Below are 115,343 nucleotides of genomic sequence, written 5' to 3' on the forward strand. Positions count from 1 at the left end.
GTAAACTCCCCGAAACGCAAAAGCAGCATATCGGCATAATCAATACTATTGGCACTGCCTTTAGCAGATTCTTGATTCATCACACTCATTAGTTAGTTCATACCTCCTTCAGCAATCTTTAAAGCTCGTACCGCAGTAATTAGTGCTTTCTCAAGCGCCGCGACATCATCTTCAGTGTGACTATCACCGAAACTGATGCGGATGCCACCTGAAGCTACAGAGATATCTTTCCCCATAGACAATAGAACACGACTAGGTTCTGCCAGCCGGGAGGAGCAAGCCGATCGAGTAGAAACAGCCATCCCTAGTTCCTCCAGCTTACGGGCGAACACTTCCCCTTTCATGCCAGGGTATGAGAAATGCACAATATGAGGGGCTCCATCCCCTCTGCTGTTTATAACAAATTCAGGAACGCTGTGCAAGAAGCGTAACAGCCGATCCCGAAGTGGGAGCAATCGGGCATAGAAGGTTTCGCGCTGCTCAGCACCCATCCGCACGGCTTTGGAAGAAGCAACAATTGCAGGTACATTCTCAGTTCCAGCACGTAGTCCCTCTTCATGAGAACCACCTGAAAGTAAGGGGAACAGCTGGATTCCTTCTTTAATATAGAGAAGCCCCGCTCCGCGAGGACCTCGAATTTTGTGAGGAGACAAGCTGTAAAGATCCGCTTTCCATCCTTTGAGGTCAACAGCAAGCTTACCATATCCCTGAACGCCATCCACATGAAATAAGGTTCGTGGATTTACGGATTTAATCAGCCTGCCAATCTCCATCAGCGGCTGTACTGTTCCAATTTCATTATTTACATGCATCACACTTACGAGTACGGTATCACGCCGTACTGCAGCAGCCACTCGCTCTGGATCAATCATTCCAGTGCTTTCAGGCGCTACAAAAGTAATCTCCCAGCCATTTTGCTTCAGCTGCAGACAACTTTCATACACAGAGGGATGCTCTATTTCTGTAGTTATCAGATGACGTCCTCTTGATTGATATTGCAAAGCAGCACCTTTAATGGCTAAATTGTTACTCTCCGTAGCCCCAGATGTAAATAGGATCTCCTTTGCTTGTACAGATAACGCAGCTGCACATACTTCTCGTGAACGCCTGATCAGCTTTGCCGCTTCACTACCGGCACGGTGTAAGGAGGACGGGTTAGCATAATGCAGCTTCATAATTTGTTCCATCGTCTTCACCACGTCTTCATAGGGTGGTGTGGCGGCGGCATAATCCCAGTAAAGCATATATCGATTGTCTCCTTTACTTCTTTAAAGTACAGAATCATTCTTTATTAAATTTCGAAAAAGGATCAAACGGTGATCCCAAATACCAGCATGTGGTTTAAGGGAAATACCTGTTTGATCCTTTTTATTATACAGCGTATTCCGCGCGAGCGCGTTCTATTTTAGTGAGATAAGACTGCGTCTCTTTAGGGAGCAGTGTAAGTTTCTCCAATAATTCCTGATCATTGCTTACTCCAAGGTTAATTACCCTTGCAGGCCCTGCATTGTAAGCCGCTAATGCCATCTTTTCCTGTCCGTCAAAGCGTTTCAATTGATAAGACAGATAGCGTACACCACCATCAATATTTTGAGCAGGATTGAATGAATCAGAAACCCCTAAACCACGCGCTGTTCCATCCATTAATTGCATTAATCCTTTAGCACCAGCCGAAGAGACAACGTTTGGATTAAAGGAAGATTCTGTATCAATCACAGCTTTTATCAAATCGACTGGCACCCCGTACTTAGCACTCGCCGTTTGAATCAGATCATCATAGCTTGTTGGTTTAGTATCCGTTATTTCCCCGGAAATTACACTATCGATGCTTTCAGCTGTTCCGATCTGTTGCCATAACAAGCTACTAACTGATGAAGCATCCGGAAGTGACGTCAAGTAGTTTGTATCCCCGCCATTAGACGAGTTAGAAGATAAAGCTTGAAGCATTGCTGCAAATTGAGAGGCTGACGCGCCCGATCTTTTAGTTTCATTTGCTGAGCTACTCTTGTCGGTTGCACTCTTTAAGCTTACCCATTTAAGCTGCCCTAACCCATTGGTTACAGCGGGATTAATCTCCATACCGGCGCACTCCTTTGATCCTGTTGAATCATATCTATTGGTCTAACCTTAGATTTCGATGAATTACGGCTTAATATTACATTTTATCCGAGATTATTGCTATATGCTGGAATGAAAAACAGACTTCAGACCCTGATATTTAGGTCTAAAGCCTGTTATAATTCAAACTTACCAGTTCATTTTTAGCGAGCAAAGGGTATCATCACAAAGTAACTAAGTGTGGATACAATCCCTAACCCCATCGCCCATGCCCCAAGCGTTTTTTGCTCCTTGGCATATGCATAATAACCAATCACAACTGAAATGGGCCCAAGTATGATGGACCAGAGAAACAAGGAGGCAATACCCATAGCTAGCCCAGTATAACCTATCGCTTTGCTTCCACTATATTCCTCTTCATGCTCCTTAGCTTCACTCGCCACACGTGGTGTTGTATCCCGGATCGGCATCGAAACCGGATTCACCTCTGCGGCATATTCCTCTTGATGTTCTCTGTCCCGGCGTGGATAGTCTACTCTGCGCGGACGCAAAATAACTTTTCTCGGACCGGATTGTTCATTTGATGAACCTGATTCATGTTCCTTTTCTCTGTCCATTAGGGCGGCCTCCTAGGAGTTCGGCTTAAATGTTAAACAGCATGTTGCAGACGATGTTGCGACTTGATCGTGGTGACCTTCATTCGTCATTTCTTCAGCATATTCTTCTTTAAATCCACTGCCAGCGTGCTTGTCGATCTCAATAATAATTTCTTCTGCCCGGCATAAATTATGCTCGCCCCAATAATGACAATTGCTTACACTGCATTTGACTAATGGCTTTACACTCGACATATTTATCACCTCGGCTTCATTATGTCCGCACGATTTATCCCCTATTCGACAGGATGGTTTCCAGTTGATGTAACGATGCCCACGCAAAATATCCCCACAAAGTGGGGGGGGTTGCTTCGATGCGTACTCAGGTACTTTGTGCGGGCCCCAAATATATAAATTCTAATACGTCAAAAAAGGATCAGCCCTCGTCATTATGACGAAGTGCTGATCCTTTACACGAACTAGTGAACTGTTAAACCTGATTTTGCATACGTTTCTCAGTCAAATAGTCGTTCTCATAATAAGTAAGGTCATCGCGTAGCTCTTCATAGGTCTTGGTAATTTCTAGAATGATATCACGCGCCGGACGAACTGGCTTTTTACGGAAACGGATAGCATCCTGTCCAGTATAAGCATAACGTCCATCTTCAGAATAGCTTTCGTTCTTTGGATAGAAGAAGTTATTCACGCCATAGTGATATACATTATAAAGCGCTTTCTGCGCAAAAGATTCATCGAATGTAGCACGACGCAGCGCAACTCCCAGCTTCTCATAAGACATTTCCGAGAACACTAACAGATGACGGACATCGGACAGAAATCCTTGATAAAATTGTACAGTTTCTTCATCATCTTCTGTTACAAGCTGAGGCAATGCATGCTCGTTCAGAAAAATTTCCATTTTATCAATCACATCTTTAAGTTTGTCTCTCGTCGATTCACATAATTTCTGCACATTGGCTGCTGACATGGCGGTTGCTCCCCCTTATTATTCCCTGCTCTTGTAGTCAATAAAGTTAATCTTATGAAGAAATAGTCTTTAGACATATCTCTTTATTCTTGCAATATCAGGATGCAAACACAGAGAAGTCTAACCTTCTGAAAATTAAAAGAACATCTATGGACGTATCTCCTGCAATATCAGGATGCGAACTCAAGATGCTTATTCTCTCTGATATTATCATAAAAAACGTTAGGAAGGTATCCTTTTCTAAGATGCATAAAACATACGCTCTCTTCTAAACCTATAGGCATTACAATGCGTAGAGGAGCGGAAATCATGTCACGTAAAAATCTAACGGTTGCAGGTTTGGTAACAGCTGCGTTCACAGTTGTATTACTTACCTTTGCGCTACGTCCTGCCACTAATGGGACGACGACCAGAGAAGTCGCTAATGTTGCTGTACCAAATCCTGCTCCAACTTCAGCCCTACATTCAGCACCAAACCCTTCACAGGAAAAATCATTGAAGAAAAGCTCCTTATCTCAAGATGTTGATGCGACGGATCATCTGAATAGAGTGGATGTCAGCAGACATTTGACTAAGCTCCTCTCTGAAACGGATGGAATGACTTCGCTTCATGATAAATCAGTGTATGCAAAACGTTTGCAGCAGAACCACGGATTTATCACTATGCTTATGTGGATTGATTTTCGCAAGCAAAAAACGGAAACCTTTAAGTCCTCTTCATTTCCTCAAGGAACCGAACAGGAGAATCAGCAGCTGCAAAAATATCTTAAGACGGCGAAATCAGCGATCCATGGTCATCAATCCTATGAATCTCCAACGTTTACAATCGGTAAGGAGAAATATTACTTTATCGCTCAGCGGAACAAAGAAAAAAATGTAGGCATCATTGCACTTATTAACCAAAAGGTGCTTGGTCGTGTGGCAGACCATCAGCTGAAGAACCTGCGTCTCATTCCTTATCCGAAGGAAGGTAAGTACCGTGTAGAATCCGTTCATACCGATAATTTAAAAGATATCACCGTTAAGACCGGTCATGATAACGAAAACGCCAGCCATTTTTATGAGAATGAAATTGTCGTACGTTTCCGCAACAACTCACCTACTCCGGGGCAGCTTCAAACGATAACCGCTGATATCAACGGCAAGAAGCCACGTAAGCTTGGGTATGCCTATATTTTCCGTTCGGAGAAGATGACTTATTATGAGCTCAAAGACTATTTCACCAATAAATGGCACCCCGAATATACGGAGCCTCACTATATGTATTTAACCAATGATACGATATCTAAAAACGCAGAGGGAACAGTTACTCCAAATGACATGTTATTCTCCACCTATCAATGGAATCTGCCAGCGATCGAAACGGAGCTGGGCTGGAATCTTTCTAAGGGAAGTAAAGAAGTGATCGTAGCCGTAGTGGATACCGGAGTCCAGATCAATCATCCGGATTTGAAGGGTAAGCTTTTGACAGGGTATAACGCGATCACCAATGGCTCCACTCCAGAAGATGATGTTGGACATGGCACACATGTATCTGGAATTATAGGCGCCCTGGTCAATAATGGAGAGGGAGTAGCTGGAATCAGCTGGTACAACAAGATCCTTCCGGTAAAAGCACTCGATAATTCAGGAGCAGGTACCACTTATTCTGTTGCAGAAGGAATCATTTGGGCAGCGGACAACGGTGCGAAAGTCATAAACTTGAGTTTAGGTAACTATGCGGATTCCCAGTTTCTTCATGACGCGATCAAATATGCCTACGACCGAGATATCGTCCTCGTATCTGCTGCAGGCAACGATAATACAGAACGACCAGGTTTTCCTGCTGCGTATCCCGAAGTGATTGCAGTAGCTGCAACAAATGCTTCAGGGGAAAAAGCTTCCTTCTCCAACTACGGCGATTATATTGATGTCGCAGCACCCGGAGAAAGCATAGCAAGCACTTACCCAGACAGCCAGTATGCCGCGTTATCCGGTACATCGATGGCCAGTCCTCATGTCGCTGCGCTGGCGGGTCTGGTGCGTTCACTAAATCCGAATCTAACGAATACGGAAGTTATGGATCTTATGACCAAAAATGCTGTTGATTTAGGCACTCCCGGGCATGACAAATATTTTGGCTGGGGTCAGGTCGATATCTATAAAACATTGCAAGCCGCTAGCGGCAATCAGGTTCCACTACAGCTATGGCCACAGCATGTACAAAAACAAATGAATCAATTGAAACAAAGATTAAGTAACTCTAAGTAACAACCTTAACCACCCATCTGCAAAAATCTACCAAGTAAACGGAGAAATAATCGTAAGCCTTCCTCCATATCCGTTTCATTCATTTGTGAATAACACAAACGGATATGCCGGGAAGGGGTCTCCGCAGAGTAACAAACATCACCCGGTAAAAAAGAAATGCTCTCCTGTTCGGCCAGCTCATGTAGCCTTCCGATATCAGGTGAAGCCGGCAACTCCAGCCAGAGATTAAGACCACCCTCTGGGAGAATGTATTTTACTCCAGGCGGCGCGTAAAGCTTCAGAAGCTTCGCCGCCTTTTCCATGCGACCACGGAGTGTAACTCGTAACTGAGCAGCATAGGTTTCATACTTGCCAGCTATGAATGGCAGTACCGCCCTTTGTGTAAGCAGCGGACTCCCTAAATCACTTGCGGACTTGGCGGCGATAAGCCGTGACAAAATATTCCCACTAGCGGCTACACAGGCAATTCTGCAGCCGGGTGCAATAACTTTACTGAAACTCTTCATATATACTACATGCCCTTCGGAATCCATCGATTTGATCGTAGGCGGCGGAGGCGCATGGAAGTATAAATCACTAAATGGATCATCCTCAACAATAAGGCAACGGTAACTGCGGGCTAATTCCAGCAGACGTTGTCTTCTTGCTATGCTCATGGTTACTCCACTTGGATTCTGAAAAGTAGGGATTGTATAAATTAGCTTAGGCGGTCTTTGATCACACATTCTTGTGAGAATATCCACCCGCATCCCTTCACCGTCCGTAGGTACAAAAATCATCTCTGCACCTCGTCCTGCAAAAACATCTATAGCTCCTGTATAACTAGGAGCCTCAAGATACACTGTGTCCCCAGGTCCGACAAACGTACGAGCAACCAGATCAATGCCTTGCTGAGTTCCGCTTGTGATCATTACATCAGAGGAAGTAAGTGCAATTCCACGTGTTTTTAAATGATCTCTCATAATTCCTCGCAGCTCCAGATCACCTTGGAAGTTCCCATAGGTTGCCATAAGCTCCGGCTGCTGCGTAACTAATGATGCGAAGGAGTCCCCAATATTTTTTAGAGGAAGTAACTCACTATGAATTGCAGCTATATGAAAGGGATACTTAACTTCAGAGTAATCAAAATTGCGCCAAAGCTGAGCTCGCGGCAAATAATCATCATATACATCCTGCCAGCGACCATCTTCCTGACATCTGGTGTGTTCAGGGTCGGCTACAAAGCAGCCTTTTCCTTGTCTGCAATAAATAAGTCCCCGCTTCTCAAGCACATCGTATGCCTTGCTTACTGTAACCTGGCTTACTCTCAAAGCTGTAGCCAAACTTCTTACGGAGGGCAGCCGGACACCTTGCTGGAGCAATCCTGATGAGATCCGCTGACTTAGGGTTTCACTGATTTGATGAGGCAGAGATTTACTGCTGGTTCGAATCAAATCGATATGCATGAACCCCTCACCTCCACTGTTATATTCAACGCTTTACTGTTATACAGTACTCCTATTATGATAGCACCAAATCGAAAGGTGGAGAACTCATTTATGGATATCAAATACTCGGCCGCAGCCAATCATCTAGGATCGTCAGCCGTTCGTGAGATTCTAAAGGTTACACAGGGCAATGACATTATTTCACTTGCAGGCGGGCTGCCTGGGGAGGATTTGTTTCCCTTGGAGGCAGTACGAGACGCTTATAACCGTGTACTCTCCAGCGATACCTCAGCGCTTCAATACGGACTAACCGAGGGCTTTACTCCACTACGTGACAAAATCGCTGAAAGACTTACTCGGCAAGGAATCCCTGTAACAGCGTCTGAGATGATTCTGACCACAGGTTCCCAGCAAGCCATAGATCTACTATGTAAAATACTACTTGATCCCGGTGATGCTGTACTTGTTGAAGCCCCCACTTATCTAGCAGCTTTACAGGTACTCGGCTCTTACCGAGCTGATATTCATACGATAAATAATGACGAGCAAGGCATTCTGCCAGATCACCTGGAAGATCAAATACAAAAATTACGGCCCAAACTCCTATATGCAGTTCCGACCTTCAACAATCCTTCAGGAGCAACCTGGAGTAAGGAACGCCGTGAAAAAGTGGTGGAAATTTGCCGCCGCTACAATGTTCTTATCTTGGAGGATAATCCCTACGGTGAAATAACCTTTGAGGAGAATAAAGATCTTTATCCACCCTCACTAGCGTCCATCGACAGAAGTTATGGTGGCGATTATTGTGTCGCTTACACTGGAACTTTTTCCAAAATCGTAGCCCCTGCCCTGCGTACCGGCTGGATTATCGGCAATTCCAATCTAATCAAGACCATCGCCAAAGCAAAGCAAGCAGCTGATCTGCATTCTAGCACCATTGACCAGCGCGCTTTAGATGAACTGCTGCTGCATTTCGATATTGAGCAGCATATCCGTGTCATCTCACGAGAATATTATTCTCGAATGAAGCTCTTATCGGCGGAACTCCGATCACAGAACTGGGAAAGAGCTCATTTTCTGGAGCCACGAGGCGGTATGTTCCTATGGCTAACGCTTTCCCAAGAGATCAACACGAAGGAATTACTTCCTCTAGCAGTAGAGAACGGTGTTGCTTTTGTTCCAGGTGAAGTGTTCTATTCATCACAGCCCCTTAAGAATAAGATGCGTCTGAATTTTACACATACGCCACCTGAGCTTGTACCCGTTGCTGTTCAGCGTCTGGAGAAGGCATTGGTACAATGGCGGGAGAGTCAACCCTCCGTTCAATCGTAATCATGCTAAAAAACCCGGCTTCTTCATCCTTTATGGGATGAGTAAGCCGGGTTTTTTTTATTTCTCAGCCATGCTTAGAGTAATTTATTTCTTAGATACTTCTATGCTATCTTTATTGAGCCTAAAATATCCATTTTCAACGAAAGACATGATTCGACTGACACTTACCCCTGTTTGAAGGGATATATTTAATACCATCGTGTCGGGTGAAGTCTCTACGATACGCCTGATTCTCTGATACATCTCATCACAACTATTGCACATCCTCTTATTGTTTCGTTCATATAAATGTCCGCAGAACCCGCAAATCTGATAATTACCCATGCTACACGTTTCCCACTTTCTACATATCTTCTTGCCACGAGCATAAACACCTTCGGCGTCTTTATAAGGATGGTAAGCGTTGCGAGAAATATAAGGATAATGTATAAAGTGAAACTTATACTTTCTTATATTTTAAAAAAGCGACGTGATCCGGTTTCCCGAGATACGCCGCCGCTTGTATAGTTGTTGTTGTTATCATAACGTTGCAGTTAGGAAAGTTTGCCGTAAGCCGGGTTCTGTGCTCGTCGTGGTTCAATCGGGAACTACCCTCCCACCATAAGCGACAATCATCTATCTAGGCCGTACATTACTGCACAGCTCCAGCGACCAACCTAGACGCGCCTCAGGCTAAGGCTGCCTATTCCAATAAAGGAATCTGCTGCGTCTCATTAGGTCTTGCTCCAGATGGGGTTTACCAGGAACGAAGTCACCAGCGTTCCTCGGGGTCTCTTACACCTCGGTTCCATCCTTGCCTGTGCCGCCCTAAGGCGGCCATCGGCGGTCCATTTCTGTGGCACTATCCTTCGACTCGCGCCGACTGGACGTTATCCAGCATCCTGCCTTATGGAGCCCGGACTTTCCTCCCGTGACGTCTTCACGTCACCGGCGATTGTCTGTCAAACTTTCCGAACAACATTATATATTATACAGACATCACATGTCTGGCACAAGCATTATTAAATGGCAATTTTATAGGAACTTAAATGGCTCCGTATTCACCTGCGAAGCATGTACAGCTGTATCGTACTTATGCTCCACCAGTTTCCCAGTCATCCATTCTGCTACTTTCTCTTTCATGATCTTCTCTGCATTATGTCCTGGATCAATCAGAGTGATCCCAGCGAGCACGGCATCCTGTGCTGTATGGTAATCAAGATCTCCCGTAACCAACACATCCGCACCGCGGAAAATAGCACTGTTATAATACTTTCCACCCGAACCGCCGAGAACAGCCGCTTTACGAATTGGACGATCCAAATCACCCACAACACGTACATGGTCAACTTTCAGACCTTTTTTTACCGTCTCAACGAATTGCCCAAGTGTGGTAGGCTCTTTGAGCTTTCCAACCCGCCCAAGCCCTAAACTGCGGCCTTTAAGATCCATCGTGTACAAATCATAGGCAACCTCTTCATAAGGATGAGCCTTGAGCATAGCCTGTACCACTTTATTGCGGATACTGTGTGGCACGATTGTCTCAATACGGATCTCCTCAGCACGCTCCAGCTTCCCTTTTTCCCCGATATAAGGATCTGTGCCTTCTCCCGGAATAAAAGTCCCGTATCCCTCGATATTGAAGCTACAATGACTATAGTTGCCGATTGCCCCTGCTCCTGCATTCAAAATGGCATCTAGTACCTTCTGATGATGATCCTTCGGCACAAACACAACCAGCTTTGACAATTGCTCTGAATGAATGTCTTTGATAGGCACTCCGTTTTCTATGCCAAGTGCTTCCGCCATCCAATCGTTCATTCCACCTTCGGTAACATCCAAATTAGTGTGACTGATGTAAACCGCGATGTCATTTTTAATCAATTTTTCATACATCCGGCCCATTGGAGTGTCTGTTTGAATCCCTTGCAGCGGACGAAAAATAATCGCATGGTGGGCAATGATTAGATTACAGCCGAGACGAATTGCCTCTTCGACGACTTCATCATTAACATCCAGTGCAACCAGCACATTGGTTATTTCTTTCTGTAAGGAACCTAGTTGCAGACCGACTTTGTCCCAATCTTCAGCTAAATGCTTTGGAGCCAGCTGCTCCATATATTGAATTACTGTTTGTCCTTTGGCAAGCATTGCAGCACCTCCGTTATCTCCTTGATCTGTTCTCGAATTAATTTCCGTTTATTCTCCGCAGATTCGAGTTCTGAACGTGACAATGATGTCAGGATGCCTTCCAATTTCTGAATCTCTCCCTGCCACTTGGCAAAAAACACTTCATTCGGTGCTTGGATCAGAAAAGGCCCCATCTGCAGCAAGGTATCCTGACCACGAACCATAGCAGAATTACCTAGCGTTACCTCACGATATACATTGGCATTCGTAATTCCAGCATTAGTATCCTCTGGAACAGCTGTTAATACTTCATATAACTTGCCGTCTTCTTCCAGAATACTTTCAGCGGTAAGAACCCATTCATTATTTAACAGCCAGCGGCGCAAAATATCCTCGCCCACATTCGGTTGAAGTACCAGTGTTGTAACATCCTTTAGCTTGCCTTGACTCTGACCACGGTCTAAAATCGAAGCAATTAAAGCCCCTCCCATGCCAGCGATCGTGATACAATTAACTTCACCAGGTTCCAGTACCTCAAGGCCATCTCCTCGACGCACCGAGATTACCTTCCCTAGTCCGGCCTCTGCAACGCCCTTACAAGCAGCATCAAAGGGACCCGGGTTTACCTCACCTGCTACTGCGAATACAGCCTTACCGCTTTCTACAGCAGCCACAGGAAGCAGAGCATGATCAGAGCCGATGTCTGCCAACCTGCTTCCTTGCGGAATTTGTTCCAGCAATTGCTGAAGTCGATCTGATAATTTCACATTGTTCATGTTGCCACCCACGTTATCCATTTTTTTCGAAACAAGAACAGCAGGGCCAAGCCTACCGCAATTTTTAAAATTAGCATAAACGAAATCCACTGTGGATAATCCTGCCTCAATAAAAGAGCATCGAGTTCCGGCATCATCCATAGTGATACTCCCACTGCAAAAAAAACACTGGCAACGCCTTTAACTTTGTGATGTAATAGCCAGCTCAGCCACACCATCATTACACAGAGTGGAAGCCATAAGAGCTCAAGCTCTAGCATCGAAGCCTCAGGGCGTTTTCCACCGAAGAATCCCGCATATAATAAGGCCCAAAAAGCATAACCGCAATACTGCAGCAAGCCTATACGGAGCACAAATCCCAGAATACACCATAACAAGCCGCAAGCCCCAATCAGAATCGGTCTCCAGAGCTGAGGATCAAGATCATGCAAAGCAATCAGCCATAGCCCAAAACCAAGCGATAACACACTGCCCAGCCCCGCCAGGATAAGACTAATAACATGATTTCGGGTCCTGTAAACCGCTGAGTATCCATAACAAATAATTAATACGGATAGTGCTGTTGCAAGTTGCAAAGGCCAGGGAAAAACGCTAAAATAAAGACTAATCAAGAAAATCAAGGAAATAATTCCAAAACCAAACAGCCAAATTTTGATGTTTCCCTGCTGTAGATTCTTCAGCGAAATCGGATTTCTATCCTTCGCCGCAGCTTCATCATCATACAGGTTGGTTAAGAAGTCGCAATATTGCTCTGGTAGCAATCTGTTGTTTCTCCAATATTGAATCTCTTTTATAATAATTTCGCGTTTTTCCAAATTCACTGGCTCATCCTTCTTTCCAGATACACAGGGTCAGCACTTTTAGGGTCGTAATTCAAATAAAAGAACCTCCTGCTACTGAGCAGCAGAAGGTCCAGTTCATGAAATACTATTCAAGGAAATCCTTAAGCCGTTTACTGCGGCTAGGGTGACGAAGCTTACGCAACGCTTTAGCTTCAATCTGGCGAATCCGTTCGCGGGTAACACCGAACACTTTGCCCACTTCTTCAAGTGTTCTCGTCCGGCCATCATCTAGGCCAAAACGCAGACGAAGTACATTCTCTTCACGCTCCGTGAGCGTGTCCAGTACATCCTCCAGCTGTTCCTTCAGCAGTTCATAAGCTGCTGCATCCGCAGGAGCCAAGGCTTCCTGATCCTCAATGAAATCTCCCAGATGAGAATCGTCTTCTTCACCGATCGGTGTTTCGAGCGATACTGGCTCTTGGGCAATCTTCATGATTTCTCTAACTTTCTCAACCGTCAGCTCCATCTCAGCCGCAATTTCCTCTGGCGAAGGTTCACGTCCCAGTTCTTGCAGTAATTGACGAGAGACACGAATCAGCTTGTTGATCGTCTCGACCATGTGTACAGGAATACGAATCGTACGTGCCTGATCTGCAATCGCGCGGGTAATAGCCTGACGAATCCACCAAGTTGCATACGTACTAAATTTGAACCCTTTGTTATGGTCAAATTTCTCTACCGCTTTGATCAGACCCATGTTACCTTCCTGAATCAGATCAAGGAACAGCATACCGCGTCCAACATAACGTTTAGCAATACTTACTACAAGACGTAGGTTCGCTTCAGCGAGACGACGTTTGGCTTCCTCGTCACCATTCTTAATCCGCATAGCAAGCTCTACTTCATCGTCAGCCGACAACAGCGGAACGCGTCCAATTTCTTTTAGATACATACGGACAGGGTCATTAATCTTAATCCCTGGCGGCAGTGACAAATCATCATCAAAGCTGAACTCATCGCCCTCTTTGTCTTCATTGTCCTCATTTGGCCGGAGGCTGTTAACCTCCTCATCGTTCTCGTTTACAACTTCAATCCCCAAATCACTGAGTTGTTCATAGAACTCCTCCATTTGCTCGGGGTCTTGATCAAACGGCGATAATTTCTCCATAATATCTTTGTATAGCAATGATGATCTTTTCTTGCCTTGCTCAATAAGCTGATCCTTAACCTGATCCAAAGTAAATTCTGCTTCCAATTCAGTATGCTGATCGTTCGCCATAATTCGACTCCCTCCTCCCTAGGTACATCCTGTCAACATTTCATTGTCTCTCTAGGGCTATAATCTCACTTGCTATTTGTGCCGCACGCAAAAAGTCACCTGACTTTTCCGCCTGAATCATCTCTTCACGCTTCTGATCCATCTTGCGCTGCAGTGGGTATTTCCGTACTTCACGGATACAATCATCCAGCACCTGCATATTCCAGTCTGGAGGTGTATCCATCATGGAAATTGATGTAGCAGTTTTCTCTAGACGATCATCCTGAAGCGATGATAGAAACCGACTAATGCCGGGTGGTTTGCCTTGCGCGTAATAGGCATATAGATAAGCGGCAATTGCCGCATGATCATCGATGTTGAAATCTTCTCCGAGGCGTTCGCCCACATACGTGGCGGCTTCCGGGTCCTGAATCATAAAGGACAGTAGACGCCGTTCCGCAACATGATAAGCGGGCAGCAAAGTTGGTGTCTGCACTTGCCCTTTTTTATGCCTACCATTATTCCACCTTTTGTCGTTATTATCCCCTTCAGGGATGTTTTTTTGCATCGATGCCCTAAGTAAATTACAATCCTGCTTCAAACTATCATATGAAAGTTCCAGCTCAGAAGCGATTTCCCTTAGGTAAACCTCTCTCTCTGTCGAGGAATGTAACGAAGCAATGACCTCCAAAGCTTCTTTGACGTAGGCAATTTTGCCATCTTCCTCTAGGAGTATATGGTTTTTTTTCAGATATATAAGCTTAAATTTTATGGATGAAACCGCTGAATCAATAACCTGATCCATAAACCTTTCTCCACCATGCATTGAGATGAATTCATCTGGATCGAGTCCGCTTGGCAGTAAGGCGATCTTTACACGCAAGCCACTGCCTTCAAGCATTGGAATGGACTTCATAGCAGCTGCTTGTCCTGCCCGGTCACCGTCATAAGACAGTACAATTTCATCGGCCAGACTCTTCATCAGTGCTACATGACTTTCAGTTAAAGATGTTCCCATTGTTGCTACACCGTTATGCACACCTGCTTCCCAGGCCGAAATGACATCTCCGTATCCTTCAAAGAGGACGATTTGCCGCGTTTTGCGGATGGATGCTTTGGACTGGTGCAAATTGTATAAAATCCGGCTTTTGTTAAACAATCTACTCTCTGGAGAATTAAGATACTTGGGTTGTCCTTCACCAAAAATTCTTCCGGCAAACGCAATCACCTTGCCTGTGCGGTTCGCAATCGGAAAAATAATCCGACCACGGAAACGGTCTATATAGCCTTTACCCTCACCTCGGGCAGACAAGAGTCCACCTTTCTCCATCTCAGCAAGGTCAAAATTCCGTTTCTCCAAAAATTGTAGCAAAGTATCCCAGCGGTCCGGAGCATATCCGATCTGAAACTGGTCAATCATTTTATCGCTGAAGTTCCGGGCTCTTAAATACTCCATTGCGGCTTTGCCGTGTTCCGTATTCTTCAGCAAGTAATGATAAAACTTTGCAGACCATTCATAAGCTTGAATCAACCGATCGCGTTCCGGATCAGGAGGAGACATTAGGCCTCCCTTACCTTCAGGAACGGGAATATCACTTTCTTCAGCCATTATTTTGACGGCTTCGGGGAAGGTTAATCCTTCGATTTCCATCCTAAATTTGATGGCATTTCCACCCATGCCGCAGCCAAAGCAATGAAATACTCCCCGGTCGGGGGTAACTGTAAAGGAAGGGGTTTTCTCCGAATGGAACGGGCAGAGGCCCCATAAATATTTCCCCTGCTTGGACAAATGGACTACCTTACCGACTGTATCGACAATATCATGACGTGCAAGCACGCTTTCGATAACTTCTTCCGGAATATTCCCGTGTCCGCTAGCCACTTCAACCACCTTCAATTCTTAACAAATAAATATAATTCGCTATTGCTCCACATTCTCCTGCAAAAGTATTAAAAGTTTTGTCATTTTATGTTGAAAATATATTTTTTCTTCTGCCGTTATAGGTTTTGGACCCTTAGAATAATGTCCCCGTCTTCGTTCCACGGCCCTGGCATGCCTGCCTTCCAACATAAAATCCATTTTGGAATCGTCATATTCCTGGCCACGAAAAGAAAGAACACTGCAACGTTTCCCGAGCGCAAGTGCTGCGAGACCATAGTCCCCAGTCAATACCACATCTCCAGCAGAAATATGATTGGCAATATATAGATCGGCGCTCTGATCTCCCCGGTCCACCTGCACAACCGTTACACCCTCTTCAGCTTTCAGTGCATGGTCATAAGAAGATACCATCAGTACCGGCACACCAAAGGCGCGGCCAACTTCAGCAATCTCTTTTTTGACCGGACAAGCATCCCCATCCACGACTATAGTTCTAGACCGGGACTTCTTCTCCATGATCATCACCAATTTCCTGTGTAATATATATACGCCCTTACCGCAAGAAATCCTTCTTTCTATGCATAAATACGGAACGGATGTCAAATGACGCATTGGCACCGTTCCGTATATTTATACCCCAAACCAACATTCTATACCATAAGACACAAACTTTTCTTATAGATGTTGTTCAAAAAGCTGTCCTTTAATCAAATGTCGAATCTTGAATTCAGCCGGGAACTTCGGTGCTAAGTCGTTTACCAAACGAGCTTGCCAAAATCAGCAAACGCCTTGGAGTCAGCATCAATACCAGCTAGCAAAGCTAAACGGTTAGCACGTACCTGCTCATCCTCTGCCATAACCATAACGGAATCGAAAAATGCTGTAACAGCATCTTTTAGACCCGAGAGAATACGGAGTGCTTCTTCGGCATTATTCGCGGACATCGCTTCAAGATACGGTGTGTGTAATTCCTGCCATGTATTGTACAGCTTCAGCTCAGCATCTTCTTTAAGTAAAGAAGGATCAATCACTTCACTGGTTGCTTTAGCTGCCAAATTACTGACACGAGTGAGTGAATCTACTGTAATTTTAAAGTCTGCTTGGTCTAACACAGTACCCATAAGCGCACGGCTTCTGCCCACAACATCTACCACGTTGTCAAAGCCAGCTGCTGTAACAGCGTCCACAACATCATAGCGTACATTGTCGGATAAAAGTCGTTTAACACGCAGACCGAAGAACTCGTACAGGTTTATACGTAGTTCATCGTCAGAATGTTTCGAATTCCCTGAATTTTTATGAATTTCAATCGCTGCTTCAAAAATCTCGCGCAGCGTAATCGGCAATTTATGCTCCAGCACGATTTGAACAATCCCTGCAGCCTGGCGACGCAGTGCGTAAGGATCCTGAGAGCCTGTTGGGATAATACCGATAGAGAAGCAACCTACAATCGTATCGATCTTGTCCGCAATGCTGACAACTGAACCGGCATCCGTCGATGGTACTGCATCACCCGCGAACCTTGGCTGATAATGCTCGAAGATTGCTTTTGCCACAGTTTCAGGTTCTCCTGCTTTGCGTGCATAATCTTCACCCATGGTGCCTTGAAGTTCTGGGAATTCATAAACCATTTGAGTCACAAGGTCGAATTTGCAAATATCAGCAGTCCGACTTACTTCAGAAAGGGTTATATCAGACAATCCCAACTTTACAGCAAGACAATCGGAGATTTGGCGAATACGACGCACTTTATCTCCAACACTGCCAAGCTCTTCATGGTAGACGATATTCTCCAATTTGGCTAGTGCATCATCAATCTTCATCTTTTGATCTTCTTGATAGAAGAATTTGGCATCTGATAGACGAGCACGGAGTACCTTCTCATTACCCTTAGCAATAACATCCAAAGATACTGCATTCCCGTTACGCACCGTTACGAAGAAAGGCAGAAGTTTGCCCGCTGCATCAAATACCGGGAAATACCGCTGATGCTCACGCATCGAAGTAATCAGCACATCCTGTGGAATGTTCAAGAAAGATGGGTCGAAGGTTCCGAACAACACGGTTGGTGTTTCAACTAGGAACAGTACTTCCTCCAAAAGATCCTCTTTGATCGCAATCGTCCAGCTTTTTTCTTCAGCCAATTGATTGATTTGTTTCAGGATCAATTCTTCCCGTTCCTTCACGTCTACAAGGACATGCTGCGCACGCATGCTCTCAACATATTGTGCAGGCTCCGAAATTACAGTCTCTGTACCCAGAAAACGATGTCCACGGCTCACATTACCCGCTTTTACATCCGTAATTTCCAAATCAATAATATCTTTCCCGAAAAGAGCAACTAACCAGCGAATCGGACGCACGAATTTAAAATCGTAAGCTCCCCAACGCATGTTTTTCGGAAAAGTCATCGCATTTACAATCCCTAAAAGCCCTTCTGAAAGAAGCGAAGCTGTCTCTACCCCAGCACTATTTCTAGTAGCATATATATACTCTACTCCAGCTAACTCTTTGAACGTAAATTGCTCCGGAGATACACCCTGACTACGGGCAAATCCTAAAGCAGCTTTGCTCCAGTCTCCGTTTGCATCCAGTGCGATTTTGCGTGATGGTCCTTTGACTTCTTCGCTGATATCCTCTTGCTTCTCAGCCGCATCCTTAACAAAAACAGCGAGACGACGTGGCGTTGCATAAGCAGTAACTCCAGCATGGGTAATCCGTGCAGAATCCAACCACTTGGATGTTCTATCTTGCAGCTGTTCCATCGCAGCGCGGATAAAACGTGCAGGAATTTCCTCCAGACCGATCTCAAACAGGATATCTTTAGACACGGTCAGCACCTTCTTTCTTCAGCAGCGGGAAGCCAAGCTTCTCGCGTTCCTCAAGATATGTTGCCGCTACAGAGCGGGCAAGATTACGCACTCGGGTAATAAATCCAGTCCGTTCAGTAACACTGATGGCTCCACGTGCATCCAGCAGATTAAAGCTATGTGAGCATTTCAACACGTAATCATAGGCAGGGAACACAAGATGCTGCTCCATCGCTCTACGCGCTTCTTCTTCGTACATGTTGAACAGTGAAAATAGCATTTTTACATCAGATACTTCAAAGGTGTAAGTAGAATGTTCAAACTCCGGTTGATGAAAAACATCACCATAAGTCATGCCGCTAACCCATTCAAGATCAAATACATTTTCTTTATCTTGAATGTAGGATGCTAGCCGCTCCATTCCGTAAGTAATTTCTACGGCAACTGGATTGGCCTCAATTCCACCGACCTGTTGGAAGTACGTAAACTGAGTGATTTCCATACCATCTAGCCATACTTCCCATCCTAGACCTGCACAACCCAGTGAAGGGTTCTCCCAGTTATCCTCAACAAAACGGATATCATGCAAGAGCGGATCAATGCCGAGTGCTTTCAAACTATCCAAGTAAATCTCTTGAATGTTATCAGGCGATGGTTTGATAATGACTTGAAATTGATGATGCTGATACAGACGGTTCGGATTCTCCCCATAACGTCCATCGGATGGGCGACGTGAAGGCTCTACGTACGCAACTCTCCATGGTTCAGGACCTAGTGAGCGTAAAAATGTCATAGGGTTCATCGTGCCGGCGCCTTTTTCAGTGTCATAAGGCTGTACGATAATACAGTTCTGTTCAGCCCAGAACTGCTGCAGCGTCAAAATCATCTGCTGAAAGTTCATAATACCGTCTCCTTCGCTTTACAAGTTTTTTAGTTCATCTTGCTTAAAACTTCTTACCATGGAGGCGGCATTTTTCGCTCCTGACAGCAACAAAAAACCCCCGCCCCCATGCCTGATTAACAGACATAGGGACGAGAGCTTAACTTATTCTCCCGCGGTTCCACCCTACTTGATTCCATTCCTTGATTCAGCAATATCACTTGCTAAAGACAAGAACGAAATCCACTTTCATTCGCCATATCCGTACTCCCGGGTGCCATGTTCATGAACATTGTCCCGCCAGGCTCTCACTACCCCCAGCTCGCTGAATCGCGACAATATCGCTCATTACTTTCCCGATCAATGCACGTTCTCCCGAAGTGGAGCAAAACGGCGATAATCTTATAATTAAACTGTTCCTATAGTAACGGAAAAATCAGATTTCGTCAAATCTTGTACTTGTCGAGCTGATCCAGGAAATTCTGTGATTTTAGCTTTAATCCAAGCTGCACATCCATAAAGGCACGCATAATTTTTTTTAGCTCATCACGGCTGCTTTCTTTGACATCCACATTCCCTAATCTAGTTAGATCAAGTCTGGCGAATAAGCGTAGTAATTTCAACGCACGAGCAGAGACCTCCATTGCTGGAGGATCATTATGTTTACAGCTGCGGCAGAGTGCTCCACCAAGGCGAGGGCTTATCAGCAGTTGTTCATCAGGCTTTTCTGCTCCACATATCACACAGGTGTCGAACTCTGGACCATAACCGGCTGCTTGCAAAATCTTCATTTCATAAACATTTATGATAACTCCAGGTTCCTTATCTTCTTCAAGTGCGTTCAAGCAGGCCGTAAGCTGGCGAAACCAGAAGCTCCCCGTCTCCTCATCATGCAGGACTTTATCAAGCAGTTCACAAGCGTATGATGCATATGCTGCTTTAATCAAATCCTCACGCAGAGGGTGGTGAGACTTCGTGATCTCGCCGGAATTCAGCGTTCCAAGACCTCCGTTATTTCTAAAAAAAACAAATTCCCCGACGGTGAACAGCTGGATCAGGGCAGCATGGCGGCTCTTAACCTTCTTAGCACCTCGTACCAGAATTCCTACTTTCCCGGCGTTCTCGGTGCAAAGCGTAATAATTGCGTTCCCCTCGCCGTAGTCCATGCTGCGGATGACGATCCCTTCCACCCTGTGTAGCATGCCTCTTCCCCCAACCATTCGGCAAGCAACCAGTCCTTATTGCGCTTCTTCATCACAGACCTTCTCTTCTTCCACTAGCTGTAATCCACTGTCTTCAAGTGGATAGCCAGCTTCCTTGTATAGCAGGTAAGCATCGACGTCTCCTGTCATTGCAAAATACTTCCACGAAAAGTTTCGCATTCGTATTCATCCTTTCTTGGGAAAGACGATGTCTCTTCAAGAATTAGGATGTGCGATGAGCCAGGTTCTATCCTTGCAATTCCTGCCAAACGAGGAATGACGGATAAAGATCTTAAAGGTCTTTATGGAAGCCCAAATCCCGCAGAACGCGGTCCTGATTACGCCAGTCTTTTTTCACTTTTACCCATAGCTCCAGAAAAATCTTCGAACCCAAAAGGTTCTCAATGTCAGTCCGAGCACGTCTGCCAACCTCTTTCAGCAGCGCACCTTGCTTACCGATAATGATCCCCTTCTGAGAATCACGTTCAACAAAAATAACGGCAGACACATGCACAACACCATTCGGCTCAACCCTCATATCTTCGATAGCCACAGCAATGGAATGCGGTACTTCTTCGCGCGTCAAATGCAGAATCTTCTCACGAATTAGTTCTGCGCACACAAATTGCTCAGGGTGATCCGTAATTTGATCTTCTGGGTAGTATTGCGGACCTTCTGGTAAATACTTAGCGACTTGCTCTAACAGCGTGTTAACATTGCTACCCATCTTGGCAGAAATTGGAATGATTTCAGCAAAGTTATGCAGCTTGTTATACTGAGCCATAAGTGGGAGCAATGCTTCCGGCTCTATTTTATCGATCTTGTTGAGTACAAGAATAACTGGCGTCTTAAGTCCGTTTAATTGCTCAGCAATGTATCGGTCTCCACCGCCCAAACCATCTGCAGCATCCACAAGGAACAGCACAGCCTCAACTTCACCCAGCGTGCTCATTGCAGTTTGGTTCATGTAGTCGCCTAGCTTGGACTGTCTTTTATGAATACCTGGTGTGTCCAGGAACACGATTTGCGAATTATTCGTTGTATAGACCCCATGGATTTTGTTTCTAGTGGTCTGTGGCTTATCCGACATGATTGCAATCTTCTGTCCAATAACCTGGTTCATGAGTGTCGATTTGCCTACGTTCGGTCTGCCGATAATTGCGACAAAGCCTGATTTGAATTTCATATTATCTTCCTTCCATACTTTCCTTCTAGTTCAATCTTTTTCAATCATTCAATCTTTTTTAAAGCTTTTTCGATTCCCCCTAAATCCCCCTTAGCCAAGGGGGACTCCAAGGGCCCTGGCCCTCTGGACACCCGGAAATAGGCGTACCTGCAACGTTCGGCGGGATTAGAAACGGTCGTGCATGAGCGCTTTCGTCCCCTATCGGGGACACGCTTCACTGTCGCTTATTCACACGGTTCGCATTAAGCTCACCATGGATAAAGATTACTGAGATGCAGCTTACAGGCAGGGTTTCAAGTTACGATGTGCAAAGAATCGCTAGCGGCTTCGCCGCGGCGCTCACCTCGTAATGTTACTCTAACAACACATAATTTGCATCATTCTAGCTTAATTGATGATGACTGCACAATTTTAATTGTACTTTGTACAACTAATTTGAGTTTGAATTTATGTTTTGGTGTTTTAGTTGTATTCTGTGCAATTAAATCCTGTCTTAAGAGCCAAATATAGACTATATCATAAATTTAATTACACTATCTGCAACTAAATTCATTTTTGTTCAAAAGAGTAGCATTTAACTGTACATTGTGCAATTAAAGTAGCAACCTTCGTCTAACTATACCTGATTCGCCTTTAAACAGGCATTAAATCAAACCCTCATTTTATTCTGGAGCTTGTCCTTGCTTCAGATCTACGGGACCAAAAGCGCCGGGAAGTAATTCTCCCACCGTGGTCTCAACAATATCGCCCTTCATGTTTCCAAGGATAACCTTCATGTCTGGTGAACACAACTCAATCAGAACTTGGCGGCATACACCACAAGGAGATACGGGGCCATCGGAATCGGCAACAACGGCAATTGCCTTGAAAGAACCGATAGCATGACCGTCGGCAACGGCACGGAATAACGCAGTCCGCTCTGCACAATTGGTTGGGCCAAAAGCAGCATTTTCTACATTACATCCGTAATGAATATGACCATCCTGATCAAGGAGGGCGGCTCCGACTCCAAATCGGGAGTAGGGAATATATGCCTTAGCACGTGCTTTAATCGCTTCTTGCATAAGAAGAGCGGAATCCATATTTGGGTCCTCCTAAAGTTTTGTTAGCATTACTTCACTGATTTGCTTCGTACAAAACTTGCTTCGAAAGCATCCACTTAGTTTTGTTAGCATTACTTCATTGAATTTTCTTCGTACAAAACTCGCATCCTAAACATCCAGTAACCAAAGAGGCGGAATCGCAAAACGCGGGTCCGCCTCTCCCCTGAATTGAATTGTAACCTGATTATGACATAAGTCCGGTAATCCAGTCCATCACCGGGTGGTAAAAAACATAGACCCCGACTAAGACAGCAAACACCGCCGTAAGAAGCACAGCTCCTGCGGCGGTATCTTTTGCCCTCTTAGCCAGTGGGTGAATCTCCGGCGAGATCAGGTCTACCGTCGCTTCAATTGCTGTATTGAGCAACTCGGCGGTTAAGACAAGCGTGATGGAGAAGAGCAGCAACATCCAACTGACCAGCGGAAGTCTGAACACGGCAGCGGCAACAAGTACAACCACAGCCAAACAGCAATGCACCTTCATGTTAAGCTCGGATTTGAATGCCGACACGATGCCTTGCGATGCAAACCGAAAAGAGTGCCAGAACTTCTTATGTCCTACCGCCGTGTTCTTCACCATTAGCGAGTCAACCCAACCTGAGCTAGTACTTCCTCTTGCTTAGACATCATTTCAGCCTCTGAAGCTTCATCCTGATGATCATATCCTAACAAATGCAGAAATCCGTGCACAAAGAGGAAACCAAGCTCACGCTCCAGCGAATGACCATATTCCTGCGCTTGCTCCTGAGCACGAGTTACGGAAATGATGATATCTCCCAGTACATCCGGAACATCTTCCAGCGCTTTGCCTTCTTCTACTTCGTATATAATGTCCAGCTCGTCCTCTCCGCTTTCATTCATCGCAAAAGAAAGTACGTCCGTCGGACGGTCAATTCCCCGATATTCTAAATTCAACTCATGTATACGAACATTATCGACAAAAGTAAGAGCTACCTCGCCCCGATCGATCCCTTCCGCTTCACCTGCTTTTTGCAAAATATTCTCCAGCAGCGTAATGAGATCGTCCTTTATCTCGTATTCTTCCTGCTCGTTATCCCAAACGATCTCCAAACTCATGGGTTAGCTGCCCCTTCCTCTTTTTTCGGCTTACGCACATCTTCTGGGTATTCGATCCGTGAATGGAAAATCCCCATGACCGTTTCTTTCAGCGTCCGTGCAATAATGTCCAATTCTTTAATCGTTAAATCACATTCATCAAACTGATGATCATCCAGTCGACTTTTAATAATCTTCTCAATCATCGTTTCCACCTGAAGGACGGTTGGTTTGCGCAAGGATCGCACCGCAGCTTCAACACTGTCGGCAATTCCTACAACAGCCGATTCCTTCGACTGGGCTTTAGGGCCAGGATAACGGAAATCTTCCTCGGTAAAATCAGGCTCTACACCTTTTTCTTCCGCTAGCTTCAGGGCTTTATGGTAAAAATAATGCAGGAACGTCGTCCCATGATGCTGCTCAGCTATATCACGAATCGGTTTGGGCAGCTTATATTCTCGTTGCATTTCCACCCCATCGCGGGCGTGAGCTACAATGATAGATTTACTAAGCTTCGGTTCAATAGAGTCATGTGGGTTTTCCATATTATTCTGATTTTCAATAAAATAAAACGGACGTTTTGTTTTACCAATATCATGATAATACGATCCTACCCGGCACAATAAGCCATCTGCTCCAATCGCTTCTGCGGCCGCTTCTGACAGGTTACCTACCATTACGCTATGGTGGTAGGTTCCTGGTGTTTCCGTAAGAAGCTTGCGCAATAAGGGATGGTTCGGATTAGACAACTCTACCAGCTTCAGGGCAGATAGAATGCCAAAGGTAGCTTCAAAGAAAGGCATCAGACCAATCACAAGCACTGCAGTCAAAAGCCCACTCGCAAAAGCAAAACCAACAGCATATAGCGTGCTTACATCTTTCCACTCACCACCAGCTAAGAGGGTCAGCATAAAGACGGTCACACAGCCAAAAAGGGATACCATAATCCCGCCTTTTAATAATGTGGAACGCTGGCCTGCACGATGAGTGGCAAAAATAGCTACATAACAAACAACAATTGAAAAGAAGCCAAAGGTAAAATCAAACACCGAATTCTGCTGAACATTCAAAATGATACTGGCGAGTATACTGATCAGAATTGAACAGAAATACGCTAATGTCATATCCAGAAGCATCGTGATCAGCATAGCGCCGATAGCTACCGGTGCCAGATACCCGAGATAGGAATGGACATCCGTCTGCAAAATTGCGGTCAATCGCATGGAGATGATCGTAATAACAAACACAAGCACCAGCATTAATAACTGGGAATTATTATACTTGAAGCCCGCAGTTCCGCCAGAGTAACGGATAAACACCATCAGACCTGCAGATAGCATGGTAGCAAGTAATAACAATCCAACTTGAGGCCAATAGTTGACCTCATTGCTTAGCAAGCCATTCTCATCCAAAAGGGCGTACAGCTCAGGGGTGATTTTTTGCCCTTTAGCGACAAGAACGTCCCCTTGTTCAATAAACACATCAGGTGTGTTCTCACGAGCCTGTACCTTCGCTTCCTTCGTTGCATCTTCGTCATAGAACTTATTGCTTGTAATAACGAGCCGGACTAACTCTTGCACAACCTCACGCGCCGTACGCTGACTCAGAGAGCTGATACTGACCTGCTCCGCCACTTTGGCGCGCGCAGTCTGGGCGTCCGTGATTTGATCGTTCATCAGCCTAGTCACAATATCACGAGCGACAGGCTTCATTTCGATAATGTCCTGAGAGGTCAGTCGCGGAATCTTAATGTAAGTTTCATCTGGAATGACATAGGTCTGCTCTTTTATGACAGATTGCATTTCTTCCAAAAGATGATCGGAATAAGTGCCTCCGCCCCGATTTGAGGCTATGAAATTCAAAATAAAATCACTGGCTCTCTGCGGGATTTCATCACGATAAATTTCAGTTTTATCACTTTGCGAAATCAGGTCATCCTGATTCAGGCGATCAATCCGGTCCAGCAGTGATGTCACAAGATTATCGGCCCGCATCGGGATAATTTTATACTTAGGAGATACACCTTCGGCTGCTTCTTCCGCTGCCTTTAGTGTTGCCTTCTTGTCCAAAATTTGCTTGGGCGCTGTTATCTCCTTCGCGCTGAGCGTATTCTCTTTAATATCGTACCGCTTAGGCAGTAGATCGGGCGACAGACTGAAGTAGAACACAAGTCCGAGTAACAGGAAAAGAGCATAGCGTGTCGCCGCGCTATACTTCCATCCGTTGTTCGTATATACAAATCCGCTTAATTTAGATGGTTGCTTTGAAGCCATGAAGACAATCCCCTTTATTGGAGGTTTTCGGCAGAGCGGTCATAGGCAACGATAATTTTCTGCACCAGGGAATGCCGTACTACATCCTGCTCCGCAAAATAAACAAAACCGAGTTCTTCTATGCCGGATAAAATCGCTTTAGCCTCAATCAAACCGGATTTCTTGCCGCGAGGCAGGTCAATCTGGGTAACGTCACCCGTAATCACCATTTTGGACCCGAAGCCGAGTCGAGTCAAAAACATTTTCATTTGCTCAGGCGTTGTATTCTGGGCTTCATCCAAAATAATAAATGAATCATCCAGCGTACGACCACGCATATAAGCGAGCGGAGCAATTTCAATCAACCCCCGTTCAAGTGCCTTAGCCACCTGATCGGGCCCCATAACGTCGTATAAGGCATCATATAACGGACGGAGGTATGGATCTACCTTTTCTTGCAAATCCCCTGGGAGGAACCCTAGACTCTCTCCTGCTTCTACTGCTGGGCGCGTAAGAATGATACGCTTAACAGAACCTTCTTTAAGTGCCGTAACTGCAAGCACTACCGCCAAGTAGGTCTTACCCGTTCCTGCAGGACCGATTCCGAATACAATATCACGCTTCTTGATCGTTGTCACATAATGCTTCTGGCCAATCGTTTTGACACGGATAGGCTTTCCACGAAAAGTTGTTGTAATTTCTCCCTTGAACAAATCGAGCAATTGATCGACTCGAAAGTCTTTCGCCAGCTCCACAGCGTACTGCACATCACGTTCAGTAAGTATGTAACCGCTCCGAATGAGGGACAGCAACACATTAAACAATTGTCCCAGCATGTCTACTTCCCGCTCCGCACCACGTATCGTTAACTCTGCTTCACGGGAATCAATAATAGCAGGAATTTCACTCTCGATGATTTTTAGGAATCCATCTTGCGGGCCGAACAGCGATTGCGCTTCTCCCGCATTTTGCAAAGTAATACGAATGCTTGCAGTCTGTTCTGACAAGTAGCCTCATTCTCCTCAATTGTTTACTATTGGCAGTTCTTCGGAAATTTTTTCTTCTACTTCAAAGATCACTTTCATATAAACTTTACCATTCTCTTTCTTCTCATGCAAAACTTTTTGACTTTTGATGACGCTATCAACGCCATAACGTGCCAAAATATCATTCTTCGCTCGCTCTATTCCCTTTTCAAATCCAGCCTCTGGAGTTAATGTCTCACTTGTTTCACTAATCTCCATTTCTTTCTCAGTCATTAGGCCCAGCGGCAGCTTAATGGACCGCCAGGACAGCGGATCATGCTCAGTAAGTGTTCGTGATTTCTCAAAAGGAGAATCGCCATAACCCCATAGCTGGATAGCCCATTTACCAAGCACCAGATAGGTTCGGTCCTTACGCTCCCCTGTATATGAGCTATTTGTTGTTGTAAGAGGCACCTCTATATTGTATTCATGCCACACTAAACCCTTAACCTCACCTTTAGCCACCACGTACTGTACATTCTCTTCGTCGCCTAAAGCACCCGAGATCAGGATATCCCCTTTTTTAACCCGTGAGTTACGCGCTACAACCGGTCTGCCCTGCTCCGCATATATTTCAGTTACCACCGCATCTGTTCTGCTAATCAAATGCCGCTGACTAAGCAGAGGTTTGATATCCGGCTGTTTAGATTCTACCACCTGAATTTTAATGCTCGTCCCCGTCCGCTGCACCCCTATCCATGAAACGCCGGGTAATTGGGCCAGGAGCCCCTTAGAGAGCTTGTCCGGCTCATCCAGACGCCATATCCATTGAAAAGGATACACCCCCTCCTGGCGAGCAGCTGCCAATATATCCTCGGAGGCAATTTTTTCATTCCCCTCGACTCTAATGCTCCATACCATCGTAGATAACATAAAGAGCATAATCCCGAATATCAATATTCCCATGCCAAAAAATTTACGTTTCCAAAGCCGCGCCATCAAAAAAGGCAGTCCGCTTCTTCCTGTAACGTGCATCCGACAGCCTGTCTTCTTTAAAATCGGACGGAGGACATAAAAATCATTCAGAAGCAGCTTAAGGGAAGCGCCGCCCTCAGCGGGCCTCACATCCCAAATCACTATACCTGCTTCAGAAATGACATTAATGAATCTCTCCACCTGAGGCCCCGTCACATGCAGTGTAACGAATCCCCGCAGTGATGAAAGAGGTGGTTCCTTCATGATTTCCCCTCGCTTTCTTTATATCTGATCTCTCCGATAATGCCTTCTACCGCCAGCTCCTGACCAAGAATATTGCGAATGACAAGATCCTCGCCTGTGATTTCAAGCGATCCTTTAGCTAACGCGAGCTTAAGCTGGCCTGAGGAAAAATGCAGCACGCCGCGATGATTCTCGATATACAGTTCCTTATTGCCGATCAGGGTGATCCGGGGCATTTCCTGTAGTAAGTCCTGTGGTAAATCCAACACCCCGTTTGTCCATCCCCGCAGCCTGCGGCCAATACGGGTCATAAGTAGACGCTCCCCCTTCCTGCCTTCTGTACACCTTATGCGGCAACGCTTTTGTTTATGAGAAGAACTCATAAAGGAGCACCTTTCAGGTATAAAAAACATAAAAAAGCCTCAGCTTTCCTATCGTTAAGATAAGAAAGCTAAGGCTTAATTGTTACTTGACCGAAAATTACGATCTTCGGGAGGAATGCGGCTGGCGAGCACGCGGAGGTCCTAGAATCTCCGCCCAAACCACACCATTACGCAGCTCATCCCTATTCCCTGTTCTATTTGACTGAACATCTGTATCAGGGGATGAACTCTTCGTCTTCTTCGATCTAGGATCTGCTCCCGCTATTCCATCAAAAGCAGATTGAAGACGCCGCACCTCTTCCTGCATTCTTTGTGTGCGTAACTCAACTCCGTCATCAGCATGCTCCAAAGACATACCTTCTCCAGTAGAATAATCTGGTGTCGGGATGTACGCAGGCTCTGGAAAGGCTGGTGATGCGTCATACTCACGGGAGGATGTAGTAACAGGAGCAGGAAACCCGCTACCAGACTGTTCTGGCTGATCTCTGTTCCCGTCTACATCCTTATTACGGTGGAGAGGATTCCCGTCTCCTCCACCGAAGGTCGGCATCCCTCCGCGTGTAGTACCTTTGGGTTTGTTCTTCGTAGCTTTGTTCACATTGGATACAATCGCGAAGATAATAACCGCAACAATATAGATCCAGCTCATGGAGATTCACATCCCCTTTTATTTATTATTGTTAGGACGGTTATTGTCGTCCTGATCATTCATTTTGCCGAGGGAACCGCGCATTTGGGTATCCGCCTCGATATTTTTGATGTTCATGTAGTCCATCACACCGATTTGACCATTTCTGAGTGCCTCAGCCATCGCCATAGGCACCTGAGATTCAGCTTCCACAACAAGCGCCTTCATCTCAACTACACGCGCTTTCATCTCTTGCTCATGAGCGACAGCCATTGCTCTGCGTTCTTCTGCCTTAGCTTGTGCAATACGTTTATCCGCTTCTGCTTGTTCGGTTTGAAGATACGCACCGATGTTCTTGCCTACATCGATATCCGCAATATCAATAGAGAGTATCTCAAAAGCAGTACCTGAATCCAGACCTTTCGACAATACCGTCCGAGAAATCAAATCCGGGTTTTCCAAGACATCTTTATGTGAATCACTTGAACCTACTGTCGTTACAATCCCTTCACCAACACGGGCAATGATTGTTTCTTCACCCGCACCACCCACGAGACGGTCGATATTAGCACGTACAGTTACACGTGCTTTTACCTTAACTTCAATCCCGTTTTTAGCGACAGCCGCAACAACTGGTGTTTCAATTACACGAGGGTTAACGCTCATTTGTACCGCCTGAAGCACATCGCGTCCTGCAAGATCAATAGCCGCTGCGCGTGTAAATTCCAAAGGAATATCTGCACGTTGTGCTGCAATAAGCGCATTAACCACCCGGTCTACGTTACCACCTGCGAGATAGTGGCTCTCCAGTTGATTAATATTCAGTCCAAGACCTGCCTTAGTCGCTTTAATCATTGGATTAACGATTCGACTTGGCGTTACACGACGCAGTCTCATCGCTACTAGGGTAATAATACTAATCCTAACCCCTGACGCCAATGCAGAAATCCAGAGCATGACCGGGAAGAAGCTTAAAAAGACACTCAACAAAATGACTACGACTACCGCAATCAACAAAAAAGTAATTAAAGATGCTTCCATAACTTTACAACCTCCAGTAAATTATTGTGGAGCTACTATTCGCCATACCTTTTATCTTTTACCTTATTCCTTAATTTCCTTCACTACAATCCGTCCGCCCTCAACTTTTACAACAGAGATCGGTGCATTAACGCTAATAAAGCTGCCTTCAGTAACGACATCTACTCGCTCGCCGCCAATCATAGCCGTTCCGGATGGACGAAGTGGAGTAACACTGTTTCCTATAGCTCCAACTAAGCTTAACTTCTCTTCAACAGGTACAAATCCCTGATCTTTAGAGAGCGTATCCTTTAAAATAAACCTATTCCAAATTCCACGTTCTTTAAATGCGACAGCCACAATCACAATGACTACTGTTGCAGCCGCGAATGCGATACCGAGACTAAACAATGCATGTGTGAAGCTGTATGCTGCGCGTACGACACCTGCCACAAGGCTCACGGAACCAAGTATCCCCAATATCCCAAAGCTCGGCACGAATAGCTCCAGCACAAGCATGACAAGTCCGATTATGAACAAAAGCCAAGTCTCTGATCCGGCAAACCCTGCTACAGAATTTCCGAAAAAATATAAAACAAAGGCTAATGTCCCAATAATCCCAGGTGCACCGAAGCCTGGAACGATCAACTCAATCACAATGCCTGTGATCCCGATGAATAGCAAAATCGTCATAATAATCGGATTCGTCAGAAATTGCGACATTTTCTCGGCACCCGTATGCTCCACACGAAAAATGTCATCTGTAGTATAACCTAACCAAGTAATCGCCTCTTCTGGAGTGGTTGTAATTTGATCAGCATAACCAGCTTTTAAAGCTTCGTCACTAGACAAGGCAATAATTTCACCCTGCGCTTTAGATACGCCAAGATCTGGCTTATCCACAACCAAATTACTATCGACCATTCCCGCAGCAATATCAGGATCACGCTCATTTAGAGCAGCGGCTCCAATCATTTTTGATTTCCAGTAGGAGACCATCTTCGCGTCATCTACTTTCTGGCCGCTACTATCTACTAGAGATGCAGAACCGATCATGCTGCCCGGCTTCATGATGATTGCACCTGCGTTAAGTGCTATGTAACTGCCTGCGGAAGCGGCATCACCTTTAATAAAAGCAGCCGTAGGTATGTCACTATCTCTTACCATCGTCCCAATCTGTTCTGCTGAACTCACCAGTCCACCCGGTGTATCCACCTCCAGTACAATTAGAACCGCTCCATAATTAGCAGCTTCGGCAAAGCCTCTTTCCAAAAAACTTTGCAGACCTCTTTCAATTTTCTGATCAACCGGAATAATAAACACAGGGCCTTTCTTCATCTCACCATTCGCAGCCTTTGGTGCTTTTGGTACCGTTACATCAGCGCTGACATTCGGGATAAACGGCGTTAAGAGCAATAGCAGTAAAACAACTGGAATGCTGGCTAACATAATTTTCCGTAATCTTTTCAATGTTTTTACCTCCTTTCTTCAACTTGACCCGGGACACATAAACTTTATTACGTTGTAAGCGTAATTACGTTTCAAAACAAAGAAAAGCACCCCTTTTACAAGGGGTGCTGGCGCTATATTATTGCAGAAATTGCTGAACCGCTTGGTTCACGAGTTTACCATCGGCGCGACCTTTGACCTTAGGCATCAGTGCGCTCATGACCTTACCCATTTCGCTTTTCGAAGAAGCACCGGTTTCCTGGATGGTCTGCTGTACAATTGCTTTAATTTCTTCTTCGGAAAGTTGCTCGGGAAGATACTTAATAATAATCTCGATTTCTGCCTTCGTACTCGCGGCAAGCTCGTCGCGACCCGCTGATTCAAATTCTTGGAGGGCATCTTTGCGCTGTTTGATTTCACGACTAAGGATATCAAGCACTTCGTTGTCGTCCAATGTTCTCTTCAAATCTATTTCAAGATACTTTATTGTAGAACGAACCATTCGAATCGTGGAGAGCGTGAACTTGTCCTTACTCTTCATCGCTTGCTTCATATCTTCGTTCAATCTCTCGCTAAGATTCATGCGTGGGTAATCCTCCTAAAACTTTCTCTTACGAGCAGCCTCAGACTTCAGCTTTTTCTTAACGCTTGGCTTTTCGTAATGTTTGCGTTTCTTCACCTCAGCCAAGACACCATCTTTTGCGATGGAACGTTTAAAGCGACGAAGTGCAGCATCAATTGTCTCGTTTTTGCGAACTTTCGTTTCAGACACAGTTTCCCCTCCCTCCGACCATACCGTCCAAGAGCATAACACGGTTTATCAAATTCCATTATAGGTCAAACGGAAATAGGGTGTCAACCTTCGTGTTATTCTTTTTTTCTGGCAAGTTCTTCAACATTTAATGATTGTACTATGCGTGAGAAGCTGAGTTTCCTGTGAGAGCTCCCAGCTTGGCCCCACCAAGCAAGTGATAATGAAGATGAGGCACAGCTTGTCCACTATCTGGACCACAATTATTGATCAAACGATAACCAGATTCGGCAATCCCAAGGTCGATAGCGATCTGTTGCGCTACACTGTGAATTTCTGCAATTAGCGGAAGATCCTCAGGTGTGACATCATTCATGGAAGCAATGAACTTCTTTGGAATGATCAACACATGTACCGGTGCAGCCGGCTCGATGTCGTAGAATGCAAGAATACGTTCGTTCTCAAATACTTTTTTGGAAGGAATAGTACCCTCAATAATTTTGCTAAACACGGTCTCCATAGAGTGCTTGCCTCCTAAAAATTGGTGAAATTTCACTTCATCATAAGATAATCATACAGGATAATCACCAATTACGAAAGACGCTAGAAGATTCAACATCCACACTCTAAAACTGTATCTATTACAGAATGAAATCCGTTTACAAATGAAGTTGAGCTATATATACACCCGTAGGGCCTAAAAAGGCAAAAAAAAGAGAAACACCCTTCACAGCTTATAAAGCTGATTCGGCGGCGGACGTATGAAAAGGAGTACATTCCCGGTCATACGTCCGCCGAGGTGTTTCTAAAGTAATGTCGGCTTAGCTGTATTATAACAGCGCGTTGATGCTGTATCTGTGATATCGATCACACAGTTTAGAATGCTTCACATTTTTTCCAAAAGGATACGAGATCCCCCTCCACCTTGTTCAGCAGGAACTACCACCAGCTTGCGCGGCAACCTTGCACGAAGCTCTGGAACGTGGCTGATAATACCGACAGACAGCTGGTCATTATGCAACCTTTCAAGTGAAGTAATCACTGTATCCAGCAGCTCTGGGTCGAGAGTACCAAACCCTTCATCCAGGAAGAAAAATTGCAACGGATATTGCCCACGCAGCTGGATCTGAGCTGAAAGAGCAAGTGCCAGCGAAAGGGATGTTAGGAAGGTCTCTCCGCCAGACAGGGTTGAGACAGGTCTTCTCACCCCGCCGTTCCCGTCATCACGGATCACAAAGCCGCCACCCGAATCAACCTCCAATGCATAACGCTGTTTACTCAGGAATCGAAGCCGCTGGGAAGCGGACTGACACACCTGCATCAATTGTTCCTCAGCAATGTACTCAACAAAGGCGTTCCCACGTAAGACCGTCTGTAGTTTGGAGAGTTGATCTTGCATAGATGCGTGCTCAATCCGCTTAGCTTCAAGCTCCATCCAGCGAATATGTCGATGCCGCAGGTCCTCCAGATCACGCTCTGCACGTGCTCTTGCCTGAAGAGATACTTCATCCTCAGCCTTGCTTTGTCTTAAGATCCCCTGACTTTCTTGCCATTCTTCTTCACTTAAGCTGGCTCCGTCAAGCTTCTCTTCAATATTACGCAGTTGCAACGAGACCTCAGCTTCTTCGGCACGATGAGCACGTACTCGGGAATAAGCCATTTCCCTTGCTTCGGATGTGAGCGCTGCTCCTTCAACCTCGGTGGCTGAACTAAACGGTGAAGAAGCCAAGCTTTGTTCCCAATGACTGGTAGCTGCTACGTAATGTTCACGCGCAGATTCCGCAGCCTGGCGAGTAATCGCTGCTTCCTTAACCTCATGCTGAGCCTTCTCCGCCGCTGCGAGATGTGACTGCTTGCTTGTCTCCATAGCAGTTAACAATTCCTGCAGACGTCCTTCACATTCCGCTAGAAGAGGAGCAGCAGCACGACCATTCGTCCACTCCAGTAGACGCTGTTCTTTTTCACGCTGCAATTCTTCCTTGCCTTCGATCTGTGTGATCCACTGAGCCAGCTCTTTATCCAGCCCCGTTATGGTTTCTTGAAGGTTCTGCACTGAAGCACTTTTCTCCTCCAGAAACTTGACACTGATATCAAGTCGAGATCTAATTTCTTCAGCTTGTGCATCCTTAGCTAACAGATCACGGTAAGCTTGTTCCACTTCTCCAGGTGCCATATCCGGGAACTGCTGTGTCCAGTTCTGCCGTAGAGCCGTTAGCTGGGCGCTGAGTTCCTCAGCTTTGGCAGCAATTCCTTCTACCCAGCTCCGTTCACCTGCGACAGCTGCCGCTTCTTTGAGGCACAGCTGCTGAACCTCCTGCATCGATTGCTGCCACTCTACCGCAGTTCGGCGTACTTCACCTGACTGTCCTTTTAATCCCAAATGTGCAGCTTCAAGTTCTGCCAAGGCTTTTTCATCTGGAATGATTAAATTGGTGGAAGTAACTGCACTACTTACTTCTGAACCTGCAGCTGCAGGGTGGTTTGCCGCTTCGATGACTTCATTTCCAAATACCTGCTCCAGCCATACTTGATCCTGTTCGTGAAGACCACGGAACAGATGACGAGCTTCCAAAGCCCGTCTAGACAATGTTCGAACTTGCTGAAGCTTCATTTCCAGTTCTTGTTGCTCTAAGCTATCCTGCAATAATGCAGGTGCAGGATGATGCTCGCTGCCGCATACAGGGCAGGGTTGTCCTTCTTCCAGCTCCTTAGCTAGTGCTAACGACAATCTGTGAAGCTCTTGATCCTTCATAGCCGTTTCCAAAGTGCTGACATGTTGCTCCAGGCGGTCCGCTGCAGTACGCGCAGCTTCTTCTGTCGCCAGCAGCTTCTCTTGATGTAGCGCCGCCTCGCGGATCAGTTGCCCGCGAGCAGCTTCCTGCAGCTCGCGACGGCCCTCGGCCTCCGCGAGTCGCGCCTGCGCAGCCGCGAGTGCAGCGTCACGCTCGCGGCGCTCCTTCTCCGCCGAATCCCACTGGGATTCGGCGGAGTGCAGCCCTTGCAGTCTCTGCATCGCTTCTTGCAGAGACTGCCGCTCCTGGGAGCGGACACCGAGCGGCTGCAAGCTCTGCTGCAGCTCTTGCTGGCGCTTTTGGCCCTTGGCCAAAAGCTCACGCTCCCGGGCCATGCCCTCCCGCAGCTCCGCTAGCTTGCGGGAGGCCTCTTCGCGGCGCTCGCGCAGAGCCGCGAGTTCGCGCCGCAGGCCGCCGAGCTCGGACTCGAGCTCGAGCGCGCGGCGGTAGGTGCCGGCCCCCTCCCGGAGGGCCGGCTCTTCCGCCGCAAGCGCGGCCTGCGCAGCAGCCGCGACGGCAGCGGCACGCGCCGCCTCCTGCTCGGCGGCGGCGGCCAGCACCTCTTGGCCCTCCGCGCGGGCCAGTCGGCTCTTAAAGGCTTCTTCCGCGCTGCGCCATGCTTTCAGCGCGGGAAGCCTTGCCTCGGCCTCGTCAGCTTGGCCGAGCTTCTGTTCAAGGAGGAGAATCTCCTCCTCCTTGGCGAGCAGCCCCTGCCGCTGCAACTCGCGGCGGGTCCGTTCCTCTTGGAGCTCGCGTATACGCGCGAAACGCTCCGAGACCTGCAGCGCCGCTTCCAGCTTGCGGCGGCATTCCGCAGCATAAAGGGTGGCCTGCTCGAGGCGCTCAGCTGCTGCCTCTACATCTCCTTTGCCTGCGCTGCCAAGACCCTGCTGCTCAGCGATAAGCGCGCGGAGCGCAGCCTCATTCTCCTTCACCCGGCGGCTAAGCTTGATCGCAAGCTGATCGCCATACTGTTCCAGGTGGAACAGGCGCTGCAGCATTTGCCGGCGATCTACGCCACGAAGCGATAAGAATTCGGCAAATTTCCCCTGCGGCAATACAACCGCTCGCGTGAAGTCATCCATTTTAAGACCAATATGCTCTTCCACGCAGCGCGTAACATCTGCGAGCTTATCCGCCATAACATTATCACCGTCAGGTGTGATTTCAATGAAACGGCTAATCGTGTTGCTGACAGTTTGTTCACCAGTCCGCTTGAACTTCCTTTCAACACGATAACGATGTGCCCCCGCGGAAGAAGTGAGCTCAAAGGTAAACGCCACGCTAAGTGTATCCTCAGAGTGATTCATAATCCCCTGTGTTCCGTTAACGGCACGTTCCACTTTCCCGTACATTGCCAAAGTAATAGCATCCAGCAAGCTAGACTTGCCGCTGCCCGTAGGTCCAAAAATCCCAAACAGACCCGTCTCACACAGACTTTCAAAATCTATTTCTTGCATTTCTCTATAACTCTGTAAACCTGCTACTTTTAATAGAATAGGCTTCACCTTAGTTCTCCTCTCCTTCCTCCGGCTGACGCCGTTCTTCTTCGGTTAGCTGTAAGAACAGCTCTATCAAGCTATCCTCCGGTTCTGCTCCACCTGTCTGACGCTGATAGAATTTACGGAACAATTCTTGCACCGGCATTCGTGAACGGGCAGTTTGTTCGAGCTCCATCTCCATTTGCGGGTAGATTGGACGAATATGAATGATCCCCTCGCGTGATTTGCGCAGGCGCTGAATATCATTCATCGACATGGCTTCACTAAGCCGAATCTCCAAATCTATAAAAGCAGAAGCATCTCTACCTTCATCCAGCCAGTTATATACCTCCTGCAATCCACCTGTGGAGCTCCATCTTACAAGCGGACGCCCACAGCGAAGATAGATTTCTTCAAAGGTTGGCTCACCACCCGGCGCAACATCAATCAGCGTCACCGATTTAGCCTGTCCTGCTTCAGAAAAACTGTATGCCAGCGGAGATCCGCTGTAACGGATCATTCCTTCCCCTTTGACACGTTGTGCGCGATGAAGATGACCTAGTGCAGTATATTGCGCTCCACAAGCCAAAGCAGAAGGATCAACGGTATACGCTCCGCCCACTTGAATTGGACGTTCCGAATCACTTTCCACACCACCAAGCACATAAATATGGCTCATCGCCAAATTTACAGTCTGCGGCGTGAATTCCCGTCCCAACAGCTGCATGAGCTTGCCTACCCGTGCGCTATAAGCCAGTCGAAGCTCCTCTTCTCCGCTATCTCCTGCAAGCAGTTCACCGAGACGCGCCTCGGAGGGATAAGGAAGAGCTGCGATTTTGGCGATCTCACCCGTGCGTGCAGCATGAACAGTCACTGGCTCTGAGGTAGGAAGCCCCACTAATGTAATCCCCTGCCTTAATACAAGCGGTGAAACTGAAGATACGCGCTCCGGTTGATCATGGTTTCCGGCAATCACAACAAGGGGCCTGCCCCCTGCAGTCAGCCTTGCGGCAGCCTCATAGAATAGTTGTTCTGAAGCCGCTGGTGGATTAACGGAATCGTACACATCTCCCGCCATCATTATCAAATCCACTTTATGAAAATCGGCGATCTCCACCAGTTCATCTATGAACTGCTCTTGCTCCTTCTGCCGGCTTCTTCCTTCCAGCGTTCGGCCGAGGTGCCAATCTCCCGTATGCAATATCCGCATCTTCGTCCTCTTTCCCCGCTCCTACGCGGTAATGAATAGATTTATAATTTCACAGCATGTCCGCCGTCAAAAAAGTACAGCCAAATCTCGCTGATCGGTTCTCCCAAAATATCATGTAATGCCTTGCTGTATAACTCTAGCTGAAAACGATATTTTTCCTTAAGCGCTACTAACCCACCCTGATGTTCTAAAACAGAGTCCGTCTTATAGTCTAACAGAATAATCCGGTCCTCTTCGCGGAACAGGCAGTCAATGACCCCTTGGATCAGCACTCCTTCACTAAAGCCTTCATTATTATTTCCATGGCTTAGCTCTGTGACGGCTTTATTCATATAATCGAGCCCTCCATAAGCCTCGCCTGCGGGAAGCATATAACTGAACGGCATTTCTCTAAGCTTCCAAGAAGAATCTATTAATCTACGACCAAGCTCATTCGTATAAAAAGTCTCTATCTGATCGGGGGATACCGCCTCCACCTGCTCAGCAGTTAGAATAGCTAATCTCTGCAAACGGGCTAATGTTTCTTCCACAACTTTAGGATCAACAGAACCCTCCAGCGGAATATGCTGCATAACCGTATGGTAGGCTGTCCCGCGCTCCGCTGGGGTTAGACTGCGCTTTTCCATAAATTTCGGACGCCGCAAATGCAGACTGTCTGCTCCTGCCACATCTGTACGTTTATTGTTTTCTGTTGAGGTGACAGGATAGCCACCTTCCTCTAGAAGATCATAAGAAGGCTGGTCCTGCATCGACAACAAAGATTTCAACTCTGTAACAGAGGTTTTGGCCGGAATACCAGAGGCAGCCGCAAACGGATAGGGCCATTCTAGTCTTCTAGCAATTTCATCGCTATTCACTGATCCATAGACACTTACAGATTCACCTTTTTGCAGCGCCTTGAGTACAGATTGACGTTCTTCTGCTTTGTCCTCTGAGTCATCCGAAGGAAGGAACGCCCCGGAATTCAGTTCGGAAGCATTCTGCACACTGATGCTCCAGTTCGAGACATCGCTGTGCAGCACTGTCGAGACTGTGCCTTCAGAGCCGCCTAGCTTCCGAAGAATAGCCGCCGCCGGATGCCGGATCAATGCCGGTCCAACCCAGTCCAGATAGCTGCGACCCCGGGCTAGTAAATGATCAGCAAGCAGTAGCTCATCCCGATTCTGCACACTGCTCCAGCTAGCAATTTTCCGTGGTAAATCTCTTACGGTACCGACTAGAATCATCTTATCTCTCGGACGAGTTAAAGCTACATATAATACCCGCATTTCCTCAGCCAATAATTCAAGTCGTGTACGACGATTAATAGCCAAATAAGGAAGCGTAGGGTAGCTGACCCGTGTTTCCCGCTCCACAAAACGTGGCCCAAAGCCAAGCTCCTTGTGCATCAGGAAAGGAGAATGCAAATCCTGCCGATTAAACTGCTTGGCCATACCCGCTATAAAAACAACAGGAAACTCTAAGCCTTTGGATTTATGGATAGTCATAATTCTGACCCCATTGCCCTCTTCGCCGCCACCACCAGCTACACCAAGATCTCCGCCATTCTCACGAAGCCGTGAAATGAACACCAGAAAACGGAACAACCCACGCGCCGCAGTATCATTCTCAAATTGAACAGCCCGATCATACAGAGCTTTAAGATTGTTCTGTCGCTGTGAGCCTCCAGGCAAGCCTCCAACCCATTCCAGATAGCCGCTCTCACCATAAATACGCCAGATCAGCTCACTGAGACTGCCTTGTCTAGCTGCATCTCTCCAGCTTTCAAGCCGTTCTAGAAAATTCTTAAGCTTTTGCTTCAGCTTTAGGCTGATTTGCGGTAAAGCTCCACTTCCAGATTCCACCTCATTAATGATTTCATCATTATTATCTGAGGTAACTTTCTCTTCCGCTGCACTTGCTGTTTCTATCACATGAGCCGAGAAAAGATCGTATTCTTCCTCAGCTTCGTTTGCATCTTGCATGTTCGCTGCCATTTGTACAGCACGATAGAAAGAACCATGGCTGTACATCCGAACTTTAGCCAGTTCCTCTTCAGTTAAACCAACAACAGGTGAACGAAGCACACCAGCGAGTGGAATATCCTGCTGAGGATTATCGACTATTTTTAAGAGTGAGAGTGCAATTTCTACTTCTGTAGCTTCAAAATAGCCTTTATTCAGATCTCCGTAAGCAGGGATTCCCTCCATCCGAAGCTCTTCAATAATTAAAGGGGTCCATATTCTCGCCGAACGAAGCAAAATCACGATATCACCATAAATCACTGGGCGCATAATCTTAAGCCCTTTATCATAAATCAGCAGCGGAGATCCGCCATTCAGGCCAGTCATCTGTGAAATGCGGCGAGCAATCGCCCGTGCTTCCAGTTGCGCAGTCTCACTTTCAATAGCTTCGCTTTCCTGAAGTGGAGTCTCACCGTCCTCAGTCTCTTCTACTTTACCTGCTGCCGCTCCGCGATCGATCAATAATAGCTCTGGTGCAAAAAAAGTATCTGGCCCCTTCTCTGCTGCACCCGGGAAATTCGCTCCATACACAAGCTCAGCGCGTTCGTCATAATTAATCTCCGCCACTGTCTCGTTCATAATCTGCCGAAAAATCATATTTACGGCATTTACAACCTCCATACGACTACGGAAATTACGGGCTAGATCGATAACCGAACCGCCGGACGATTCATTAGGCTTCTCAGATAACTCGCTTAACTCGGATTCGCCAACTGTATTACTGCCACCTCCGGCATTCTTAGAGCCAAAGCTACGGTATTTATCCAGGAACAGCCCCGGCTCTGCCAGACGGAACCGATAAATACTTTGCTTCATATCTCCGACCATAAATCGGTTACCAGGTGTTTCGCGGGAGATAAGCCGCACAATCTCTTCTTGCACACTATTCGTATCCTGATATTCATCTAACAGAACCTCATCGAATTGGGCACGGTACTCCATCGCTGCATCAGAAGGCAGGGAATGGCCTGGTAGAGAATCATGATGGCGCAAAATTTGCAGACAATAATGCTCCAAATCACTAAAGTCGACGAGACCCCGTCCTGCTTTTTCGATTCGATAACGTTCACCGAACGCTATCACCGTCTCAGCAAGCTCTGCCATAAGAGGAGCCGCTTCGTTCAGTTCTCTCAAAAAAACATCTGCAGGACGGCCAAACAATGCCTTCTGAAGATCTAAAATACTCTTCTTCACACTATCGCGCAGTTCTTTAACCATTTCCTGCAGTCCAGGATCTGTCGAATCCTTCTTACAAGCTTTCAATTTTCCAAAGTATACTTCCATGAAAATATCATATAATTCTGCCCATGGCCGTTCATTCACAGCCTCCTGCAATGCATTTACCATCTCAAGGTCAGTCGTCAAATTCTCGGCATAAGGCGCCGGGCCACCCGGCTGTAGCGCGATCTCCCGGCCTTGGATAAGCTGACTGGCTGCACCCGCAAGGGTCAGCTTCGCTTCTTCAAGAATACTTAGCACCCAAGGAGTTCGACCTAAGCTATCTGTGTCTGGTAATGAGAAATCAGCTGCGGTATCACGAAGCCACTGCTCTGGCCAAGGATGGCTGCGGGCATAATCATGCAGTCGCTGTATTAGCGCATGTACCGCATCATCGCTGCGTTCACCACTGAACCAGTCAGCAAGCTGTACAAATACACTATCCGCGCCATCTTCACCTACTTCACCGTATTTTTCCTCCAGCAGCTCTTGAAGCAGCTCCTGCCGCATCATCTCTGCTTCATGTTCGTTCAGGATACGGAAACCAGGATCTATAGGAATAATCTGATAATAACGCCGGATCACTTCCAGACAGAAGGAGTGTAGTGTTGTAATCGAGGCTTTCCCGAGCAACGACAGCTGACGGCGTAAATGGTCATTCTCTCCATTCTCCTCAAGCTCCCGATCTAGTGCTTCCCTAATCCGCTGGCGCATCTCGGCAGCAGCAGCTTTGGTAAACGTAGCTACTAGCAATCTATCTACGCTAAAGCCATTCTCTTCCTTGCTGATTTTGCGAATAATCCGTTCTACAAGTACCGCTGTCTTACCGGAACCTGCCGCCGCGGCAACGAGGATATCATCACCGCTCTCAGCGATGGCGCGCCACTGGTCATCACTCCATATGCTTCCTTCCGGTTTCGCTTCTATTTCAGACTTCATACTCACGGTGTAGTTCCTCCTTTGCGGGACAGCAGATCCCAAATAACGTCCTTCCCTGGCTTACCCAGATTGTTGTAGCCATTGCCTTCCACGGCTTCATCGAACTGGCAGACGGGTCTAAAGGAACAGAATGTGCAGGCTGTCTCTTGCCCAATCCGGTATGGCTCAATCGCCACATCACCTTCCGTAATGCGTGTCCCGATATCCGAGATCGTTCCCCGAACGGATGATAATAAGTGTCCCCACTGCTCTGGTGTAGCTACAGAGGCACTACTATAAAAACTGCCATCAGCTTTTACTGCTACAGGCACGATAGAAGAATACCCTTTGTCTAAAGTCGTATCCATCAGGGATACTACCTCGCGGTCTGCTGTAAGCAGTCCTTTCATCTTGAAGCGTTTCAGCAATTCTTGTTCTGCCTGTTCCTTGTTCATCCCGTTAGATGAGGTTAACAGTGGGTCATGTACGTGGAAATACAGTGTCCCTGCTGGAAGCGCCGGTTGCCCGAGCCATTGCTCCGAGTACGTAAGCAACACATCCAGATAGGTCAGCATCTGTAGCGATAATCCATAATACACCTCGTGCAGCTTGAGGTCTTTTTGACTCGATTTATAATCAATCACTCGCAGAAGAATTCCATTCTCTCCACGGGCCATGTCTACACGGTCAATCCGTCCAACAACCTCCATCACACAGCCATTCGGCAGCGTAATTCTTAAAGGAGGCAACTCCTTATCCGGTCCAAAATCCAGCTCCAGCCCTACCGGCTCAAAGCTGCCTCGGCGGGCATGCTCGCCCAGAATTACAGAAGCACGTCCAACAATATTTTTTAGCTTGCGTGAGATGTATCCGTAACGTTTAGAGCTCATCAGAATTTCACCCTGCAGCATCGGCGATAAACGTTCTACCGTCTCACTTGCCTCACGCCGACATTCTTCAGGAGACAAGCTTCCCCAGCCGCGGCCCTCTTCTTTCAGTCTTACCGCCATGTCACTTAACGCAGCATGGAACAGTTGTCCAATATCAGGTGCTTGCAGCTTATATAGCTGGCGTTCCTTCAGTCTAAGTCCGTAAGATGCAAAATGGGAGAAGGAGCAAGCAACAAACTTCTCCATCCGGGACACACTGCCTCGCAGTGTCGATCCACCGTACAATCTAAGGCTTGTTCCACGTTTTAGCTTCGTTCCCACGTTACGGTAGAACAATGAACTGAGCAGACGTTTCAATTCGAGACTACGAATATCATCAGCAGCGAACCAGTTATACACATCCCACCATAATTCAGGTATCTCCGTCCCCTGGCGCCACTGGCGTAGCTGCATAATCAATGCACGAAGACTCTGTTCTGGATGACCAATGTAACCGAGGTGAATGGAATCTCTGACTTCTTCTGGTAGTCCTGCAGGGGGAAGTGCTGCCAAGCTGTGCTCATGAACCCTTTGGAACATTCTATGCAAATGACGGATTACCTCAGAGGGAAGGAGCGCCTTACCCTCATCATCAGCAGTGGCGTAGCTAATCCAGAGCTTTCGACTTCCTGTCGTTAGCGCATTATAGATCAAAAACCGCTCGTCCAGCAGTTTACGAGAAGCACCAGGAGCAAGCTCCATACCGGCGTTCTCAAGTACAGAGCGTTCGCCTTCCGAGAGAATTCCATCCTCCTTAAACTGCGCAGGCACAACACCTTCATTAAATCCAAGCAAAAAAGCGTATTTAACTCCCGTTGGTCGAGTCCGATCCATGTTACCAACCAGTACTTGATCGAGCGCGGGAGGAACAAGTCCCATCTTAAGCTCAGCAAGTCCTGTCTCTAGGACTCCGGTGAACACATCAAATCCAAGTCTCTCGTTGCCCATCATCTCGACGATCTGATCTAGAAGATCAAGCACTGCACCCCACAGCTGACTATGTTCTCTAGCCTTCTCGGGTTGCCCCTTCTCCATAGCACCGACACTAAGTTTCTCCAGCTTTCGGGCAACATCCGTCTCATCAAGCAGCTTGTACACTGCGGTACATAGTTCAAGGCCGCTTCTACTCTTCTGTATCCGTTTCTCAAAAGCAAATAGAGGACCCGTTATACTAGCACGGCATCGCTCCATTGTAGCAAGCAGTTCTTCATCCATCTGTCTGCCGCCTTCCAGCGACAAGCTAGGAATCCCTTTCCATGAACGGCCATCCGTCCAGCGATACCCTTGAATCCCACAAGCCAGCACATAATTCTCTAAGGCGTCCATATCCTCACGCGTAATACTACCGTCCAGCGGTAGCAAAAGCTCTGTCTTTACACAGCGGAATACATCCTCGAAGCGCCAGCGTCGACGCACCACATCCAATGCGGAGCGTACAAACTCTACCAATGGATGGTGCAGCTCATTTACCTTCTGGTCCAGAAAAAAAGGTACTCCGTAATCTTGGAACAAAGGTTTAATCAGTTGCTCGTAATCTCCAATATTACGCATCAATACGGCCATTTCACCATATTTTGCACCTTCATCTCGCGCCAGTCTGATCATTTCACGCAGTGCTCCCTCAACCTCTGCTCTATGAGAAACTGCTGCGCCTATAGATATCGCTTCATTTGCCAGTTCATCTGCACCCATCCAGACCTTTCGGCGGTCATATCCCCTTTCGAGATGAGCAAGAACAGGACTTTCTTCAAAACGCGGAAGAACCGCTGGCTTCAGAAGCTCGTCCCACACATCAATGCCTAGCTCTTCAGCTATTCCACGCAGTTTAATGTAAGTAACCGCAGTTGGGTGAAACAATTCAAGCTCATTCAACTGATCTCCATAGGGATACGAACGATCAAGTGTAAGGGACACGGTCAGCTTCGATGCTTGCTGCATCAATTCTCGAAGCACTTCGAATTCCTGCGGGGTAAAGCCGTGGAACCCATCTACCCAAATCTCCGCCCCGCGAATGTAAGAGGAATCAGGAATATGCTCAGCTAGTTCCGCTAAACGATCCTCTTCGTCGATATAGAGGCGTGACATTTCCTTCTCTAAATCGCTGAATACCAGCTGTAAATCATCCAGCTTGCCTTCAAGAATAGGACTTCTTGCAATAGCGCCTCGCATTGCGGATAACTGCTCCTCTAAATCAGAGGAAGCCAAGCAGCAACGCTTCATCTCCGTATGCAGTTGATTCAACCGTTCCACAAAACCCGGTCTGTCGGCAGAGGCACCGAACAATTTCAGTTCCTCTTTACGGCGACTTATGATTTTGTAAATCAACATCTTTTTACCTTCTTCACTGATCGGCAGACTAGCGCTGCCTCCAGTTTCCTGTTTCACTCGATAGGCAAGCCGAGAAAAGCTCAGTGTCTGCGCCCGAATGCTTCCCTTCACATTCCCTACGGTCAAAAGCCCCCGTTCTGCTCCAAAGGAACCTTGTTCCGGTACAAGAATAATGATCGGCGCGCCAAGAGGCTCCTTCTCTAATGAAGAAGAAATAGACTCCCATATTTTTGTTGTCTTGCCACTACCAGAGCGGCCTAGTAAAAAGGTTACCGTCATAAATGATAGACTCCTTCCGTAGCGGAGAAAATGTATATGAAACAAGGTGAAATACTCACCGTTTGATAATGTTCAAATGAAAAAGTTCAGTCGTTCCTCGTCCCCTCAGTATAACATAGCTGCACAAATCAGAACATGCGTTTGCTAGTATTTTCTAATGATTTACAATAAAAAAGCTACGAAGTAAACAGCAACTAACGTATTTTGGTGACTTGCTGTTTAGTATTTCTAGTTTGTTAATACCTGGTGCGCAACGTTCGATGCTTTCTGTTTGGAGCGTTGAGTTAGGGTTCGAGATTCGGGTTCACTTATAGCGTTAATCTGCCAGTTAGCTTAATAGATAACATTGAACTATAGTTAAATATTTATCTAATCGATGAAGTATAACGTTCTTGTCCTAAGTCAGGGGCAAGAAACATGATTCCTTAATCAAAAAAAAGCCGCTAAATTAGCGACTTTCAATCAACATTTTTCTTTTCCTAAACCTTTTCCTTTGTATTTAATCTAACATGAGTGTTTCTTAATGAACAGTTGTATCTGATAATCCCACTGCAATATTCCAGTCACAATAATGTTATGAAGAACAAAATCTGGACACACATCGTATTCCGTCTTTGCCCTTTCAAGTAAATTTTGTAATACAGCATTCTTATTCTCTTCGGTACAAATTGCACACAGATAGTCCCCTTCTGGTAGCACAGTCAGCCCCTCTAAAGATGGATATTTCAAGCAAACAGCAAATAATCGTGTTATTCCTTCAGTCGTGAACATTCCTGCCATATCTTCAAACAGAAATTGTGAATGCAGAGACGTTTCAATTTGTTGATAGAAATGTCTGTGATAGTCCCATAAATTCTTAAGTGTGGGGCTTTCCATTTTATTCGAAAGCATAATTACCCTTTCCTCTATGTGTCTGACAAAGTAATTTTCACTTTGACTATAGCCGTCGTGGAACTTATTTTCATAATGTAGATAGGCACGTTTAATTTTCGATTTTGCATACTGCAGTCGAGCAATTTTATCGTCTGCTCTTTTTTCTGCTTGTTTTAGAAATGCAATTACTTTAGAGAGATCATTCTGCTGCAAAATATCTTTAATATCCATTAAAGTAAGATCCATTGCTTTGAGCAGTTCAATGGTTTGCAGCTTTACGAGCTCCTGCTCGGAATAATATCGATATCCCGACATTTCATCTTTATGGCATGGCTTGACTAATCCAATACGATCATAGTGCCGCAAGGTCTCAGTGGTCATCTCTACGATCTCTGCTGCTTGCTTAATTGTAAAATAGTTGTTCATATCTACCCTCTTGACCTTTTTGTAACACAAAAGTTTATGATGATTAAAACATATGCGACTGATAAACGCAACGAAATACAAAATGAATTTATTACCAGAGAGGAAGGAAAATATGAAGAACTAAATCATGTATCAAAGGATTATCCTTTGTTGCATATCGGAATTTGTCTGCATAGCAGCTTAAGATTGGCATTCGTAGGACTGGCAATATTTTAAAAGAAAAGTGATTTAACGAAGGAGCGTTTTATAATGAAAAGTACTGCAAAAAAATTACTAACTACTATAGGCATATTGGTGACACTATTGATATCATTAGCAGGATGTTCCTCCGACTCCACTTCCATGGAGGAAAAAAATTACACCATACCTGCCCAAAAGATTGATACCTTAACAATTGATGTAAAGGACAAAAAAATAAATATCCTCCAATCTAAAGATGAACAAATTCATATTGTTTACTATGAAAGTGAGAAAGATTTTTACAAGATTGATCTATCTGACGATAAAAAACTGTCAATGGTAAGTGACAGTAATAAGGAATGGAACGACTATATCGGAGGAAAAGGTTCGCAAGTAACCAGAACTATTCAGGTATCGATACCTGATGCAACTTTAAAAAATTTGACTTTAAAAACATCAAATGAAAGTATTGTATTACCAACAATCGTGTTTTTAGGGACAGTGGAAGTAAACATAAATAACGGAAATATCCAACTGGACAAATTGAATGTAGGGACGGCTATAACCCTTGAAACAAAAAACGGAAATATTAGCGGTTCAATTTCAGGGTCATATGATGATTTCGCGATCTTAAGCAAGGTAAAGAAAGGAGATAGCAATTTGCCTGCCAATAAAGAGAATGGTTCGAAAAAATTATCTGCTTATACAAATAACGGCGAAATTACCATACAATTTTCTGAGTAGCCAGTAGTTAAATATTGGATCGTATGAAGTCAGATACAATATTGAAAGGGATAACCCCTGTTTCACTTTTGAAACTTCTGGTCGTACCCTTTCGACTATTCTACCGGCCTATAACCGATAAAATATCCGTCTTGTAATGGAAAACAGCGGCTTATACTTTCTGGATTACATTCGGACTCAGGAGTCGCTATTCATGAATTTCGTGCTGTTTTGGCAACTTATCGGACTAAGCGGACATACCTTGTTAATCCCGAATCCTACTCTTCTTAGAACATAGCAAAAAATCCGTAAAAAGAGGCCTCGATCGAAGACTCCTTTTACGGATTAAAATCCATTGCCTATATATGAACAGCCAGCTTATTTCTTACTCCGCACTTCAAAAATCGCAAACTTCAGATAGTGTCCTTCGTTAACGCCTAGAATCTGCGGATGGTCTTTGCCTGCGGCACGCCATTCCACAAGTCTCAATACTTTACCTGCATCTTTAGCTGCGTCGGCAATCGTCTCAAGGAATAGATCCGGCTGCATGTGGTAAGAACAACTTGCAGTAACCAAATATCCGCCTTCGTTCACCAGCTTCATGCCGTGTAGATTGATATCCTTGTAACCACGGCAAGCACCTGCTACTGCACTTTTAGTTTTCGCAAACGCTGGAGGGTCTAGGATAACTACATCCCAAGTTTTACCTCCACCTGCTGTCATCGGCTTGGAGGTATCTGTTTTGGTTGTTTTGCCTCCGGATTTAGCATTTGTAGACGCTACTGTTGATTCCGTTCCGCTTGCAATCGTCGCCCGCTCCGAACGTTCCTCCAGACCTTTTACCTGATTGCGCAGGTAGGCAAAAGCATCATCCACTACAAATTCCACTCGATCACTAAAGCCATTCAGCTCCACATTGACCTTGGCACTCTCTATAGCATGAGCGGAAACGTCAAGGCAGGTTACTTTTTTCGCACCATACTTGCAAGCATGCAGAGTGAAGCTACCTGTGTGCGAGAAACATTCCAGCACTGTAGCACCATCCCAATAAGGGAAAGTTACGTGTTTACCACTCTTGTTTACCGGCAAAGTTTGTAACGAGCCATCTTCTGTTTCGATTTCTTGCAGCGTAATGCCACTTCGTCCACCCCAGCCCTTCATGAGTGGGGCAATGGATGCTCTATTCTCACGCTGATCAAAGAAGTAGCCTGTCTTTTGGCCCTCTTCGATATCTACTACCAGCTTAAGGCCATTCTCACTTACGGTAACATGACGTGGGCATTCCCCGTACAGCACACCTGTAGTCTGCTCCATCCCTTCCAGTTCGCGCACGCTAACATCACTGCGTTCATAAATACCACGCGGTGCCATAACCTGTACAAGTGCTTCAACAATCTCTGTACGGCGCTTGTCCATTCCGAGTGTAAGGAGTTGTACAACCAAAATATCTCCGAACCGATCCACAATAAGCCCTGGCAAAAAGTCCGCCTCACCATAAACCAAACGATATGCATCTGCCCCAGGGAGGAAACGTTCTCTATGTTGCAGACAATTCGTAAACCGTTCTACGAAAAAAGCTGTATCCATGATCGCCAGTGGTCCCTGCGATACAATTCTCACCCGGATTTGCGATGCTGGATTGTAATAGCCCACGGCCAAAAACCGGCCTTGATGATTTAGGACATCTACTAATCCCCCTGCTTCTGGGTTTCCTTCAACTGATGCAACTTCACCTGCGTAGACCCATGGATGGCCCTGTTCTAATCTTTTTTTGCGATTGCGTTCTAAAATAACCGATGCCAATGACTTCAACTCCCTGTTTCTCTAAAAATGATTTTATACATGTCCTACACGTTACTTTCATATATTGGTGTACAACCCTCGTCCAAAGGAGTATGCCCAATGTTCCGTGATCTGCTTTTCCCTATTATATATGGTCTTGTCATTTTTCTGGCTGGCATGAAGCTAATGGAAACAGCGTTGTCCAAGCTTGCAGGGCCACTGTTAACTACAAGCCTGAATAAGGCAACCTCTACACCTATCAAAGGCTTGATCGCAAGCAGTGTACTGTCAGCCCTGCTTCAGAGCAGCACGGCTGTAACTGTGCTAACGATCGGTATGGTGAATGCCGGCCTGCTCACCTATGCTCGTACACTTGGCATTATCCTAGGCAGCAACATCGGCACCACTTTGACCACAGAGTTAATCGGACTTCAGATCAATTCCATGGCATCGCCACTGCTGGCTGCCTCACTGAGTCTGTGGGCCGCAGCGGTTATAGCTGGCGAGTTACCGCATACATCACGGGCAGCAGCACTATGCCGGAAAATATCAGAGCCGATGCAATTCATCAGCCTGGCTGTATCAGGATTCGCCCTAGTCCTATGGGGAATCGCAGTCATGCAGTCCATTGGCGGGACGCTTCAGGAGAGTGGCCTATTCCTTTGGTTCCTGAATCATGCTACCACAAGTGCCCTATGGGGACTCGCCGCTGGTGCCTGCTTAACTGCCCTGTTACATAGCAGCGCAGCAGTTATCGCCATGGCCATGGGCATTGCTGCCTCGGGTGCCATGCCACCAGAGCTCGGCATAGCCATCGTGCTCGGTGCCAACGTCGGTACCTGCGTCACGGCAGTCATCGCTTCCATCGGCGGCTCGTCTTCCGGCGTCTTTGTCGCTTGGTCGCATGTTGTCCTCAATGTAAGCGGTGCGCTACTGTTCCTACCTCTTATTGGGCCCCTACAAGCAACTGCTGCATGGATTGGCGGAGGAGCCGCCTCACAAATCGCCCATGCACAGACTATTTTTAACGTAGTATGCTCGCTAATCGCACTGCCATTATGTTACCTGCCTGTATGGTCAAGACTGGAGAAACGTCTTCAATCGTAACAATATACTGTAACGCCTGATCCCAAACTTTCCACAACTGTACTATTATACTTCAATCGAAAATATTATAAAACCGCGATCCATCGTAAAAAGTGATTACCGTCGAAGATGTTGCGATCAGAGCGAATAAGATTAAAGCAATATAGTCATTTCTTGAGAACGGACGACTGCTGTACCAAGTCCGTTTTCTATTAGTTCCGAAGCCACGTAACTCCATAGCCGTACTAATATTCTCAATTCGCTCAATGCTAGTCAGAATCAAGGGCATTAGAATCGAAATGATATTTTTAAGCCGCTTAGGCAGCTTTTCTTTTCGAGAGATGTCTATTCCCCGTGCCTGAGCAGAGAATGATATATTCTCATAATCTCTTTGGATATCCGGAATGTACCGCAGCGCAAGCGATACAGAATATGCAATTTTATAATTCACACCAATCCGGTTTAAAGACGCTGCGAATTCACTAGGATTTGTCGTTAGAAGGAACAACAGTGCCATGGGAATGACTACTGCATACTTAAGGGCAATATTTAATTGGTAGAATAGCTGCTCATATGTAACGGTATACCGACCTACAAGATGAACAATATCATGACGTGAACCGTAAACCTTTACACCTTCCAAAGGAGAAAAAATAAAGATAGCTATATGATTAAGCACAAAGAAGATCAGGATAAAATATAATACGAAAGCATAATCCTGAAATTGAACTTTAGAGACTCTAAAGGCAATCAAACTAAATAATAACATCACTATTAGACATCTTGTATCATATGTAATCATCCCTGTCACAGACCACACTATAAATAAAATCAGCTTAGTAGCGCCTGTAAGACGGTGAATAGGTGAATCTTGCTTCGTAAAAGTTAACATTGTGGCCTTCATCCGCCCCGGCTCCTCCTGTCGTATGCAATAAATCTTCTTACGAACTCTTCTGGCTGATCCAATTGGACCCTCATAGCCAATGTAAATAGTGAGGTCTCTTTCAAATTAGCATTCCTCACTACTTCTATATTGGTTAATACTCGTTCAGGGCTATCATCAGCAAGCTTAACACCATCAGACAACACTACAGCTCTATCGGCATACTCCAACATAAGATGCATATCATGCGTAATCATAATGACCGTCATTCCCTGTTCCCGAAGCGTCAAAAGAAATTCCATCATTTCGTTGTAGTGCCTATAATCCTGTGCTGCAGTCGGCTCATCTAATATGATCACTTCCGGCTCCAGGATCATAATAGAAGCAATAGTCACACGTTTCTTCTGACCGTAGCTGAGCGCAGAGATGGGCCAGCTACGAAAAGCGTATAGACCGCATATTTTCAAAACATGATGCACTCGCTCACAAATAATCTCCTCGGACACCCCTCGTAATTTAAGGCCTAGCGCAACCTCATCATATAAAAGCGTCTTAGAAATCATATGATTAGGATTCTGCATCACGAAACCGATCCGCTCTGCCCGCTCCTTAATCGTATCCTTGGCAATATCCCTTCCGTTCATCAATATCGAACCGGAAGTGGGCTTATAAAAGCCACAGATAAGCTTAGATACCGTGGATTTCCCAGCACCATTTCTCCCAGCTATACAGACCATTTCTCCTTTATGAATAAGAAGGTTAAGTTTATGAAGTACTGGTCTGCTCTTCTCATAACCGAATGAAACATCATGTAACTCAAGGATAGGTAGACTCTCACGTTTATCCTGCTGCGAATTATTATTATCATACCAGTACTCAAGCTTGCTGGAGCAAGAGTCCAGCCGAATTTCATCTATATGCTGTGGATTCATATCTGATGCAATCGTACATCCTGCATACTTTAAAGCCGTTAAATAGAGAGGTTCCCGAATGCCTACTTCTGAAAGTAAGCGAGTGCTTAATAGCTCAGTTGCTGGCATATCCGCCGCAATGCGTCCGTCATGGATCACAATAATGCGGTCCACCGCACGGTGAAGTACTTCCTCGAGCCTGTGCTCGATAATAATAACCGTTTTACCGGTCTCTTTTTGCACTCGGTCAATAAGCTCAATCGCTTTTGTGCCGGTATATGGATCTAAGTTTGCCAAAGGCTCATCAAACAACAGGATGTCCACATTACCAACCAGAACACCAGCTAAGGTTGTTTTCTGCTTCTGACCACCTGACAATTCCTGAGGTGACGCTCCTAAATATTCGTGGATATCCACGGCTGTTGCCGCAGCCACTACCTTTTCTATCATTTCGGCCTGTTGAACCGCGTGATTCTCCAGACTGAAGGCGATATCCTCTCCAACTGTTAATCCAACAAATTGTCCATCCGGGTCTTGTAGTACAGTCCCTACCTGATCCGACAATGCTGCAATACTAAGTTCTTTCTGCTCCAGACCCATAATTCGCAATGACCCAGACATTTCACCTTTATAGGCAAAAGGGATGAGTCCGTTTATACAATGAGCCAGCGTACTTTTTCCAGAACCAGAGGGTCCCACAATAAGTACCTTCTCCCCTTCGGCAATCGTTAAGTTGATATCTATGAGTGTAGGCTCCTGCTGTGCTCGATATTGAAAACTAAAATCCTTAAATTCAATCACTGCTTTTTTCATCCTTGACCTTCCTCTTAGCTTCGTTTGAAGAATTTCACTTCCATTATATGTTTTACAGCCATAAAAAAGCCGGTGATCTCCACCGGCTTTTGGTTTGGATTATATGCTACTCAGGCTTCTCTGGTCAAGCTGCCTTGCTTCGTTCTTGTCTTTGCATATGCAATTGCGAGTAGTGAGCCAATCACTGCTACAGTGACTATATTGGATGCTCCGGCGATAAGTCCTTGTGTGAATACTTTATTCGCTGGTTCTGCATAGATTAGAATATCCAGTACAGGTGCTACTAAGAACCAGGCGATTGCGTTTGCTACAATCTGGGCCAGATTAAAACGAATCAGTTCCTTTCGTCCGAATTCCCCGTCATGAATCCCAATTCTAGCCACAAGCAGACCAACAACGAGCCCAACAATTCCAGAAGCGATCACCCAACTGAACCAAGGGGAACCATAAAAAATCGCATCCTTCAGTGTATGTCCGATCAGGCCAATGAGTAATCCGGCAAACGGACCGTACAACAGTGCAAACAATGCCAGTAAAGCGTATGTAGTCTCAATGTTAGTGTTTGGAATTCCGGATGGAATCGAACCGAACCTGCCCAAAATAACGAATAAAGCAGAACCGATACCAATCGCAACAATCGTCTTAATCGATAACACCTTTTGTTTTGCCATATTTTCATCTCCCCCAACGCTTCTCTTTTATTTTGTGTAATTATACATCGGAATAGTCGGAATTAATATAGATTAAAATAAAAAAATCTGCAAAGCAACATTAATGTTGGCTTTGCAGACCCAGACCACTTATAGAGTTATTATGTGATTTGCTTTATCTATTTCACAGTAACGGTTACCGTCACTGTCTTGGTGCCAATCTTTCCTTTAATGGATGCCGTTCCTTTGCTCACAGCTACAATCTGGCCGCTAGCAGATACTCTAGCTACAGAAGGCTTAGAGCTAGTCCACGCCGCACTTCCCGTAACAATAGCGGTCTTCCCCGTATCATACTGCGCAATCACAACTGCATTCTGAACAGCTCCCGGAGCCATCTTCAGTCTATTCTCGTTGACAGTCAACTTCATTAGCTTAGGAACTACATTAATTTTGACACTAGCAGCGAGCCCTTGGTAAGAACCTGATAACGTCGCAGTTCCTTCTGTTATGGCTTTAACAGATGTACTTTTAACCGTGGCAACTGCTTCATTCGAGGACTCCCAATTCATGCTGCTGGAGATATTCCCCGTCTTACCATTAGAGTAGTAAGCCGTTACCTTTATGGATTTAGAACCTTTAATATTCAATTCAATCGCATTCGGTTCTACAACAATTTTAGTAACCTTTTGTTCAATAGTAACCGGGATACTAATAGTCTTATTAGCGTAGGTTCCCTTTAAAGTGGCAGAACCCTTCACCAGCCCTTTGATTACCTTGCCGGAAGAGGTTGTCTTGATAATTGCATTCGTACCGGTAATCTCCCATTCCATAGTACCTGTAGCATCGAGTTCATTCCCATTTTCCATCACAGCTTTGACTTCAGGAACAGCCTTCTCTTCACCAGTAACAACCACAACGTTTTCCTCTGGTCCGAGCAGGATATGAACCTTATCTTTAACTGTAACACTTACTACAACACTTTTTTCCCGGATAGCCGCTTTGGAGGAGGTAGGATTCTCTGATTTTATTTTGCCGACAATATTAACAGTACCAGCCTTTTCAGCAACGAGCTTGCCATCTTTGATGGTGGCGATCTCATCGTTGGCAGAAGTCCACTCGATTTCTTGACTAAGATCCAGCTTCGTTCCATCTAGCTTGGTTCCGTTGACCTTTGGCAAACTAACGGAATCCTCTGTGTACATGTCCAGTTCCTTTTTATCAGCTTCCAACTCAGTAATCGTAGGGTATACCGTCAACTTAAAGCTTTTACTAATCCCTCTGTACTCTGCTTTAATAACCGATGTTCCCACTGCTTTTGCGGTGATCGCTGCAGCATCAGTACCCGCAGTAACCGTCGCCGCGAGTTGGTTGTCCGAACTCCATACTGCACTATTGGATACATTCGGAGTGGAATTCGCAGCATCTCTAACTTCTGCTTTAACGTTCAAGCTCTCACCCATAAACAAGAATTGATCGCCTGATGGAGTAAGCAATAACGCCTCGTAAGGAGCTCGTACATATACATCCACAGTTTGTGTAATCCCCAGATAAGATACTGTAATTACAGCTTTTCCTGCGGACAGTACTTTAATTTCTCCCTTGTCTACAGTAGCGACACTTGTATTAGAAGAAGACCATTCCGCTTTCTCTGAAATATCATTTGCGGTCGTCTTTGTAGTCTCTTTGGTAAAGGCAGCTACTTTCACCGGATTATCGCCAACGAGCATTTCAATTTCCTTAATTACGATGCCCTTATCATTTTTAAGCTCAATTTCAGAATAAGGCAATTTGACTACAGCTTTAAAGGTTGCTGTTAGATCCTTGTATTTGGCAGTAATGGTTGAAGTACCTTCACCCGCCAATGTGATTTTACCTTCTGCAATCGTCAATACGCTTGTATTGGAGCTGCTCCAAGTGGTATCAGCCGTTACATCCTTGGCAGAAGTCGCTGTTTCGCCACCAATCGCATTGGCTTTGACCAACAGTTTATCCTCTTCGTCACCCAATTTATAGTTCCCTTCGGAGCTATATTCGAGCTTCAATTCTTTGATCGGATGTGAAACCTCTACTTCTATAGTAGCGAGTGCATGATTATAAGTAGCTGTAATAATAGCCTTTCCGCTATCTATTGGAGTCAATAAGCCATTTACTACTTTTACAGCGTTAGTGTTAGAAGAATTCCATACCACTGCACCGGTCACATCTCTTTTGGAGGAGGACCCTTCCACATTCGCATATACCTTCAGTTGCTTTGGCGTTTGTCCAACCGTAAGCTGCACTTTGGCTGAGCTTTCAAACTCAATCGAGTTGATATCGCCGGCAGCTGCAAAGACACTTACCGGAAAAACCGCAGTAGCTAACAATATCATGATGAGGAGCATTTTCGTCATTTTCCTGTACACAGTCATTTGTTCTCTCCCTTAGGTTATAATGTCGTTTGGTGGTTTATCCCCACACTCTTTTACTTATATCGACAATTGTACACCAAGTGTTTACCCTATAACTCCATAAAGCCAAATTCAGGACTTTCAGACTAGATAATCAGGTGATAGGTTGATCAATATATTAGGAAGTAATATGCTAGCTACTACATTCTTTTTTTGAACCAAGGGGGCTATGATGAGTTTAGAGAACTTTCAACTAGAGACAATCCCTACTCCAAAAGAGGAGGATAGCTTCCTTAAAGGGGTAAAAGATTGCATTCCTACACTACTCGGTTATTTGAGCATTGGACTTGCAGCAGGTGTTGTTCAAAAGACCGCCGGGCTGAGCATTGCTGAGATTGCCTTGATCAGTCTGATGCTTTATGCCGGTTCAGCACAGTTTATAGCTGCTGGAATGATAGCTGTAAGCAGCTCGCCTGTTGCTATTATCGTTACGATATTTATCGTGAATCTTCGTCATATTTTGCTTAGTGCAGCTCTGTCACCTTATTTCCGGCATCTTACCCCACTGAGAAACATGCTGGTTGGAACCCTGCTGACAGATGAGACCTTTGGAGTTGCTATTAATCAAACGGTGAATAAGCAACAAATTAGTGAAAAATGGATGCATGGCCTTAATCTCACTGCCTATTTAAATTGGTTTATTGCGAATATAGCAGGAGCTTTTTTGGCACAGTGGATTTCTGATCCAGATCAATTCGGTCTACAGTTTGCTTTACCTGCCATGTTCATTGGCATCCTTGTTATTTCCATGATTGATCGTAATAAAATAAAACTTGATTTAGTTGTCGCAATCCTAGCAGTAATCATCGCTGTAGCTAGCTCCTTCGTATTCTCCGGTAGTGTGGGTGTCATTATTGCAACGGTCATTGCGTCAACAGTAGGGATGGTGCTTGAAAAATGGAAGTAAGATGGGATGTATTTTTGATTATTCTAGGGGCGGCTTTGGTAACCTTCATTCCAAGGGTGGCTCCATTAATGATTCTAAGCCGATTCGAATTGCCTGAATGGGGAATGCGCTGGTTAAATTATGTTCCTATCTCTGTTATGGCGGCACTAATAGGTCAGGAGATCCTCTTAAATGATGGAAAATTCCCACCTATAGCTAATAACGTTGAGCTTTTTGCGGCAATCCCTACTTTTTGGATCGCTATAAAGACCCGGAGTTTGCTAGGAACTGTACTGGTTGGGATTGTTTCGATCATGATCCTGCGGATGTTTTTTTGATCATGCAGGGGACCCCAAAAGCAATGAGTTACTGTGGCTGCTGGTCCCCCGTCTCTTATCTGACCACTTCTTGGCGCTACTCGTAAGAATTCATTATCAGGAATAGCTGCATTATTTCTACGTAACGATCAGGATTCATCAGGCCAGTTTCGTCCATAAAAGAGTTAAAAAGATGACATAGTACAAGTCATTTATAGTGATTGCAAGCGAGAGCTTCTCTTTCAGGCGCTCCGCACCACCTTCTCAGCGATATCGGGGGATTTATACCCCTCTTTTTCACTTTTCGCGCCTTTCGGGCGATATCTGGGGGATTTATACCCCTCTTTTTCACCTTTCGCGCCTTCCGGGCGATATCTGGGGGATTTATACCCCTCTTTCTCACCTTTCGCGCCTTTCGGGCGATATCTGGGGGATTTATACCCCTCTTTCTCACGTTTCGCGCCTTCTGGGCGATATGGGCGTTGTTTTGGGCTTCTTTACAAAATCACTGCTAATATATGTACCACTTTTCCAAGAATATTGTCCCTGGAGTCCGAAAGTATGCTGGTATCTCCATAGAAAACCGCAAGATTAGGAGAGAGCTATACCTCTCCCATGTAGCAGCTATTCCTCTGCTATGCGGTTGCATTTCTCAGCTAACGCCAAACACACAAAGGAGCAATTCTCCATTAACGGGAGATTTGCTCCTTTGCTGTCTTTTAACTAACGTCTATTCCTTAACGAACAGCCAGCTTAAGACCGCTCTGACTAACCCCGACCAATTCGCCTCGGCATTCGTTCACACCAGCTTCGGTGATCTTCACCTCACAAAGTTCTCCTTGAAGTGAATCCTCTCCATCAAAGAAGACCTGCAAATAGTTGTCGCTGAATCCATGCTGGATATTGCGGCCCGGAGCTCCTTTAGCGGATCTTTCCGGAATCACACTAAGCGTCTGTCCTACAAACTTACGGGCATATGCTAATTGCATTTCTTCGGATAGATCAATCAGCTCCTGCACGCGTACATTTTTGATCTCCTCATCGATCTGATTCTCCATCCGCGCTGCAGGAGTACCTGTCCGCTTGGAATACGGGAATACATGCATCTCCGAGTAATTTACAGCCTTCATGAAATCGTATCCGGAACGGAACATCTCATCGGTCTCACCCGGGAATCCAACGATAACGTCAGTGGTAATCCCGACATCTGGCATCGCCTGGCGGATCAATTGCATTTTGGCGTAATACTCTTCTGTCGTATATTTACGGCGCATCGCTTTCAGCACATCATTATGACCGGCTTGTAACGGAATATGCAGATGACGGCACATTTTGGAGGAACGATTCAGCACCTCAAGCAGCTTCTCATCAATCTGACTAGCTTCAATAGAACTGATACGCACCCGTTCCAGACCATCTACCTTATCTAGATCCCACAGTAAATCGGAAAGACGGTAATTATCAAGATCATCACCGTAACCTCCGGTATGAATACCCGTTAGTACAAACTCCTTATACCCTGCTCCTACCAATTGATGCGCTTGAGCTACGATGCTTTTGGGATCACGACTGCGAGAAAGTCCACGCGACCATGGAATGATGCAGAAGGTGCAGAAGTTGTTACAACCATCCTGAATCTTCATAAAAGCACGCGTCCGATCCGCAAAGCCTGGCACATCCATCTCTTCGAACTCACGTGTCTTCATAATATTACGCACAGCATTGACCGGCTGACGTGAGGCTTCAATATTCTTCACATGTGTCATGATCTGATCGCGGTCCTGGTTACCGATGACAAGGTCAACTCCAGGAATATCTAGAATCTCCCCAGGAGAGGTCTGTGCATAGCAGCCTGTTACGGCTACGATGGCCTCTGGATTACGGCGCACGGCGCGTCGGATCATTTGACGGCTTTTTTTGTCACCTGTGTTAGTTACTGTACAAGTATTAATCAGATATACATCGGCGGGACCCTCGAAATCAACCTGCTCGTAACCTTCATTTTTAAATAGCTGCCAAATGGCTTCGGTATCATAGAAATTCACTTTACAACCTAAAGTATAAAACGCTACGGATGGCATCTCTTAAGCTCCTCCCATTTCTCCAGATTCATATAATATACAAGCAGCGGCAACCATGCCCGCTGTCTCACAGCGCAGAATTCGCCGTCCTAGTCCTACGGATACTGCCCCGGCTTCTTCTGCCTTGAGGCATTCCTCCGGAGTAAAACCTCCTTCAGGACCTACCACAACCATAACTTTCCCGCCAGACTGCGGCGAAAGCGATGCTAACCATGGAGCGACGCTGCTTCGAAGCTGTAAGCCTTCCTCTTTTTCATAACAGAAATAAACAGCATCATACTCACTAAAAGTCTGCAAAAGCTGCTTCCAGGACAACGGTGACCCTACAGACGGAACGATGTTCCGATGAGCCTGTTCGGCAGCTTCCTTACAAATTTTACGCCAGCGATCCAGTCGTTTGCTTTCTTTACGCTCGTCGTATTGCACTATTGTGCGTTCTGACAGAAAAGGAACAAAGCCTACAGCACCAATCTCTGTACACTTCTGAATGACAGTTTCCATCTTATCGGCTTTAGGCAAGCTCTGAGCGACTGTAATTTTAATTCGAGGTTCATGCGTCATCTCCAGGGACTCCAAAATGTTCACAGTGACTTCCCCAATTTCAATCTGCGCAATCTCTACTAATGCCTCACGGGAAACACCATCGCTAACAATAAGCTTGTCCCCTGCCTTACCACGCATCACTTTAGCGATATGACGGGCGTCTTCCCCATCAATTCTCACGGTATCCGCACCAAACTGCTCCGGTGTAACGAAATATCGCTGCATCTCATCATCATCCTGTTCATAAATTCAGTAACAAATATAAACGCCTTCAGCGTCCTTATAAGGACGGTAAGCGTTTAATCGAAAAATATAAGTCATAAAGTATAGAGTGGTACTTATACTTTCTTATATTTGAAGAAACGGCTTAGTCGCCCTTATAAGGACATCACCCGTTTCTTCAAGAAATATAAGGTTCGGTCAGACGAAAATTAACTATCAAATTTTGATCAAATTACATAATACAATGTTTGACAAAGGTTGAACAGACTTCATCCCTTGCCTTAGCTGCCAAAAATTCTTAGAGACAACTGTACAAATGTTCTCGACATTTCACTAGCCCAGCCTGCGAGCGGATCAATCGTATACGTCCGTAGCCCAGGAATAAACAGAATCAATAAAAAGAGAAATACAGCCCATTGTTCAAATTGCTGTAATTTGCCGCGGATCGAACGTGGGGCGATATCTTCCACAATCCGATAGCCATCCAGTGGCGGCAGCGGAATAAGATTGAACAGAAACAGAAAGAAGTTCCATTGAATGAAGGTGCCAAAGAATAAGTATACAGCCTCGAGCATGCGATCATTCGAGATATTATCTAGAACTCCAGTTGCCGCAAGTGCACCGTATATTATAGCACCAATAATTCCTAAGAGCAGGTTACTGATTGGTCCCGCAGCCGACACGATGACTCCCATGAGACGAGGACGACTAAAGTTATCGCGGTTTACCGGAACCGGACGTGCCCAACCGAAGCCAGCAACTAGCAGCAGCAAAATACCAAAGAAATCGAAATGAACAGCAGGATTAAGCGTCATGCGGCCAAGTAATCTTGCTGTTGGGTCACCGAACTTATTCGCGAAATATGCATGACTGAATTCATGTACTGTAAAAGCAATTAAAATTGTAATGAGCAGGAAAGGAAGCTGATCTAAATCTACTCGAATTATATTTTGTAATATATCCATCTATACCTCTTTCCGGCTGTAAACGCCACCCAATCTTCCTCACGGGATATTTCAATAATCTCAAAACCAGACGCTTTTAGCGCGTTCGCTACAAGTCCTTCTTTATCTTTATATATACCTGAGGTAATGTAGAGGCCTCCAGGCTGAAGCGCGCGGTACACATCATCCGTAAACAATACGATGATTTCCGCCAAAATATTCGCAACTACAATTTGTACAGGCAATGTCACGCCAAGGCTGCCTTCTTGCTCTTGCTTAGCAGGAACGGCTCCTTCTAGTGAGTGACCAGGTCTAGCGGATGGCCACATCTCTCCAGCCGCTGTATCAGCTACGCCTTCCCCGCCCAGCAGCGATAGAAGATCGCTCTCTTTTACCGTTATGGATGATTCAAGCTTGTTAAGGGCTACATTCTCCCGTGCACTTTCCACAGCCACCGGATCTAAATCTAAGGCCAATACGGATTTTGCACCTAGCAGCATCGCACCTACAGCCAGAATTCCTGAACCGGTGCCGACATCGATAACTTCTTCACCGCCGCTAATATTCTTTTCAAGTGCACGGAGACACAAAGCTGTTGTAGGGTGAGTCCCAGTACCAAATGCCATGCCAGGGTCGATCTCAATGATGGCTTCATCTGGACTCTCAGGCGTATATTCCTCCCAGGTTGGTTTAATGGTAAGACGTTTGGATACGCGTAGCGGTTTGAAATATTGCTTCCAAGCATGCGCCCATTCGTCTTCATCCACAGTCTTCCAAGAAATCAACGCTTTGCCTGGATCAATCCCGTACTCATGCAATTCGGCTACCCGTGGAGTCAATTCTTCTATAACAGCATCCATATCTGTGGAATCGGCATAATACCCTTTTATGACCGCTTCCCCTTCAGGAATATCATTCAAAGGTTGGTCGTACAATTCACCGTAACGTGTATCCCGTTCTTTATTCAGTGTGCCGGATTCCTCGATAGAAACCCCACCCGCACCAGCTTCATATAAAAAATTCGAAATCATTTCCTGTGCTTCTTCTGTTGTATGTATCGTCACTTCATGCCATAACATCTTTATGTAATCCTCCTAAAAGTTTTGTGAGCATTTGCTTCATTGGTTTACTTCGTGCAAAACTCGCTTCGAAAGCATTCGCTTCATAGTATAACATTTCTTATTGGTGTAACGCCAAACTACAGCTCAACGACCTGCGACGTCCTCTTTACGCCTACAAAAGCAGTTGAGCGAATGATCATCCACCATCCCCGATGCCTGCATAAAAGCATAGCATATTGTAGTACCCACAAACTTCATGCCTTTCTTCTTTAATGCCTTACTCATCTCATCAGACTGAGCCGTCGAAGCAGGTACATCTGCACGAGTCTTCCAATGATTAATAGTTGGCACACCTCCGACAAAGCTCCAGAGATACTCTGCAAAGCTGCCATATTCCTCGCAAATTTGCAAATACACACCCGCATTACGAATGATAGCATCAATTTTCAATCGATTTCTAATAATCCCTGGATCACTCATTAGCTCTGCCATTTTGGCTTCATCATAATGGACAATCTTATTCGGATCAAATCCGTCAAATACCTCTCTGAAACGCGCCCGTTTTTTTAGTACCGTGTACCAGCTCAGCCCTGCCTGCATCCCTTCCAGCATAAGCAATTCAAACAGCTTTTGGTCACCATACAGAGGCTTTCCCCACTCTTCATCATGATAGGCAATATATAGAGGATCATCATTGACCCAAGCACAGCGAGTGACTTCCATCATTTCCTCCCCCTTTAATTATTCATAGCTAAACCTTTACAACGTCTACTCACTGTAAACGAAAAAAAGGGAAGAACACAAGGTTCATCCCCTAAAAAAGTTATTCTATTTCCTTTAATTATGCTTCTTCTAACTCTTATAACCGGATCTGCACTCTCGTTTCTTTATCCGGATCATCAGTTGTATAGTAGAACATATAGATAGTAGCTTCTGTACCTTTAAAATCCTTATACACATCAATGGCCTTGTTGTTTCCATCCCCCGCGAAATTGACGGTTAGCGGTTTACCTAGGATGCGCTCCTTACCCAACCCAATATGTGTCTGGTTAATTCCACCGAAGCGAGCATCTTCACTTCCAGTTTCTACATAAAGATCGGATCCTTGCATATAGTATGTCCACTTCACCGGATACCCGTTGAGTTGCTGGATAATCGTCTGTTTCTTTTGAGAAATGTTCGTTAAAAGAAGCGGTATTTTGTCATCATTATTTTTGGTAATTTTATAGCTGCCATGCTGAGTCACCTTATATTTAGCTACAAAGGTAATCGGAGTCTCTTTCGTAATTTCAAGATCGACTGGCCGTTCGAAACGAAGCACTGTCAGCTCCGGCTCACCCTCTGGAGATCTCCATAAATTCCCCTCAAGCGTCTTGCCTGCTACTTCAAGAGCATACTTTTTATAAGGGAAGCCATTGTCTATATCCTTACTTCTAACTGTGACTCGAATTTGAGTAGGCGACACAACCATATTCTCCAGCGTGTAATCAGTCTCACCTGCCTCGAGCGGCAGATTTAGACTGGTTTTTATCGTCCCGCTCTCCATCTGCTTTTTACTTAATTGAAGATCGAATGAAAGTGGTCCATTAACATCTTTTTCTTTCTTCATATATTGCAGCTTATAAGTCGTTTGACCACCGGAAACATCCTCCGCCTTAAAGTATTGCTGCGCTGTATACTCCCCTTTTTCTCCTGGTGTACCGAAAGTACCTCCAGGCAGCGAATTTATGAGCGTTCCATTTTTGTAACCGACAATATTTGGATAGGCCCATTCTTTTGCTTCTGGCTGATCAAAAATGATCGCTGAAGAGAATAACATTTTCTCTTGACCTTGGGTAAATGGCTTCACCTCTATGCTGCGCATCCCCTCCTGTCCAATAGGGAAGCTCTGTGTCTCCGTCGAGTGAATATCCAGCGGCAAATCTAACGATTGTTCACTAAAAGCCTGAATATCATTTGTAACTAGCTGAACATTCACGGTGTCCTTCTCTGGTGTCCATTCACTTTCGAAATAACCGTTATAAATTTGGTTCTTTTCGTCCCAGTTCAGATAATTATACTCTCCAGAACTTTTTCCCCCCTCAGTACCTTTCAGGGTCATCTCAGTCACACGCCAAGTTTCACTGTCCTGTCGTTGTCCAACATCCAATGTGAATAAGATGACCGTTCGATTCTCATCCACAATGGCGGTATGTAGCTTTAGCGTCACTCCGTCCTTTGTCACCGATTGATCCAGCTTTTGACCGAGGTTTTGTGCCAGTGCCGCCTGAATACCACCTTTTTCACGGAGCATTGTATCCCAATTATAATGAACTGCCGCATATACTGGCGCCGCCGCTAGAAGTAATGAAAACGATGAAACAAGTGCTATTTTGCTCCAGTTTCTCCCCTGTTTCTGGCTACCACTGCTCATCCGAGCGTGAAAAGATGTTGTATTTTTATGTTCAATTCTCTCCCACATGCTTTCAAAATCAGGATATGTTACACTTTGACCCTCATTTAACTGATGCTCCAGCATATTCTCCAACTTTTTCATAAGATTCGCCCTCTTTCCGTTCAATTTGAACCCCAGCCTCCAGCAAAATTCTCCGCAATACCTTTAGCCCTTTATGCAGCCTTGATTTGGTCGTCCCGAGCGGGATGGATAGCAGGTCTGATACTTCAGCCAAGCTGAAATCATGCATGTACCTAAGCGTAATCACCATCCGAAGTTTGACTGGCAACTGGCTCAAATATTTCGCCCATTCCATTGTCGTCTCCCGCTGCTCAATCAATCGTTCTACAGGGATTTCAGGAGACTTCTTAAATAAATAAAGATTGTCTGATATTTTTTGCTGTAAAGTACGCTTCCGTTTCAAATGATTCAGGCAATGGTTGACCGTTATTTTCATAATCCAAGCCTTCAAATGCTCTACGTTCTCACGATTCGTGTGAAATACGGTAATGAACACATCCTGCGTCAAGTCCTCCGCATCCGCCGCGTCATGCACCATATAGTAGCAGGTCCGATATACATCCTTGTTGTAGGCTTCGAATAATTCCCGATTAGTCTCCAAATCTTTCTCCCTCCTTTCTTATCCGTGATATCTATATGACAACCAATCTCTGGAAAAGGTTCGTTTTTCTGAGCATAAACTATAGATGCTAGTAATAACAGATGAAAGATAACAATTAAACTCGCAACACAAAAAGCCACTCCCCATAAATCTGAGAACTGGCTTTCCTTAATATTCACGCTAACAGCATACAGAAATTAAATGATATTCATAACCTCTCGTGCTTGTGTATCTAAATCCTGGGCTGAGGAAGAAATATTATTGAAATCATCTAAGGCTATTTGAATCTGCTGTTGACTAGCTTCTATATTTTCTTGCACCTGGTTTGTTCCTTTGGAGATCTTATTGATTTCCAGCGTAATGGCATCCACACTATCTTTCACTTGAATGATCGAATCCTGCACCATGGAAGATAGCTTCCTAACTTCTTTTGCAACCACGTCAAAACCACGCCCAAACTCCCCGGCATGTGCCGCTTCAATTGCTGCGTTAAGCGCTAACAGTTGCGTTTGCGAAGCAATGTTACGAATAGTTTGTACAATTCCCTGAATCGATACCGCTTGTGTCTCCAGATTAGCTAGAGTCTGTGTATTTTCAATGGATACTTCGGCTATTTTATCGATACTCAGCAATAGTTCTTGACTACGTTCTATGCCTTTCTCGGCTCTATGATTTAAGCTGTCCGACATCTCTTGCATCCGCTGTACCACAACACTCATGTTATTTTGTCGATCCGTGATATTAGTCGCTATCTTAGATACGCCAATGACCTGTTCATTATTTTCATCATAGACAGGCATATATGTAGCTTCCAGCCATACCGCATTTCCTTTTGCATCCATTCGTTCGATCTTATCCTGAACACTTTTTCCTGAAAAAAGATCCTGCCAGAACACCTCATAGCCCGGGCTATTTACAAAGTGAGGAAAGCAAAACTCTTTATGATGCATCCCATACATCTCTTCTTTGTTATACCCCATCGTACTAGCAAAAACGTCATTCACATAAGCCACTCGTCGATCAAGATCAAACCTTATAATCGCTAAATTTTTTTCTAAAGATCGGACAACAAGCTCATCGGTAACTCCCTGAGAGTGTACCATTCCCATATAATAATTCCTCCTGGATATCTATAAGTTACTCGTCGCGTCATCATGAAGTATATCTGAACAATTATACGCTCTTATTGCGCAGAGAGAAATACATGATTCTTATTAAATTTATTAAAATTCGTTGTTAAAAAAGGCCAATGGCGAGCGAGTATTGCTCTTTTCTAATAGATTGATCCCTGAAATACTTTTAAGTGATGATAATTAGGGAAAACCTCCCTATAAATACACGAATATCGAAGATTTATCTCTTTTTTAGGGAAATGCTCCCTTTAATCTTTTAAAATCAAGCCTTTTTCTATTTTTAAGAGTTATTTGTGGGAGATTCTCCCTAAAAGCTCACATTTTTAGGTGCCTGGAGAAAAATACAGGGAGTTTTTCCGTAATTATTTTTAACCACAAAAACCCCAGCCGTAATTCCAGCCAGGGTTCGAAGCAAGTTCCTATTAATACTAATTTGTCTCTTGCAAAATGCACATACCAAACGGTCCAGCAAACATAGCCTCTTATATGTACATTTCCTTATTTCTTGGATCCGTAATCTCCGATCTTAATTCCCCATACCGAATCCTTCTGATAGGATGCAGCCTCCTTTAAACTTGGAAGTCTTACATCCAGAGGACTGTGTCTTTCCAAATACATCACAAACGCCTGGCGAAGCCCAATCTCAGCATCCAGTTTATTAAGTTCGTTCGGGTGTTTCTCCATCTCGGCTAATTCTACTTCCCAACGATATAAATCGCTTGCCTCTGATCGTTCCAGCCGAACTTTTTCAGTCAGCTCCCGCAGCTCACGGTAGGCCTGTTTTACTTTTGAAGAGTACAGTTGCTTCTGATTCATAAAAGTTAAGAATGCGATAAGTAGTGCTAAACCTATCCATAAAATAACGTTGTCCATATTCTCCCTCCTGCTTGGGCTATTCTCCTAATTATACACACCAGAACGCAAAAATACCCCACAATGTGAGGTATCTGCCTTAGTTTTTAGCATCTATTCTTTTTTCATAATTTCATGCAGCTGACGTTTGTCTGCTTCTAAAGCCCGGGCCTGGGCTTCGATATCCTCCAGATCTGCCTCCGCTGCTGAAAACTCTACGTCCTCTGCCTTCGCCTCGTACAGCATTTTCATCTTCTCGGTCTTTGAGAATATTTGCGAGTTCTCTCTATCCATAGTATCGATCATCTCCCTTCTTATTAAGAAAATTATTATTCAAATCATCCCGCCTGCTTCTTCAATTAAGCGTAATGCTTGATCATGGGACTCCGAATTCAAGATCACCGTTAGTAAAATATCTCTACCCGTCGGTCCTCCATCTCCGCCATGACTCATCCCACTGGCGCTGGTATCAGCAGCAGCTAGTATACCTGTGTGTGCACGCTCAGCAGTCATGGAGTCCATTCTGGCAACATTGCCTGTCACTGGGTTTACCCCTGAGCTAAAGCTCGTGCCTCCATATCTACTGAAGCGATCAACGGAAATTTCAATGGCCCGAAGTGCACGGAGCTTACGAGCAACACCCTCCGCTTCCTCAGGACTTTTAAAATAAGCCAAAATAGATCTTTCCGACATCTTATCCCCGCTCTCGCTTGAAATTCAGATATCTGTTGCATTCCTTTATATTGTCTTCATTTCACTTCTTTTATGCCCTTTTTTTCTCATACTCCACTTATTTACTGGGAATTCGACATTTTCCTCGACGCTTCCCTGCAATATAGTGCTAAAGTTGTATATTCGATTTGAAGTTATAGCTGTAGAATAAATTTAATTTTCATAATTTTTTACATTTTACGCTGAGGAGGAGAACTACAGATACACCCGTCAATATAAAAATTCATTTGGGAGGATGAACTTATTTGAAACGTACCTTTAAACACTCTATTCAAAAATTTGGTATTGGGGCGGCGAGCTTCGGACTGGCTGTTTCTGTCCTTTTTCCATCCGCTGCATTTGCGAACTCATCCCTTGAAACATCAACTAACCTAGCTAATAATGTACAGTCTCAAAGTGTGACCCCTCATAACTACGCGGGTGTGCTCAAAGGTTCAGCACCAGTATCCGTGATCGTGGAATTAACTAATAAACCAGTCAGTGTGTATGAAAATGAGGCTAAAACTTCTTCTTTACGATCCTCAGTCTCCTTACAACGCAGTAAAATTATCTCAGAGCATAAAAGCTTTATTTCCTCAGCGCAGAAAATCGATGCCGACATCGGTTTTGAATACAGTGAGATTTTTAACGGATATTCCATTACTCTGCCAGCCAATCAAGTAAACAAGCTGTTAGAGCTTCCGGGCGTTGCAGCTGTTTATCCAAATGATGAAGTACATGCGTTAGCAGATAGTCTAGAGGTAGCGACTTTGCCTGTTACACGTTCTTATTCGGACAGTGGCAATCTTATAGGTGCGGATACACTACATGCATTAGGTTACACAGGAGAAGGGGTACAGGTAGCGGTTGTAGATACCGGCATCGATAAAAACCACCCTTTATTAAAGGAGAATTATAAGGGCGGTTACGATGCCTATGATCAGGATAATGATCCGTCAGAAACACCTCCTGATGCCAACTTCCCTCCAAAAAATGGTAGCCCATATGAAACCTCGCATGGCACTCATGTAGCAGGTACAATTTTGGATGTTGCACCTGAGGTAGATTTGTACGCGTATCGCGTACTTGGCCCTTACGGTTCCGGTCCAACAGCGGTTGTAATCGCGGGTATTGAGAAAGCGGTCGCTGATGGAGCCGATATAATTAACCTCTCCCTGGGCTCTGATGTTAACCAAAGCTATTCCGCAAGTTCAATCGCGATAGACAACGCCATAAAGTCGGGCGTGAATGTTGTAGTTGCCGCCGGTAACGCTGGACCGGATGTAGGAACATTGGGCGAACCTGCTGGATCTCAACTCGCACTTAGTGTAGGTGCTTCTACTACCCCAGTGAATACCCCATTCTTTGATATTGGCGATGTTAAAAAAATTCCAGGGACCTTAGCAACTTACTCCCCAGACTTAGTTGATAATATAGCTGGCAGTAAGATCGTTTACGCTGGTCTTGGAGGTACTTCCGATTACACAAATTTGGACGTCAAAGATAAGGTAGTCCTTGTCGATCGAGGTGTGCTGAGTTTCGGAGATAAATCTCTAAATGCCAAAGCAGCTGGAGCCAAACTTGTCCTAATTGCTAATAATACTACTGGTGAAATCTCTCCCACCCTTGGTGCGCCTGGGAATTACGTTCCTACCTACGGAATTACTCAAGCAGATGGCAAAAAGATAAAAGCTCAATTGGATGCTGCTAAAGATATCATCAGTTACTATATAGGGCTTGAAGTCAATCAGTTAGCAAACTTCAGCTCAATGGGTCCGGGGATGCCGGATTATCTAATCAAACCTGATGTTGTTGCGCCAGGGGTCAGTATCAACTCCACAATTCCTAGCTGGAATGGTGATTACGAACACGCTTATGGCTTAAAAAGCGGCACCAGCATGGCAACCCCACATGTTGTAGGAGCTGTAGCTTTGCTACTGAGTGAAAACTCTGATCTTAAGCCAAATGAAATTAAAGCACTGCTAATGAACAATGCTGATCCTATCTTTAACCGTGATGGGAATCCTTACTCACTGTATCAACAAGGTGCAGGTTTAATTAATCTGGAGAAATCGGTAAACGCTAAATCCATCGCTAAAGTCGGAGAGAGCTTAATTAGCGGCCTTCCTGGGACTGTAGAAATCCCTTATTACACAGGTTCCTTATCCTTTGGCTTGCTCTCAAAGGGAGCTAGTGTAACGAAATCAGTTTATGTAGAGGACTTTAAAGGGATTGGATCAACCTACACGCTGTCCACCGAATGGCTTACAGAAGCGCCTGGTGACATTAGTATTAATATTGCACCAAAAAGTATTACCTCAGGTGTAGATCATTATGCACAATTTACACTGAAGGTTTCTGACACTGCAAAAGAGGGAGCATATGAAGGCATCCTGTTCCTAACCTCTGATACAGAAACTCTTCGTCTTCCCTTTAATGCACTTGTTGGCGATAAATTCAATTTAGAGCCTGTTAATCAACTTTCTTTTGAAGATCCACAGATTTCTCCTAATGAGGATGGACGCTCAGACGATACCACCTTTACCTTCTCTGTCAATGAAGAGCTGGATGGCATAAGTTTCGTAGCCTCTTCAATAGATGCTCCTGCGACAGTTTTAGGTGCAGTTTATTCTATCGATGAAAAGGTCTATCGTGGCGTGTACGAAATTACAAATTGGGATGGAACGTTAACAGACCTGGAGACCTCCGCCAAGTCCACTTTACCAGATGGTCACTACTACATCACTCCTGTGCTTCCCAATGGACAACTGCTCGAGACACAAAAGATCAAGTTCACAATTGATACCGAGAAGCCATTAGTTTCCGGCATCACACTTGAGGAGTACGAACGTGAGGCGCCAACCGATCCTGGTGCGGCAGAAATTAGTGGGTTCATTGATGATGACCTAATGGCCTATTATATTTCTAATACAAAACCTATTGGAAACTGGTTTACCGTGTACGCCGAAGGTAAACATTATGATGGAAATACTTATAAATTCGGTGGAGTAATTGCAGGTAATGGTGCTTTTTCCATTGACGTTCCGGTTAACGAAGGGCTTAATGAGTACAAAATCTATGTGGTTGATAAAGTAGGTAATGGCGCAGACGACGATGATTATGCTCAGCGACTGCTTTATAGCACAGGGGATGGTATTTTCAATGTAAATCCGTCTCTATCTGCAGCCACTATTGATTTGGGACAGCCGGTAACCGTTGATCTAGGGTATTCCGTGACTGATGAGGTTTATGGCATCTATGGGGCTTCATTCGCTGTCATCTACGATGGTTCTCTCGAAAAACCAGCGATCCAGCCAAGCGTACAACTGGCTACGTATCAAGAGGAGAATTTCTCTGGTGTTGCACTTACAGAATTCTCAGAAACCTATGATCTCGGAGACGGCCGCAAACTGACACAGTATAGCGTCAATCTATCAGGTGGTGCTTATCACGGCTCTGGCTCACTAGGCAAAATAACCTTCAAACCATCTAAAGCGGGAAAATACGACTTGGAGCTATACGATGTACAGATCTGGAATGATGCTACAACATCAACAATCCCATCTGGTGTGAGAACGGTAAGCGTAAGTGTTAAGACACCTGAAACACCGAAGCCAACACCAACTCCATCAACTGATTCATATGTACCTACAGCAACCAGTGCTCCCGCTTCTGGAATCGCATTGAAATCTGGGAAGCTAGTAGAGACTGCAGATCCAGCAGGTAGCAAGCCTTCAGCGGTGTTCAACATCTTAGACACTGCATTAGCCAATTCGATCCAGAATGCAAAAGATAAAACTTCTGTTCTTGATCTTAGTGATGTAAGCTTCAATAAATATAGCCAAGTTGTTATTTCTCTTACACCGGCCCAAGCCGAGCAGTTAAAGAAATCGGAGAATGCACTCCGCCTAAACGGTAGTGGGTTCAATGTACTTATTCCAGCGGCGACTCTTCCGGATTTCATCAACAGCAACGGCTTGACCCTTACGATTAGCCTGACAGATGCAGGCAACACAGCAATTTTAGCAGGTAGCTCAGCAGCAATAAATATCGGTTCTTCCATTCTCACTATCAAAAATGGTTGGACAACCGGAAAGCCGATCATCCTTCAGCTTAATCTAAAAGCCAGCAGTCTTCATGATGCACGAAAGACTGCCGCTTATGTAGAATCAAAGGATCATAAATGGTCCTATCTACTACCTGGTTCTATCTCTAAAGAAGGGATTCTACAGTTTAACGTTACTGGTGACGGTTCTTACAGTGCAGCATCCCGAAAAATAAGCTTTAAAGATATTGGCACACACTGGGCTCAAACCGATATTGAAATCCTTGCTTCACATGGTATCATTGCCGGCAAAGGAGCCGATGGCAGCTTTAAACCTGCTGACACTTTAAATCAGGCAGAGCTTCTAACGCTCTTCGACCGTCTACTTGGAAAAGGTGACACTTGGAGTACTCGCATCAAAGAAAGTGGATCTCGTGATGTGCTGACTCGCGAGGAAGCAGCTCTTATCATCGCTAAGGCTCTTGGTGCTGATCTTACAGTAGCCAAGACACCTTTAAGCTTTAAGGATGCGGATAACATCGCTGCGGAGGCACGCAACGCTGTAGCCTATGCTGTAACCAAAGGTTATCTCAAAGGTGTTACTGCGGACAGCTTCAATCCACAAGGTACATTGACTCGTGCACAAGCAGCAACAATTCTGAGCCGTGTGCTTGAGGACCTACGTTCTTCGAACAACATCTAGTTGCACTTTAAAAGAAAGCCCCAGCAGCCAATGACTGCTGGGCTTTTTCGTCTATAGGTCACATTTGCGTTTCCGAGGCAGTCATCGGACTCAGATGACCTTAAACGCTGGATTATGCGATATTTGGCATGCTAACGGACCCCATAGTCGCTATTGGCATGAAAAGCACCGTATGAGATTGGCTAGCTTGTCCCTACTAACAGTCGACATAAGCAAACTGCCTTAATCAAAAAAGCAGAGCAGCGATCCCCAAATAACGGGAGGATCGCTGCTCTGCTGTATTATTTATTTACTCAATTAATGAAGTTAGAAATATCAGTCCCCGCGGAACGCACGCTTCACACGATCAAAGAAAGATTGCTCATGTTCATGTGTGTTTTCTCCATTTAGAGAGGCGAACTGTCGCAACAAATCTTTTTGCTCATCATTCAGCTTGCTAGGTGTCACAACAATGACTCTAACATGCTGGTCACCTTGGCCAGATCCACGTAGACGTGGAACACCTTTACCTTTAAGTCGGAAGAAAGTACCGGTCTGCGTTCCCGCAGGAATCTTCAGCTTCACTTTTTCCGTTAAGGTAGGAATCTCAATCTCATCGCCAAGTGCAGCCTGTGCAAATGTAAGTGGAACCTCGCACATAATATCATCGTTCTCACGTACGAAGAAATCATGCGATTTGACACGGATGACAATATACAAGTCTCCAGCAGGACCACCGCGTAAGCCGCCCTCGCCTTCGCCAGTCATGCGCAGCTGCGCACCGTCATCGACACCGGCAGGGATGCGTACATGAATCTTACGCTGCTTCTTAACTTTACCCTGTCCGCTACAAGTCGTACATTTTTCCTTAATAATCTTACCTGTACCACTGCAATGTGAACATGGACGACGATTACGCATCTGTCCAAGTGGTGTATTCTGTACGAATTCCTGTTGCCCACTACCATGACAAGTGGAACAAGTCTCTGGTTTAGTACCCGGTTTAGCCCCGGAGCCGTAGCAGGTATCGCAAGTTTCCGTACGTGGAATAGTGATATCAGTTTCTTTACCGAATACCGCTTCCTTGAATTCAATGGTCATCGTATACTGCAAATCCCCACCACGCTGTGGTGCGTTAGGATCACGACGTCCGCCGCCGCCAAAGAACATATCAAAGATATCGCCTAATCCTCCGAAGTCGCCACCGCCGCCTCCGAAGCCGCCCATACCTTGGTTAGGATCAATATGGCCATACTGGTCATATCTAGCTCGCTGTTGTCCGTCGCTAAGAACATCGTAAGCTTCTTTTACTTCTTTAAACTTAGCTTCAGCGTCATCTGCTTTATTCACGTCTGGGTGATATTGGCGCGCCAATTTCCGGTACGCTTTCTTCACCTCGTCGTCTGAAGCATCTCTACTGAGGCCAAGCACTTCATAATAATCGCGTTTATCTGCCACTGCTTTCACCTCCGTACATTACATACTCAAATTCCTAATTACCTGCCAAAGAAACCATTATACGATAAAACCCCAGGATCTGACCATCCAGTTCCAGCAGATGTTTATTCTTACAATATCAGAAGGCGCATTCGCGAAGAGTGTGCAAACTGATATTACAAAAGGAAAGTCAAAACACGGGATGACCCGGTTTTGACCTTCCCTTCTTAACTATATAAGAATTTATCAGTTACGCCCTATACACTTATCGTTTAAGGTTACCCTTGATTCTTATCTTCGTCAACAACCTCGTAATCAGCGTCAACTACATTGTCTTTCTTAGGAGCGCCTTCAGCAGCTCCAGCGCCACCTTCAGCACCTTGCTCTGCTTGAGCAGCTTGTTCGTACAGCTTCATGGACAACTGTTGTACAATCTCAGTCAATGCTTCTGTAGCTGCATTGATTTCTTCAAGATTGTCAGTTTCAAGTGCTGCTTTCACTTTATCTTTAGCTTCGTTTGCTTTTTCAACTTCGGAAGCATCAGCTTTATCACCAAGATCTTTGATCACTTTCTCAGTGGAATACACGAGTTGGTCAGCGCTGTTCTTCGCTTCTACCAATTCTTTACGCTTACGGTCTTCCTCAGCGTGAAGCTCGGCATCCTTCATCATTTGTTCTACTTCTGCGTCGCTCAGACCGCTGGAAGAAGTGATAGTGATCTTTTGGCTCTTGTTAGTGCCTTTATCAGTTGCAGACACATTCACGATACCGTTGGCATCAATATCGAAAGAAACTTCGATTTGTGGTACGCCACGTGGTGCTGGTGGAATCTCGTTCAGCATGAAGCGTCCCAATGTTTTGTTGCCATTCGCCATTTGGCGCTCACCTTGTAGCACGTGAATCTCAACGCTAGGTTGGTTGTCAGCAAAGGTCGAGAATACTTGGGATTTACTTGTAGGAATTGTAGTGTTACGCTCGATCATCTTCGTGAACACGCCGCCTGCAGTTTCGATACCGAGGGAAAGCGGAGTTACGTCGAGCAATACAACGTCCTTAACATCACCAGTCAATACACCCGCTTGAACAGCAGCACCAAGAGCTACAACCTCATCCGGATTCACACCTTTGTGTGGATCTTTACCTGTAAGCTTCTTAATTGCATCTTGTACAGCAGGAATACGTGTAGAACCACCAACCAGAACGATTCTGGTAAGGTCTGCAGGCGTCATACCAGCATCAGACAATGCTTGACGAGTTGGTCCCAAAGTACGTTCTACTAGACCAGCAGTAAGCTCATCAAACTTCGCACGAGTCAAGTTGATCTCCAAATGCTGAGGCACTCCGTCAACTACAGTGATAAACGGAAGAGAAATAGTGGTTGTCAGTACGCCCGACAATTCTTTCTTCGCTTTTTCAGCTGCATCTTTCAAACGTTGTACAGCAGATTTATCTTTGCTCAGATCAATACCTTGCTCTTTCTTAAATTCGGATACCAGATGATCCATAACCACTTGGTCAAAGTCATCGCCACCAAGTTTGTTGTCGCCGCTTGTAGCTTTTACTTCAAAGAATCCATCGCCCAGTTCAAGGATAGATACGTCGAACGTACCGCCACCAAGGTCATAGACTAGGATAGTTTGATCTTCGGATTTCTCCAGACCATATGCCAAAGCTGCAGCTGTTGGCTCATTCACAATACGCAAAACTTCCAAGCCTGCAATTTTACCTGCATCTTTAGTAGCTTGACGTTGGCTGTCATTGAAATAAGCAGGAACTGTGATAACTGCTTGAGTAACAGTTTGGCCAAGATATGCTTCTGCATCGGATTTCAGCTTTTGAAGAATCATTGCTGAAATTTCTTGTGGGGAATAGTCTTTACCATCGATGCTTTCTTTATGGTTAGTACCCATGTGACGTTTAACAGAGCTGATCGTACGATCAGGGTTAGTAATTGCTTGGCGTTTAGCTGTTTCACCGACGATACGCTCGCCGTCTTTCTTAAAACCTACCACCGAAGGGGTTGTACGTGCGCCCTCTGGGTTTGGAATTACAACGGCTTCGCCGCCTTCCATTACGGCAACGCAAGAGTTCGTGGTTCCTAAGTCAATACCGATAACTTTACTCACAATAATTTGCCTCCTCTAAAGGTATATGGAGCATTCGCTCATTAAAATAATAAAATATTTAAAAAATTCGATTGGTACCGATGGTGGACAGATACTGCCCGTCCTATATATACAGATTACATGCTGACTTTGACCATAGCAGGACGAAGGACTTTATCTTTCAGGAGGTATCCCTTTTGGACCTCTTCCGTTACGATACCCTCTTCGTACTCCTCGCTCTCCACCTGCATAATAGCCTGATGGTATTCAGGATTAAAAGGCTGTCCTACTGTTTCCATAGCTGTAAGTCCCTCGGACTTCAATACCCCATCTAGCTGACGGAAAATCATATTAACACCCTTCACGAAAGCTTCGGATTCTGGGCTGCTAGGAGTAGTCACTAAAGCACGCTCAAAATTGTCCAGTACTGAAAGCAATTCAGTCACGAGCTTGGAGGTGGCATATTGAGCCAACTCTTCTTTCTCCTTCTGAGTACGACGACGGAAGTTATCGAAATCAGCCTGCGCACGCAGCGCACGTCCTTGATATTCATCAGCGAGATCCTGCAGACGTTTTACCTCCGAACCTGTGTCTGAAGCACCTTCACTAATTTCTTCTGCCGTAAATGAGTCGGTTTCCGAAGCTACATCAGCCTCAGGTTCCTCATTTATCAAATCTTCTTTGAATTCATTAGCATCTTGAACTTGTTCCTTTTTCAAGTTGTCTTCACCTCCTTAAAATCATTCATTAAAATCATTCACGTAATCAATGTTGACTCTGTTCACTTATACCAGTGTGCCAGCATCGCTGTCAAATCTCGGGATAAAATGCCCAAGATCCCCATCACTCTTGCATATTCCATTCGTGTCGGACCAAGGATACCAATGCTCCCCAGTGCCTGCCCATCAAGAGAATAAGTGGCGGTGATCAGACTGCAGTTAGCGAACGCTTCATGATTGTTCTCCGTCCCTATTCGGACCTGGATACCTGTGCCGCCTGTTGTAGGGGCCAGCATTTTGAGCAATGTAGGCGTCTCTTCCAGCAGATCAAGAATGCTTTTCACCTTGTCAACATCCTTGAACTCAGGCTGTGTAAGCATATTCGTCGCTCCACTAAGATAGATACGCTGCTCTTGATCACTTTCCAGCGCAATGTCTAGCACTTGCATTAATTCTTCATAATGTGAGATGTGACGCTGCATTTCCTCGCCAAGCTCGGAATACAGCCGAGTCTTCAGCTTATAGAGTGGTACATTGACCAGCTTACTATTCAGTAGGTTAACCACTTTCTCCATCTCGGAAACGGATATCTCCGGTGGAATGTTCACCGTACGGTTCTCAACTTGACCCGTACTTGTAACAATAATCGCTACAGCGGTTTTATCATCTAGTGGTAACAACTGAAAATGACGCAATGATGTATGAAAAACCTCCGGTCCCAGAAGGATGGAAGTGTAATTCGTCATATTGGAAAGAATCATCGCCGCATGTTGGATTACCTGCTCCATCGCATTCAGCTTCTCGGCAAAAAAAGCGCGGATCGTGCCCATCTCTGCCGTTTCGGCGGAATTCCACGGTACCAAATGATCCACATAATATCGGTATCCTTTATGGGAAGGTATTCTCCCCGCCGATGTATGAGGCTGCTCGAGATAACCCAAATCCTCTAGGTCAGCCATTTCATTTCGAATAGTTGCAGGACTGTACCCTACATCACCCCGTTTAGAAATGCTGCGAGATCCTACTGGTTCTGCCGATGAAATATAATCATCTACAATTGCATTTAGTATCATTCTCTGGCGATCAGTTAACATGTTATCCCCTCCTATCGGCTGTTGGCTCCGATTCGTTAGCACTCGACTCAGATGAGTGCTAACCACTAATACAAAAATACCAAACTGACATTGACATTGTCAAGTCAGTTCAGCATCTTAAGTACTGCTATTTCATCGCAGGCATGCTGCTTTTTACAATTCACGCAATCTGTCCATACCTTTTCGGGAAAAATCTCTTTCTCAACAACTTCGAATCCGTTTCTAAGAAAGAAATCTACGGCATAGGTTAGTGCCATGACCTTAGGGATTTTCTGGTTTCTGGCTTCCTCAACCAACTTCTCTAAAATCATTGAGCCTACACCTTTGCCCTTACCTTCGTCATTCAGACCGATCGAGCGAATCTCTACAAGATCATTCCCGAGTCTGAAGAGTGACCCACAGCCAACGAATCTGCCGCCAATTTCTGCAACAACGAATTGATCGATCTGGCGTGTCAGCGCCTGCCTGGAACGGGGCAACATGATCCCGCGCTGTGCGTATTCTTCTATCATCAGATACAACGGTTCAACATCTTCTATCACAGCATTTCTGCAAATCACCTGTGCGTCTCCTGCTGGAGACGAATGGCGGATCATTTCCGTCTTGGCAAGCACTTTAATTCACCCCTCTGTTGATAATATGAATAAATATACAACAGAGTGAATTACAATTCAAGGGGTATTTTAAAATTAAACTTCTGTCAGTGCGCCTACAAATTCCGCGAAAACATCGTTCCCGAAAAGGATTCCTTGCTTGCTGAGTCGATAAGTCCCCTCTTCGTGCTCAAGTAGACCCGCATGCAGCATCTTATGCAAGGATTTCGCAAATACATCCTCTATCGAACGCCCAAATTGCGCTTGAAAAGCCTCATTAGAGACGCCTTCATGCATACGTAACCCAACCATCATAAAGTCCTCCATCGCTTCTGCTTCAGTGATTGGGTATGCGTCTAATCGAGGCAACCCTTTACGTGTAGCTTCAACATAAGGATTTACACCCTTAACATTAATATGACGCTGGCGACCCACATATCCATGTGCACCTGCTCCAAGACCATAATAATCTTCATTACGCCAGTAAGTGATATTGTGACGACTCTCCATACCTGGTTTTGCGAAGTTACTGATTTCGTATTGGTTATAGCCCGCTTCCTTCATAGATGACATCAACAAGAGGTACATTTGCAGTTCATCTTCTTCATTAGGAAGAGGAAGTTTGTTCTTATTAAATAGGGTGTGAAAAAGAGTGTTCTCCTCCACCTTCAAGCTGTAAATAGAATAGTGGGGTAAATCAAGCTCCAAGGCCTTACGAATACTTTCGCCCAGCATCTCTACAGTTTGGTTCGGCAAACCAAACATAAGGTCAACCGACAGGTTGTTAAGACCAACTGCACGAGCATTCTCCAAGCTGCGGTATACATCGTCAACATTATGAATCCGGCCAATGCCCGTAAGGAGTTCGTTCTGAAACGCCTGAACACCAAAGCTCACCCGATTCACGCCGCCTTCTTTCATAACCGCCAACTTTTCTATATCCGTAGTTCCCGGATTTGCTTCCATAGAGAACTCGATATCTTTATCCCAGTTTGGGAAATGTGTCCGAACTGATTTTAGAAAATAAGCCATCTCATCCGGCTTCAGTACTGTTGGGGTACCACCGCCGACAAAGATCGTTTTGATAACACCCGGTGGAGTGTTCTTGACGGTCAGCTCCATTTCTCGATCCAAGGCTTGGAGATAATCCATAACCGGCTGATCCTTGAGAACGTAGGAATTAAAATCACAATAAAAGCACTTATTGGTACAAAAAGGAATATGAATGTATACGGCCTCAGGGGGACGGCCATTAGTATTCGTGGTCATTAGCTGTCTCCTTTATATAAAAATATCGTTTGACTAGTGTAATCTAAAAAACAAGAAAAGGGAAGCCTGACGGCTTCCCTCCAAGGACGATCATTTATAAATGATCTCTATTTTAAAATACAAAAAAGTATAAGTTTTCGTTATCCTATATATTTTGTATTTCTCGCAGAAACGGATACTGTCCCTATAAGGACGGCTAAGCCGTTTCTTCTTAATATATCCGCATTTCCACGAGTTCTGCACGTTCTCCTCCGTTAGTTTCATGAATAACGATCCGAACAGCGTCCGTAAGGACAGGGTTCTCTAAACGATGTACGTTCTTCCGGCGATGATTGTCTTTGACGCGGAACATGACTTGCCACACGCCATCAATGAGCAACTCTACATCGTAAGCCTTTACTAGTTCAGGAATCACTAGAAATGGCGTTTCATGGTGATGTAGGTTGATAAGATCCTCATTAACATCATCGTTAAAGGTAAAATGAATTTCAGAGACTGAAGCAGCATCCGGGAGACGCGCCTCTACCCACTCCGTTCTACCAGCAGTCATCGGCTCAGAAACCCAGCTATGTGGCCCTGCAAAAGGTCGAACATACCCGTCAGTGACTTTGGATGCAGCATATGCGGATGTTTCTACCGCAAAGCAGAAATGCCTGCGTACAAGCTGTTTCATGCTCCACTCCATCACCGGCTGATCTGGCTGATGATCCTCCAGCGCTGAATCAACTACAGGTTTAACGCCTCTCTCAAATGTAATAACACCTGTGATTGGGGTTTCTGAAATATGCAATTGAATATGCTCATTAGCTCGAATAATAGCGAAGATATTACATTCGCCGATTGAACTCCACTGCTCCTCTTGTACCGGAACATCAATCCATTGCTGCTCTCCAGCTTGTACTATTACAACATCAACCTGTCTACACTCTGCTGGAACGTAATTTTCCGCACGCCCAGTCGTCCATAGCTCAACGGTCAGCTCTGACTGAGTACTTGCTGACACAAGCAGCTTCAACCCAAGGATATTTCCTTCAACCGGAAACAAAATTCCTACGTCATGAGAAAGCTCATAAGCTTCAGCTGGTCGATCCAGTACTATGCCTTTCATCGTACTGGACGCATGAATCTCACTATTTCTCGCGAGATCTAGCGGATCTTCGTTGCGCAATCCAATAATCGAAGCATCTTGCTTTAACATCACCTGTTGCAATTCATGCATATGCTGCTTGCGAATTTCACGAGGGGTTACACCTTTGATGACGGATAATGCTGCACCTGCTCCAGCCGCTTCACCCATGATCGCACAGGTTGCCATGACGCGTGTTGTTCCAAAAGCCACATGAGATGCGCTGATATTCCGACCCGCGAAGAGTAGATTTCGCACATTCTTCGAATAGAGCGAACTAAATGGAATATGATAAATCCCATCCGCATGCAGATGCTTCGAGCCGCTCTCTTCTGCGTACATCCCTTGCGGTGGATGCAGATCAATCGACCATCCTCCGAATCCAATCCGGTCTTCAAATTCACGCTGAGCAAGAATATCATTTTGCGTTAAGATCGTATCGCCAACAAACCGTCTGTATTCACGTTTACCCGGAATTGAGCCCACCCACTCCAGCGTCATATTTTCGGCATCAAAATGACCTGAGTTTTTAATGTAATCCCAAATCCCATAAATAACAGAGGATAGCTCATCACGTATACGTTCATTCTCATCCACTGTATCAAGCTCACCGCCCCACTCAATCCACCAGTAGTGACAGCCTGAATCTCCACTCCGAATGACCCGACGGATCGGAATCGACGTTGTTGTAATATCCTTCGCGAACGATGGAGCAACATAACGAACCGGTTTTCCTGTATCCTGTGTATAAAACAATAATGTACTGCCTAATGTAATGTTATCAGGCACTTCAGGTGCCCATTCCTCATTAAACTCATGGCGGGCTTCACGTCCTAATCGGAAGTCAGCTCCTGCCAGGAAGCCAACCAAACCATCGCCCGTGCAATCGATGAACGCCTCACTCTTGAACGTAATCAACCGCTCAGATCCCATCATCCAACCAATCACACTGCGAATCGTCCTATCCTCTGCCTCACCTTCCGCTTCCACTTCGCGTACATCGGTATTTAGGAACAGGCTGATATTCGACTCTGCCTTCACGGCTTCGAGTAAGGTTAGATCCCATAAGTATGGATTTCCCTCCGGGTTCCGGTATTGATTCTCGATGAATAACTCACCCATAATGCCTGTCTCACGTGCATATCGATTTACACCATGTCCTGTTGCACCACATACCCATACCCGAACCTCTGAACTCGAGTTACCACCAAGTACAGGACGATTCTGCACTAGTGCTACCTTTAACCCTAGGCGCGCTGCAGCGATCGCCGCGTTCATTCCTGCAAGTCCACCACCGACCACTGTTACATCGGATTTAACCGTTTCTGTTCTCATGTTAGTACCCCTCCTATAGTTAGCCTTTCACAGCCGAACTTGAAATCCCTTGAATAATGTATTTCTGACCCACAAAGAAGATAATAATCATTGGAATAATCGCAGCCGATGAAGCAGCCATCATCCCGTTGTAGTCCACATTGTTCTCAAGAATAAAATTCTGCAATCCAAGCGGAATGGTATATAGTTTAGGGCTTTGCAAGAATACAAGCGCATTCTCATAATCATTCCATTGCCAGGAGAAATCGAGAATAGCAAACGTTGCTATTGCTGGCTTCGCTAATGGCAGAATTAAGCGGAAAAATATCTTATAATGCCCCGCCCCATCCAAAAAAGCGGATTCCGTAATTTCCTTAGGAATGCTCATAAAGAACTGCCGAAGCATAAATACACCGAAGATTGAGAACATGGCTGGTAAGATCAGCGCCCAATGCGTATTGTAAATCCCAACCCAGTTAAACATGATAAACTTTGGAACAAAAAGCACCTGAGGTGGAACCATCATCATGGATAAATATATGACAAATAGTCCATCTCGACCTTTGAACGAAGTACGTGAAAATCCGTAAGCGGCAAGGGCAGATAGAAACACAGCCCCCACAGTTCCAATAATTGAAATCTTAAGTGAATTTAAATAATACGGAACAAAATCATGACTTCCTGTCCATACCCGAATATGATTGCTCCAGTTGAGAGATGAAGGCAGCCATTTGTTAAACACCTCGGCAGGTGTCTGAAAGGATGTGCTGAGCATCCATAGGAAAGGCACAATCATAAATAGTCCTAGAACAAACATGATGACCGTTACTGGCAGTTTCACCTTCATGTTTCCTGCGTTTTCATTCATACCGCCTGCTCCTTTAAATTATGGTTTCGGGGCCCCCCGCAAAGCTTCACTTTGTGGGATCATTTAGTAATGAACCCAGCGCTTTTGGCCGATCCACTGAATGACTGTAATGACGAGAATGACGGCGAACAAGAACCATGAAATGGCTGAAGCGTATCCCATATCGTAATAACTGAACGCTGTTTTATAAACGAATAGTGATAAGACCGTCGTACTTCCGCTAGGACCTCCAGCCGTAATGGCTTGAATAATCGAGAACGATTTCATCGTCATAATTAATCCGGTAATCATTAATAAGAAAGTTGTGGGACTAACAAGAGGCCATACAATTTTCCATGTTGTTTTGAATGTGCTTGCACCATCGATCCGGGCAGCCTCCAGCTGTTCTGTCGAAATTTCCTGTAATGCAGCTAAATATATGATCATATTGTAGCCAAGCATCAGCCAGATTTGTACGATATCAATGGCATACATTGCGGTTTCCGTATCCGCAAACCATCCTGGCGGCGATGTTATGCCAATCCAGCGAAGCATTTCATTGATGGGTCCTTGTGAAGGCTGAAATAGCAGCATCCAGACAAATGCAACGGCTACTCCACTGGAGATATACGGTAGGAAGAACATTCCACGTAATACGCCTTTAAGATACACACTGCGGTTTAGAAATAGCGCTACAATAAATGCGAGCACCATCGATACTGGAACCGATATCAGGAATATCACCGTATATTTGATCGAGGCATAGAAATTATCGTCATGGAACAATCGTTTGAGATTATCCAGCCCAGTAAATTGCCAATTCGGATTTGAAAATTGATAATTCGTAAACATGAGGACAAAGGAATAGATTGCAGGAATAATAAAGAATAAGAGAATACCAATCATATTCGGAAGAATAAAGGTCATGCCGATCCAGCCTTGTCTGTCCATCCAGCTTCTCCGCTTCACGGTATCGCCGCCTTTCGTATGCTGAAAAATGGGTACACGAAAGAGAAGAACGAAGAAATCTTCCTCCTTCTCTTTTGTGCTAACTATTTCATTATTTCAATAACTCTTGCGAACGGGTTTGCATATTCTTCATCGTGGTTTCAATATCTTGCTTATTTAAGAAGTATTTTTCATACTCTTCTTTACGTGCATCAATGGCTTGTTGAGTTACATTTAGCTGGAAGGACGGGAATTTGCCGAATACAATTTTATTCATTGAATCTGTATCATATTTGTCTTCCACACCCTTCATGAGAAGGCTCATTGCTTCCTTACTATCTACACTCTTAGAGGCTGGAATACGACCCCCGCTTGCCATTGGCAGCATACCGCCATCCGCATACCATTTTGCGAACTCCCAAGCTGCATCCAGGTTCTTGGATTTAGCATTAAGAGCAAGCATGTCACCCACACCGCCCGAATATTTATAATCCTTTTGATCTTTATTCACTTTTGGAATAGCGGCGAACGCGGTTTTGAAATCATGCGGATAGTCTTTCAAGTTGTTCGCATTTCGGAAAATAAACTCACCTGCTGCCAGCATTGCCGCTTTGCCTTGCAGGAACATGGTGTCAACCGGCATTTTACTGGTCAGTTGCTCGCCATATTCCGGTGTGGATTTGTCCACGAACATCATGTTATGCAATATTTCCAGGTGTTCTTTCCATAGATCATTCCCAAAGTTTGAAGTACCATCCGCCTGTTTCACACCCATTCCAGCAAGCGTACCGTCCATCGTTGTTGAGAAGGAGGAATCTGCCTGCAATAATCCGTACACACCAGGCTTCGTTAGCTTCTTCGCATACTCCTCAAGATCTGACCAGGTCCAGTCCACCGCAGGAATCGGTAATCCTGCTGCATCCAGCATATCTTTGTTCAACCATACAAACGCCATGTTTTTCTTTGTAGGAATCCCATAGTACTTATCATTGATTTTCCACATCGCTGCGTCCTCGCCGATCTGGCTGTCGATATCATAATCTGTCTTCGTGCTTAGATCCAAGGCAACGCCTGCATCCATACGTTTCTGTAAATGAGCAAGATCGTAGTTCATGAAAAGGTCTATGTTTTGATTGGTCATCAAGGCAGTATCCAGCTTTAAGTTTCCAGCATCATCATTTACATTACGGATATACTCGACTTGAATGTCTGGATGATCTTTATTCCAGTTATCAATTACAGCTTGAGGCCCGGCTTCTGCAGGAACTGCCCCCCACATCGTAAGTTTTATTTTCTCCTTTGCTGTTTGTCCATTTGCACTGCCCTGCGCATCATTACTTCCACTAGTACCACAACCAGCCAGCATCGTACCTGCTAATAAGACAGAAAGCACTGCAGGATACCACTTTTTCTTCATCGATATCTTCCCCCTTGGAAGGATTATGTGTTGTGCTCTACGTCTATAACTTTATCATCAGAGCGGATTCTGGGGGATGAACTACATTTGGGAAACTATAGAACGTTTTTTGGTTCTTTGCGAAATTCATTTGGCGTGACGCCACACCACTTTTTGAAAATTTTAATAAAATAATTATCGTTCTCAAAGCCCACCTGCTGCCCAATCTCACTAATTGTTAGCTTCGTCTCTGCAAGCAGCATTTTTCCAGCCTGAATACGCCGCTCTTGAATATAATTCGTCAATGTTTTCCCTGTCTTTTTCTTGAATAAGTCACTTATATAGCTGGCATCCATTCGTATCAACTCTGACATGGATTTGAGCGAGATGTCTTCAGAATAATGCTCTTCAATATAAGCAATTATTTTGTTCATCTCCACATGATCTGTCGGTCCCGTTTGTTGCTTCTCAGGAAACCATTTATCGGCCTTTTTCATCTTCACCATTCGCTCCAGCTCGGCATGAACCTTACCCATGGTCTGCTTCAAACCTTGGAGATCTAAAGATAGCTTCAGAATGTAGTCCGAAGCTCCAAATACGAGCGCTTGCCGAGCGTATTCAAATTCACTCAATGCGGTCAACATTACAAATCGGCAGTCGAAGCCTTCCTCTCGCGCAACTTGAAGGAGCTTCACCCCATCCATCACTGGCATATTGATATCCGTCACTACCACATCAGGTCGAAGCTCACGAATCATTTGCAAGCCTACTTCTCCATTCTCCGCCTCACCTATAATTTCAAACGGGATTCCAGCCTTTAAGAATAACTTCCGTATACTTTTAACCGCGGGTTGTTCATCATCCACAATTAACGTTCTCCACATGTGAGCTTACCTCCATCGTAAGGTTTTGAAATAAGAAGTGGAAAATGGATAATCACTTCAGTTCCTGTGTCTGATGATACAATGTCCATGCCTGTCCGTTGATTCTTGAACAACAGCTCTAAGCTCTCCCTAATATTCTGAACACCGATTCCTTTTCGTTTGCGTGCAGCCTTATTCAGCTGTGCTCTTTCTATCCCCATGCCGTTATCTTTAACCTGCAGATATAGTTGTTGTCCAGTCACCTTAGCGGAAATATCAATTTTCCCTTGTTTCACAGACTGACCGAAGCCGTGAATCAAGCTATTTTCAATTAAGGGCTGAAGACAGAATTTAGGGATTAATGCGTACTGTAGTTCCTCGTTGATATCATATTGAATCTCAATCCCATGTCCGAAGCGTTGCCGCTGAATCTCCATGTAAGATTCAATTAGTACAATCTCATCCTTTAACAGAATCAAATCCACTTCAGTATTTAATGTTGTTTCCAATATTTTGCCTAGCGCAACACAAATTTCATAAATTTCATCATCATCTTTATCTAAGGCGATGCTCTTTATCGTATTCAATGTATTTAGTAGGAAATGTGGATTCATCTGCGAAAGTAACACCTGAAATCGAACGAATTGCTTCTGTTTTTCTTCAAGCTGAAGACGCTGCAACAGCTCATTTAAATCATGGATCATTATATTGAAACTCTGAGTCAGTGCAAGAATCTCTCCCCGCCCTTGCTCGGGTAATTTCATTTTGAGATTGGTTTTAGCGGTCATCTCCATCTTCTTCTGCAGCTTCTTTAGCGGCACTGTAATCGTCGATGATATAAAATAAGTTAATAGAACAAATAGCAGGAGTATGACTCCAAATACAGCAAAAAATCGTTGCTTCTGCTTATACACCTCAAGAAATAGCTGTGCTAGCTGTACCTTTTTAACGACATAACCATTCAACTCTTCGATGTAGCTGTATGTGTATAAGCTCTTCTCCTTCGGATCGATGATAGATGCAGCACGCTCTGTCTGCCGCTGGTGGTCACTCTTCACAATACTCTGCGCAATATCTGGAGAAAAGGTCTCATCCTTATCCGGATTAAGCATCATTCTCCCTGAGGCATCGAGCAGAAAAAAAGAACCTTCCTGTTTACTCCCTAACGTTGATCTAGTAAACCACTCCTCATAATCGATACTTAGCCTTGCATAGGCATAAATGTTAAAACCATTATCACGCATAACCTCATAGAGGCTAAGCATTTTCTTACTTGTTGTACTTTCCCGGACCACATTATTCTTGTCATTTGGATTCCATATATATCGATTCGCTCCTTCTCGCTTCAATGCTTGAACCCAATCCTCCGATTGGATTTCATCGTAGCTCAAGGTTTCCCTCGGCATAAAGGAAGTGTATGCGTTTCCATGAAGGTCGATTAAAGTATAATACACCGTCGCTCCACTCATGAAGAATGTATTTTCAATCGCTCCAAACTTGTTTTCAACGAGCTTTTTTCTCGTGATTTCATCCGATTGCTCGGGATTCTTCATTATCGATAAAATCGTTGTATCTTGTTCAAGTAATGACCCTGTTTTCATAACGAGACTCATGAGATCAACAAAACCATTCTTAATCCCAATAAGCTGCTCTATGTTCTTCGTTTCCGCATTATCCTGAAGCATTTGTTCTGTCTCTTTGAAGTTATACAGAACGAGCATGGCAATGGGTGTTAGTACCAACAGTAAGAAAGCTAACAAAATCCGATTCTTAAAGGTACTTGGCGTAAGTTTCAAATATAATCGCTTCACGAGGACTCCCCTCACTTTGTATGTGCTTACAATCCTTCCCCCTATTGTAATCTGCTCCTGCTTAAAAAAATAGAGCCGGGATATTCTCCCGGCTCTACCTATTTTCTACTCATCGATCTTCAGTACTGCCATAAACGCTTCTTGTGGTACTTCTACACTACCCACTTGCTTCATGCGTTTCTTACCTTCTTTTTGCTTCTCCAGCAGCTTCCGTTTACGGGAAATATCGCCGCCGTAACATTTAGCAAGTACGTTTTTGCGCATCGCCTTAACGGTTTCACGCGCAACCACCTTCGTACCCACAGAGGCTTGAATCGGCACTTCGAACATTTGACGAGGGATAATCCCACGTAGTTTCTCACAAATGATACGTCCGCGGTTGTATGCACGGTCACGGTGAACGATAAAGGACAAAGCATCAACCTGCTCATTGTTAAGCAAGATATCCATCTTGACCAGATTCGAACGACGGTACCCGCAAATTTCATAGTCGTAGGATGCGTAACCTTTTGTACCTGATTTCAACTGATCAAAGAAATCATAAACGATTTCAGACAGTGGAATCTCGTAAGTAATCGTTACACGATTAGTATCAAGATACTCCATATTTACGAACTCGCCACGTTTGTTCTGGCACAGCTCCATTACGGTACCTACAAAGTCGTTAGGCACGATGATTGCTGCTTTAACATATGGCTCTTCAATGTAGTCAATCGTTCCGATTTCCGGATAATGTGACGGGTTGTCGATTTGAATCATTTCGCCATTGGTCAGCATAATTCGATAAATAACACTCGGTGCTGTTGTAATTAGCGGCAAATTGAACTCGCGCTCAATCCGCTCTTGAATGATCTCCATATGCAAGAGTCCAAGGAATCCGCAACGGAAACCAAATCCAAGCGCGCTCGAGCTTTCCGGCTCAAAGCTTAGCGAAGCATCATTAAGCTGGAGCTTCTCCAATGCCTCACGAAGATCGTTATAATCGGAGGTCTCAATCGGATATAACCCGCAATATACCATCGGGTTGATCTTACGGTAACCTGGAAGCGGCTCAGCAGTAGGATTCTTTGCGTCAGTGACAGTATCACCGACACGGGTATCTCCAACATGCTTGATCCCAGCTACGATAAATCCAACATCCCCGATGTTCAATTCATCGACAATGGTCATACGCGGCATAAATGCGCCAACTTCAATGACCTCGAAGGTCTTCTCAGTTGCCATCATCTTAATCTTCGATCCCGCACGGATTTTACCGTCCATTACGCGCACATAGACGATAACGCCTTTGTAAGGATCGTAATGAGAGTCAAAAATCAACGCTTTAAGCGGCTCTTCTGAATTACCGGATGGCGCAGGAACCTGCTTCACCACCTGCTCCAGAATTTCCTTGATCCCAATACCGGCTTTGGCAGATGCCATAACCGCTTCACTGGTATCCAGCCCGATAACATCCTCAATCTCCTGCTTTACCCGGTCAGGGTCAGCGTTTGGCAAATCAATTTTGTTAAGCACAGGTAGGATTTCAAGGTTATTATCCAGTGCTAAATACACATTGGCCAGTGTCTGCGCTTCAATTCCTTGAGCCGCATCCACAACCAGCAGTGCGCCTTCACATGCTGCAAGACTGCGGGAAACTTCATAGGTGAAATCGACGTGTCCCGGTGTATCAATCAAATTGAGATAATACTCTACACCATCGTCTGCACGATAGGTTAAACGCACGGCTTGCAGCTTTATTGTGATACCACGTTCGCGCTCCAGATCCATCTGATCGAGTACCTGTTCCTGCATTTCACGCGTGGTTAGTGCCCCCGTGTATTCCAAAATGCGGTCAGCTAGTGTCGATTTACCATGGTCTATATGTGCAATAATCGAGAAATTGCGAATTTGTTGTTGTCTTTTCTGAACGTCAGTCATTCCTTACCCCCACAGACAGCCTGATATTAATCCACTTATTATAACAGTACAAGCTTACTCCATCAATCCCGCCCTTACGTAAAACAGAAGAAACAGCTATTCACGTACCCGTGAAATAACTGTTTCTCCTGAAATCATTGTGATTCTTCCGCCGAATCGAACAATGAGACTACCCAGCGTATGCCCTTTTGAGAAGCCTGCTGCAGAAGGCCTGCCGTTTTATCCGCTATCACATCGACTGTCGGCTTTTGTTCCTCAGGAATCAAAATCTGCTCTGGAGTTTTCGTATTATACCCATCTACCACCTTCTGAGGAAGATCTGTAGTTGGCGCAGGATTGCTATTCTGAGGCAATGGAGAAACAGGCGTATATGCACCTGTGAGAGGGTCGATCACCATCGGAACATACACATAAGTCTGCCCACCTTGTGTAACCCCATTCTTAATCGGCTGTGATTGCATGCCCGTCACTTGACTGGTTGGCGTAGTCGATAGGTCGGTCCAGCCTGGCAGCAGCTTAGAGACGGTTGCCCCTCCGCTGCCACTAAACTGCATACCTAAGAGTATGCCGACCCCTGCCCAAATACCGACCATAACCAGTTTTTTACCGAAACGAGACATGTAAGCCACTCCTTTTTAAATACTTGGTAATAAAGCTGTTTATTCTAAATTAAATGTCTGTAGCTCAAGAAGCTCCGTTCGACTTTTGAGGTGCTGTAGCATTGGTTTGTCCCTTGCTCTCTTGGGTTGTGGGATTCGTCGCCTTGCCAGCAGCGTTTACCTTCTCCGAGTCATGACTGCTCCAGTACACATCCGCAATAGCGTCTGCCAAAATATCAGCCGTACGCTTTAATTCCTCTGCTGTATTATCAATACCGCCCACTTCAATCAAGACACTGTTAGGTGAGAGGGTTTGGTTGTACTCCCCGTTGTTTCCTTTACCCGCAGCTTTTCCCCATATTCCGCGAGATATTCCTGGGTAACTCTTTTCAATCGTTTGATGAATCTTGTTCGCAAACTCTTCGTTCTTCTTCCAATCTTTATTCGCATGTCCAATAATAAAATACACCTGAGCGTAACTTTTCCCATCAATCACTGCAGTTGTTTTGCCATGACGCTGCGAGTCGCGGTGAATGTCGATAAGTTCACTCATTTCTTGATTTGAGCTCATCGCAGATTTAACCAGCATTCGAGAGTATTTGTAGGAAAAATTCCAGTTATAGTCGGCAATTTTTGTTAGAAAATCTTCTTTGGCATGAACTGTACCAATCCCGCGTTGTTCCAATCTTTTCGTAATATATGTTCCTACAAGCATTACATTTTTAGTTGAAACCGCAGAGCTTGGATTTTCGTTCGCTACTCCTAGTAGAGGGTTATAGGCCTCCCGAGGATGTGAATGATAGATAAGAATCCGTTTAACTGACGTATCCTTGGTATTATCTGTCTCGCTTTGCGGTTCACTCTTATCCGTACCTCCCGCAGCTCCTGATGGCTCAGGAGACGGAGCTATTGTCGCTTCAGGCTGCTGTGCTGGAGTATCTTCGGGCTTGTCCACTTCGTTTGGAACCGATGGATCAACCTCTTCCCCTCCACCCTCAGCCAGTTCATCCGTTCCCGGATGATAATCAACAGGAGCTCCTGTAGAGCCACCCGATCCTTTTCGCAAAAGAAATGGATCATCCGCTGCCAAGCCTGGCACTTCACGAGAAACAAGACTCTTCGGATCACTTGGGTTCACACTGGTCAGCAATTGAAATACAAAGGAAGTTACTTTTTCACCTGAAAAAGCGGAAGGCTCTTTCCCTTGCGGTAAATGGGGGACCTCCATCCCCAACAGCTCCATGAAAAATCCACTCGATAGGGAGGCCGCAAGCCCCTTCATAGATGGAATGGGTGAAGAGTTCAACTTCTGTCCGGCCAATCCACCAGCGCCAAGCAGCATAAAAAATACTAGCGAACCTCCGGCCAACAGCAGCATCGTTCTTCCCAGCGATAAAGCATCCAGCACTCTTCCACGTAAACGGCCGATGTTCCAAAGCTGAAACCATTTTTTATTCATTATATTTATGTCCTCCTCCAGCCCTCTGTAATCTCTTATACTCCAAATCTATGAGCGAAAGAGAAATAGTAGAACCCTAAATGAGAGAATAGACATAGAGTCCGGCGAGATACTGTACATCAGCATCCCGCCGGACTTGTGCTAGCTATGATTCAATTAGTGGGTATAAGCGCCGACATTCTCAGGATCGACCGCATCATGCAGGGCCGCGTTCAGACCACTGGCTACAATATTGGCGATGCCTTCAATAAATTCATCGATTTCCTTAGGTGTAACGATCAAATCATGTCCTAGTGGCTCAAGTACTTCCTTCACTAATGACAATCGTTCCTGCTCAGAAATATCGTCTAGCATCCCCATAATTTCCTTGGTGTGACCAGCTCCTTGCCCGAAATGATTCTTCATCATCTCCAGTACATTATTTACAATGGTCGAAGCATAGCAAACTGTAGGAACACCGATAGCAATACAAGGAACACCCAGAATTTCCTGCGTCAATCCGCGCCGTTTATTGCCAATCCCCGAACCGGGGTGGATACCGATGTCGGCAATTTGAATCGTCGTATTGATCCGTTCAAGCGAACGAGATGCCAGCGCATCAATGGCAATAATAAGATCCGGCTTTGTACGATCCACGATCCCCTGTACAACCTCACTCGACTCGATACCGGTCAACCCTAACACCCCGGGAGCAATAGCACTTACCTTACGGTAGCCTGGAGAGACCTGATCCGGCACGAGCTCATAAAATTGCCGAGTAATGAGCGCATTCTCCACCACCAGCGGCCCCAATGAATCTGGAGTCACATTCCAGTTCCCCAATCCAACAATTAGTACAGATGCATCCTTACCAATCCCAATCCTAGTCAGGAAGTCCTCGAATTCGCGAGCAAAGACTTCAGCTACTTTTTGCTGCAAGCCAGTATCTCCATTGCGCAATGCTGGTACCTCAAGCGTGACATAATTTCCAATCGCGCGACCTATCGCCTGTGATCCGGCAGCGTTAGCCACACCAAGCCGGGTAACTTTTATCCCATCAGACTCTTCCACTTCTTCGTTTACACCAGGGATTGGCGTCCTTTGTGGCCCTTGAGCCATTTCCTTTGCCTCTAACGCCAAGTCCGTGCGTACCGAATATAGCTGCAGATCCGGTTCCATTGTTCCAGCCTCCTAAAAGTTTTGTTAGTATCGCTCCATTGAATTACTTCGGACAAAACTCACATCGGAAGCGATACTTAGTTTTGTGAGTAGACACTTCTTTGAGTTACTTCTAACAAAAACTCAAATTGCAAGCTTCTGCCTATGCTCTTTTGTCGATAGTGTGCGAGAGAAAGCCCTTGTTTATGCAGGTTAAAATGGTTTAATTTGAAAGCTTTAAGTATTGCTTTTTACTACCGGTCATGCTAAACTATTTTAAGTTGTGAATCATTTGATAATGATTTCGAATGTCTTACAGGAGGTGAATGCAATGCCAAATATTAAATCCGCGGTTAAACGCGTAAACACGAACGAAAAACGCCGTGCACTGAACGCTTCCCAAAAATCCGCGCTTCGTACAGCTGTGAAAACTGCTGATGTAGCACTGACAGGTACGGAAGTTGAAACTGCTCAAGCTGCTTTCCAAGCTGCTTCCAAAAAGCTGGACAAGGCCGTAACTAAAGGTCTGGTTCATAAAAATGCGGCTGCCCGCAAAAAATCCCGCTTGGCGAAGAAATTGAACGCTCTTAAGGCTCAAGCCTAAGACGACATTCATAATGAGCAATTGAAGAACCTGACCGCTATGTTTCATACGGTTGGGTTTTTTTGTGCCTACTATTCTATAAATATAAGTAATAGTTTCCTTTAGACGTTAGTTGAATGAAAAAAAAACCACCTTAGAAAGGTAGTTTTCTTAAACGATCAACTTTTCTCTTTTGAATAAGTTACTTTCATTCCGATTAGGCATTTTTCATAGATGGATCATCTCCATATACTTTTTCCACTGCTTAGTTCAAGTACCTAGCCGCAACATAAACAACTCCAGACCAAGCACTTTATCTATAGCTCCTGTCTTCATCTTATAATCCAGATCAGCTAGTGCACTTAAAATTTGCCGCAGACGTTCACTTGAGAACTTGTGGGCCTGCTCCCCTGCAAGCTTTACTGCATAAGGATGAAGTCCAATCTGAGAGGCAATCTGACCTTGCGAATAACTATGTGCTGATAAATCCTTCACCTGTAAAATAATTCGGAACTGCCGCGCAACCAGCGCAGCAATCTTAATGGGTTCTTCCCGCTGCTTCAACAGCTCATACAGCGTATCAAGCGCCTTATCTAGACGCAGATTAGCGATATCCTCTACAAGTGTAAACACATTTTGTTCCGTTCCGCGATGCACCAGACTCTCTACTGCTTCTGCGTCTACGGTTCCGCCCTTACCAGCGAACAAACATAGCTTGTCCATTTCCGCGGATAAGCCCTGCAAACCTGTCCCGGCATTAGTGATAAGAATCTCTGCGGTGCCAGGTGCCATCGTACACCCCCGCTCACGAATCCCTTTCTCTACCCAGCGCAGCAGTTCTTCTGCCCCTAGCGGGTTGAAAGCTAATACCGTACCCGCCGTTTTAACAGTCTTCACAATTTTCTTACGCTCGTCCAGCTTGTCACTATTCACCATAAAGACGATCACACTGAAATCTACAGGATGCTGCAAATAATCACTTAAAATATCTATACGATGCTCAAGTTTGGCATTTTCTTTTCCCGCTGTAAATAACGATGCGTCCCGCACCAGCAATAATTTACGTTCTACCATAAAAGGTACAGTCTCAGCTTCTTCTACCACAGCCTGCACCGGCGTCTCAGAGAGATCAAAGGGAATAACCGCAAAATCGCGATCCTCTTTGGCAATCAGCTGGTCTTCCAGCAATGCCGCGAATTCATTCATTCGAAATTTTTCACTGCCGTACAAAAGGTACAGCGGTGAGATTTTCCCTTGTTTGATTTCTTTTATCGCCGTTTTGGCATCCATTCCGCCACTTCCTTTTCCATTCATCTAGCCCAATTTGCCCAGATTCCTATTGTAGCAAAAAAAACGACATAAATGCACATGCAAAAACGGAGAAACTCTGGCAGCCATGGCCAAAGCCCCTCCGTTTAAGCGGCGCATCTATATAAACGCCGGAGTGAGAAGCCCTAGAAACTTCCCATCCGACGGTCATACCGATGTTCTTCAAATCCTATACTTTCTAGTTCCTGTCCGGTTGCTATAGTATATTCTGAAACTTCGAAAAATGTTCCAGCCTCAATTTAATTTGTTGACGTTGAAGATGGAGTCTTCGATGGTGTCGCCCCAGGTGATGTAACCGGCGTTGAAGAAGCTGCTGCTTCCTGTACAGTGTACACCTTAGTGGTATTCACACCATCTTTCTCCGTCACATACGTGAACTGCGAGCTATCCGCCGACCATTCTCCAGAAATCCAATTTCCTTCTAATGGATAAGAAGTCACTGCTATCCTATCTTCCACTGTACCTTCGGGTGAATTCTTATAAATAACAAGCTGTAATCCAGCAAACTCAACGGCATAATGCCCATCAGGGGAAGTCCAAGTCTGTACATTAGAATCATTAGAATCATTAGAAATGTTAAAACCCATAACGCCCATTCCGAAGTCATCAGAAGTCTTTAATGTTTCCTCCGTAGATGGCGCCGAATCAGCTCCGATCCCTTTATCTATAGAAGCAGGTTGATCCTTCTTATCAGCTTTGGACTGATTATTACCGCCAGCACTAGTATCCGGAGTTTGAACTTTCGTTATAGTATCCGGCTTCGGCGTCATAATCTTCTCCGTAGGATTGGGCTTCACATTATTTGTTGGTTCTGGTATCGACCGTCCTCCAGATCCAGCATTAGTTTCTGTTGGAGAAGTCGGCATCGACGCAGGGTCTACCGGCCCCATCGCTCTATCTAATGCAGCGTTATCCTCATTCACATCAGGAGCAGCTGGTAGAGCCCCCGAATCCGTTCCGCTATTAGCAGGCGCAGCCTCATATGATTCAGCAGAAGTAGAAGTTTGCGAATCAATAGCCATATTATTAGCACTATCGCTGGTCGCTTTACTACTATCCTGCATCATTTGTTCTACCTCTGCCCCAGGCATTTTATCCGGCATATTAAAAATAGCGATCCCTAATATTACGGCAGCTGCGATAGCTCCAATGCCTGTCCGTGCTGCTATAGAGGTTCCCTTGGAAGGTTTACCGCGGGAGCTTTCACGTGAAAATGGAACTACAACTGGTTCCTCGGTTCTCACAGCGCTTTGTTCACGGCTGCTTCGATCCAATTCTGCAAGCTGAGGTAAAATAGAGTCAACCAGACTAAACGGGGGTTTCACGTCTGGCAACTGCTCCAATTCTTTGGAGAGAAGTGTCAGCCGCTCAAAGACTTCCGCGCAGGAAGGACAATTATCGATATGACGGAACATCTCAACAATCTCATCTTGGCTCAAGTCTTGGTCTATATAGCGGTGCATCCATTCCATCACCTCCGCGCATTTCATCCCGATACACCACCTTTCTGGTACTCCTGAAGTCTATTCTGCAGCTGCTGTCTGGCCCTAAACAGATATGATTTCACTGTATTCAAAGGCAAATCCAGGCAGTCTGCAATCTCGTTGTAAGAAAAATCTTGTAAATAGCGCAGGACGATGACCGTCCGATGATGCTCGGGCAATTGATCAATCGCTTCACGTATATCCTCAGCTAAATAAGAGGATAGAACCTCACGTTCCACATTGTGTTTATCCTGAAACACCATTTCATGCTCATCAATAGAAACTGTAGGTTTAGTTCTTCTGAATTTATCAATGCAAATATTGGTAACGATTCGCTGAACCCACGTTTTGAACTGGGCCTTTTCCTCATATGAACCGATTTTGGTATAAACCCGGATCAAGGCCTCCTGAGATGCATCCAGCGCATCTTGTTCATTATGCAAAATGTAGAAGGCGGTTTTATATACATGCCCTTCAATTTCTCGCAATAGGGTGATTAGAGCGTCGCGATCGCCCGCTTGAGCGGCTCTGATGAGTCCCTGCTCCACCACGAAGGTTCCCCCTCTCTATGCAATCTTACTGACGCGCAAGACTGCGAATTTGTTGCAACCCTGTAATTAATATTTTTAGAATACCAAACTTTTCTTAGAACGTCATGTTAAGCCATCTTTTATAAAGTGCTATCGCACATTTCATAGCATTTCGCAGCCAATAATTCCTACTAAGCATACAGGGGAAACTTCAATCATTCAAATACTCTTTTGAATAACTTTATAACAAAAATGACACAAGTATAAACGCCTTCGGCATCCCAATAAGGCCGGCAAGCGTTTAGGTAAGAAATATCTCCCATTTCCAAAAGAAACGGCTTATCCTCCTGTCGGAAAAGAAGCCGTCAGTAAACAAGAAATAACCTTAGAATCGAGCACATAACTCTATTTATATAACACAATCTTGCAGAGCATGAACACTGAGTAGTTGTCCCTAGTTTCATCATCCACAACATACGCCTCTCCATTCTCAAAAATATGAGGGTTATTGTAATTCCTCTCTAATCTATAGATCTGGCCTTCCGTCACCTTACAACCATGGAATGCCGACGCAATTTCTACGTATTCCGCATCCTCTTCATCAGCTGCAAGATACAGCTTTTTATCATGATAAGCAGGCATATACTCACTCCCGGTCCGATAATAAACCATTCCAATTCGTAGACGTCAGTCAAACATCATAACTCTTCTACTTTATAGTTTATTGCCTTTGTCCTCATTCTATACTTTATGAAAACATATAATGTAAGAAAATCTGAATGTCGGAAAATATGTATATAAAAAAGGTTGTACGGCTGACATGCGTCAGCTATACAACCTTCAATAAATCTATCTATTCGAATTAAGAAAAAACAGAATTAAATACCTTTTACCTCTTTAAATTTTGCCACATACTGAGCCGCAAGATCGGTAATCTGATCGTATCGACCATCCTTCGCAGGTGCAGTCAAATTACCCCCGATTCCTACTGCTATACAGCCGTTGGCAATCCATTTTTCCATATTATTCAGATCCACGCCACCTGTTGGCATAATGTTCACATGCGGCATAGGGCCTTTAACCGCTTTCACATAATCCGGACCAAACGCACTGCCAGGGAACAACTTAAGCACATCCACACCAAACTTCAATGCTTCCTTCATTTCATTCAATGTCATGCAGCCAGGCATGTACGGTATACCATAAAGATTACACATTTTAGCTGTCTCTGCTTCAAAAGAGGGACTGACCACAAATTCCGAGCCTGCAAGAATGGCTATTCTCGCCGTTAATGGATCAAGTACAGTTCCTGCTCCAATCACTGCGCGATCTCCGTACTCCGCTACCAATCGTTTAATCGCCACATCCGCATCCGGAGTAGTAAAAGTTACCTCAATATTATTCAAACCGCCTTCGATACAAGCAACGGACATTTTAAAAGCTTCCTCAGCACTATCAGCACGAATAACGGCTACAACTCCAACCGACGCCACATTCTGCAATACTTTCATTTTCTTCATCAGTAGACTCCCTTTCTCTTGGTACGATCATAGATGAATATGAAATACTAATTTAGATAAACTTTTTTATTAAATTTACTAATCAAAACGATATAATCTATAATCAGATAGTAATAACAATACAGTTAACAGTCAATACTTTTTTATGGATTTAGAGATATAAATTTATCGAAATGACCAATAAACCCTTGTTTTATAAGGAATTATTGGTCATTTGTTTTCTTTTGTCCAAAACAACATTTGGATTAAAAATCATTCTTTTATTGTACAAAACCGATTTATGTGATAATTTCAAATTATACATCATTATACCGGGATAAATTCATTACCCTAGGAGGAACTCAAATGAGTAAACAGTTGGATGCCGTCACTTTCGGGGAGCCGATGGCGATGTTTTATGCGAATGAAACGGGTCCCCTGCATGAAGTATTTTCGTTCTCCAAAGCGTTGGCAGGTGCCGAGAGCAATGTTGCTACAGGCTTATCGCGCTTAAATCATCCTACAGGTTATGTTACGAAGCTTGGCGAAGATAACTTTGGTCATTTCATTGCTCAAGCAATGAAGAAAGAGAACATTGATACCGCCAACATTACTTTTACTAAAGAAAATTCAACGGGTATGTTAATCAAATCAAAGGTTGTTACAGGCGATCCTAAAGTCGAATACTTCCGCAAAAATTCCGCAGCCTCCAAGCTTAGTCTGGTTGATTTTGACGAGGCATACTTTAATGCTGCAGGACATTTACACGTAACAAGTATCTCCGCCGCCTTATCCAAGAGCTGTCATGAATTCTCTGTTCATGCTATGGAGTTTATGAAGCGACAAGGAAAGACGGTCTCTCTCGATCCAAATCTGCGCCCTAGCTTATGGCCGGATACAGAAACGATGGTGAAGACGATCAATGATCTGGCTACACGCTGTGATTGGTTCCTTCCAGGACTCGGTGAAGGCAAGATTCTTACAGGTCTAAGTACGCCAGAAGAGATTGCGGACTATTATCTGGCGCGTGGCGTCAGCTTAGTCGTCATCAAGCTCGGACCTGAAGGCGCTTACTATAAATCCGCTGAAGGAGAAGGTTATGTAGACGGGTTTAAGGTAGAGCAGGTCGTTGATACCGTAGGTGCAGGTGATGGGTTTGCCGTTGGTGTAATCAGTGCGATGCTGGAAAAGCTTCCGATTGCTGAGGCCGTCAAACGTGGCAATGCGATCGGTGCGTTAGCCGTTATGTCACCTGGCGATATGGATGGACTTCCGACCCGTGAGGAGCTTGCAAAGTTTATGCAGCAGGAGGTTTAAGCACATAGATTTGAGTCAGCTTTCGCAACATAATCTCAGTAAACTTCTGTAATTCTCATAAATAGCTGAATACAACCAAATCTACACAACATAGCTGTACTCTATACAACTATATCGAGTCAAAATCGTTTTTTCTCGGCTTTAATTGCACTTTATACATTTAAAAACCAGGTGAACATCGCTGTCAGCAATTTCCCGCAGAAATAACTGCACAAAATACAATTAAACTCTCAATCCAGGAAGCACAAACTAAAATAGTTGCAGAAAGTACAATTAACCACAAGATGAAACAACAACGTTACAGCCTTATAGTCTAGCAGCTCTGGAGTTTTATTATTAAAAAATGCCGTCTCACAGTTGATCTGTGGAACGGCATTTTTTTGTGCTTCTATAGCTTGTAGTCAGTTATATAACTTCACGGACTGCCCTTGTTGCAATGTCGGCGGAAAACGATAAGTGATAGGAACAGAAGCGCCCTTATCCTCGATACAAGAGAGTATAATCTTAGCAGCTTGCATGCCCATTTCGTAAGCAGGCTGACGAATTGTTGTAATGACCGGATTATAAATTTGCGCGAACTCCGCATCATCTATACCGATGACAGACAATTGTTCCGGAATAGCGATGGCATTTCGATTCGCATATTTCAAAATCTCTGCTAGCGTGATATCGTTCGTAGCCAATAACGCTGTCGGAGGGTCCGGCAACGCTAAAAGGCGCTTCAGTCCTGTAGCTAATTCTTCTTTTGGCACACTACAAATATACTCCTCACGCAGCGTTAGGCCCGCTTCTTCCATCGCTTTTTTATAACCACTGATCCGCTCTTTACGAGGGGTAATCGCATGCTCCCCTAGCGGCAGGGTGACCAGAGCAATTCGCTCATGGCCTTGCTGTGTAAGCTGTCCCACACCTATCTTGGCCGCCATTTCATTGTCGAGCAGCAAACTCTGCGTAGTGATTCCATCTACGAGACGATCCATAAACACTAACGGAAAATCAGCCTCTATTAGTCGGCTGTATGCAGATGGATTGTTCCCCGTCGGAAAAATAATCAAACCGTCCACCTGGCGGGCAACTAAGGTTTCGACGTACTTGCTTTCTTTTTCCGCATTCTCATCGGCATTGCATATGATTACTTGGATTCCGTGTTGCTGCAGCTCGTTCTCGATCGCCCGGATACATTGAATAGACAGCGAATAATCGATATTAGCAACGATGATTCCGACCATATGCGTCCGATTCTGTTTCAGACTGCGCGCAAGTCCATTCGGTTGATAATTGAGCTCCTCAATCACAGCCTCGATCCGATTTTTCGTCGCTTCACTCATATATTTAAAACGTTTGTTCAAAAATTGGGAGACCGTACTCTTCGACACTCCCGCTTTTTGAGCCACATCATCAATTGTTAACTTCTTCATCACTTCGGCTCCACTCTTCTCAAAAGAAAATTACTTTATCAAAAAGTATAGCTTTTATTGGGTGAATTATCTACTAAGGAGTATTGTTCATAAAATCCATATAAAGCTTATTTTGTTGCTCTTCCGATAAAAAAGCCCAATTCTCATCCAGCCACCCCAATCCAGCTTTCATAAGAATATCCGCTTTACGTTGTTCCCCGCCCACTTTATAATCCATGATTAGTGTTTCTCCCTTAATTTCTTTAAACCCAATTGCTATAGCAGATGTTGGAATGCTCATGGTCTCCATATCATAAAGTACGGTTTTCTCTTTGTACTTTTTATCCCTTGCATGTTCTAAGTAACTGAGTACGAGCTGCTCATGCTCCTTATCAACAGCAATGATTGACTTGTAATCTAATAGTGTATAATCATAGGATTTAAGCGTGATCGGTACCACAGTTTCCCCTGCCGCTGCTTTTTTAACATTAAGCATTGAAAATTCACCATCCTCATACATACCTACACCAAGAGTCTTTTTGTAAGAAGTTAACAGGACATAATCTCCCGCTCCAAAAACCCCACTCAAATATTGATAAGTACTTGCCCCTCCCGCATAAAGAGGAAAAGTATATATCCTAGTAGCCGAAGAAGCCGATAGCTCCGTCTGGTCCTTCGAGCTCAGGTAAAGGGTGAACGGCTCTGTAGGATGTGTGTACTTTGGCTTCTTGTAGTCAACCATCGGGGGTGGCGGCGACCAGAGGATTCCCGCTGTTGTCTCCACGGCATATGCTTTGCTCTTATCTCTGCTCATTGGTAAAGGCATGTAATATTTCTTACCGCTAATCTCAAACTCTGCTGGACTTGTCGGAGGCTCTGACGCTTTGTCATTAGTAACAGGAGTAGAAGAAGGTAGTATCGCTGCGGCTTGTGACTGCACCGATGAAGATTGGACTGGACCCTGACTCTTCCATGCGCCTATAGGCAAGTTAAGTGCACCTATCAACAAAATCATAGCCACACTGGTCAGTAGCACACTTTTGTTTATTCGATAACGTCTGTGATTTTTATTTTTAAGCGTAGCAGCCTGTTCGATCTGAATCATCAGCTCAGGTGTAAAGCCATCTTCAATAAAAGGCCCTTTGCCTGCTTGTGCATACCAATCATTCTGTCCGATCATCACCGGGTTACTGTCATCAGCTTTTCCTCTCATTCTCTCTCCTCCTTCTGGATGGCTTGCTTAACCTTCTCCCTCGCTCGCGCGAGTCGAGATTTCACAGTCCCCTGAGCTATATTCAGCAAATCAGACATTTCGGCAATCGATAGTCCATGCTGAATATCCAGTACAAGCACCTCTCTGTTCTTATCTGGTAGGGTCATAATAATTTCCCAGATTCGGTTCGCATACTGATTGCCGAGCGCTTCTCTTTCCGCAGACGGAGCATTTACAGTAACAGGTTGATCCCCAAATGGTATGAATCTGCGCCAAAAGCTATTTTTACTCCAGCTAAAGGCTGTATTTCTAGTAATCGTAAGCAGCCAGGTCTTCATCGACGATTGTCCCCGGTACTTCCCCACATTTTTATATGCCTTCAAAAACACTTCTTGGCTAATATCATTCGCTTGCTCACGGCTTCTAGTTAAGAAAAAAGCATAATTCCACACATCCGATCCATACTCCTCCATCATTTCCCGCAAGGTCATTTCGGACGCATACGCTTCTGCATATGGCATATCTTCGCTTAGCATGTTTCGTCTCACCCCTTGCCTAATAAGACTTTCCAAACTTGAAAAAGTTCCCTTTAAAATAAATAATTAGGTCATATATTACATAACAGCATAATCTCTATATCTGTCTTTTAAAAAGCACCACCGATGAACGCTTAAACGTCATCAGTGGTGCTCGCATGTCGGATTGGGGAGAGCTGAATATATCTAGAGATATAGGCGTTTCCCCTCATTTTGAGTGTACAAAGTGCAACAAAATGAAGATCCAGCTATCTTGGATTGCGTTCTATTGCACAAAATGCAATGCCTCCACCAACTTATATCGCACTTCAATCCCCTCAGCCCGCACCCGCATTTGTATCTCCCCCTGCTGATCCGTCCGGAATATAGATGCTTGGTTATCTCGCAATCGCTCCAACACCTCAGCTTTCGGGTGACCATACAGATTATTGACACCCGCAGAAATCACCGCTGCTGCAGGCTGCCAGAAGTCAAGCCAAGCTTCGCCAGAGGATGTCTTGCTCCCATGATGAGCCACCTTCAGCACATCAATGAAAGGTCCAGCGCTGATCCCCTTTTGCTTGGCCTGCTCTACAATCTCTTCCTCGGCTTCCAGATCCATATCTCCGGTGAATAGAAAGTTTCTACCATTCATCTCTAAGCGAAAAGCTACCGAATCGTGGTTCTGTTCTTCCAGTAGAGGAATGCCATTCTGATAAGGAGTACCCGACGCTTCTCCATCCCTTCCCTCCGGCCATAAAAAGGACAGCTCCGCCTGATCATCCGGGGAAAGGGTCATTCCTTGATGCACAGCATACAACTGAACATCCCTCTCTAGTGCAGTCCTCATCATCCCCATATAAAACTCGCGATCAACTAACGTTCCATTAAAAAGCAACGCCGAAACCGGAATCTCTTCCAACACAGCTTGGAGTCCTCCGGCATGATCCTGATCTCCATGTGTCAAAATAATCGCATCTAAACGGTGGATACCACGTTTTTTCAGCAGAGGCACTAGCACTTTAGCGCCAACCTCGAACGGACTTCGGCGAACGCGCCACTCTTCTTTTTGACCAAAGTTTAAGGTTCCACCACCGTCCACTAGAATATGTGCTCCTCTCGGTGTAGTGATGAGAATGCTGTCGCCTTGTCCAATATCCAGATAACTAATTGTACCTCTACCAGCTTGACCATACGACTGATAACCCCTATACAGCAACATCCCTAGTCCAACCGCCAATAGTAGAACAATCGCTCCGCTCCAGCGTCCAACCTTAGAAGCACCAACAGCAAGCTGTGCATTCCCCACTCTCCCAAACCCACCGTGACTGTTCACAGATAAACCAGCCTCCGCTAAAGGTCTCGTCTCATCCTCCATATATTGAGGTGCAGAACGAGCTTCCTTTCCTAGCTTGGCAACATACAGCAGACCATACAACAAAACATAGTACACCCCGATCCACAGCAGTGAAGGCGAGCCCCAAATCAGTACTCCACCGGTAAATTTGTTGATCCATTCCACTGCGTAGAAAGTAAAGTTATTCAGCAGCTCCGTAACATGCGCCAGTACGTTTGCAGCATCTTCCCACAGTCGTCCAAGCAGTAGCGCAAGCGTCCCTAGCGGCAATACTACAAAGGTAATAAAAGGTACAAAGACCAAATTGGCGACAAAGGACAGTAGCGAAAACTGATTAAAATAATAAATCGTGAGCGGGAAAGAAACTAATTGGGCCACTAACGTCACCGAGACCGCACCTTTAAGCCAGCGTGGCAGTATGCTCAAAAGAGGATTCATAAGCGGAACGTAGACCATCAAACCCAGGGTCACCAGAAAAGACAACTGGAAGCTGACACTGAGCAGCATATAAGGATTCCAGATCAACATAACCAGTGCCGATGCCGCCAAAATATTCAGTCCATCCTTCAACATTCCAACTCTTGCAGCGAGCAAGGCAATCATACTCATCAGCCCCGCACGCACAATGGACGGACCCGCACCAGACAAGAGGACGTATACCGGAACGAGTAAGAAAGTGAGCGTTAGTGCGGTCTCTTTTGTCAGGCGTAAGCGTCTTAACAGAAATAAAAGAACGCCTACATACACCGCTACATGCATACCTGAAATAGCGAGAATATGCGTCAAACCGAGCTGGGAGAACTGCTTAAAGGTATCCGGATCGAGATCATCCTGCATCCCAATGATTAAGCCCTTCATGTACCCAGAGTGGCGTCCTTGAAAAAGATGGTCCAGCTCAGCACCAAGGGCCGTTCGCGCGCTGTCATTTAAGCGAAGAATCGTTAACGGACTCCATGAATCTGGCACGGTTACCCTTACATTTTCCGCTCCCTGCCCCTTTAATAGCCAATGAATCTTCTTCGTATGTAAATAGGTACGATAATCGAAGCCTCCAAAATTACGCGCTACTGCCGGCTCTTCCAGCACACCATTAAGCAGCACCTCATCCCCTCTTCGCCACTCCGCAGCGACAGCAATTTCTTGTTCAGCCAGAAGTTTGATCTGAACTGCGATTAACTCACCCTCCCCCTTTTCACCCTGCTCTTCCACAGGATCAGATGCTTTTTCATCCCCTTCTGCAAGCAGGTTCATATGTGAGAGCTTTATTGTAAAATCAACCCGATCCCCATCCCGTTCCACGACGGAAATGATCTTGCCTCTAGCTTCCACGGGACTGCCATTCAGCTCTGCAATCGTGCTACCCAGCGCTTCAGGAATTCCGCTAATATTGCGAGCTTCGTTCCTCTCCCAATATCCAGCCGCTAAAGAAATGGATAAACACAACACGGCTATGTATTTCCAACTTGCTGTTCCCCACACCCTCAGACTCACCAGTAAAAATATTAATCCAGCCCACGCTAATAGCAGTCCGTTCCCTGAGCTTAAGCAAGCCGCTGCGCTTCCAGCCACCCAACATACTGTAAAGCTTAATAAAGGTCTTTCCTTCACGTTTCCTTCCCCCCTTTATCAATACTGAATACAAAAAAAGAACCTCTACATGCGCTACAAGAGCGCACGAGAGGTTCTTCCTCAAGCCATCTTATTAAATTAGTGTTGTACAGATCAGCTACTCTGACACTTTGATCATCGTTTCACTTGGCGGCTCATAGTTCTCCAATTGACGAAATATGATACCCTTGGCAGCCATCATCGCTTCAACCTTTTCCATATCCTTACGGTAAGGTCGGTAATACACGATTTCCACGATACCACTGTTCGCCAGCATATTAGCGCAGGTCCAGCAAGGCTCATCTGTCACATAGACGGTACTGCCTTCCCGATCGATTCGGTCTGTAAATAGCAATAGATTCTGTTCCGCATGAATCGTCCGGATACAGCGCTGTTTCTTCACCATTGTCTCTACGCCATCCACAATTTCCATTTCATATTGCTCCGAGAGCATACAGCCTGCCTCTGAACAATCAGGTACGCCCATTGGCGCCCCGTTGTACGCTGTTCCTAGCAACTTCTTGCCTTGTACCAGCACAGCACCCACATGTCGGCGATTACAGCGTGAACGAGTTGAGACCATGCAGGCAATGTCCATGAAGTAAGTATCCCAGTCTTTACGATAAGCAGCAGTCATAATTAATCTCCATATCCTTCTAAATAGTTGTTAACTATTGTAGCACATCCCCGCAAGTATTCACTAGGACAACGGTTGTAGCACATTCAACAGTACCTTCAATACCCTTTTATCTTCAAAATATTACTAAAGGCTTTAGCTTTTCTAGCATTTTGGGCCCGATCCCCTTCACCTTCCCCAAATCTGACAGACTACGAAAAGCCCCTTCACGGTTGCGGTACTCGATTATAGTCTGGGCCTTCTTCTCTCCGATGCCTGGGAGATCCATCAGCTCCTTAGCACCCGCAGTGTTCACATTTATTTTACCTTCCTGTGAAACGACTGACGCGGTAACCTCAAGCGCCTCCAAAGCAATCTCTCCAGTAACTGTTGTCCCCTTTTCATCTACTGGAGTCGGGACAGTATGATCTACTTGTGCAGTATCCTTCACCTTCTGAGCAGCATCAGACTTATCACTAACTTCAGCCTTTCCAGCACTATCAGTTTTCCCAGAAGCATCAGTCTTCCCAATAGCTTCGGCTCCCACTGTAACTTTCCCAGCACTTTGCTTATCTACCTTCGTCTGCTGGCCTCCCACTTTGCCCTCTGTAGCCGAAGCTTCACCTGGCTCAGCGACTCCAATCGCTTGTTCCATGCTTCCATTCAAGGTTTCCCATCCGGCAATGCCGGAATCCCCCTTGCTCCCTGCAGACCATAGCAACCCACCACCCAGTAGAACTACAACCACTCCGAGCACTATATTCCCTTTATTCAAAATGCGCTCCCCCTCACGAAAATTCGTCCTATACTTTTTTGTGAATCTTCATACATTCCTTTTATTGGAATTCCCTTTAATAATTCATACAAAACCTGTCATTTGTCCAAGGCTATCCTGCATACATATAACGAAGAGAATTCATGTCAGTTAGTAAAAAGCAATGCTAGAAAGGAGGAACCACAGGTGAAAGTAGGATTTATCGGAACAGGCAGCATGGGCAGCCTGCTGATCGACGCCTTTCTTTCTTCCGGAGCGCTAGAACCGTGTGATGTGCTTGCCAGCAACCGCAGCCTGAATAAGCTGCTGGAGCTTGAGAAGCGTCACCCCGGCATTTCCATTTGCGGAAGCAATAGGGAGACAGCGTTAGGAAGTGATATCGTTTTTTTATGCGTAAAGCCACTTGAATTTAAAACATTAACAGATGAGATCGGCTCATGTCTCCGGAGTGAGCAAATTGTCGTATCCATTACAAGTCCAGTTCAATTGCATCATCTGGAATCCGCTTTGCCGTCCAAAATTGCCAAGATCATCCCAAGCATTACGCACTGCGTCAAGAGTGGGACTTCACTGTGCATATTTGGCAGCAGGCTTAATAAAGAAGACAGGCTTGTACTGCTACAGCTATTGTCTTTCATAGGTGTTCCCTTAGAAATCCAAGAAGCACATACCCGAATCGCTTCTGATTTCTCCAGCTGTGGACCTGCGTTCTTAAGCTATTTCATTGAGCGCTGGATAGAAGCAGCCGTTGAGGCCACTGGAATTGAAGAGACATTAATCAGCCGACTCGCTGGTGAAATGCTGCTTGGAACAGGCAAATTACTGACAGAAGGGGAGTTTACCCCGCAAGAGCTTCAAGAACGGGTCGCTGTTCGCGGTGGCATTACTGCAGAAGCGTTAAGCCACTTACGTACCAGTCTAGATGGTGTATTTGAACGCCTCATCACGACAACGCATGATAAATATGATGAGGATGTTATTAAGCTTGATGAGCTATTCGGACACGACACTATTAATCAGGGTCCTAAAGAACGTTAGAACAACAAAGCCCGCAGCACGGATTTCTCCGATGCTGCGGGCAGAATTGCGTTCTTCGCTTAACCCACTACAATATTTACAAGCTTGCCAGGAACCGCAATAATCTTGCGTACGGTTTTACCTTCTACAGCTGCACTCACATTAGGAAGTGACAGCGCATGAGCTTGCATTTCTTCCTGACCCATATCCAGCGGAATCAGGGCGCGTTGTACGATTTTACCATTAACTTGAATAACGATTTCAACCTCAGCATCGACTGTCCATGCTTCATCATAAGCTGGCCAAGCCACGTAGCTGATGCTTCCTTCATGACCAAGCAGTTGCCACAGCTCTTCAGCAATATGCGGCGCCAGTGGTGACAACATTTGCACAAAGTGTTCGGCAGCTTCATGGGACAAGGTTTCTTGCTTGTAGGCATCGTTAATGAAAATCATCAACTGGCTAATCGCCGTATTGAAACGCAGATGTTCGAAATCCTCAGTGACTTTCTTAATCGTTTTGTGCCAAGTACGTTTGAACTCTTCCGTACCGCCATCTGCTGTGATTTTGGCATTGAGCTTACCTTCCTCATTCACGAACAGGCGCCATACACGGGACAAGAACCGGTGAACCCCTTCAACACCCTTTTCATTCCAAGGCTTGGTTGCTTCCAGAGGGCCCATAAACATTTCATAGACACGCAATGTATCTGCACCGAAAGCTTCAACAATTTCATCTGGGTTGATGACATTTCCGCGTGATTTACTCATTTTTTCATTATTATTTCCAAGAATCATGCCTTGGTTAACCAGCTTATGGAACGGTTCTTTCGTTTCCACTACGCCGATATCATAAAGCACCTTGTGCCAGAAACGTGCATAGAGCAAGTGAAGTACAGCATGCTCCGCTCCGCCAATGTACAGATCCACAGGAAGCCATGCTTTTTGCTTCTCAGGGGAGCACAGCTCTTGATCGTTTTTCGGATCAATATAACGCAGGTAGTACCAGCAGCTGCCCGCCCATTGCGGCATGGTGTTGGTCTCACGGCGAGCCTTCATACCAGTCTCAGGATCGATCGTTTCCACCCACTCTGTTACATTCGCAAGTGGAGACTCCCCAGTACCCGATGGTTTGATCGCATCTACATCAGGCAGTACCAGCGGCAGCTGATCAACCGGAACAGTCTTCATTGTACCGTCTTCCAAATGCAGAATTGGAATCGGCTCTCCCCAGTAGCGTTGACGGCTGAACAGCCAATCACGCAGACGATAGGTTACTTTACCTTTACCTACGCCCTTCTCTTCAAGCCAAGCAATCATCTTCGCAATCGCTTCTTCATTCTTAAGTCCATTCAAGAAATCAGAATTGACATGCGGTCCGTCTCCGGAATACGCCTCTTCTTCAACGTTGCCACCTTGTACGACTTCCACGATATTCAGGCCGAATTGTTTAGCAAATTCCCAGTCGCGAGTATCGTGACCTGGAACCGCCATGATCGCACCCGTTCCATATCCGGCAAGTACATAATCTGCAATCCAGATCGGTGCCTTGGCACCATTCACAGGATTGATTGCATACGCACCCGTGAATACACCGCTCTTCTCTTTAGCCAAATCTGTACGTTCCAGATCGCTCTTATGAGAAGCTTTCACACGATATTCTGCAATCGCTGCACGTTGTGCTTCTGTTGTAATGGCATCAACCAGTTCATGCTCTGGTGCTAATACACAGTAGCTAGCTCCGAACAATGTATCTGGACGTGTTGTAAACACGGTCAGGCTAGCATCGTGACCTTCAATTTCAAAGTTCACTTCTGCACCTGTGGATTTGCCAATCCAGTTGCGCTGCATATCCTTGATGCTTTCAGACCAATCCAGCTCTTCCAGATCTTCAAGCAGACGCTCAGCATATTCAGTAATTCTCAGAATCCACTGACGCATCGGTTTGCGGACAACCGGATGTCCTCCGCGCTCACTTTTACCATCAATAACTTCTTCGTTGGCAAGTACTGTACCCAGTGCCTCGCACCAGTTAACAGGTACTTCTGCTACATAAGCCAAGCCTTTGTTGTACAGCTGGATGAAAATCCACTGCGTCCATTTGTAATAATCTGGATCTGTAGTGCTGATCTCGCGATCCCAGTCGTAGGAGAAACCCAGCGATTTGATCTGACGACGGAAATTATCGATGTTCTTATCTGTAAAATCACGTGGATGCTGACCTGTATCCATTGCATACTGCTCTGCAGGAAGTCCAAAAGCATCCCAGCCCATTGGGTGCAGCACGTTAAAACCACGCATCCGTTTGTAACGGGATACGATGTCCGTTGCTGTGTAGCCTTCTGGATGACCTACGTGCAGTCCTGCACCTGAAGGGTACGGGAACATATCCAGTGCATAGAAATTCGGTTTGGTTGGATCTTCACCTGTCTTAAAACTTTTGTTCTCATCCCAGAACTTTTGCCATTTGGGCTCAATAGCCTGCGCCCGGTAACCGCCGGCAGGTATACTGTTTGTTTGATTGTCGCTCATTGTCTGCTCCTCCTTGGAGTATTACTACTTAGATTTCTTAACCAAGCATAAACGCCATCGGCATCCTTATAAGGACGGTAAGCGTTTATGCGAGAAATATAAGACATGAAGTATTTCGGGAAACCTATACCCTCTTATATTTACAAAAAAACCTCCCATCCCTAGCGTATTATCGCTAGGGACGAGAGGTTATAATTCCCGTGGTACCACCCTAGTTAGCGGCTGAATATACTTTATTCTGCCACTCACTTTGCACCCTTTAGCGGGGGTGAGGCGACGACGGTTCACCTAGGGCATCCATTATGTCTAGTGGATATCCTGAAACTTGCGCCGTTACTCCGAGGTGAGTTCACTCCGTTCCGTTAACCGGCTCGCACCTTAGTGCCGGCTCTCTGCAATAACGGTATAGAATTAATACTCCTCATCATCGATCAACTATATATACCGACTGTTCATCAGTAATATTCCCCAACATTATATACAAAACTGTTGTCTATAGTCAATGTTTTACCCTATTTACACGGGCTTTCGTTTGATTAAATACGTCATAAAGTGTTGAATAACGACTTTTGCAGCTGCGAAGAACGGTACAGCAAGGATAAGTCCGATCATTCCCGCCAATTCACCGCCAACCAGAAGCGCAAAAATAATGAGCAGCGGATGCAAATGCAGCTTCTTTCCCACCACCTGTGGTGAAATAATGTTACTTTCCACGATTTGGCACACTGTGTTAACCACTGCAACCAACAGCACTAAACGAAAAGAAACAGTCGAAGCCATCACAATGGCTGGTGCAGCCCCCAAAAAAGGACCCATATACGGAACAATATTGAACACTGCCACCACACTGGCAAACAGTAAAGCATACGGCATTCCGATAATGGCATACCCGATATAAGCAAGCACACCTATAATAATGCAGACCAGAAACTGTCCACGAATGTAGTTGCCGAGTGCATCATCGATATCTTTTAACAAAGTTACAATAGACTTGCGGCGTGCGCGGGGCAGGCAAGACACCACCGTCCGCTCAAACACATCAAAATCCTTCAGAATATAGAACACTAGAAACGGTACGATGAAAGCATTGAACAGCACATTAATCGTTGTCCCTATATTATCGAGAAAATTAGAAATCCCTTCAGCGAGACGACTTTCCAGTTGAAAAAACCAGTTATTCATCCCCATCTCGACCCCGGGCGGGATTAGTCTAGAATTCATATGTCGCATCAGCCCCTGGGCTTGCAGCGTCATCTCTGGCAAATGTTCATTCAACTCTTCAAGCTGCTCGATAAACATCGGGATAAGGTTAATTGCGATCACTGCAATCGCCGTTAGGAATACTGCATATATAAGTAGAACAGCTACACTACGCGGCATCTTCCGTCCAGCCAGCATACTAACGACGGGATTCAGCACGTAGGAAATAATCATAGCTGCCAGAAATGGAGCGAGGATTGCCTTCAAAAATACAAATATCCCCTGCAGCATCGGACGAAGCAACCAAACAAAATACAAAATGATCAGGGAGAGCAGCACTCCGATCATCCAGCGGAACCACTTACTTTGGGACCATTGCTCCATGAGTGTACCCTCCTGCGACTGTAGCCTGGACTAGCTTCGTAAATAAGTATATGTATGGCCGCAGCAAAATAACCATCAAGCACACAAAATAACCCCACAAAGTGAGGCTTTTGCTTCGATGCTGAATCAGGTACTTTGCGGGGAACCCAAAAAAAGCGCCAATAACCCTGCAGCTGATTTCAACTGAAAGGAGATTGACGCTTTAAGTACATAGATCATTCTTGCTTACAAAGCAAGCTTCATAGTTAAGACGACGCATGAATTTGCGGGAAATCCTGAGTCATATCATCCCCGGAGAAGAGATCGTCCAGCGAGCTGAGTGTGCCATCTTCTTCAACTTGATACACCGACATTTTCTCGCCGTTTACCGTCAATTCAATGAAACAGCCCCAGCAATAGAACTGGTGGGAACCAATCTTTCCGATATCTTTGGAGTTACAGTTTGGACACTTCATATAATACATTCCACCTATCCGTTAACAATATTAATGGCTTTTTGTAGCCGTTCTTCGCTCATTGCAGGAACCATTAGAGCATTCTCACCAATGGACATCTCATCAGAACAAGGCAGCCATTTGCGGCCTTCGATCAAATCAGTCACAAGCCCGTCACTGATTTCCAGCGCTCCTATTGTGTTTCCCAACTTTTGGTCAAAATAAACATCCGATATTCGTCCAAGTATAGTTCCAGTTGTAGTCAGTACTTTCAAATCCTTAAGTTTGTTCTTTCCTAGTAGAAAAGTACAAGGTATATGATCAGCATCTGTCTTATCAATCGACTCTTTACTACGAATCATGACAGCATCCTCGCCGTAGGCCACAATATCTTTCCATGCCACAAATTTCACATGGCCACCAAAAAAAGATTTGCTTTCCAGTTCAATACCCGTAATATTCCAGTTTGAATCGAGTAGGATATCGACAATCTTGCCGATTTCATTCCCCTCTTCAACTTCAAATACAGCCAAGCCGATCAGATCTTGTAGTCTCATGGCTGCCTCGGTCCCCTCACTTTGAGTGTACTTACGAGTTCTCAGAAAGCCAAAAGCCGAATCGCCCCGATACAGATCGAAACCTAGAGTAACTAGTCTCATTTACGTAGGCGATTCAAAATGGTTTCAACTTTTCGAGCAACGTACTCGATTTCTTCAGTAGTATTACCCAAACCGATACTAAATCGAATCGCAGACTCTAAAATATTTTGGGGAAGTCCCATTGCTTTCAGAACATGAGATATTTCCAGGGATCCTGAGGTGCAAGCCGAACCACTTGCTGCCGCAATCCCCTCCATATCCAGGTTCATCAGCATAACATCTGTCCCAGCCCCTGGGAAGCTCAAATTCAGAATACTAGGCAAAAACTCCTCGGTATTACCGTTAAGCGAGTAACGCTCCCGTCCAATCAGAGTATCCAGCTCCTCGAGCAGTCTACTGCGCAGGAGCTTCATATTCTGTTGACGTTCTGACAGCCCCTTAACCGCTATTTCAACGGCTTTAGCAAACCCAACTGCTCCGGCTAGATTCTCTGTTCCGGCACGTCTGCCGCGCTCCTGAAGGCCGCCATGAAGTCTTGGATGCAGTGGCGCTCCGCTTCGAACGTATAAACCACCGATCCCTTGAGGCCCATTGATCTTATGAGCAGTAAAGCTCATGTAATCTACTGGAAGCTCTCGGAGTGTAATAGGGAGTGCACCTAGAGCTTGTACAGCATCTACATGGAACAGAATTCCCCGTTCTCTAGCAAGCTGACCAACCTCCTTGATAGGCTGAACGGTGCCGACTTCATTATTGGCATACATTACGCTGATCAACACCGTGTCTTCCTGCAATGCAGCCTCTACGTCTGTAACAGATACCCTACCCGTCGAATCCACAGGGAGATAGGTAACTTTGAAGCCTTCCTTCTCTAGCTCTTCGCAGGTATGTAACACTGCATGATGCTCGATCTGGGTGGTGATAATATGTTTTCCTTTATGGGAAACTGCAGCTGCTGCTCCATAGAGTGCTAAATTGTCACTCTCGGTGCCGCCTCCAGTGAACACCCACTCGTCAGGTGAACAGCCCAAAAAGGCGGCGATATTATCGCGCGCCCCGTTCAATATTCTTTTAGCTGAACGCCCGAACTGATGTACACTCGATGCATTTCCGTATTGTTCTGTCATTATATTCAGCATGACCTTAGCCACCTCGGGATGAACCGGGGTTGATGCGGCGTGGTCCAAATAGATGGATTTCATATTCATTTCTCCGCTTCTAGAGTATAGGAAACTAGTTCTTCTAAAAATATAAGAAGGTATAAGTTTCACATTATACATTATCCTTATATTTCTCGCTTAAACGCTAACCGTCCTAAAAAGGACGCCGAAGGCGTTTATACTTGGAACTATTAAATTATACCGCGCGAGAAGTGAGTTTTCCACAAGCGAAAGAACACAATATTGTAATCATTTCCCTATGAAAGCTAGGATTATAGTAGCCAGTTCTCTTCAGAGGTTACCTCAATGCCATTTTTTCTAAGTAAAGCTGT

General features: G+C 45.1%; 94 protein-coding genes and 1 other RNA gene (1 of these 95 running past the window's edge). 10 read left to right on the plus strand and 85 right to left on the minus strand.

All coding sequences use genetic code 11. The features are described from left to right. Nucleotides 1-92: 92 nt before the first annotated feature. From ACQKMP_RS27630 to ACQKMP_RS27650, 5 genes are all read right to left on the minus strand, one after another. On the minus strand, nucleotides 93-1,244 hold the full coding sequence (locus tag ACQKMP_RS27630) for a cysteine desulfurase family protein (protein WP_427472123.1): 1,152 nt from the start codon (nucleotides 1,242-1,244) through the stop codon (nucleotides 93-95). A 127-nt stretch (nucleotides 1,245-1,371) separates the two neighbouring features. Continuing rightward, a complete protein-coding gene (locus tag ACQKMP_RS27635; protein WP_339797987.1) occupies nucleotides 1,372-2,079 on the minus strand; it encodes a lytic transglycosylase domain-containing protein in 708 nt (235 codons plus the stop codon). A 182-nt stretch (nucleotides 2,080-2,261) separates the two neighbouring features. Next, nucleotides 2,262-2,675 carry a DUF5353 domain-containing protein gene (locus ACQKMP_RS27640; protein ID WP_231573335.1) on the minus strand — a complete coding sequence of 138 codons (414 nt, stop codon included), beginning with the start codon at nucleotides 2,673-2,675 and terminating at the stop codon, nucleotides 2,262-2,264. A gap of 12 nt (nucleotides 2,676-2,687) precedes the next feature. Then, nucleotides 2,688-2,909, minus strand: a complete 222-nt coding sequence (locus tag ACQKMP_RS27645) for a DUF1540 domain-containing protein (protein WP_042190912.1) — start codon at nucleotides 2,907-2,909, stop codon at nucleotides 2,688-2,690. Between the two features lie 235 nt (nucleotides 2,910-3,144). Continuing rightward, nucleotides 3,145-3,642 (minus strand): YpuI family protein, encoded by a 498-nt coding sequence (locus ACQKMP_RS27650; protein WP_042190914.1) that lies wholly within the window; start codon nucleotides 3,640-3,642, stop codon nucleotides 3,145-3,147. A gap of 309 nt (nucleotides 3,643-3,951) precedes the next feature. Here ACQKMP_RS27650 and ACQKMP_RS27655 point away from each other — a divergent pair, with 309 nt between their 5' ends. After that, nucleotides 3,952-5,892 (plus strand): S8 family peptidase, encoded by a 1,941-nt coding sequence (locus ACQKMP_RS27655; protein WP_042190916.1) that lies wholly within the window; start codon nucleotides 3,952-3,954, stop codon nucleotides 5,890-5,892. 5 nt (nucleotides 5,893-5,897) lie between these two features. On the opposite strand, the gene ACQKMP_RS27660 is transcribed toward ACQKMP_RS27655, so the two are convergent. Next, nucleotides 5,898-7,337, minus strand: a complete 1,440-nt coding sequence (locus ACQKMP_RS27660) for a PLP-dependent aminotransferase family protein (RefSeq protein ID WP_042190918.1) — start codon at nucleotides 7,335-7,337, stop codon at nucleotides 5,898-5,900. Between the two features lie 93 nt (nucleotides 7,338-7,430). Between ACQKMP_RS27660 and ACQKMP_RS27665 the strand changes: the two genes are divergently transcribed. Continuing rightward, nucleotides 7,431-8,651: a PLP-dependent aminotransferase family protein gene (locus ACQKMP_RS27665; protein ID WP_042190920.1), complete on the plus strand. Its 1,221-nt coding sequence runs from the start codon at nucleotides 7,431-7,433 to the stop codon at nucleotides 8,649-8,651. A gap of 534 nt (nucleotides 8,652-9,185) precedes the next feature. On the opposite strand, the gene rnpB is transcribed toward ACQKMP_RS27665, so the two are convergent. The 30 genes from rnpB to ACQKMP_RS27815 all read right to left on the minus strand — a co-directional run bounded on the left by rnpB (nucleotide 9,186) and on the right by ACQKMP_RS27815 (nucleotide 46,818). Beyond that, nucleotides 9,186-9,601, minus strand: an RNA gene (gene rnpB, locus ACQKMP_RS27670) — RNase P RNA component class A. A 64-nt stretch (nucleotides 9,602-9,665) separates the two neighbouring features. Continuing rightward, on the minus strand, nucleotides 9,666-10,781 hold the full coding sequence (locus tag ACQKMP_RS27675; protein WP_042190922.1) for a Nif3-like dinuclear metal center hexameric protein: 1,116 nt from the start codon (nucleotides 10,779-10,781) through the stop codon (nucleotides 9,666-9,668). Beyond that, nucleotides 10,757-11,527 (minus strand): tRNA (adenine(22)-N(1))-methyltransferase, encoded by a 771-nt coding sequence (locus ACQKMP_RS27680; RefSeq protein WP_042194371.1) that lies wholly within the window; start codon nucleotides 11,525-11,527, stop codon nucleotides 10,757-10,759. The genes ACQKMP_RS27675 and ACQKMP_RS27680 overlap by 25 nt, the downstream gene beginning before the upstream one ends. 5 nt (nucleotides 11,528-11,532) lie before the next feature. Continuing rightward, the gene (locus ACQKMP_RS27685; protein ID WP_042190924.1) at nucleotides 11,533-12,357 is read right to left on the minus strand and encodes a hypothetical protein; all 825 of its coding nucleotides are present in this window, start codon (nucleotides 12,355-12,357) and stop codon (nucleotides 11,533-11,535) included. A gap of 106 nt (nucleotides 12,358-12,463) precedes the next feature. Beyond that, complete coding sequence (gene rpoD / locus ACQKMP_RS27690) at nucleotides 12,464-13,597, minus strand: RNA polymerase sigma factor RpoD (protein ID WP_042130309.1); 1,134 nt, start codon at nucleotides 13,595-13,597, stop codon at nucleotides 12,464-12,466. Nucleotides 13,598-13,637: 40 nt separating this feature from the next. Beyond that, nucleotides 13,638-15,458 (minus strand): DNA primase, encoded by a 1,821-nt coding sequence (dnaG, locus tag ACQKMP_RS27695; RefSeq protein ID WP_042190927.1) that lies wholly within the window; start codon nucleotides 15,456-15,458, stop codon nucleotides 13,638-13,640. Nucleotides 15,459-15,497: 39 nt separating this feature from the next. Next, the gene (locus ACQKMP_RS27700) at nucleotides 15,498-15,974 is read right to left on the minus strand and encodes a YaiI/YqxD family protein (protein WP_042194373.1); all 477 of its coding nucleotides are present in this window, start codon (nucleotides 15,972-15,974) and stop codon (nucleotides 15,498-15,500) included. Between the two features lie 239 nt (nucleotides 15,975-16,213). Beyond that, nucleotides 16,214-18,289 (minus strand): glycine--tRNA ligase subunit beta, encoded by a 2,076-nt coding sequence (gene glyS / locus ACQKMP_RS27705; protein ID WP_427472128.1) that lies wholly within the window; start codon nucleotides 18,287-18,289, stop codon nucleotides 16,214-16,216. Beyond that, on the minus strand, nucleotides 18,282-19,169 hold the full coding sequence (gene glyQ / locus ACQKMP_RS27710) for a glycine--tRNA ligase subunit alpha (protein WP_042130314.1): 888 nt from the start codon (nucleotides 19,167-19,169) through the stop codon (nucleotides 18,282-18,284). The genes glyS and glyQ overlap by 8 nt, the downstream gene beginning before the upstream one ends. A gap of 425 nt (nucleotides 19,170-19,594) precedes the next feature. Next, complete coding sequence (recO, locus tag ACQKMP_RS27715; protein ID WP_339243171.1) at nucleotides 19,595-20,350, minus strand: DNA repair protein RecO; 756 nt, start codon at nucleotides 20,348-20,350, stop codon at nucleotides 19,595-19,597. Between the two features lie 36 nt (nucleotides 20,351-20,386). Beyond that, a complete protein-coding gene (locus ACQKMP_RS27720) occupies nucleotides 20,387-20,530 on the minus strand; it encodes a YqzL family protein (RefSeq protein ID WP_076117313.1) in 144 nt (47 codons plus the stop codon). A 112-nt stretch (nucleotides 20,531-20,642) separates the two neighbouring features. Next, on the minus strand, nucleotides 20,643-21,536 hold the full coding sequence (gene era / locus ACQKMP_RS27725) for a GTPase Era (RefSeq protein ID WP_042190933.1): 894 nt from the start codon (nucleotides 21,534-21,536) through the stop codon (nucleotides 20,643-20,645). A 662-nt stretch (nucleotides 21,537-22,198) separates the two neighbouring features. Further along, nucleotides 22,199-22,618: a cytidine deaminase gene (locus tag ACQKMP_RS27730; RefSeq protein ID WP_427472131.1), complete on the minus strand. Its 420-nt coding sequence runs from the start codon at nucleotides 22,616-22,618 to the stop codon at nucleotides 22,199-22,201. Nucleotides 22,619-22,823: 205 nt separating this feature from the next. Continuing rightward, the gene (locus ACQKMP_RS27735) at nucleotides 22,824-23,219 is read right to left on the minus strand and encodes a diacylglycerol kinase family protein (RefSeq protein ID WP_339243177.1); all 396 of its coding nucleotides are present in this window, start codon (nucleotides 23,217-23,219) and stop codon (nucleotides 22,824-22,826) included. Further along, complete coding sequence (ybeY, locus tag ACQKMP_RS27740; RefSeq protein WP_379424553.1) at nucleotides 23,219-23,716, minus strand: rRNA maturation RNase YbeY; 498 nt, start codon at nucleotides 23,714-23,716, stop codon at nucleotides 23,219-23,221. Before ybeY ends, ACQKMP_RS27735 begins: the two co-directional genes overlap by 1 nt. After that, complete coding sequence (locus ACQKMP_RS27745) at nucleotides 23,713-25,968, minus strand: HD family phosphohydrolase (protein WP_339243181.1); 2,256 nt, start codon at nucleotides 25,966-25,968, stop codon at nucleotides 23,713-23,715. Before ACQKMP_RS27745 ends, ybeY begins: the two co-directional genes overlap by 4 nt. 14 nt (nucleotides 25,969-25,982) lie before the next feature. After that, on the minus strand, nucleotides 25,983-26,954 hold the full coding sequence (locus tag ACQKMP_RS27750; RefSeq protein ID WP_042190944.1) for a PhoH family protein: 972 nt from the start codon (nucleotides 26,952-26,954) through the stop codon (nucleotides 25,983-25,985). Nucleotides 26,955-26,969: 15 nt separating this feature from the next. After that, a complete protein-coding gene (gene yqfD / locus ACQKMP_RS27755; RefSeq protein ID WP_042190946.1) occupies nucleotides 26,970-28,151 on the minus strand; it encodes a sporulation protein YqfD in 1,182 nt (393 codons plus the stop codon). Further along, nucleotides 28,148-28,441 (minus strand): sporulation protein YqfC, encoded by a 294-nt coding sequence (gene yqfC, locus ACQKMP_RS27760; protein WP_060621997.1) that lies wholly within the window; start codon nucleotides 28,439-28,441, stop codon nucleotides 28,148-28,150. The genes yqfD and yqfC overlap by 4 nt, the downstream gene beginning before the upstream one ends. Nucleotides 28,442-28,610: 169 nt before the next feature. After that, nucleotides 28,611-29,162 carry a hypothetical protein gene (locus ACQKMP_RS27765; protein ID WP_076284785.1) on the minus strand — a complete coding sequence of 184 codons (552 nt, stop codon included), beginning with the start codon at nucleotides 29,160-29,162 and terminating at the stop codon, nucleotides 28,611-28,613. Between the two features lie 18 nt (nucleotides 29,163-29,180). Further along, nucleotides 29,181-30,182 (minus strand): flotillin-like protein FloA, encoded by a 1,002-nt coding sequence (gene floA, locus ACQKMP_RS27770; RefSeq protein ID WP_042190951.1) that lies wholly within the window; start codon nucleotides 30,180-30,182, stop codon nucleotides 29,181-29,183. A 63-nt stretch (nucleotides 30,183-30,245) separates the two neighbouring features. Next, nucleotides 30,246-31,610 carry an NfeD family protein gene (locus ACQKMP_RS27775; protein ID WP_042194375.1) on the minus strand — a complete coding sequence of 455 codons (1,365 nt, stop codon included), beginning with the start codon at nucleotides 31,608-31,610 and terminating at the stop codon, nucleotides 30,246-30,248. 139 nt (nucleotides 31,611-31,749) lie between these two features. Then, entirely contained in the window at nucleotides 31,750-32,193 is a 444-nt protein-coding gene (locus tag ACQKMP_RS27780; protein ID WP_042190953.1) for a GatB/YqeY domain-containing protein, read from the minus strand. 15 nt (nucleotides 32,194-32,208) lie between these two features. Beyond that, nucleotides 32,209-32,382: a 30S ribosomal protein S21 gene (gene rpsU, locus ACQKMP_RS27785; RefSeq protein WP_036657994.1), complete on the minus strand. Its 174-nt coding sequence runs from the start codon at nucleotides 32,380-32,382 to the stop codon at nucleotides 32,209-32,211. Between the two features lie 139 nt (nucleotides 32,383-32,521). Further along, the gene (locus ACQKMP_RS27790) at nucleotides 32,522-32,881 is read right to left on the minus strand and encodes a histidine triad nucleotide-binding protein (protein ID WP_042130338.1); all 360 of its coding nucleotides are present in this window, start codon (nucleotides 32,879-32,881) and stop codon (nucleotides 32,522-32,524) included. Nucleotides 32,882-33,247: 366 nt separating this feature from the next. Then, nucleotides 33,248-36,661 carry an AAA family ATPase gene (locus tag ACQKMP_RS27795; protein WP_427472137.1) on the minus strand — a complete coding sequence of 1,138 codons (3,414 nt, stop codon included), beginning with the start codon at nucleotides 36,659-36,661 and terminating at the stop codon, nucleotides 33,248-33,250. Between the two features lies 1 nt (nucleotide 36,662). Further along, on the minus strand, nucleotides 36,663-37,844 hold the full coding sequence (locus ACQKMP_RS27800; RefSeq protein WP_076299667.1) for an exonuclease SbcCD subunit D: 1,182 nt from the start codon (nucleotides 37,842-37,844) through the stop codon (nucleotides 36,663-36,665). 41 nt (nucleotides 37,845-37,885) lie between these two features. Next, a complete protein-coding gene (gene addA / locus ACQKMP_RS27805) occupies nucleotides 37,886-42,004 on the minus strand; it encodes a helicase-exonuclease AddAB subunit AddA (protein WP_427472218.1) in 4,119 nt (1,372 codons plus the stop codon). A 2-nt stretch (nucleotides 42,005-42,006) separates the two neighbouring features. Next, the gene (gene addB, locus ACQKMP_RS27810) at nucleotides 42,007-45,519 is read right to left on the minus strand and encodes a helicase-exonuclease AddAB subunit AddB (protein WP_427472139.1); all 3,513 of its coding nucleotides are present in this window, start codon (nucleotides 45,517-45,519) and stop codon (nucleotides 42,007-42,009) included. Nucleotides 45,520-46,023: 504 nt separating this feature from the next. Beyond that, nucleotides 46,024-46,818 carry a MerR family transcriptional regulator gene (locus tag ACQKMP_RS27815; RefSeq protein WP_339266602.1) on the minus strand — a complete coding sequence of 265 codons (795 nt, stop codon included), beginning with the start codon at nucleotides 46,816-46,818 and terminating at the stop codon, nucleotides 46,024-46,026. 249 nt (nucleotides 46,819-47,067) lie between these two features. Here ACQKMP_RS27815 and ACQKMP_RS27820 point away from each other — a divergent pair, with 249 nt between their 5' ends. Continuing rightward, the gene (locus tag ACQKMP_RS27820; RefSeq protein ID WP_427472141.1) at nucleotides 47,068-47,742 is read left to right on the plus strand and encodes a DUF4097 family beta strand repeat-containing protein; all 675 of its coding nucleotides are present in this window, start codon (nucleotides 47,068-47,070) and stop codon (nucleotides 47,740-47,742) included. 357 nt (nucleotides 47,743-48,099) lie between these two features. Here ACQKMP_RS27820 and ACQKMP_RS27825 read toward each other — a convergent pair whose 3' ends face one another. Then, nucleotides 48,100-49,524, minus strand: a complete 1,425-nt coding sequence (locus ACQKMP_RS27825) for a class I SAM-dependent rRNA methyltransferase (RefSeq protein ID WP_339266606.1) — start codon at nucleotides 49,522-49,524, stop codon at nucleotides 48,100-48,102. 99 nt (nucleotides 49,525-49,623) lie between these two features. Here ACQKMP_RS27825 and ACQKMP_RS27830 point away from each other — a divergent pair, with 99 nt between their 5' ends. Then, a complete protein-coding gene (locus ACQKMP_RS27830; protein ID WP_427472143.1) occupies nucleotides 49,624-50,610 on the plus strand; it encodes a Na/Pi cotransporter family protein in 987 nt (328 codons plus the stop codon). A gap of 52 nt (nucleotides 50,611-50,662) precedes the next feature. Here the strand turns inward: ACQKMP_RS27830 and ACQKMP_RS27835 are convergent, their stop codons facing one another. The 4 genes from ACQKMP_RS27835 to ACQKMP_RS27850 form a co-directional block, all read right to left on the minus strand. After that, nucleotides 50,663-51,493 (minus strand): energy-coupling factor transporter transmembrane component T, encoded by an 831-nt coding sequence (locus tag ACQKMP_RS27835; RefSeq protein ID WP_339243205.1) that lies wholly within the window; start codon nucleotides 51,491-51,493, stop codon nucleotides 50,663-50,665. Continuing rightward, the gene (locus ACQKMP_RS27840) at nucleotides 51,490-53,196 is read right to left on the minus strand and encodes an ABC transporter ATP-binding protein (protein WP_427472145.1); all 1,707 of its coding nucleotides are present in this window, start codon (nucleotides 53,194-53,196) and stop codon (nucleotides 51,490-51,492) included. The genes ACQKMP_RS27835 and ACQKMP_RS27840 overlap by 4 nt, the downstream gene beginning before the upstream one ends. A 110-nt stretch (nucleotides 53,197-53,306) precedes the next feature. Further along, nucleotides 53,307-53,867: an ECF-type riboflavin transporter substrate-binding protein gene (locus ACQKMP_RS27845; protein WP_042190972.1), complete on the minus strand. Its 561-nt coding sequence runs from the start codon at nucleotides 53,865-53,867 to the stop codon at nucleotides 53,307-53,309. 158 nt (nucleotides 53,868-54,025) lie between these two features. Further along, entirely contained in the window at nucleotides 54,026-56,254 is a 2,229-nt protein-coding gene (locus ACQKMP_RS27850; RefSeq protein WP_427472147.1) for a hypothetical protein, read from the minus strand. A gap of 211 nt (nucleotides 56,255-56,465) precedes the next feature. Here ACQKMP_RS27850 and ACQKMP_RS27855 point away from each other — a divergent pair, with 211 nt between their 5' ends. Continuing rightward, a complete protein-coding gene (locus tag ACQKMP_RS27855) occupies nucleotides 56,466-57,200 on the plus strand; it encodes an AzlC family ABC transporter permease (protein ID WP_427472220.1) in 735 nt (244 codons plus the stop codon). Continuing rightward, nucleotides 57,191-57,517, plus strand: a complete 327-nt coding sequence (locus ACQKMP_RS27860) for an AzlD domain-containing protein (protein WP_379424562.1) — start codon at nucleotides 57,191-57,193, stop codon at nucleotides 57,515-57,517. Before ACQKMP_RS27855 ends, ACQKMP_RS27860 begins: the two co-directional genes overlap by 10 nt. 716 nt (nucleotides 57,518-58,233) lie before the next feature. On the opposite strand, the gene mtaB is transcribed toward ACQKMP_RS27860, so the two are convergent. The 11 genes from mtaB to ACQKMP_RS27915 all read right to left on the minus strand — a co-directional run bounded on the left by mtaB (nucleotide 58,234) and on the right by ACQKMP_RS27915 (nucleotide 68,081). Next, nucleotides 58,234-59,577 carry a tRNA (N(6)-L-threonylcarbamoyladenosine(37)-C(2))-methylthiotransferase MtaB gene (gene mtaB / locus ACQKMP_RS27865; RefSeq protein ID WP_379424563.1) on the minus strand — a complete coding sequence of 448 codons (1,344 nt, stop codon included), beginning with the start codon at nucleotides 59,575-59,577 and terminating at the stop codon, nucleotides 58,234-58,236. 3 nt (nucleotides 59,578-59,580) lie between these two features. Beyond that, nucleotides 59,581-60,345 (minus strand): RsmE family RNA methyltransferase, encoded by a 765-nt coding sequence (locus tag ACQKMP_RS27870; protein WP_042190982.1) that lies wholly within the window; start codon nucleotides 60,343-60,345, stop codon nucleotides 59,581-59,583. Nucleotides 60,346-60,623: 278 nt separating this feature from the next. Next, entirely contained in the window at nucleotides 60,624-61,307 is a 684-nt protein-coding gene (locus ACQKMP_RS27875; protein ID WP_042190984.1) for a site-2 protease family protein, read from the minus strand. Further along, nucleotides 61,286-62,365, minus strand: a complete 1,080-nt coding sequence (gene prmA, locus ACQKMP_RS27880) for a 50S ribosomal protein L11 methyltransferase (protein WP_427472150.1) — start codon at nucleotides 62,363-62,365, stop codon at nucleotides 61,286-61,288. The genes ACQKMP_RS27875 and prmA overlap by 22 nt, the downstream gene beginning before the upstream one ends. 126 nt (nucleotides 62,366-62,491) lie before the next feature. Then, the gene (locus ACQKMP_RS27885) at nucleotides 62,492-63,070 is read right to left on the minus strand and encodes a DNA-3-methyladenine glycosylase I (RefSeq protein WP_042190988.1); all 579 of its coding nucleotides are present in this window, start codon (nucleotides 63,068-63,070) and stop codon (nucleotides 62,492-62,494) included. A 136-nt stretch (nucleotides 63,071-63,206) separates the two neighbouring features. After that, a complete protein-coding gene (locus ACQKMP_RS27890) occupies nucleotides 63,207-64,883 on the minus strand; it encodes a DUF4179 domain-containing protein (protein ID WP_427472151.1) in 1,677 nt (558 codons plus the stop codon). Beyond that, complete coding sequence (locus ACQKMP_RS27895; RefSeq protein ID WP_076299677.1) at nucleotides 64,843-65,403, minus strand: RNA polymerase sigma factor; 561 nt, start codon at nucleotides 65,401-65,403, stop codon at nucleotides 64,843-64,845. Before ACQKMP_RS27895 ends, ACQKMP_RS27890 begins: the two co-directional genes overlap by 41 nt. Nucleotides 65,404-65,600: 197 nt before the next feature. Next, nucleotides 65,601-66,512 (minus strand): methyl-accepting chemotaxis protein, encoded by a 912-nt coding sequence (locus ACQKMP_RS27900; protein ID WP_076299678.1) that lies wholly within the window; start codon nucleotides 66,510-66,512, stop codon nucleotides 65,601-65,603. A gap of 522 nt (nucleotides 66,513-67,034) precedes the next feature. After that, on the minus strand, nucleotides 67,035-67,409 hold the full coding sequence (locus tag ACQKMP_RS27905; RefSeq protein ID WP_042190995.1) for a hypothetical protein: 375 nt from the start codon (nucleotides 67,407-67,409) through the stop codon (nucleotides 67,035-67,037). Between the two features lie 93 nt (nucleotides 67,410-67,502). Further along, on the minus strand, nucleotides 67,503-67,682 hold the full coding sequence (locus ACQKMP_RS27910) for a YfhD family protein (protein ID WP_042130382.1): 180 nt from the start codon (nucleotides 67,680-67,682) through the stop codon (nucleotides 67,503-67,505). 39 nt (nucleotides 67,683-67,721) lie between these two features. Next, on the minus strand, nucleotides 67,722-68,081 hold the full coding sequence (locus ACQKMP_RS27915; protein ID WP_042190997.1) for a hypothetical protein: 360 nt from the start codon (nucleotides 68,079-68,081) through the stop codon (nucleotides 67,722-67,724). A gap of 284 nt (nucleotides 68,082-68,365) precedes the next feature. Here ACQKMP_RS27915 and ACQKMP_RS27920 point away from each other — a divergent pair, with 284 nt between their 5' ends. Continuing rightward, nucleotides 68,366-72,847: a S8 family serine peptidase gene (locus tag ACQKMP_RS27920; protein ID WP_427472154.1), complete on the plus strand. Its 4,482-nt coding sequence runs from the start codon at nucleotides 68,366-68,368 to the stop codon at nucleotides 72,845-72,847. Between the two features lie 315 nt (nucleotides 72,848-73,162). Here ACQKMP_RS27920 and dnaJ read toward each other — a convergent pair whose 3' ends face one another. The 16 genes from dnaJ to gpr form a co-directional block, all read right to left on the minus strand. Continuing rightward, nucleotides 73,163-74,284 (minus strand): molecular chaperone DnaJ, encoded by a 1,122-nt coding sequence (dnaJ, locus tag ACQKMP_RS27925; RefSeq protein WP_042130386.1) that lies wholly within the window; start codon nucleotides 74,282-74,284, stop codon nucleotides 73,163-73,165. A gap of 257 nt (nucleotides 74,285-74,541) precedes the next feature. Continuing rightward, entirely contained in the window at nucleotides 74,542-76,389 is a 1,848-nt protein-coding gene (dnaK, locus tag ACQKMP_RS27930) for a molecular chaperone DnaK (protein ID WP_042190999.1), read from the minus strand. Nucleotides 76,390-76,505: 116 nt separating this feature from the next. Next, the gene (grpE, locus tag ACQKMP_RS27935) at nucleotides 76,506-77,087 is read right to left on the minus strand and encodes a nucleotide exchange factor GrpE (RefSeq protein WP_042191002.1); all 582 of its coding nucleotides are present in this window, start codon (nucleotides 77,085-77,087) and stop codon (nucleotides 76,506-76,508) included. A gap of 62 nt (nucleotides 77,088-77,149) precedes the next feature. Then, nucleotides 77,150-78,181 (minus strand): heat-inducible transcriptional repressor HrcA, encoded by a 1,032-nt coding sequence (gene hrcA, locus ACQKMP_RS27940; protein WP_042191003.1) that lies wholly within the window; start codon nucleotides 78,179-78,181, stop codon nucleotides 77,150-77,152. A gap of 104 nt (nucleotides 78,182-78,285) precedes the next feature. Then, nucleotides 78,286-78,777: an N-acetyltransferase gene (locus tag ACQKMP_RS27945; RefSeq protein WP_042194380.1), complete on the minus strand. Its 492-nt coding sequence runs from the start codon at nucleotides 78,775-78,777 to the stop codon at nucleotides 78,286-78,288. Between the two features lie 93 nt (nucleotides 78,778-78,870). Beyond that, nucleotides 78,871-80,043, minus strand: a complete 1,173-nt coding sequence (gene hemW, locus ACQKMP_RS27950) for a radical SAM family heme chaperone HemW (RefSeq protein WP_427472157.1) — start codon at nucleotides 80,041-80,043, stop codon at nucleotides 78,871-78,873. A gap of 211 nt (nucleotides 80,044-80,254) precedes the next feature. Continuing rightward, complete coding sequence (locus tag ACQKMP_RS27955) at nucleotides 80,255-82,504, minus strand: FAD-dependent oxidoreductase (protein WP_427472158.1); 2,250 nt, start codon at nucleotides 82,502-82,504, stop codon at nucleotides 80,255-80,257. A gap of 19 nt (nucleotides 82,505-82,523) precedes the next feature. Further along, entirely contained in the window at nucleotides 82,524-83,351 is an 828-nt protein-coding gene (locus tag ACQKMP_RS27960; RefSeq protein ID WP_042191010.1) for a carbohydrate ABC transporter permease, read from the minus strand. A 63-nt stretch (nucleotides 83,352-83,414) separates the two neighbouring features. Further along, nucleotides 83,415-84,299, minus strand: coding sequence for a carbohydrate ABC transporter permease (locus ACQKMP_RS27965; protein ID WP_231573337.1), 885 nt, complete (start codon nucleotides 84,297-84,299; stop codon nucleotides 83,415-83,417). Nucleotides 84,300-84,390: 91 nt separating this feature from the next. Continuing rightward, entirely contained in the window at nucleotides 84,391-85,695 is a 1,305-nt protein-coding gene (locus ACQKMP_RS27970) for an ABC transporter substrate-binding protein (RefSeq protein WP_076299683.1), read from the minus strand. Between the two features lie 95 nt (nucleotides 85,696-85,790). Further along, complete coding sequence (locus tag ACQKMP_RS27975) at nucleotides 85,791-86,558, minus strand: response regulator transcription factor (protein WP_076299684.1); 768 nt, start codon at nucleotides 86,556-86,558, stop codon at nucleotides 85,791-85,793. After that, complete coding sequence (locus ACQKMP_RS27980; RefSeq protein ID WP_427472160.1) at nucleotides 86,543-88,348, minus strand: cache domain-containing sensor histidine kinase; 1,806 nt, start codon at nucleotides 88,346-88,348, stop codon at nucleotides 86,543-86,545. Before ACQKMP_RS27980 ends, ACQKMP_RS27975 begins: the two co-directional genes overlap by 16 nt. A 105-nt stretch (nucleotides 88,349-88,453) precedes the next feature. Then, on the minus strand, nucleotides 88,454-90,268 hold the full coding sequence (gene lepA, locus ACQKMP_RS27985) for a translation elongation factor 4 (protein ID WP_036677511.1): 1,815 nt from the start codon (nucleotides 90,266-90,268) through the stop codon (nucleotides 88,454-88,456). Between the two features lie 134 nt (nucleotides 90,269-90,402). Continuing rightward, the gene (locus tag ACQKMP_RS27990) at nucleotides 90,403-90,888 is read right to left on the minus strand and encodes a hypothetical protein (RefSeq protein ID WP_149647636.1); all 486 of its coding nucleotides are present in this window, start codon (nucleotides 90,886-90,888) and stop codon (nucleotides 90,403-90,405) included. 64 nt (nucleotides 90,889-90,952) lie between these two features. Continuing rightward, a complete protein-coding gene (locus ACQKMP_RS27995) occupies nucleotides 90,953-92,326 on the minus strand; it encodes a stage II sporulation protein P (RefSeq protein ID WP_076299688.1) in 1,374 nt (457 codons plus the stop codon). Nucleotides 92,327-92,482: 156 nt separating this feature from the next. Then, entirely contained in the window at nucleotides 92,483-93,484 is a 1,002-nt protein-coding gene (gene gpr / locus ACQKMP_RS28000) for a GPR endopeptidase (RefSeq protein WP_042191024.1), read from the minus strand. Nucleotides 93,485-93,794: 310 nt separating this feature from the next. Here gpr and rpsT point away from each other — a divergent pair, with 310 nt between their 5' ends. Continuing rightward, on the plus strand, nucleotides 93,795-94,067 hold the full coding sequence (gene rpsT / locus ACQKMP_RS28005) for a 30S ribosomal protein S20 (protein WP_042130412.1): 273 nt from the start codon (nucleotides 93,795-93,797) through the stop codon (nucleotides 94,065-94,067). Nucleotides 94,068-94,316: 249 nt separating this feature from the next. Here rpsT and holA read toward each other — a convergent pair whose 3' ends face one another. The 5 genes from holA to ACQKMP_RS28030 form a co-directional block, all read right to left on the minus strand. After that, complete coding sequence (gene holA / locus ACQKMP_RS28010) at nucleotides 94,317-95,336, minus strand: DNA polymerase III subunit delta (RefSeq protein ID WP_042191027.1); 1,020 nt, start codon at nucleotides 95,334-95,336, stop codon at nucleotides 94,317-94,319. A 278-nt stretch (nucleotides 95,337-95,614) separates the two neighbouring features. After that, entirely contained in the window at nucleotides 95,615-96,865 is a 1,251-nt protein-coding gene (locus ACQKMP_RS28015; protein WP_427472164.1) for a zf-HC2 domain-containing protein, read from the minus strand. Further along, nucleotides 96,862-97,410, minus strand: a complete 549-nt coding sequence (locus ACQKMP_RS28020; protein WP_036677530.1) for an RNA polymerase sigma factor — start codon at nucleotides 97,408-97,410, stop codon at nucleotides 96,862-96,864. The genes ACQKMP_RS28015 and ACQKMP_RS28020 overlap by 4 nt, the downstream gene beginning before the upstream one ends. A gap of 384 nt (nucleotides 97,411-97,794) precedes the next feature. Further along, nucleotides 97,795-98,031 (minus strand): hypothetical protein, encoded by a 237-nt coding sequence (locus ACQKMP_RS28025; protein WP_427472166.1) that lies wholly within the window; start codon nucleotides 98,029-98,031, stop codon nucleotides 97,795-97,797. Between the two features lie 236 nt (nucleotides 98,032-98,267). Beyond that, nucleotides 98,268-98,909, minus strand: a complete 642-nt coding sequence (locus ACQKMP_RS28030) for a bifunctional 2-keto-4-hydroxyglutarate aldolase/2-keto-3-deoxy-6-phosphogluconate aldolase (RefSeq protein ID WP_042130419.1) — start codon at nucleotides 98,907-98,909, stop codon at nucleotides 98,268-98,270. A gap of 345 nt (nucleotides 98,910-99,254) precedes the next feature. Between ACQKMP_RS28030 and ACQKMP_RS28035 the strand changes: the two genes are divergently transcribed. Further along, entirely contained in the window at nucleotides 99,255-100,205 is a 951-nt protein-coding gene (locus ACQKMP_RS28035; RefSeq protein ID WP_427472168.1) for a sugar kinase, read from the plus strand. Nucleotides 100,206-100,606: 401 nt separating this feature from the next. Here ACQKMP_RS28035 and ACQKMP_RS28040 read toward each other — a convergent pair whose 3' ends face one another. The 6 genes from ACQKMP_RS28040 to ACQKMP_RS28065 form a co-directional block, all read right to left on the minus strand. Further along, the gene (locus tag ACQKMP_RS28040) at nucleotides 100,607-101,623 is read right to left on the minus strand and encodes a LacI family DNA-binding transcriptional regulator (protein WP_427472170.1); all 1,017 of its coding nucleotides are present in this window, start codon (nucleotides 101,621-101,623) and stop codon (nucleotides 100,607-100,609) included. Between the two features lie 73 nt (nucleotides 101,624-101,696). Further along, a complete protein-coding gene (locus ACQKMP_RS28045) occupies nucleotides 101,697-102,815 on the minus strand; it encodes a hypothetical protein (protein ID WP_427472172.1) in 1,119 nt (372 codons plus the stop codon). Further along, on the minus strand, nucleotides 102,812-103,351 hold the full coding sequence (locus ACQKMP_RS28050) for an RNA polymerase sigma factor (protein WP_427472174.1): 540 nt from the start codon (nucleotides 103,349-103,351) through the stop codon (nucleotides 102,812-102,814). Before ACQKMP_RS28050 ends, ACQKMP_RS28045 begins: the two co-directional genes overlap by 4 nt. 265 nt (nucleotides 103,352-103,616) lie before the next feature. Continuing rightward, nucleotides 103,617-106,295, minus strand: coding sequence for a ComEC/Rec2 family competence protein (locus ACQKMP_RS28055; protein WP_427472176.1), 2,679 nt, complete (start codon nucleotides 106,293-106,295; stop codon nucleotides 103,617-103,619). Nucleotides 106,296-106,413: 118 nt separating this feature from the next. Continuing rightward, nucleotides 106,414-106,932 (minus strand): deoxycytidylate deaminase, encoded by a 519-nt coding sequence (locus tag ACQKMP_RS28060; RefSeq protein ID WP_042191041.1) that lies wholly within the window; start codon nucleotides 106,930-106,932, stop codon nucleotides 106,414-106,416. 115 nt (nucleotides 106,933-107,047) lie between these two features. Beyond that, nucleotides 107,048-107,686, minus strand: a complete 639-nt coding sequence (locus ACQKMP_RS28065) for a ComEA family DNA-binding protein (protein ID WP_427472178.1) — start codon at nucleotides 107,684-107,686, stop codon at nucleotides 107,048-107,050. 186 nt (nucleotides 107,687-107,872) lie between these two features. Here ACQKMP_RS28065 and comER point away from each other — a divergent pair, with 186 nt between their 5' ends. Continuing rightward, nucleotides 107,873-108,724 (plus strand): late competence protein ComER, encoded by an 852-nt coding sequence (comER, locus tag ACQKMP_RS28070; RefSeq protein ID WP_042191043.1) that lies wholly within the window; start codon nucleotides 107,873-107,875, stop codon nucleotides 108,722-108,724. 59 nt (nucleotides 108,725-108,783) lie between these two features. Here the strand turns inward: comER and leuS are convergent, their stop codons facing one another. The 6 genes from leuS to ACQKMP_RS28100 form a co-directional block, all read right to left on the minus strand. Further along, nucleotides 108,784-111,234, minus strand: a complete 2,451-nt coding sequence (gene leuS, locus ACQKMP_RS28075) for a leucine--tRNA ligase (protein ID WP_339243256.1) — start codon at nucleotides 111,232-111,234, stop codon at nucleotides 108,784-108,786. A 516-nt stretch (nucleotides 111,235-111,750) separates the two neighbouring features. Then, a complete protein-coding gene (locus ACQKMP_RS28080; RefSeq protein ID WP_042191048.1) occupies nucleotides 111,751-112,818 on the minus strand; it encodes an AI-2E family transporter in 1,068 nt (355 codons plus the stop codon). Between the two features lie 245 nt (nucleotides 112,819-113,063). Then, complete coding sequence (locus ACQKMP_RS28085) at nucleotides 113,064-113,273, minus strand: hypothetical protein (protein WP_036677557.1); 210 nt, start codon at nucleotides 113,271-113,273, stop codon at nucleotides 113,064-113,066. Between the two features lie 14 nt (nucleotides 113,274-113,287). Next, nucleotides 113,288-113,809: a PRC-barrel domain-containing protein gene (locus ACQKMP_RS28090; RefSeq protein ID WP_042191050.1), complete on the minus strand. Its 522-nt coding sequence runs from the start codon at nucleotides 113,807-113,809 to the stop codon at nucleotides 113,288-113,290. A 98-nt stretch (nucleotides 113,810-113,907) separates the two neighbouring features. Continuing rightward, nucleotides 113,908-115,053 (minus strand): cysteine desulfurase family protein, encoded by a 1,146-nt coding sequence (locus ACQKMP_RS28095; RefSeq protein ID WP_339243260.1) that lies wholly within the window; start codon nucleotides 115,051-115,053, stop codon nucleotides 113,908-113,910. Nucleotides 115,054-115,283: 230 nt separating this feature from the next. Beyond that, nucleotides 115,284-115,343 carry the 3' portion of a DUF523 domain-containing protein gene (locus ACQKMP_RS28100; RefSeq protein ID WP_341129594.1) on the minus strand. The gene runs 390 nt beyond the window's last position, so 60 of the gene's 450 nt are visible here — the last part of the coding sequence; the start codon falls outside the window, past its right edge — the gene reads right to left on this strand; the stop codon is at nucleotides 115,284-115,286.

This window comes from Paenibacillus sp. NPDC101420, from assembly GCF_050277435.1.
GTDB lineage: Bacteria > Bacillota > Bacilli > Paenibacillales > Paenibacillaceae > Paenibacillus_AQ.

Bases quoted from the DNA above. Each gene is read 5' to 3' on its own strand.
- holA (WP_042191027.1), bottom strand. From the start codon at position 95,336: ATGGATGCCAAAACGGCGATAAAAGAAATCAAACAAGGGAAAATCTCA.
- ACQKMP_RS28060 (WP_042191041.1), bottom strand. From the start codon at position 106,932: ATGACTGCTGCTTATCGTAAAGACTGGGATACTTACTTCATGGACATT.
- ACQKMP_RS28095 (WP_339243260.1), bottom strand. From the start codon at position 115,053: ATGAAATCCATCTATTTGGACCACGCCGCATCAACCCCGGTTCATCCC.
- ACQKMP_RS27970 (WP_076299683.1), bottom strand. From the start codon at position 85,695: ATGAAGAAAAAGTGGTATCCTGCAGTGCTTTCTGTCTTATTAGCAGGT.
- ACQKMP_RS27800 (WP_076299667.1), bottom strand. From the start codon at position 37,844: ATGCGGATATTGCATACGGGAGATTGGCACCTCGGCCGAACGCTGGAA.
- lepA (WP_036677511.1), bottom strand. From the start codon at position 90,268: ATGACTGACGTTCAGAAAAGACAACAACAAATTCGCAATTTCTCGATT.
- ACQKMP_RS27630 (WP_427472123.1), bottom strand. From the start codon at position 1,244: ATGCTTTACTGGGATTATGCCGCCGCCACACCACCCTATGAAGACGTG.
- ACQKMP_RS27720 (WP_076117313.1), bottom strand. From the start codon at position 20,530: ATGCGAAACTTTTCGTGGAAGTATTTTGCAATGACAGGAGACGTCGAT.
- ACQKMP_RS27870 (WP_042190982.1), bottom strand. From the start codon at position 60,345: ATGCAGCGATATTTCGTTACACCGGAGCAGTTTGGTGCGGATACCGTG.
- ACQKMP_RS27990 (WP_149647636.1), bottom strand. From the start codon at position 90,888: ATGTCTCGTTTCGGTAAAAAACTGGTTATGGTCGGTATTTGGGCAGGG.
- glyQ (WP_042130314.1), bottom strand. From the start codon at position 19,169: ATGAACTTTCAGCAGATGATTTTGACGCTGCAGCAGTTCTGGGCTGAA.
- yqfD (WP_042190946.1), bottom strand. From the start codon at position 28,151: ATGAAGGAACCACCTCTTTCATCACTGCGGGGATTCGTTACACTGCAT.
- ACQKMP_RS27780 (WP_042190953.1), bottom strand. From the start codon at position 32,193: ATGAATCTTAGCGAGAGATTGAACGAAGATATGAAGCAAGCGATGAAG.
- ACQKMP_RS27735 (WP_339243177.1), bottom strand. From the start codon at position 23,219: ATGGTGAAGAACACGGCGGTAGGACATAAGAAGTTCTGGCACTCTTTT.
- ACQKMP_RS27860 (WP_379424562.1), top strand. From the start codon at position 57,191: ATGGAAGTAAGATGGGATGTATTTTTGATTATTCTAGGGGCGGCTTTG.
- leuS (WP_339243256.1), bottom strand. From the start codon at position 111,234: ATGAGCGACAATCAAACAAACAGTATACCTGCCGGCGGTTACCGGGCG.
- ACQKMP_RS27645 (WP_042190912.1), bottom strand. From the start codon at position 2,909: ATGTCGAGTGTAAAGCCATTAGTCAAATGCAGTGTAAGCAATTGTCAT.
- ACQKMP_RS27905 (WP_042190995.1), bottom strand. From the start codon at position 67,409: ATGGACAACGTTATTTTATGGATAGGTTTAGCACTACTTATCGCATTC.
- ACQKMP_RS27960 (WP_042191010.1), bottom strand. From the start codon at position 83,351: ATGAATGAAAACGCAGGAAACATGAAGGTGAAACTGCCAGTAACGGTC.
- ACQKMP_RS27820 (WP_427472141.1), top strand. From the start codon at position 47,068: ATGAAAAGTACTGCAAAAAAATTACTAACTACTATAGGCATATTGGTG.
- rpoD (WP_042130309.1), bottom strand. From the start codon at position 13,597: ATGGCGAACGATCAGCATACTGAATTGGAAGCAGAATTTACTTTGGAT.
- ACQKMP_RS27815 (WP_339266602.1), bottom strand. From the start codon at position 46,818: ATGAACAACTATTTTACAATTAAGCAAGCAGCAGAGATCGTAGAGATG.
- ACQKMP_RS28025 (WP_427472166.1), bottom strand. From the start codon at position 98,031: ATGCCTGCTTATCATGATAAAAAGCTGTATCTTGCAGCTGATGAAGAG.
- prmA (WP_427472150.1), bottom strand. From the start codon at position 62,365: ATGTTATGGCATGAAGTGACGATACATACAACAGAAGAAGCACAGGAA.
- rpsT (WP_042130412.1), top strand. From the start codon at position 93,795: ATGCCAAATATTAAATCCGCGGTTAAACGCGTAAACACGAACGAAAAA.
- ACQKMP_RS28080 (WP_042191048.1), bottom strand. From the start codon at position 112,818: ATGGAGCAATGGTCCCAAAGTAAGTGGTTCCGCTGGATGATCGGAGTG.
- ACQKMP_RS28035 (WP_427472168.1), top strand. From the start codon at position 99,255: ATGAGTAAACAGTTGGATGCCGTCACTTTCGGGGAGCCGATGGCGATG.
- ACQKMP_RS27665 (WP_042190920.1), top strand. From the start codon at position 7,431: ATGGATATCAAATACTCGGCCGCAGCCAATCATCTAGGATCGTCAGCC.
- ACQKMP_RS28050 (WP_427472174.1), bottom strand. From the start codon at position 103,351: ATGCTAAGCGAAGATATGCCATATGCAGAAGCGTATGCGTCCGAAATG.
- ACQKMP_RS27910 (WP_042130382.1), bottom strand. From the start codon at position 67,682: ATGGATAGAGAGAACTCGCAAATATTCTCAAAGACCGAGAAGATGAAA.
- era (WP_042190933.1), bottom strand. From the start codon at position 21,536: ATGAAATTCAAATCAGGCTTTGTCGCAATTATCGGCAGACCGAACGTA.
- ACQKMP_RS27945 (WP_042194380.1), bottom strand. From the start codon at position 78,777: ATGATCCGCCATTCGTCTCCAGCAGGAGACGCACAGGTGATTTGCAGA.
- mtaB (WP_379424563.1), bottom strand. From the start codon at position 59,577: ATGCCATCCGTAGCGTTTTATACTTTAGGTTGTAAAGTGAATTTCTAT.
- ACQKMP_RS27830 (WP_427472143.1), top strand. From the start codon at position 49,624: ATGTTCCGTGATCTGCTTTTCCCTATTATATATGGTCTTGTCATTTTT.
- ACQKMP_RS27840 (WP_427472145.1), bottom strand. From the start codon at position 53,196: ATGAAAAAAGCAGTGATTGAATTTAAGGATTTTAGTTTTCAATATCGA.
- ACQKMP_RS27650 (WP_042190914.1), bottom strand. From the start codon at position 3,642: ATGTCAGCAGCCAATGTGCAGAAATTATGTGAATCGACGAGAGACAAA.
- ACQKMP_RS27675 (WP_042190922.1), bottom strand. From the start codon at position 10,781: ATGCTTGCCAAAGGACAAACAGTAATTCAATATATGGAGCAGCTGGCT.
- ACQKMP_RS27745 (WP_339243181.1), bottom strand. From the start codon at position 25,968: ATGGCTTCAAAGCAACCATCTAAATTAAGCGGATTTGTATATACGAAC.
- ACQKMP_RS28090 (WP_042191050.1), bottom strand. From the start codon at position 113,809: ATGAGACTACAAGATCTGATCGGCTTGGCTGTATTTGAAGTTGAAGAG.
- ACQKMP_RS28085 (WP_036677557.1), bottom strand. From the start codon at position 113,273: ATGAAGTGTCCAAACTGTAACTCCAAAGATATCGGAAAGATTGGTTCC.
- ACQKMP_RS27915 (WP_042190997.1), bottom strand. From the start codon at position 68,081: ATGTCGGAAAGATCTATTTTGGCTTATTTTAAAAGTCCTGAGGAAGCG.
- ACQKMP_RS27845 (WP_042190972.1), bottom strand. From the start codon at position 53,867: ATGGCAAAACAAAAGGTGTTATCGATTAAGACGATTGTTGCGATTGGT.
- ACQKMP_RS27775 (WP_042194375.1), bottom strand. From the start codon at position 31,610: ATGTTAGCCAGCATTCCAGTTGTTTTACTGCTATTGCTCTTAACGCCG.
- ACQKMP_RS27640 (WP_231573335.1), bottom strand. From the start codon at position 2,675: ATGGACAGAGAAAAGGAACATGAATCAGGTTCATCAAATGAACAATCC.
- ACQKMP_RS27765 (WP_076284785.1), bottom strand. From the start codon at position 29,162: ATGAGCTGGATCTATATTGTTGCGGTTATTATCTTCGCGATTGTATCC.
- yqfC (WP_060621997.1), bottom strand. From the start codon at position 28,441: ATGACCCGTATTGGCCGCAGGCTGCGGGGATGGACAAACGGGGTGTTG.
- addB (WP_427472139.1), bottom strand. From the start codon at position 45,519: ATGACGGTAACCTTTTTACTAGGCCGCTCTGGTAGTGGCAAGACAACA.
- ACQKMP_RS27955 (WP_427472158.1), bottom strand. From the start codon at position 82,504: ATGAGAACAGAAACGGTTAAATCCGATGTAACAGTGGTCGGTGGTGGA.
- ACQKMP_RS27890 (WP_427472151.1), bottom strand. From the start codon at position 64,883: ATGAAAAAGTTGGAGAATATGCTGGAGCATCAGTTAAATGAGGGTCAA.
- ACQKMP_RS27855 (WP_427472220.1), top strand. From the start codon at position 56,466: ATGAGTTTAGAGAACTTTCAACTAGAGACAATCCCTACTCCAAAAGAG.
- floA (WP_042190951.1), bottom strand. From the start codon at position 30,182: ATGGAAGCATCTTTAATTACTTTTTTGTTGATTGCGGTAGTCGTAGTC.
- gpr (WP_042191024.1), bottom strand. From the start codon at position 93,484: ATGGAACCGGATCTGCAGCTATATTCGGTACGCACGGACTTGGCGTTA.
- ACQKMP_RS27730 (WP_427472131.1), bottom strand. From the start codon at position 22,618: ATGGATTCCGCTCTTCTTATGCAAGAAGCGATTAAAGCACGTGCTAAG.
- hrcA (WP_042191003.1), bottom strand. From the start codon at position 78,181: ATGTTAACTGATCGCCAGAGAATGATACTAAATGCAATTGTAGATGAT.
- ACQKMP_RS28045 (WP_427472172.1), bottom strand. From the start codon at position 102,815: ATGAGAGGAAAAGCTGATGACAGTAACCCGGTGATGATCGGACAGAAT.
- addA (WP_427472218.1), bottom strand. From the start codon at position 42,004: ATGAAGTCTGAAATAGAAGCGAAACCGGAAGGAAGCATATGGAGTGAT.
- hemW (WP_427472157.1), bottom strand. From the start codon at position 80,043: ATGACCACGAATACTAATGGCCGTCCCCCTGAGGCCGTATACATTCAT.
- ACQKMP_RS28040 (WP_427472170.1), bottom strand. From the start codon at position 101,623: ATGAAGAAGTTAACAATTGATGATGTGGCTCAAAAAGCGGGAGTGTCG.
- ACQKMP_RS27660 (WP_042190918.1), bottom strand. From the start codon at position 7,337: ATGCATATCGATTTGATTCGAACCAGCAGTAAATCTCTGCCTCATCAA.
- ACQKMP_RS27885 (WP_042190988.1), bottom strand. From the start codon at position 63,070: ATGGAAGTCACTCGCTGTGCTTGGGTCAATGATGATCCTCTATATATT.
- ACQKMP_RS27790 (WP_042130338.1), bottom strand. From the start codon at position 32,881: ATGGAGACCGTGTTTAGCAAAATTATTGAGGGTACTATTCCTTCCAAA.
- ACQKMP_RS27635 (WP_339797987.1), bottom strand. From the start codon at position 2,079: ATGGAGATTAATCCCGCTGTAACCAATGGGTTAGGGCAGCTTAAATGG.
- ACQKMP_RS27835 (WP_339243205.1), bottom strand. From the start codon at position 51,493: ATGAAGGCCACAATGTTAACTTTTACGAAGCAAGATTCACCTATTCAC.
- ybeY (WP_379424553.1), bottom strand. From the start codon at position 23,716: ATGAGTTTGGAGATCGTTTGGGATAACGAGCAGGAAGAATACGAGATA.
- ACQKMP_RS27850 (WP_427472147.1), bottom strand. From the start codon at position 56,254: ATGACTGTGTACAGGAAAATGACGAAAATGCTCCTCATCATGATATTG.
- ACQKMP_RS28015 (WP_427472164.1), bottom strand. From the start codon at position 96,865: ATGAAATGCGCGGAGGTGATGGAATGGATGCACCGCTATATAGACCAA.
- ACQKMP_RS27655 (WP_042190916.1), top strand. From the start codon at position 3,952: ATGTCACGTAAAAATCTAACGGTTGCAGGTTTGGTAACAGCTGCGTTC.
- ACQKMP_RS27900 (WP_076299678.1), bottom strand. From the start codon at position 66,512: ATGGGAATGGTACACTCTCAGGGAGTTACCGATGAGCTTGTTGTCCGA.
- ACQKMP_RS27700 (WP_042194373.1), bottom strand. From the start codon at position 15,974: ATGGAGAAGAAGTCCCGGTCTAGAACTATAGTCGTGGATGGGGATGCT.
- recO (WP_339243171.1), bottom strand. From the start codon at position 20,350: ATGCTACACAGGGTGGAAGGGATCGTCATCCGCAGCATGGACTACGGC.
- ACQKMP_RS27975 (WP_076299684.1), bottom strand. From the start codon at position 86,558: ATGTGGAGAACGTTAATTGTGGATGATGAACAACCCGCGGTTAAAAGT.
- ACQKMP_RS28030 (WP_042130419.1), bottom strand. From the start codon at position 98,909: ATGAAGAAAATGAAAGTATTGCAGAATGTGGCGTCGGTTGGAGTTGTA.
- ACQKMP_RS27995 (WP_076299688.1), bottom strand. From the start codon at position 92,326: ATGAATAAAAAATGGTTTCAGCTTTGGAACATCGGCCGTTTACGTGGA.
- ACQKMP_RS27875 (WP_042190984.1), bottom strand. From the start codon at position 61,307: ATGGATATATTACAAAATATAATTCGAGTAGATTTAGATCAGCTTCCT.